This is a genomic window from Mesorhizobium waimense (assembly GCF_003601975.1).
GTDB lineage: Bacteria > Pseudomonadota > Alphaproteobacteria > Rhizobiales > Rhizobiaceae > Mesorhizobium > Mesorhizobium waimense.
Genome location: NZ_QZWZ01000014.1, coordinates 56,578 through 171,007, shown reverse-complemented (window position 1 = coordinate 171,007; position 114,430 = coordinate 56,578). Strand labels below are relative to the sequence as shown.

Below are 114,430 nucleotides of genomic sequence, written 5' to 3'. Positions count from 1 at the left end.
AGCACGATGAGGTCGATGTCGGCCGGCGTCAGCCCGGCGCTGTCGAGGGCTGCGCGCGCCGCCGCCTCGCCAAGTGAGGCCGTCGTCTCGTCGTCGGCCGCGACATGGCGCTGCCGGATGCCGGTGCGCTGGACGATCCACTCGTCGGAGGTCTCGACCATGCCTTCGAAATCGGCATTCTTCATGATGCGGCGGGGCAGCGCGGCGCCCGAGCCGCGCACGACTGATCTGATCAAAGCTCTTTCCTATTCCTTTGCGTCGACGACGACGTCGGATTTCCTGTTTGCCTGGGCATGCGGATTGCGCGCATGGAACAGATCGAGATCGGCCTCGATGCGGTCAAGCAGATTGTTGCGCACCATGTCGTAGCCGAGCTCGATCGCCGCCGCAAAGCCGTCCGAATCGGCGCCGCCATGGCTTTTCACCACGATGCCGTTGAGGCCCAGGAAGACGCCGCCATTGGAACGGCCAACATCCATCTTTTCGCGCAGCCGGTCAAAAGCGCCCTTGGCGAAGACATAGCCGATCCTGGCCATCAGCGTGCGGCTCATGGCGGCGCGCAGATAGCCGCCGATCTGCCTGGCGGTGCCTTCCGCCGTCTTGAGCGCAATGTTGCCGGCGAAGCCCTCGGTGACGACCACGTCGACCGTGCCCTTGCCGATGTCATCGCCCTCGACGAAGCCGCGATAGTTCATCGAGGCCATGTTGGCCTCGCGCAGCATGCGGCCGGCCTCCTTGACCTCTTCCTGGCCCTTGATCTCCTCAACGCCGACATTGAGCAGGCCGACGGTAGGCCGTTCGATGCCGAAAACCGAGCGCGCCATGCCGGTGCCCAGAATGGCGAAATCGATGAGCTGGTGCGCATCGGCGCCGATTGTGGCGCCGACGTCCAGCACCACGCTTTCGCCGCGCGTATTCGGCCAAAGGGCCGCGATCGCCGGGCGATCGATGGTCGCCATGGTACGCAGGCAGAATTTCGACATCGCCATCAGCGCGCCAGTGTTGCCGGCCGAGATGCAGGCCTGCGCGGTGCCCGATTTGACCGCCTCGACCGCCTTCCACATGGACGACTTCCAGCGGCCGTGGCGCAGCGCCTGGCTGGGCTTGTCGTCCATCCTGACCGCAATCTCGCAATGGACGAATTCGCTGATCTCGGCCAGCTTGGGGAACTTGGAAAGCTCGGGGCGAACCGCTTCCTCGCGTCCATAAATGATGAAGCGGATGTCGGGACGGCGGATGGCGACGGTCATGAGCGCCGGGATGACCACGCTCGGTCCGTGATCGCCGCCCATGGCATCGATGGAAATCCTGATCACGCGGTATTCATCTCACGGTTTGCCTGGCCTGCGACTGAGGGGCTTGCCAAGGTACGGGGGGCTCGCGAAGGTTCGGCGAAAATAGCGGTTTTGGGCTGCCGCACAACCGACTTTTCCAATATCGGCTCCGCTTTCAGGATTTTCCAAGCAGCGACCGCAGCTTTTGCTGGAATTCGCTTTCAGCGGGCTTGGCATCGTCGGCGACTTCCACCGATGCTCCCGCCTTGCGCGGATAAGGATCGATCGCCAGGCCGAAAAACTGCTCGGCAAGCGCGCCGACGTCGATCGTGTCGCCGGAAAAAGTTTCCGGGCTGTCGGGCCCATCGGCATCCAGCACGATCTCGCCGCCGCCTTCGAAACCCTGCCGCCCGAGCTTGGACTGCTCCGGCAGGAAGAGCGCCTCGACCGGCTCGTCGATATGTGCCGCGACCGGGTCGAGGGTGACGATGCAGGCCTGGGTCAAGTCTGCCTCGACACGGCCGCTGACCTTGACGCCATTGCGCTTCCACGGCGCCACCAGAAGCTCGGCGCGGTAGCGTTCGACCGAAAGCAGTTCGTGCTCAGTGGCGAGTGCGGCGCGCTGCCGTTCGTCGGCATCGATCACCACAGGCAACCCCTTTTGCGGCAGGCGGCCGACGTTGGCCACAAAGGACACCGGGCCTTGGGGATCGGCATCTTTCATCTTCCCCTCCTTCAAGCTGCCCTGGCCACGGGAAACACCACCGTGCCGGAAGCGATCGATTCGGCCGGCTGCGCCGCGAGCTGCCTGGAAGCATCCGCGACATAGGCTGCCAGCAGCGGCGCCTGCTGCCAGGCGCCGGCATCGGGCCTGACATTGCGGGCGAGCGCGCTAGCCAGCGCCTCGCGGTCGTCACGCTCCAGCGCATCGTCATAGGCGGCCGTGCGGCCGTAGAACATTTTTGCCAGCTTCTTCATGCGCTTGGGCACGCCGACATCGCCTATGCCCAGTTCCCTAAGCGAGTGCTCGACATCGAGGAAGAACTCGTCGATCAGCACCTGCGCGAGCTCGGTCGCGGCACCGCTCTCGCCGCGCAGCCGGTGCTGGAACAGGAACATGTGCAGCGACAACATCTCGAAACGGCCGAGCGGCGTGTCCGGCACATTCCAGTCGGAATAAAATATGGTTTGCCGCGCCGCTGCCACGATTTGTGCGTAGAGCGCCTCGGTGATGGCGCGGTTGGCGTGGCGTTCGCGGCCAAAAAGGCGCTGGAACATTGAGGGTGGTCTCCTGGGGACCGTTTGTTTGAATTGGCCTTGTTGCATCGGCAGGCAAGCTGGTTTACCGGTTTTGCCGCCCAGCGCAAGTTGCGGCCAGCTAATGGAGTTGTTGTTGCGCGCGCTGAAATTCAAGTCGTCTTCTCTGCCCAGGTCCGCCGGTATGGTCTCGCTGCTGGTGGCGGCTGCAGCGCTTTCCGCCTGCAATTCGTCCAAGATGGTCGGTGATCTCAATCCCAGCGAGACGCTGACGCAAGGTTATGTGATCGACCAGCAGGCGATCGACTCGGTGCCGGTCGGTTCCAGCCGCGAACAGGTGCTGCTGGCGCTCGGCACACCGTCGACGACGGCCACCTTCGACAACGAGGCCTTCTACTACATCTCGCAGACACGCAAGCGTTACGTCGCCTTCGACAAGCCGCGTCTCGTCGACCAGAAAGTGCTGGCTGTCTATTTCGGCGCCGACGGGCGCGTCACCCAGATCGCCAATTACGGCCTGAAGGACGGCAGGATGTTCGACTTCATCTCGCGCACCACGCCGACAGGCGGCAAGGACCAGAATTTCCTCAGCCAGATCATCAACGGCGCCAGCAAGCTGGCGCCCGGCATTCCCGGCGGCGGCACGCCCTGAGGCTGATTCCTTTCCGGCACCCTTCTTTTCCCTTTTTGCTTCTCTGAAGCAGCAACATCTCAGGCGACCAAAAGCCCGTAGGAGCGATCCTGCGGGCTTTTGTTTTGACGAAGCATCTGATCGTCGCAAGAAAAAACCCGCGGGATCGCTCCCGCGGGTTTTGTTTAGAGCGATGGCTCCGTGCTCAGCCGTGCGCGAGCACGGCCAGCAGCAGGAGCGCAACGATGTTGGTGATCTTGATCGCCGGGTTGACCGCCGGGCCGGCGGTGTCCTTGTAGGGATCGCCGACGGTGTCGCCGGTGACCGAGGCCTTGTGCGCCTCGGAGCCCTTGAGGTGCTTGACGCCGTCCTTGTCGACAAAACCGTCCTCGAACGATTTTTTCGCGTTGTCCCAGGCGCCGCCGCCCGAGGTCATCGAGATGGCGACAAACAGGCCGTTGACGATGACGCCGAGCAGCGAGGCGCCGAGCGCTGCAAAGGCCGACGCCTTCGAACCCGAGATCAGCAGCACGCCGAAATAGACGACGAGCGGCGCCAGCACCGGCAGCAGCGAGGGGATGATCATTTCCCGAATCGCCGCCTTGGTCAGCAGGTCGACCGCGCGCGCATAGTTCGGCTTCGACGTTCCGGCCATGATGCCCGGGTCCTCGCGGAACTGCTTGCGCACCTCCTCGACGATGGCGCCCGCCGCGCGGCCGACGGCCGTCATGGCGATGCCGCCGAACAGATACGGGATCAGGCCGCCGAAGATCAGGCCGGCGACGACGTAAGGGTTGGAGAGATCGAAGGAGATTTCGCCCATGCCCTGGAAGTAAGGATATTTGTCGCCATTGGCGGCAAAGAACTTCAGGTCGTTCGAGTAGGCCGCAAACAGCACAAGCGCGCCAAGGCCGGCCGAACCGATGGCGTAGCCCTTGGTCACCGCCTTGGTGGTGTTGCCGACTGCGTCGAGGGCGTCGGTCGAGTGGCGCACCTCCTTGGGCAGGCCAGCCATTTCGGCAATGCCGCCGGCATTGTCGGTGACCGGGCCAAAGGCGTCGAGCGCGACGATCATTCCGGCAATGCCGAGCATGGTGGTGACCGCGATCGCCGTGCCGAAGAGGCCGGCGAGCTGGTAGGTGGAGATGATGCCGCCGACGATGACGATCGCCGGAAGTGCTGTCGATTCCAGCGATACCGCGAGGCCCTGGATGACGTTGGTACCATGGCCGGTCACCGAAGCCTGGGCGATGGAGTTGACCGGGCGCTTGTTGGTGCCGGTGTAGTATTCGGTGATCACTACAATGAGGCCGGTCACCAGAAGCCCGATCAGGCCGCAGATGAACAGGTTCTTGCCGGTGATAGCCATGCCGGCAACGGTGCCGATCTCGCCCCAGCCGAGGGTTGCCGAAGTGGCGACGCCGAGGCCGACGATCGACAGCAGACCAGTGACGATCAGGCCCTTGTAGAGGGCGCCCATGATCGAGCCGTTGGAGCCGAGCTTGACGAAGAAGGTGCCGACGATCGAGGTCAGGATGCAGGCGCCGCAGATGGCCAGCGGATAGAGCATGGCGGCGCCGAGAACGGGAGTGCCGCCGAAGAAGATGGCGGCGAGAACCATGGTGGCAACGACGGTCACCGCATAGGTCTCGAACAGGTCGGCGGCCATGCCGGCGCAGTCGCCGACATTGTCGCCGACATTGTCGGCGATAGTGGCCGGGTTGCGCGGATCGTCTTCGGGGATACCGGCTTCGACCTTGCCGACGAGATCGCCGCCGACGTCTGCGCCCTTGGTGAAGATGCCGCCGCCGAGACGGGCGAAGATCGAGATCAGCGAGGCGCCGAAGCCGAGCGAAACCAGCGAGTCGATGACGATGCGGTCATTGGGCTGAAGGCCCATGAAATGGGTCAGGATGAGGTAGTAGATCGAGACGCCGAGCAGCGCCAGGCCCGCGACCAGCATGCCGGTGATGGCGCCCGATTTGAAGGCGATGTCGAGACCGGCGGCGAGGCTGTTGGAGGCCGCCTGCGCGGTGCGCACATTGGCGCGCACCGAGACGTGCATGCCGATGAAGCCGGCGGCGCCGGAAAGCACGGCACCGATCAGGAAGCCGATCGCGGCGGTGATCGACAGCAGCCACCATGCAAGCAGCAGGACGACGACGCCGACGACGGCGATGGTGGTGTACTGGCGCGCCAGATAGGCCTGCGCACCTTCGCGGATGGCCGCGGAGATTTCCTGCATGCGTGCATTGCCCTGATCGGACGCGAGGACCGATCGGGTCGCCCAGATTGCGTAAAGGACTGAAAGCAGGCCGCAGGCGATGACGGCGGAAATGATGGTCATTGCCGGATTTTCCTCGATTGATGGCCCAAAAGAACCCCTCCCTGGGCCGTTGAGACGGGGAGCGGCATTCCGCCAGGCGGATTCCGTCCCTTCGCAGCGGTGTATGCGAAACAGGGCTCGGAACGTCAAGATATTGTTCGGTTTTTGCCCGGCTTTCGGCCAAAAGGCGCAGACGGCGACGCAGCTTCCTGCTCCGCCTTCCTTTTAGATCGATTGAAATGACGTAGCGGAACAAGGTCGGCTGAGATCACTATCGGTACGACGCCGAACCGTCATCTCGGGCGGCGCTACTCCGTTTCCCGCCCCATGCGGCGTGCCGTATAGCGCTCGATGGCCGACAGCCCGTCATAGATCAGTACCGCAAGGGCCGCGACGATCAGGCCGCCTTGCAGGACGAAGGCGAGGTTGTTCGACAGCAGGCCGGCAATGATCACCTCGCCCAGCGTCTTCGCCGCCACGGTCGAGCCGATGGTCGCGGTGGCGAGGCTGATGACCACGGAAAGCCTTATGCCGCCGAGGATGATCGGGGCACTCAGCGGCAGCTCGACCTTGGTGAGCCTTTGCCAGCCGGTCATGCCGGCGCCGCGCGCTGCTTCAATGACGTTGGCAGGCAGCGTCGTGAGACCAGTCAGCGCGTTCTCGAAGATCGGCAAAAGGCCATAGAGAAACAGCGCGATCAGCGTCGGCTTCTCGCCGAAGCCGACGGCAGGCACGGCCAGCGCCAGCACCGCCACCGGCGGAAAGGTCTGGCCGATATTGACCAAGCTGCGCGACAGCGGCAGGAACTCGGCGCCGGCCGGCCTTGTGACAAGGATGGCGAGCGCCACGGCGACCAGGGTTGCTGCCACCGTGGCGATCAGCACGGTCCTCAGATGCAGGAGCGTCAACGTCAGCAGGCTGCCCTGATTGTAGATCGCCGGCGCGCCGTTCTCAGTCAGCGGCTTTAGGAGCGGCTCGAACCAGCCGGGATTGGTGACGAAGGCGACGAGCAGCACCACCAGCAAAAGCCTGAGCAGCGAGGGCAGCCAGGCTTTCATGCCGGCCTCGCCGCGCGCTTGACCAGCCCGTCCACAGTGACGCGGCCGAGCGGCTTGCCGTCTTCGCCCTTCACCGGCAGCGCCGGGCGGCCGGACCAGAGCAGCTCAGCTAGCGCGTCGCGCTGGCTGGCGTCACCGGGGATCGCTTCGCCTTCGGCGGTCCCCTTCTCCACCGCGTCGCGCACGCGGCCGAGCGACAGCAACCGGAACGGTTTTTCGCTGGCGCCGACCAGAGTCTCGACGAAGGCGCTGGCCGGTTTCGCCAGGATCTCGGCGGGCTTTGCGTATTGCACCAGCTTGCCGGCATCCATGACGGCGATCTTGTCACCCATATGCACGGCCTCTTCCATGTCATGGGTGACGAGGATGATGGTGGTGCCGAAACGCTTCTGGATCGCCAGCAGATCCTCCTGCGCCTTGTTGCGGATGATCGGGTCGAGCGCGCCGAACGGCTCGTCCATCAGCAGCACGTTGGGCTCGGCGGCGAGCGCGCGGGCAACGCCGACGCGCTGCTGCTGGCCGCCGGAGAGTTCGTGCGGATAGCGCGGCCCGTAAGCATCGGGATCAAGCTGGTAGAGCGTCATCAACTCGTCGACGCGCGCCTTGATGCGTGCCTTGTCCCAGCCGAGCAACACCGGCACGGTCGCGATGTTCTGCGCCACGGTGCGGTGCGGAAACAGGCCGTGGCCCTGGATGGCATAGCCGATGCTGCGGCGCAGTTCGTAACCGGGCAGCGAACGGTTGTCGTTGCCGTCGAGCCTGATGACGCCGGCGGTCGGCTCAACCAGCCGGTTGATCATGCGTAACAGCGTCGTCTTGCCGGAGCCCGACGTGCCGACGATGACGCAAAGCGTGCGCGGCTCGATCACCATCGAGACGTCGTCGACGACAGTCGTTTCCTCATAGCGCTTGGTAATGCCTTCGATCTCGATCATGCCGTTTCAACCCTGCGCTTGGTGGCGGTCATTTCGATCACTGCGTCGAGGATGATGGCCGCGACAAAGGCCAATGCCACCGTTGGCACGGCGCCAAGCAGCACCAGATCCATCGCCGTCTGGCCGACACCCTGGAACACGAACACGCCAAAACCGCCGCCGCCGATCAGCGCGGCGATGGTGGCAAGGCCGATGTTCTGGACCAGCACGATGCGGATGCCGGTGAGGATGACCGGAAAGGCCAGTGGAAACTCGACGCCGAACAGGCGCTGGCGGTCGGTCATGCCCATGCCGCGCGCGGCATCGTTGGCGGCACGCGGCACACCGGCAAGGCCGACCACGGTGTTGGCGACCACCGGCAGCAGCGAATAGAGGAACAGCGCGACAAAGGCGGGGGCGGTGCCGATGCCGCGAATGCCGAGTTCGGCCGCGCCCGGCACATGGGTGGCGACCCAGCCGAGCGGCGCGATCAGCAGGCCGAACAGCGCGATCGAGGGGATGGTCTGGATGATGTTGAGCACATTGAGCACCCCTGCCCGCAGCTTCTCGACGCGGTGGCAAAGAATGCCGAGCGGCAGGCCGACGACCGCCGCCACGGCCAGCGAGCCGAGTGCGAGCGTGATGTGTTTGGAGCCTTCGGCCCAAAAGCTGTCGGCGCGGTTGGCGTATTCCTTGAGGATCGACAGGCTGTTCCATTGCCCTGATATCAACAGCAGGCCGATGGCAACAGCCGCGACGACGAGCACGCCGACCCGCGCCCAGGGCGACGGGTTCAGCCTTGTCAGCACGTCGGCAAGCAGAAGCGTGAAGGCGAAGATCAACAGCCAGAAACCGGAGGCCGGCGAAACGCGGGCGAAGGTGTTGCCCACCGGCGTCAGGAAGCTGCCGGCGACTCCGATCAGGATGGCGAGCGCCGCGAGCGCCACCACGCTGGCGCCGAGACGCAGCACGAGCGGTGTTTTCAGCAAGGCAATGAGCGCGCCGGCGACGAGGATTGCCAGTAGTATCGGACCCGCCGTTGTCGGCAGCGCTTCCAGGATCGAGCGCGCCTCGCCGGGCACGATGCGGTTGGCGCGGAAGGTGGCGAACGGGGCAAGGAACGCCGCATAGGCTGCTATCGCGGCGATGACCACGCCGAGCTTGTCGAAGCGGATGCGCACGCCCTCTCCCATCAGTCGATGCGGCGCGCCGCCGATTGGGCGCGCCGCAATCGCCTCACTTGAGGAAGCTGTTCTTCTTCAAAAAGTCCTCGGCGACGCCCTTGACCGGCTCGCCGCCGACCTGCACGCGACCGTTCAATTCCTGCAGAGTGACGAGGTCGAGCTTGGCGATGACCGGCTTTAGCAGCGTCTCGATCTCGGGATGTTCCTTCAGCACTGCCTCGCGGATGATCGGCGCCGGCTGGTAGACCGGCTGCACCCGCTTGTCGTCGTCGAGCACGACAAGACCGGACGGCGCGATGCCGCCATCCGTACCGTAGACCATGGCGGCGTTGGCGCCATTGGTCTGGTTGGCGGCCGCAGCAATGGTCGCGGCAGTGTCGCCGCCTGACAGAGTGATCAGCTGGTCGGGTTTCAGCGTGAAGCCGTAGGTGGTCTGGAAGGCCGGCAGGGCCGCCGCCGAATTGACGAACTCGGCTGAGGCCGCGAGCACCACCTTGCCGCCGCCGGCAACGTATTTGCCGAAGTCGGAGAGCGTCGCCAGCTTGTTTTCGTCGGCGACCTCCTTGCGCAGCGCGATCGCCCAGGTGTTGTTTGCCGGCGACGGCGACAGCCAGACGATCTTGTTGGCGTCGTAGTCAAGCTTCTTGGCAGTCTCGTAAGCCTTGGCGGCATCCTTCCACACCGGATCATCAGCCTTCTCGAAGAAGAAGGCGGCGTTGCCGGTATATTCCGGATAGATGTCGATCTCACCAGCGATGATCGCCTTGCGCACCACCGGCGTACCGCCAAGTTGAATGCGGTCGGTGGTCTTGATGTTGTTGGCGTTCAGCACCAGCTGGATGATGTTGCCGAGCACGCCGCCCTCGGTGTCGATCTTCGAGGAGACGACCACCTGGGCATTTGCCGACGCCGCGGAAATACCGAGCGCAAGCGCGGCGCCGGCCAGAAGCTTGATTGAAAACATGATGGGAATCCCTTGCTGTGAACCGAATTACGGTTGCCGCATATGAGCATGGCTTCAACGCCCCGTCGGGGCACACGGTTTCATAACAAATGGGATGCACGCAATAATTTTGTGCGGGCTGGCCCAATCCGGCGCCGCCCATCCAGACAAGGTCGTGTCAGGTGGCCGGGCGCAAGCCCGTCATCTTCAGTGCGCCCAGCGCCACGAAGCAGAGCGCGGTAACCGGGAAGACGATCCAGTTCAGCATCTCCCAGCCCCAGGCGTTGTAGACGGCGCCCGACATCAGCGAGGCGAAGGCGACGGAGCCGAACAGGACGAAGTCGTGAAAGCCCTGTACCTTGCCCTTTTCCGATGGCCGGTAGCTGTCGGCGACCATGGCTGTGGCGCCGATGAAGCCGAAATTCCAGCCGAGGCCGAGCAGGATCAGCGCCGTCCAGAACTGCCATAGCGCCAGACCCGACAGAGCCACCACGGCGCAAGCGACGAGCAGGATCAGGCCAGCAGTGACGATGCGTTCGGCGCCGAAGCGGTGGATCAGCGAACCGGTGAAGAAACTCGGCGCGAACATCGCCATGACATGCCAGGAAATGCCGAGCATCGCATCGTCGGTCGACAGGCCGCAGCCAACCATGGCGAGCGGCGCGCCGGTCATTACGAAACTCATCAGCGCGTAGCTGCCGACGGCGCAGAAGAGCGCCGCGACGAAACGCGGCCGGGTGACAATCTCGGAGAGCGGCCGCGCATCGCTGTCGGCGATCTCGGTCTTGCCGGCAGCCCGAGACGGGATGCGCAGGAACGAGAGGATAATGGCGCCGACAGCGGCCAGCACAAGGATGGAGGCGAAGGAGCCGGCAAACATCACCGGCGCGAACAATTCGCGGGTGAAGATGACGATCTGCGGCCCGAGTATTGCGGTGACGACGCCCCCCGCCAGCACGAAGGAAATGGCGCGCGCCTTGAACTCGGGCGGCGCATTGTCGGCGGCGGCGAAGCGGAACTGCTGGACGAACGCGCCGCCGATCCCGAGCACCAAGAGGCCGAAAGCGAACAGCCAGAAGTTCGGATGGAAGAGCGCCAGCGTAGCGACCAGCCCGCCGAGTGCGGTGACGATGGTGCCGGTCATGAAACCAACGCGCTGGCCGAGGCTACGAATGATGGCGGCAGCCGGCAGTGCGCCGAGCGCTACACCGACATTGAAGCCGGTGATCGGCGCCGTCGCCAGCGACTTGTCGGCGGCCAGTAGGTATTGGCCGGCCAGCCCGCCCACGGAAATGGCGATGGGGGCGGCCGAACCGATGATCGCCTGCGCGGCGGCAAGGATGAATGCCGTGCGGCGTGCTTCCCTGCCGGCCTCGGCGACGACAGTCGCGGCCGTCATGAAGCGTCCTTGCCGCGCCCCTCGCCGCGCACCCGGCGTGACACGCGATCGAGCACGGCGTTGGTGAGCTTTGGCTCGTCTTCCTCGTAGAAGGCCTTGGCGATGTCGACATATTCCGAAACGATGACGGCGACCGGCACGTCGTCGCGCTTCATCAATTCATAGACGCCGGCGCGCAGAATGGCGCGCAGCGTCGAATCCAGCCTCGACAGTGGCCAGTCGTCGGTCAGCGCCTGGCGGATGATCGGATCGATGGTCTTCTGGTTCTCGACGACGCCGGTGAGGATGGCGCGGAACCACTGCGCGTCGGCTTCGCGATAGAGCGCGCCGTCGACTTCCTTGCCGAGCCTGAACGCCTCATACTCCGCCGTGATCTCGAAGATGCCGCTGCCGGCCACGTCCATCTGGTAGAGCGCCTGCACGGCGGCAAGACGGGCGGCGCCACGCTTGTTGGCGTGGCGTATCGCGGGCTGGCCGGGCGAAGCGGGTTCGCTCACGATTGCGCTCCCAGCTGCTCTTTGAGAGCGATCATAGTAAGCGCCGCGCGCGCGGCAAAGCCGCCCTTGTCGCCTTCCGAACGTTTGGCGCGGGTCCAGGCCTGCGCGTCGTTCTCGGTGGTCAGGATGCCGTTGCCGATGCAGACCGAATCCTGGACCGACATGTCCATCAGCGCACGGCTGGATTCATTGGCGACGATGTCGAAATGATAGGTATCGCCACGAATGATGGTGCCAAGCGCGACAAAACCGTCATAGCCGGTCCCGCCGCCGGCAGCACCGTCGAGGGCGAAGGTGATCACGGCCGGAATCTCCAGCGAGCCTGGAACGGTGACGACATCATAGGTCGCGCCGGCTTCGTCCAGCGCGCTTGTCGCGCCTTCGAGCAGCGCGTCGGCAAGCTCGTCATGGAACCGCGCCTCGATGACGAGAAGGTGGGCCTTCTTCTTCGGGCGGATGAACGCTTTGCCGTGTTGGGATGTGCCAGCCATAAATGTCTCCGGGGATCGCCGGTGACTTAGGCCGAAGCGGCCGCATTCGCAAGCTTTGTCGGACGTTCAGGCCCGGTCTAATTTCCGAGGGTGGCTCAAAGTCCCTCTTTCGCCGCCTCCACCAGGCGTGCCGCGTAGCGGGCCATGGTGTCGATCTCGAGGTTCACGCGGTCGCCTACCTGGCGCTCGCCCCAGGTGGTGACGGTCAGCGAATGGTGGATCAACAGCACGTCGAAGCGGGTGCCTTCGACCTTGTTGACGGTGAGCGAGGTGCCGTCGAGGGCGACGGAACCCTTCGGCGCGATGAACCTTGCCACTTCGCGCGGCGCTTCGAGCGTGAAGCGCACCGCATCGCCCTCGTCCTTGCGCGCCACGATCTCAGCCGTGCCGTCGACATGGCCGGAGACGATGTGGCCGCCGAGCTCGTCGCCGATCTTCAACGCCCGTTCGAGATTGATCCTGGTGCCGGATTTCCAGCCAGCGGCTGTCGTCAACCGCAATGCTTCTTCCCAGGCTTCGACCTCGAACCAGCGCGCGTTCGAGCCACCGTCGGGCAGTGCCGTCACCGTCAGACAGACGCCGCCGCAGGAGATCGAAGCACCGATAGCGATGGTCTCGGGATCGTAGGCGGTGTCGATGCGCAGGCCGACACCTTCCCTGAGCGGCTTGACGGCAGCGACGGTACCGACATCGGTGACAATTCCGGTGAACATCAGATGTCCCTCACCCACTCCAGGTAGCTGTCCTCGCCGAACTGCATGTCGCGCAGTTTGCGAAATCCTGCCGGGATATGGTTGGCGTCGATGGGCGATGCAATGCCGCCCTCGCCGATCGTCTCAGATCCGTGGAACAGCACGATGCGGTCGACCAGTCCTTCGGCAAGGAAGGCGCGAGCCACCTTGGCGCCGCCCTCGACCAAAACGCTGGCCATGCCGAGCGCCGCCAGGTCTTCCAGAAGCTCGGGCAAGGCAACGCCGCCCTCATGGGTCTCGGTGCCGATGAAGCGGACGCCGGCGCGTTCGAGCGCGGCACGCCTGTGCGGGTCGGCCTCCAGGCAAGCGGCGACATAGAGTGGGACCCGGTCGACACCGGAAACCAGTTTCGAGGCTTCCGGCAGCCTGATCTGGCGATCGAGCACGATGCGTGCCGGCGAGCGGTTCTCCAGCCCCGGCAAACGCACGGTCAGCGCCGGATCGTCCTCCAGCGCGGTGCCGATGCCGACCAGGATGCCGTCGGCCTCGGCCCGCATCAGATAGACTTCACGGCGCGCGATCTCGCCGGTGATCGCGACCTGGCCCTCGCCTTCCACGCCGATCTTGCTATCGCTGGAAAGCGCAAGTTTCAAAATCACTTCCGGGCGTTTTTTGAGAGACCGAATCAGATAGCCGGCCATCTGCTCCGAGGCCTCGGCCGCCATCACTTTTTCGACCACCTCGATACCTGCGGCACGCAGGATCGCGTAACCCTGGCCGGAAACGCGCGGATCGGGATCGCTCGCCGCACCAACCACGCGCGCAACGCTGGCATTGACCAGCGCGTTGGCGCAGGGCGGCGTTCGGCCATGGTGTGCGCAAGGCTCCAGAGTGACATAGGCCGTGGCGCCGCAGGCCAGTTCGCCGGCCTCGGCCAATGCCTCGGTCTCGGCATGCGGACGCCCGCCGACCGCGGTGACGCCGGTGCCGACGATCATCGGCCCTGCGCCGTCGTCGCGCACGATCAGCGTGCCGACGGAGGGATTGGTCGAGGTGCGCCCGGCATTCTTGCGCGAAAGCCTGAGCGCCGCCGCCATGAAGCGGCGATCGAGGACCTGCTGTTCGGCCTGGCTGAGCTTCGGGCTTGCCATGCTCAGCCAGCGTCCTCTTCGCTCTTCAGCTCGTCGCCCTTGAGCTCGCCCAGCACCTCATGAAAATCCTTGGCCTCGCGGAAATTGCGATAGACCGAGGCGAAGCGCACATAGGCGACGTCATCGAGCGACTTCAGCGCCTCCATGACCAGCCGCCCGACCTCGCCCGAAGCCACCTCCGTCTCGCCCGAGCTTTCGAGCTGGCGCACGATGCCGGTGACGGCGCGGTCGATGCGTTCGGGGTCGACATTGCGCTTGCGCACGGCGATCTCGACCGAGCGCAGCAGCTTGTCGCGGTCGAACGGTACCTTGCGGCCGGACTTCTTGACCACGACGAGGTCACGCAGCTGCACACGCTCGAAAGTGGTGAAACGGCCGCCGCAATCGGGGCAGACGCGCCGCCTGCGGATCGCCGCGCCATCCTCGGCGGGGCGCGAATCCTTCACCTGCGTATCTTCGGACTGGCAGTAGGGACAGCGCATGGAGAGCCTTCGGTTAGCGATTCTCGTGGGACGGAAGGCTTAGAGGTTTTTGCCGCAATGGCAAAGCACGGACGGCCTTCCGTGCCTCAGAGATAGCGAGGCGCGAGGAAGATTGCCAGCGCCGCGACCAGCCACACCGCGATGCCGCCTAGAACCGCGAGCCGGTAGTCTACGCGGTCGATGAACCGCCAGCAGGCGCCGAGGAAGGCGATAGGCCGGGATCGTCTTGAAGCCGGCAAGGCAGGCTTCGCGAAAACCGGTCGGATTGCCCTTGGCGCCGACGGCCAGGAGCGCGATCACCGCAAAGGTCGGCGCCAAGGGCAGGATGCCGGGCAAGATGTTGCCGCGCTTCGAGGCCCAGACGATCAGTGCGGTGACCAGGCCGCCGACCATGCCCTTCCAGAGAATGTCCATGGCGCGGCTCCGCCGCGTCAGGGCGCGACGTCGGTGGTCGGGAAGCCGCAGGATGCGCCGAGGCTGCGATAGGCCTTGGTGAAGCCGTCCATCGAGATGGTCGCGACCGGCGCGTTGGCGAAAGCGACGTCGAGCGCACCGGCGCGGCGCATGGCGCGCAGGACCGCCAGCGTGGTCTCGGCCTTGTTGTTCACCATCCACTGGTCGCCAATATCGGCACTGACGGTCACCTTGACCTTGCCTTTGTCGTCGCCAAACACCGCAGGGATGTTCTCGCCGGTCGGCAAATCCTTGTTCCTCAGCGCAATGATAAGGCTCGGGTAGCCGTTGGGCGGCAGCACGTCGCCGTTGGAGATGGCGAGCGTCAGCGTGCCGCTGGTGCCGTTCGCATCGAGGAAGGCGGTCGAGGCGGCGCAGGTCTTGCGCACATCCTCGCCGGTTTTGACCTCGTCGACGATCGTCGACCATTTGCCGAAGGTTTCCGTCTTGGGTGTGGTGGCTTCTGGTGCCGCGGGCTGGGGTGCCGTGGCCTGGGGCGGCGCAGGTTGGGTGGTCGTGGTCTGCGCCGAGGCGACGCCGGCCAATTGCAGCATGGCCAGCACGCCAGGGCCGGCAAGTCGAAGAAATCGCATCATCAAGGCTCCTGTCCGCAACGCCGCTCCAGCTGGAGCGGCGCTTCTCGTCATCGCCAATAAGGGATGAGGCCGGGCGTCAGGTCAACCGAGATAGGGATAGAGCGGGAAGCGATCGGTCAGTGCCACGACCTTGGCCTTGACCGCTGCCTCGACGGCCGCATTGCCCTCGTCGGAATTCGCCACTTTGAGCCCGTCCAGCACCTCGGCGATCAGCTTGCCGATCTCACGGAACTCGGCCTGGCCGAAGCCGCGCGTGGTGCCGGCAGGGGTGCCGAGCCGCACGCCCGAGGTGACGAAGGGCTTTTCCGGATCGAAGGGGATGCCGTTCTTGTTGCAGGTGATGTTGGCGCGGCCGAGGGCTGCCTCGGCGCGCTTGCCGGTCGCGTTCTTCGGACGCAGATCGACCAGCATCAGATGGTTGTCGGTGCCGCCGGAGACGATGTCGAGGCCGGTTTCCTTGAGGCTGGAAGCCAGCGCCTTGGCATTGGCGGCGACGCTCTCGGCATAGAGTTTGAAGCTCGGCTTCAGCGCCTCGCCGAAGGCCACTGCCTTGGCGGCGATGACATGCATCAGCGGGCCGCCCTGCAGGCCCGGGAAGACGGCCGAGTTCATCTTCTTGGCGATGTCTTCGTCATTGCACAGGATCATGCCGCCACGCGGGCCGCGTAGCGACTTGTGCGTCGTCGTCGTGACGACATGGGCATGCGGCAGCGGCGACGGGTGGACGCCGCCGGCGACGAGGCCGGCGATGTGGGCCATGTCGACCATCAGATAGGCGCCGACCGCATCGGCGATCTCGCGGAAGCGCTTCCAGTCCCAGACGCGCGAATAGGCGGTGCCGCCGGCCAGAATCAGCTTCGGCTTGGTCTCATGCGCGGTCTTCTCGATCGCGTCCATGTCGAGCAGGTGGTCCTCCTTGCGCACGCCATAGGAGACGACCTTGAACCACTTGCCGCTCATGTTGACCGGCGAGCCGTGGGTGAGATGGCCGCCGGAGTTCAGGTCGAGGCCCATGAAAGTGTCGCCGGGCTGCAGCAGCGCCAGGAACACCGCCTGGTTCATCTGGCTGCCGGAGTTCGGCTGGACGTTGGCGAAGTTGCAGCCGAACAGTTTTTTGGCGCGCTCGATGGCGAGCTCCTCAGCCACATCGACGAACTGGCAGCCGCCATAGTAGCGCTTGCCCGGATAGCCCTCGGCGTATTTGTTGGTCATGATCGACCCTTGCGCCTCGAGCACGGCGCGCGAGACGATGTTTTCCGACGCGATCAGCTCGATCTCATGGCGCTGGCGGCCGAGTTCGTTGCGGATGGCGCCGAAAATCTCCGGATCGGCATCTTCCAGCGTGGTTTCGAAGAAGGATTCGAATTTGTTCGACACTGCCGTTGCTGTAGCCATGGCCTGAAATCCCCTAGGGTCCGAAGGTCTGGAAGGTTCGCCGCGGCATTAACACAGTTGTTTTCGCCTCGCCACGTTTGCGACGCGAAATTTGCTGGCCGAATTGCGCCAGTGAGGTTGCGCGACGACTATTTCCGCTCCTTCCGGCCTTTCAGCAGGGCCTCGGTCAGCGTGATCTCGGCAAACAGCGCCTGCGCCGTATGGTCATTGATATCGCCGCTGCGCAACATGGCGCGCACTGCGGTGCGCTCGGCCTCGATGGCGGCGAAGCGGAGCTCGAGCTCCAGCCGCCCGGCTTCGCGAGCCTCGGCACGGGCTTCATCGGCCTCGTCGGAGGCGGCGATGCGGCGACGGTACCCGGCGACGATGCTGTCGGCGACGGCAAGGCGGGCATCGGCCGCCTCCCCTTCGCTTGCGTCATTGGCGATAATCTCGATGCGGGCGATGGCCGCATTGGCCGCGCCGACGCGTGCCCGGCGCTCCTCGGCGGCACCCGGATCCTCGCCCGGTTCGACGAGCCCACGCGCGATCTTCGGCAAGGCAAGGCTGGCGATGGTGAGTGAGCAGATGATGACGCCGGCGGCGAGGAAGATGACGATGTCGCGCGCCGGAAACGGCGAGCCGTCAGGCATGGTTAAAGGCAGCGACAGGATGCCGGCCAAAGTGATGGCGCCGCGCACGCCGGCCACCGAGCCGGCAAGCCGCACGCGCAGGCCGAACGGTTCGGCCTTGCGCTTGCCAAACCGCGCGGCAAGGCGCTGCGCTATGTCGCCGACCCAGATCCAAAGGAAGCGTAGACCGATCAGGCACAGGGTGAGGATCAGCACCGTGGCGACCGGCTCGATCAGCCAGTGCCGGCTCGAAAGCTCGGGCGGTACCTTGCGGATGATATCGGGAAGCTGCAGGCCGAGCAGGATGAACAGCGCGCCGTTGAAGACGAAGGACAGCGTCGTCCACAGCGACATGGTCTGCATGCGCGCCGAGACGCCAAGATAGCGGAATATGCCGGAGCCACTGGTGAGCACACCGGCGGTGACAGCAGCCAGGATGCCGGAAGCGCCGGCATGCTCGGCGCCGAGATAGGCGATGAAGGGGATCAGAATCATCACCAGCACTTGCGCCTCGGCCGGCACGCCGCCGATGCGGTTCAACAGCTGCAAAGTCTTGGCGGCGACAATCAAGGCCACCACGCCGGCGACGATGCCGGCCACCACGGCATAGAGGAAGCCCAGCGACGCGGCGCCCAGGGAAAAGCTGCCGGTCATCGCTGCCGCCACGGCGAAGCGGAACATGACCAGGCCCGACGCGTCGTTGAGCAGCGACTCGCCTTCGAGGATGTGCATCAGCCGCGCCGGCACCACGTTCCTGTCGACGATCGAGGACACTGCCACCGCGTCGGTCGGAGACAGCACCGCTGCAAGCGCGAAGGCGACGACGAGCGGGATGCTCGGCACCAGCCAGTGCAAGGCGTAGCCGAAGCCGACGATGGTGAAGAAGACGAGACCGATGGCAAGGTCGAGGATCGGGCCGCGCAGTGCCAGCAATTCACGCTTCGGCGCGGTGGCGGCGTCGCTGAACAGCAATGGCGGGATGAAAATCAGAAGGAACAGTTCGGGATCGATCTCGACATGGAAGCCGCGAGCCGGCCAGGCAAGTGCGGCACCGATTGCGATCTGCAGCACCGGCAGCGGCACCCGCACCAGACGGACCAGCGCGCCGGAGATAGCGACGAATCCGAGCACGACCAGGATAAAGACAGCGACTTGCATGGTGCGATTCCGGGTGTTGGCGGACCATGCGCAATGGAAACTGCGCCGTCCAGTCAGGGTCTCCGGCGAAGGCCGTCAGCCTGTAGCGGAAAGCAAAAAGGCCGCCCTTTCGGCGGCCTTTTCGAAAGAGATATCAGCTATTTACAGCGAAGACGTGATCTGAAGCTCGTCGTTGCCGTCGAGGCCGTAGATGTCGTCGCGGAATTGCACAACGCCAGGCCCCGTCGACCAGGCCGACAGATAGAGGAAGTGGACCGGCACCGGGTTGACGACCTGCACCGGTGTGTTCTCGCCGGTCTTGATCGTACCCTCGAAATGCTGGCGGTCCCAGCCGGGCGTGTCGCGCAAGATCCAGGTGACGAGGTCGCGCACGTTCTGGACGCGCACGCAGCCAGAGGAATCGAAGCGCATCAGCTTGCCGAACAAGCTCTGCTGCGGCGTGTCGTGCATATAGACGCCGTCCGGGCTCGGGAAATTGATCTTCACCGACGCCATGGCATTGCCGGCGCCCGGATCCTGGCGGAAGCGGTACTTCTCGGCATCGTCGGTCGACCAGTCGACCGTCATCGGATCGACCTCGCTGCCATCCGGCGCGAACAGGCGAATATGGCTGTCCTTGAGATAGTTCGGGTCCTTGCGCATCAGCGGAATGATGTCCTTGCGCACGATCGAGACCGGAGCGTTCCAGTAGGGATTGACGATGATCTCGTTGATCTTGGAATTGACGATCGGCGTCTGGCGATCGATCTTGCCGACGACTGCGGTGTGGCGAAGCACGACGCGGTCGTTTTCGACTGCCTCGACCTGGGCCGCCGGGATGTCGACCAGCACGTAACGGTTGCCGAGCGTGCCGGCCTTTTCACGCAGACGCTGCAGATTGGTCTGCAACTGACCAAGCCGGATCTGTGCCGAGACGTTCATCGCCGTATAGGTGTATTTGCCCATCGAACCGTCGGCGGGTAGGCCATGGCGCGCCTGGAAACGCTTGACCGCGGCATCGACATAGGAATCGAAGGCGGTCGAGATGCCGGCGCTCTGCGCCAGGTCGCCCGACATCATCAGGCGCTTGCGCAGCGGCACCACATCCGGGTCGTCGACGCCGAGCTGCAGCTTCTTGGTCGCGGGAACCTCGCCCCAGCCACCCTGGGCGACGATGTTCTGATATTGCGCCACCGCCTGCTCGGTGAAAGCAACCGTCTGCAGGCTGAAGATCGGCAGCGTCGAGGCCACCTTGCCACCTTCGCTGGCGCGGGCGTCGAACTGGTCGTCCCAATTGCCGCGGCCCGAGGATTTCAGGATATCCCCGATGACGTCCTGAGCGCTGGCGCTGTTCGCCACAAGAGCGGCGGCGAGCGCGGAGGCTCCGGAAAGGAAGAAACGGCGGCTGGTTCTCATGGACGTTCCAGACATTTTAGCGGTATTCGATCTCGCTCAGTTCGCTCTCAACGGGCGATTACGCCCGCACTCTAGGGCTGGCAATGTTAACAATTAGCCAACCATGACCTGCATCACTTGGGCGTGAAACGCGCTGTCGCGATGCCGGTTCGAGTGAGCGCAAGCGCTGGCCCGCAGCATCACCCGCATCCTCGCTTCCACTGGGATTATGGCGGCAACGTGGCCTTGGCCCGCGATTTGCATCAGGCGGCGCCGCGAAAAGAAAGGACCGGTGCTTTTCGGCACCGGTGAGAAATCCAAACATCGGATCTGCAGCAGGTCCTTTGTCCCCGATCATCCTTCAGCGTGAAGTCTCAACCCTTTGGGTCCTGATGTGGCGGTACCTTCAATTCCGAGCATCGTTGCAACACCTCATTCTGAGGATAGCGCAGGACTTTGTTGTCCAGTTTGAGCAGCAGCTCTCGTCTCTTGTCCGTGCTCTCACCGTCCGAACAAGTCATATCCAGAAGGACGGCGTCCAGGCGATTGATCTTCTGAACTTTTTCCAGTGTGCAGCCGACCTCCCACATTTCCACTGCCTTGTCGGTAAACGTCACGATCGAGTCATTGTTGTCGCAAGGGGAACTGCCTTCCGCGGCAAAGGAATCCTTCCACCACTCCTCGGCGAAAGCCGTTTGCGGGAGCAATAAAAACATCACGGCGACCGAGCAAATCTTCCAGCGTTTTCCCAGGTCCATCATGCGCTCCCCGCCAAGCCGCGACATTAGGCACTGCTGCAGAGAAAGCAAACCTGGCAGAGATGCTGCCGACGGGTCGGCTGGCGCTTTGGGATCAGGAAAAAGAAAGGACCGGCGCCTTTTGGCACCGGTCCCTGATTGGCTGTTCCCCCGGCCGCGCTTCTGTGGCGCGGCTTCGGTTATGACGCGGATGCCTTACATCCGATAAGCGATGGTGTCGTTCCAGAAGCGATCCAGCCGCTGCAGCGCGCGGTTCATCTGCTTGAACTCGTCGGTGTTGATGCCGCCGACCTGCTCGATGGAGCCGACATGGCGTTCGTAGAGGCCGGCGACGACATCGGCCACCTCATTGCCCTTCGGCGTCAGCGAGACGCGGACCGAACGGCGGTCGATGCGCGAACGCTGGTGATTGATGAAGCCGAGGTCGACCAGCTTCTTCAGATTGTAGGAGACATTCGACCCGAGATAGTAGCCGCGCGAGCGCAGTTCGCCGGCGGTCAGCTCCGAATTGCCGATGTTGAACAGCAGCAGCGCCTGGATGGCGTTGATGTCGGAGCGGCCGTTGCGGTCGAACTCGTCCTTGATCACGTCAAGCAGGCGGCGGTGCAGACGCTCCACCAGCTGCAGCGATTCCATGTACAGCGAACGGATCGCCTCGCGGCGGTCGTCGGATACGGTGGCGGGCTTCGCCGCCGGACGCGAATTGATCATTGTCTTTGCCTCTCGTTTGTCGCCCGGTGATTTTTTGTTTTTCACCTTGATTGCGACACTATCGAATACTCATAAAATTCGACTTAAACGCCAAGGCTAACAAGAGCTTACCGGTAAGAGGTTTCGAAAGAGGCTTAACGATCGGTCACCCGAGCAAGGATAATTAACCTAAAGATTTAGCCAATGATCTGCGGGGTGTCGCGACAGCGAATTCCGGGGCCTGGCAGCCTATCGTCGGGCCTGGCGCTTCTGCAGCCAGATGATCACCCGGAAGACGATGTAAAGCAATGCCACCGCCGCATGCGAGGCAATGATCAGCAGCCGGTGGCCGAACAGGTTGGGAAAGCCGGCATACATGACGATCTCGGTCGCCGCGCAGATGAACCAGATCACCGGGCCCCAGGAGGCGAGCATCCAGAGGCCGGCGGCGGCGAAGGGAAAGAAGACGGCGAGCATCACCGCCGCGATCTGCCAGTGCACGGGCATCAGGTCGAAGCGCCACAACGGACCTGGGTAGAAGCCGATCAGCCGGATCCAGTAGAGGATGCCGAACAGCAGGCAGTAGCCGGCGACGACACGCTGGAACCAGGCGAAGATGATTTCGGTGGTCGAGGGCTGCAGCACGACGCGCCTGGAGGTGACCTCACTCACAGGTCGAGCTCCCGGTCGCCGAGCGGCGCGAAATAGGCGTCGACGTCCGCTGCCCGTACCGCATCGAGGCTTGCCGGGCGCCATTGCGGTTTCGAGCCCTTGTCGATGATGGCGGCGCGGATGCCCTCATAGAAATCGTGGCCCGCCAGCATCCGGTTGAGGATGCGGAATTCCATCTTCATGCACTCGTCCATCGACAGCGTCAGCCCGGCGCCAATCTGGCGCCAGGCAACGTGCAGGCTGGTCGGCGAGCGCGTCCTGATCGTCGCCAGCGTCTTTGCGGCGAACTCGTCGGCGGTCGCCGCCCGCTCCAGGCTGGCGATGATATCGACCAGAGACGGCTGTGCGAAATGGCGGGAGATCATCTCCAGAACCGGCCGGTCGATCTCGCGCTTTGCCGCGACGAAAAAGCCGCGCAGCACCGTTTCCGGATCACCGGTGACGCAGAGGCGATCAAGAAAACCCGACTGGTCCTCGGCCTTGATGGTGTGGGTGGCCAGGCCCGACCACAGCGCGTCGCCATGGCGGATGCGGTTTCCGGTCAGCGCCAGATACATGCCGAAGCTGCCGCCGAGGTCAGGCAAAAGGTGGCTGGCGCCGACATCGGGGAAAAAGCCGATGCCGACTTCCGGCATGGCGAACTGGGCGTTCTCGGTCATCACACGCTGCGAGCCGTGGAACGAGATGCCGACGCCGCCGCCCATGACGATGCCGTCGATCAGCGCGACATAGGGTTTTTTGAATCGCTTGATGCGGGCATTCAGGCGGTATTCGTCGGCGAAGAACTCGACCGGAGGCTGTCCGGCCCGGCCCGCCTCGTAGATGTGCAGGATGTCGCCGCCTGCGGAGAACGCCCTGCCCTCGGCCTTGACGATGACGACGTCGACGCCGTGATCACGCTCCCAGGCGCTGAGCGCCTTGTCGAGCGCCCTGACCATGCGATGGGTGACGGCATTGAGCGCCTGCGGCCGCGTCAGCGTGACGACGCCGGCCCTGCCCAACCGCTCGAAGCGAATCTCGTCGCCTCCATCAAAATCCATCGCCAGAGAATCCCTCCCCCGCGTGTGCGGGACTGAAGTGCTAAGCGGCGACAGAGTGAAGGTCAATTGCCGGGCGCCGCGACAGCCGCCTTCATACCGCTCGATTGGTGGTCCGACGGCGACGGGCGCGCTACCACACGAACGGGATCAGCGCCTTCGTCCGCCTTGCATAGTCCGGAAATTCTTCGGGAAACTGCCGTGCCAGAAGCCTGTCTTCCGCGCCGACGCGCCAGAGGAAGATCGCGCCCAGCAGGATCAGCAGAAAGACGAAGCCGCCGCCCACCACGATCGCCGAACCGATGCATGCGACCAGGCCGCCAGTGTACATGGGATGGCGCACGAAGCGGTACGGGCCCGAGGTCACGAGTTCATGCCCTTGCTTGGACGAAACGATCTGGCTCCAATTGCCGCCAAGGCTTTGCCTTGCCCAGACCAGGAAGGCCATCCCGGCAACAGTTACGACGACACCGATGCTGCTCAAGACGGCGTTTACAGGGGCGAAGTTGACGAACCGGAATATCGACAGACGAGGCAGCAGGAAAGCAGCAATCATGGCGACCATCAGGCCCAGGCGCTGCGGCATGTGCTCCTCGGTATCGCGTTTCGCGCCGAACGCCGAAACGGTCAGGTAGACGATCAGCAGGATCCAGGCGGCGTATACGAGCCAGATGAAAGCCATAGGGTTCATGGCGTTGCTCCTTCTTCGCCCCCGATTTGATGCCCCAGGGAAGTTGGGGCTGATGCGAAGCCCAGCGGGTTAGATGTGAGTGCGGTGCCTAGATGCGTCAATGCCGGCGGTGCAAGCGCGGCGCCTTGGCGCCGGCGTTGCCCGGTGCTAAACGTGACCGCCTTGAACCGGACGGCAAGCCATGCCTGGATTTTCACGCTTTGTGCTTGCGATGATCGGCCTGACGGCCGCCCTGTCGATCGTTCGGCCCGCGGACTCCGCAGACATGGCAGAGCTCTACCAGTCGCAGACCATCGTCACCGGCCGGGGCGAGGTGAACCGCCAGATCGGCTTCAGGGATTGCCTGGACCGGGTGCTGGTCAGGGTTTCCGGCGACCAGCGGCTGCCGCAGAAGCCGGAAATGCTGGCTCTGCGCGACAAGGCCGGCGATTTCGTCGACACTTTCCGCTACCGCGACCGGCTGGAAGGCATTCCGGTGCATGACGAGCAAGGCACGCATGACCGGCCGCACGACCTCACCTGCCTCTACAAACCGGAGGTGATCGACAGACTACTCACTCAGCTGGGCAGCAAGCCGTGGCTTGGCGAGCGGCCGCGGCTCGGCGTGTTCCTCACTGCCGAACAAGGTGCCAAGCGTTTCGTGCTGACGGCCGACGATCCGCGCGGCGAAGCGATGCGCGAATCCTTCCTCAATGCCACCGGACCGCTGCTGATGCACACCGTCTTCCCGCCAGCGGCGCTGCTTTCCGGGGTGGACGAGAAAGTGCTGCATGCCGCAGATTTGGCGAGCCTCGACGGATTGGCACGGAAGGCCGGAGCCGACCAGGCGTTGGCCGGCAGCATCGTCTGGAGCGACAAGCAGTTGGGCTGGATCGCCGACTGGCGACTGACCACGTGTGGCAAGACCTATCACTGGCAGGTGCGCGGCGTCAGTTTCGACGAGGCGTTCCGCGTTGCCATGCGCGGTGCCGCGCAGGTGCTGTCGGGCAATGGCCAGCCCGCCTGACACTGGCACAATCGTGTCGCATTGGTCAGCGGCGGAGGCGCGTGGTAAAAGCCGGCCAAACAAGAGTTTTGGCGATGAACAGATCCACCCCCGCAAAGCCTGCCGGCGCGCGCAGCGTCGACGAGATCACCGGCAGCCGTAGGCTCAGGCGCATGCGCAAGGCCGACTGGTCGCGCCGGCTGGTGCAGGAGAACCGGCTTTCGGTCGACGATCTGATCTGGCCGATCTTCGTCGTCGACGGCAAGAATGTGCGCGAGCCGATCGCCGCCATGCCCGACGTCTTCCGACTGTCGCTCGACCTTGCGGTCAAGGAGGCGGAGCGCGCGGCGAAGCTTGGTATTCCGGCGATCGCCACCTTCCCCAATGTCGAACTTTCCCTGCGCGACCAGACCGGCTCGCACATTCTCGATCCCGAAAACATCATCAACCGCGCCACCCGCGCCATCAAGCATGCGGTGCCGGAGATCGGCATCATCACCGACGCCGCGCTCGACCCGTTCACCAGCCACGGCCATGACGGCGTCTTGCGCGACGGCATCATCGTCAATGACGAGACGGTGGAACAGGTCACCGCAGCGGCTGTCATCCAGGCGGCGGCGGGCGCCGACATCATCGCGCCTTCGGATATGATGGACGGTCGCATCGGCGCCATCCGCGACGCACTCGACGCCAACGGTTTTCAAGACGTGGCGATCATGTCCTATGCGACGAAATTCGCTTCCGCCTTCTACGGTCCCTACCGCGAAGCGGTCGGCACCGCCGGCCTGCTCAAGGGCGACAAGATGACCTACTACATCGACCATGCCAATTCCGACGAAGCGGTGCGCGAGGCTGAACAGGACCTCGCCGAAGGCGCCGACATGCTGATGGTCAAGCCCGGCCTGCCCTATCTCGACATCATCCGCCGGCTGAAGGACGAGCTTCAGATGCCGACCTTCGCCTACCAGGTGTCTGGCGAATATTCGATGATCAAGGCCGCGGCCGCCAATGGCTGGATCGACGGCGAAAAGGCGATGCTTGAGAGCCTGCTTGCCTTCAAGCGCGCCGGCTGCGACGGCATCCTCACCTATTTCGCGCCGCAAGTGGCGGCGATGCTGAAGGGGTAGTCCCTTCCAGTCGCGCCAGCCGCTGGCCGACCGCGACGTCTCTACGCAAGACCCGATCGTCATTACACGAGCGACGGCATCATGCAGTAGTTGATCGCATCCCAGAAAAACCGCTTGCTTTTTGCAACCAGTATGATTAGAAACTAACTGCTTGCAAATCACCACCGGTTATGGAGGAGGCTTTCATGTCCAAGCTTCGTGTCAATGCTTTCACCCTGTCGCTCGACGGCTATGGCGCCGGGCCCGACCAGACTCTGACCAACCCGCTCGGTGTCGGCGGGGAGGCCCTGCACAAATGGATGATCGGTACCCGAACCTTCCGCAAGATGACCGGCAAGGATGGCGGTACCACGGACACGGACGAAGCTTTTACGGTGCGCAGCTTCGAGAATGTCGGCGCCTGGATCCTCGGCCGCAACATGTTCGGGCCGATCCGCGGTAATTGGCCTGACGAAAGCTGGAACGGCTGGTGGGGCGATAATCCGCCCTACCATGTGCCGGTCTTCGTGCTGACCCATCACAAGCGCGCGCCGATCGTCATGGAGGGCGGCACGACCTTCTATTTCGTCACCGACGGCATCCACGCGGCGCTCAAAGAGGCGAAATCCGCGGCTGACAGCAAGGATGTGCGGGTAGGCGGCGGCGTCGCCACCATCCGGCAGTATCTCCAGGAGAAGCTCATCGACGAGATGCACCTGGCGATCTCGCCGATGCTGCTCGGTTCCGGCGAGAATCTGTTTGCCGGGATCGATATGCTCAAGCTCGGCTATCGGTGCACCGAACAGGTTGCAACGCCTTTGGCCACGCATGTGGTTATCAAGCGCACTTAGCTCTCATTGCGGGGGCAGCCCCTCTACTCCGCGAAGGAATGCTGCTCGTATGGGTCTTGGCAGCGCGCCTCAATACTTCGCCGGCACGTAAAGCTCGCGCGGCAGCGTCTGGCGCTCATATTCGGGATTGAAGACGCGCTCGGGCAGCGTGATCTCCTCGTGCGGCACCTCCTCGTAAGGCACCTGCTGCAAGAGATGGTCGATGCAGTTCAGCCGCGCCCGTTTCTTGTCGTTGCCTTCGACGATGAACCAGGGCGCTTCCGGGATGTTGGTGCGGGCGAAGGTCTCTTCCTTGGCCTTGGTGTACTGTTCCCAGCGCACGCGCGACTGCAGATCCATGGGCGACAGCTTCCACTGCTTCATCGGATCGTGGATGCGCATCAGGAAGCGCATTTGCTGTTCCTCGTCGGTGATGGAGAACCAGTACTTCACCAGCGTAATGCCGGAACGCACCAGCATGCGCTCGAACTCCGGCACGTCGCGGAAGAATTCCTCCACCTGGTCCGACTCGGCAAAGCCCATCACCCGCTCGACGCCGGAGCGGTTGTACCAGGAGCGGTCGAACAGCACGATTTCGCCGCCCGCCGGCAGATGCGGGACATAGCGCTGGAAATACCATTGCGATTTCTCGCGCTCGGTCGGCGCGGGCAGTGCGACGACACGGCAGATGCGCGGGTTGAGCCGCTGGGTAATGCGCTTGATGACGCCGCCCTTGCCCGCGGAATCGCGGCCCTCGAAGACCACCACGACCTTCTTCTTGTGATAGGCCACCCAGGACTGCAGCTTGATCAGTTCGGACTGCAAGCTGATCAGGTCGCGAAAATACTGCATGCGATCGATCGATGGCGGATGCGCGTTCTTGTAGATCTTGGCGATCTCCAGCGACAGCGCGGGCTCCGACATTTCGAGCTCATAGTCTTCGTCGAGCGTGTCGGCGAGCTCGGCTTCAAGCCAGTCCTTGGCGGGAGAATTCTGTTTTAGCTCGGTCATTTGCGCTGCTCCGCTTGCAAGCCCTGTCGGGGTCATCTCCGGCGCCTCAAGCCCCTGCCCGCGGCCTGGAATGGAAACACCTTGAGCCGACTTCAATATAGGCCGGCAATGACGGTTTTATTGCAGTGACCGGTGCGCCTTCCGTCAAGGCCAATCGGCGAGATTGTAGTCGGCCAGCCCCGGCAGAGGGGCGACAAGCGGCGAGAATTGTCCTACAAATGCGCAGAGCTCGCCCGAGCCCGTTTTCAATCAAATCGCGAGGACCTGACATGGAATACCGCACCCTCGGCCGTTCCGGCTTGAAAGTTTCGACGCTGACAATGGGCACCATGACCTTCGGCGGCGCCGGCGCATTCGCGGCGGTCGGCAAGACCGATCTCGCGGAAGCAAAGCGAATGATCGACATGTGCATCGATGCAGGCATCAACCTCATCGACACCGCCAATGTCTATTCGAACGGAATTTCGGAAGAGATCATCGGCGAGGCGCTCGGCGGCAAGCGCAAGGCCGACGTGCTGGTCGCGTCCAAGGCGCGCATGCGCATCGGCAACGGCCCCAACGACGAAGGCCTGTCGCGCCATCACCTGATCCGCGAATGCGAGAGGAGTCTGGAGCGGCTCAAGACCGATGTCATCGACATCTACTTCCTGCACGAGTGGGACGGTGTGACGCCGCTGGAGGAAACCATGGCCGCCCTCGACACCTTGGTCGGCCAGGGCAAGGTCCGCTATGTCGGCTGTTCCAATTATTCCGGCTGGCAGGTGATGAAGGCGCTCGGCATCAGCGACAGAAGCCACCAGCCGCGCTTCGTCACCCAGCAGATCCACTACACGCTCGAAGCGCGCGAGGCCGAATACGAGCTGTTGCCGATCTCGGTCGACCAGGGCCTCGGCGTGCTGGTGTGGAGCCCGCTCGCCGGCGGATTGCTGTCCGGCAAATACCATCGCGACAGCCCCACCGCCCGCCAGCTCGGTGGCTGGTCGGAACCGCCGATCCGCGACGAGGATCGTCTGTGGCGGATCGTCGACGTGCTCAACGAGATCGGCAAGGCTCGCGGCGTCTCGGCCGCGCAGGTCGCGCTTGCCTGGCTGCTCGGCCGCCCCGCCGTCGCTTCGCTGGTGATCGGCGCACGCAGCGAAACACAGCTCAAGGACAATATCGCCGCCGCCAGCCTGACGCTGTCCTTCGACGAGCGCCATCGTCTCGACGCCGTTAGCAGGCCGCCGGTGCTCTATCCCTACTGGCATCAGCAGTTCACCGCCAAGGAGCGCTTCGGCCCGGCCGATCTGGTTCTCGACCGCAGCGGCCTCTGACAACGCCTCACGGTGAGCCTCGTCTAGCCCGAGATAAAGCGCCAGACCTCGGCGTCGGGCTCGACCTGGCCGCTGAGCACGAAGTATTTGTAGAGCACGAGCAGGGAAATCGCCTGCTCGGCCCGCTCGTTGCAGAATTTGCGGCAATAGGCGTTGGCCGCGCCAATGATGCGTTCGGCCTCGGCCGGATGCCGTTCGAAATGACGCACCTTGTCGGCAAGGTCGGCAAAATCCGGCTCGAGCGGCACATAGTGGACGTTGGCCTCGATCTGCTCCTCAGCGAACCAGGTCTCGTATGTCGGCGGCGGCATCAGGCACAGCGAGTTCGAGCTCATGATCCATTTGAGGTTGGTCGCCACGTCGTTGCCTTCGAGCGAAACGATGTAGCGGTAGTGCCGCTGCTGCTCGATGGTGAGATAGGGCTTGCGGAATTGTTCCGCCGCTGTCCGTTTGGGTGTACCGACGTCGCAGAAAGACAGGTTGCGGGTGGCCTCGAGAAACACGGTCCGTATCGGATTGTTGAGTTCGCCGCGCCAGACCACGGCCGGACGCTTGTCTATGAAACGCGTCCTGTCGGCCGGCATGTGGAAGTGGCGGAATTTGTCGAGCTTCATCAGGACGGCGTTTGTGTTGTCGTCGTTGATCGGTCGATCCTTCACGACCGCCGGCATGTTGGGCACGTTGATGACATCGCCGAATTCCACATCGATGAGCAGTCCGGGATCGAAGTAGCGCGCAAACTCCTTCAGGTCGTAGTAGTACATGCTCGGCGAAAACGGCAGCCGGCTGACAGGCACCGCAGCCGGGCTCGGCACGAAGGCGTGCTGCAGCTTGTTGTAGTAATTCAGCCGCTCGCGGACCGCGGCGTCCGAGAGCCTGACCTGGTCAAGCCAGCCGGTGAGCCTGCGACGGAACAGTGCCTGCGGCACGATATCGCGCGCGGCATTGCGTGCGTAATAGAACACCTTTACCGCGTTGCGCAGAGCTGTGGCCATCGGTCACTTGATCAAAACAAAAAGGGCGGCTCCAACAAATCTCGGCCCCCCGGTTCTCTCCTACACCATTGTGCCACGCATCTTGCAAGCCCGGAACCGTGCAGGAGCAAACTGCCGGCACCATCGCTTCAGCTGTTGTGTTTGCCGACCAATGCTCCTAGGCAGGGTCAGGAGCCTCCGGGCATACGAAAGGGAACCGATATGGCGCGAGCACCGAATTACGGACAGGAACGCAAGGAGCGTGACCGCCAGAAGGCCGCCAAGAAGGCCGAAAAGCTGGCGGCCAAGGTCGCGGCAAAGGAACGCGAAAAGCCTGAGGACCGGACCAGCGTTGAAGCCGAGGCGGAAACCGCAGAGTAGCAAAGCACCCGAGCGGGATGCCGCTCAAGATTCAGCTGTGTTCAGGCCGGCGCCTTGTCGCTGACGAAGACGTTCACTTCGCGCGCAGCGGCAATGAAGGCGCGCCTTGCGTTCATGGCCGGCTTGTCGCCGGCCAGCGCATCATGACAGGCCTGCAGCGCTTCGCGATGCTTGGGACTGCGCTTGCCCGGCCAGCTGTTGAGCAGATAATCGGAAGCCTCACGCGCCGAACGCAAGAGCTGATTGGGTCCGGCCGTGGCCGACTTGACGGTCACGGGTGTTTCAAATCGGTTGTTTTCCATCGCCGCTCTTACGCCATCGGCGGCGGCGAAGCGAGACCGAATGTGCGTTTCATCGTCGGGTGCCGGCTTTTCACGCGGCGACGACGGCGAAGCCCCTGGCGCGCAGGCCACGCCGGTCGTTGTGAAGCGATGTCACCAGACGGTCGCGGCTGCCGATGATGTGGGCCGAGAGCAGCCGCGCCGCCTCATCCGCGTTGCCGGCGCGCACCGCCGCCAGGATGGAATGGTGCTCCGTCCAGGCGCGGCCTAGGGCTGCCTCGTCGCGAACCTCCAGCCAACGGGCGCGCGACAGCCGCGTCATGGCATCGCGCACCGCCCTGAACAGGAAGTCGTTGCCGGACAGGCGCGCCAGCTCGATATGAAAATCCATGCCGACGCTGTGCCATTCCTCGCGCGGGGTGTCGTCATCGCAAGAATCGAGCATCGCCTCGATGTCGTCGATGACGCTCCTGTCGCTTAGCGCACAGGTCAGCCGCACCGCAGCGACCTCGACCGCTTCGCGATAGACCGCGATCTGCTCCAGCTCGGCCAGATTGATCGGCGAGACCGTCCAGCCGCGCCCATCGCGGCAGATCAGGCCTTCGGTCTCCAGACGCAGCAATGCCGCCCTGACCGGCGTGCGCGAGGCGCCGAACCGGCTTTCGATCCAGCGCTCGGTCAGCCGCTCGCCCGGCCCGATCTCGAGGTCGAGGATCATCTCGCGCAATTGTCGTTCGACGCTCTGCATCTGCGACATGGTGGTTCCGTTCGTATCGGCCGCATTGACAGCGACGGGGCTGGGGTTCATGACGAATACCAGCTTGGTATCCCAAATTGGTATCCGCAACAAGGGCGATACCCGGGCAGGACAGGACATGGCGCAGGACGGCACAGAACAAAGCACCTACAACGTCCACTGGCGGCGCAATCTCACCGTGTGCTTTGCAGGCTCGTTCAGCACGCTCATCGCCATGACATTGCTGCTGCCTTTCCTGCCGCTCTATGTCGAGCAACTGGGTGCAGAGGGCCACGCAGCGATCGTGCAATGGTCCGGCATCGCCTATGGCGCGACCTTCCTTGCCGCGGCACTTGTCGCGCCGCTGTGGGGTCGGCTCGGCGACCGCTACGGCCGCAAATTGATGCTGGTGCGCGCCAGCTTCGGCATGGCCATCTGCATGTCGCTGACCGGCATGGTCGAGACGGTCTGGCAACTGGTGCTGCTGCGCCTGCTGATCGGCTTTGCCGGCGGCTATTCCTCGGGTTCGACCATCCTGGTCGCCATGCAGACGCCGAAGGATCGCTCCGGCTGGGCGCTCGGCGTGATGTCGTCCGGCATCACCGCAGGCGGCCTGGTCGGCCCGTTGCTTGGCGGCGCGCTGCCGCCGCTGATCGGCATCCGCGCCACCTTCCTGATGTCGGGCGGCGTCATCTTCCTTGCCTTCCTGGCGACGACTTTTCTCATCAAGGAGAACCCTCGCCCGCTGGCTGCCAAGAACTCATCGACGGCGAAACCGCAGAGCGGCTGGTCGCAGATCCCCGACAAGCGTCCCGTCGTCGCCATGCTGGCGACCGGCATGCTGCTCGCCTTCGCCACCATGTCGATCGAGCCGATCATCACCGTCTATGTGCAGCAGCTGATCGAGGACCAGAGCCGGGTGACGATGGTTGCCGGCGTCGTCATGTCTGCAGCAGCATTCGGCGCCATCTTGTCGGCCTCGTGGATGGGCAAGCTTGCCGACCGCATCGGCCACTGGAACGTCGTCGTTGCAGCACTTGCCGTCTCGGCCCTGCTGCTCATTCCGCAGGCCTTCGTCACCGAGGGCTGGCAGCTTATCGGCCTGCGCTTCCTGATGGGGCTGGCACTGGGTGGCCTGCTGCCCTGCATCACCAGCGTCATCCGCCACAATGTTCCCGATGGCGTCGGCGGCAATGTGCTGGGCCTGTCGATCTCGGCGCAATATGTCGGCCAGGTCGTGGGGCCGCTGCTCGGCGGCTTCGCCGGCGGCCATTTCGGCATGCGCTCGGTGTTTCTCGGCACGTCGATGCTGATGGCAGGTGGCGCGGCCTACAACTGGATTGTCCAGTCGCGACGCACGCGCAACATGCTGGCGCAAGCCGGCAAATCCTGACACGGCTCGGCATTCCCGGTTTGAATTGTCAGGCGCCACCTTTTGCGGATAATCCCGCCCCATGAACGGCAGCCTGAAGGACTGGGCACGCACGATCAAGCTGGACGTGCACGCGATCTACCTCGCAGCCGGCGATCCCCGCACCCCATGGTATGCGAAGGTGCTGGCGCTGTGTGTCGCCGGATATGCGCTGTCACCAATAGACCTGATTCCCGACTTCATACCGGTCCTGGGATATCTCGATGACGTGATCATCGTGCCGCTCGGCATTCTGGCCGTGCTGAAAATGATCCCACCAGAGGTCATGGCAGAACATCGAGCCGCCGCCGCGCTCGCGGCACAGCGCCCGGTATATCGAACCGCCGCCGTCGTGATCGCCTGCGTCTGGGGCGCATTCGCCGCACTGGCTGCGTGGCTCGGCTATCGCTACTTCACCGACTGAGTTCTGGGCACTATCCACGTCCAGGTTTCTCAACACCGCATTCGTCGTTTGACAATTCACGGAGGCACCATGGACATAACTGAACAACCGGCAGGCAACAGCAGCCGCCTCCTCGTGCTGGCTGGCGGCCTCTGCGGCGCGGCGGGCGTGGTGCTGTCAGCCGCTGAAGCGCATCTGGGCGGCGCCTTCGTCAGCACTGCCGCGTCCTTCTTTTTGATGCATGCACCGGTCTTTCTCGCCGTCGGCCTTATCGGCGCAGGCCGGGTGCTGCGTGTCGCGAGCCTGATCCTGCTTGTCGGGCTGGTGCTTTTCTGCGGCGATCTTCTCGCCCGCGATTTCCTGGGGTCGCGACTGTTTCCGATGTCGGCGCCGATCGGCGGTACCTTGCTCATCGCCGGCTGGCTGGCGATCGCCGGCTCGGCGCTGCTGCGCCCTCGCCCCTGAGCCAGAGGCGCGAAAGCTCAGTCCTGCCGGCGTTCACGCCTGGCCAGCAATTCGCGGCCGCGCGCGGCCGGTCCTGTCGGGCGCCGCCGCTCAGGCCGGTCGGAAGCCGGCGAGATGCCCCAATAGTTGCGGTAGATGTCCTCGAACAGATGGCTGATCGGGTGCATAGCTTGGTCTCCTTTCCAATATTGAATCGATCCAATCGGCAGCCGAAAAACGGCAGCCTGCTTAGCCGCGCTTGCGTTCCACGAGCAATCGCAGGTCGCGCTTCCAGGTGCTGGTGGTGCCACGGCGCTTTTCGGTCCTGGCGACCGAGGCGAGACCCCAATCGTTGCGGTAGATGTCTTCGAACAGGTAATTGACGGGATGCATGGCACCCTCCTCTCGGTTTGCCCAATCAAATGTGATTGGATCGATTCAAAAATAGGCTTCGGTGCGCCAATGTCAAGCAAAAATTTGAATCGATCCAACGAAAGTGCTAGATAGGGTGAGGAGGCAGCAAAAATGGCATCACTCATCACAGGCAACACAAGACCGGTCCGGCTGGCCGACATAGCCAAGGCCGCGGGCGTATCGCATGGCACCGCCTCCAATGTCTTCAGCCGACCCGAGATCGTGCGCGAGGAAGTGCGCGAGCGGGTCAAGGCGGCGGCGGAAGCGATGGGCTATGCCGGTCCCGACCCCAAAGGCCGCCTGCTGCGCGCCGGCAAGGTCAATGCGATCGGCGTCGCCTCGACCGAGCCCCTTTCCTACTTCTTCGACGATCCGTTTGCGCGCGTCATGATGGCAGGCATCTCCGAGGCCTGCGATGCCACCGGTGCTGGAATTGCTCTTGTGTCGGCTGGCAACAAGGAGAAGCTTGCCTGGAATATCCAAAGCGCGCTGGTCGATGGTTTCATCCTGTTTTGCATCGACGGCGGCCCGCGCCTGGTCGAGCTGACGCGCGAGCGCAAGCTGCCCTTCGTCGCGCTCGAGCTCGGCTTCGAGGACGACACGGTTTCGGCCATCGGCGTCGACAATGTCGCCGGCGCCCGCCTTGCCGCGCGCCATCTCTGCGAGCTTGGCCATCGCCGCTTCGCCGTGCTGTCGCTGCAGTTCGCCGATGACAGAACCGGTCTTGTTTCGCCCGAGCAAATCGAGGCCGCGGTCTATACCGGAACACGCGACCGCCTCACCGGCTATTTCGAGGAGCTCTCCCGCTTCGGCGTCGACACCGCCAAGGTGCCGGTCTACGAGACCGAAAACGAAGAAGTCAGCACCAGGGCTGGCCTCGAAACGATTTTCGCCGGCGCCGAGCCGCCCACCGCCATTCTGGCGATGTCGGACCGAATCGCCATGGTCGCGATCGAATGGCTGGCCGAGCGCGGCATGAAGGTTCCCGGCGATGTCTCCATCATCGGCTTCGACGGCGTGCCGGATGGCGCGCTGTGCGATCCGCCGCTGACCACCATCGCCCAGCCCATCATCGAGATCGGCCGTCGTGCCGCGCGCATGATCCTCGATTTCGACGGTGCGGTGCGGCGCGAGACGCTCGATGTCGAGATGGTCGTCAGGGCATCGTCCGGACCTCCGCCCCCCGGCAACTGAAACTGTCCCCTGCTGTCAACGATTGACCATTGTTGCCGGCTGCACGCCGAAGGATGCCCTGGCGGGCGCATCGCTGCGAGCCGACTTCTTGCCTGACGAGCCGATGCCCGAAAGCCATTCGAGATAGAAGGCGAGTGCGAACTGCATGGCGATGCCGGCCGCGATCAGCAGGGTGTCATAGGCAAGGCCACCAGGATTAATCAGCTTCATCACCTGCGCCACCATCGCGATCACCGTACCGGCAATGAAGACCGGCAGCGACCGTTTGCCCAGTATGGCCAGCGGATGGTCGGGCGCGGTGCGGAACAGATTCGAGACGGCCGGAATGGCCACGATCAGGTAGCTGACCGCAAGGATGTGCAGCAGCCGCGGCAGCGACAGGAACGTCTTGTCGAAACCGCTCAGCACCACCGGCAGGTCCAGCCACGACACGTGCCCCCAAAGCGGGCTGTGCACCCAGATGAGCGCCCCGGCGACATAGGTTGCGGCAACACCGATCAGCCAGCGATTGACCGGAATTGTGCCGCCGCGCCTGACATGCAGCATGGCCGCCAGGCCGATGTTGAACAGGAACTGCCAGGACAGCGGATTGAGGAACCAGAAACCGGGCTCGGGATAGTTGGGCGGCGCGATCTGGTAAATGCCGGCAAGCAGCCAAAGCACTCCAGACACGGCGAGCGCAGCCAAGGGCCTGTAGCTGACGAAGAGCAGGAACAGCGGTGCCAGCAACAGCAGCACCGCATAGACCGGCAGGATATTGTTGTAGCCGAGCTGATGGCCGAGCGTGACGATGCCGACGAGTACTTCCGGCGTGTTCTTCATGAGCGGCTCGATGTTGATCAGCTTCAGCAGTTCCGGGCGTTTGGCAAACACCGCCGCCGCGCAGAACATGGCCATCACCACCATCGTCGTGACGATGTGGGCGGTATAGAGGACACCTGCCCGGCGCCACATCTTGAGCGTCGCGAGCAGCCGGCCTCCCGGCTGGAATTTGCCGCCATAGGCAAGCGCGACCGACATGCCGGAAATCAGCACGAAGGCTTCCGCCGCGTCCGAAAAGCCGAGATTCTTGTAGGTCAGGGTTTCAAAGACGGTGCCTGGCACATGGTCGATGAAAATGGTGAGCAGCGCGAGAGCGCGAAACACATCGATGCGCGTGTCGCGCTCCGGGATACGCACACTGCGATCCGGCAAAATCTGGGTGGTCATCGACAAAAGGCCTCAAAGGGAGAGCAGAGGATGCTCTCGTTGTTCACACCAGCAATGCGACCGCCCGGCGCATCGCTTCGATTCCTCCCGCAGGAGCATATCCGCGAAGAAACGGACTGAAATGCGCCCGGTTCAATCAACTTTCGCGGAGCAAGAAAATATTCCGTTTTGAAGCCGGCAAACCAACAGAACGGCCATGGAATCAATAGGATATAAGCATGTCCGAATATACCGACGAGAGCAGCATCCTGCACCGCGATCTGGCCTTCCCCTACCGCCTCTTCAGGCCAGCAGACGCAAGCGGCGAATGCCTGTTCCTGCTGCACGGTTCCGGCGTTGACGAGACGACATTGGTGCCGCTGGCGAGGCAGATCGCGCCCAAAGCCACCCTTGTCGCGGCGCGTGGCGGCATCGCCCAGGAAGACGGCTTCCGCTGGTTCGAACGGATCACGCCGACCAGCTTCGAGCAGAGGAGCATTCGCACCGAAACGGCCGCCTTTGCCACGTTCGTCGCGGAGTTGGCGAAGCGCCATGGGCTCGATCTCGCGCGGGTGACTTTCCTCGGCTATTCGAACGGCGGCAATCTGGTTTCGAGCTTGATGCTGCTGCATCCCGGGCTTGTCGAGCGCGCGGCACTGCTCAGGCCTATGCCGGTCCTGGACGAGGTGCCTGCGACCGACCTGACCGGCACGAGCGCGTTGATCATCGCTGGCGCGGCCGACCTCACCTACGCGCCCTTCGCGCCGGAGCTGGTCACCCTGCTCAGCCGGCACGGCGCCGAGGTCGATGCCCGGATTGTCCCATCCGGCCATGAATTCGGCGATCTGGACGCCGCAATTGTCAGGCAATGGCTGGGCGGCAAGACAATCGCGGTCTCGCCGGCAAGCTAGCGGTACGGGATCTACCCCTGCCCCATCCTGTTCCAGGCATCCAGCCCGGCGATCTTGTAGGCTTCGGCCAGCGTCGGATAGTTGAAGGTGTTATTGACGAAGAAGTCGACGGTGCCGCCGAGATTGATCACTGCCTGGCCGATATGGATCAACTCGGTTGCGCCCTCACCGACGATGTGGGCGCCGAGCAGCCGGCGCGTTTCGACCGAGAACAGAAGTTTCAGGAAGCCGGTGTTAACGCCCATGATGTGGCCGCGCGAGGTCTCGCGAAAACGCGCCACGCCGACCTCGTAGGCGGCACCGCTCTCGCGCACCTGCTCCTCCGACTGGCCGACGGTGGAGATTTCCGGCACGGCGTAGATGCCGTAGGGAAAGGTTTCGGGCGGCGGCGGCAACGCCACGCCGAAGGCATGGCAGGCAGCCACCCTGCCCTGCTCCATCGAGGTCGAGGCCAGGCTCGGGAAGCCGATGACGTCGCCGGTGGCATAGATGTTCGGAGCACTGGTCTGGAAGGTTTCCGGATCGACCTTGATGCGGCCCCGGGAGTCGGCCTCGATGCCGACCACATCCAGCCCGAGGCTGCCGAGATTGCCGCTGCGGCCAGCGGCATAGAGCACGATCTCCGAGCGGATGGTGCGGCCATCGGCGAGCGTCACCTCCGCGTAATCTGGCTTGGAGGCGATTTCCTTGACCGTGCTGCCCAGCCGGATGGTCATGCCGCGGTCGCGCATCTGATGGATGAAATCATCGACGATTTCGCGGTCGACGAAATCGAGGATGGTGTTGCGCGGCTCGACCAGCGTCACCGGCACGTCGAGTGCCGAAAAGATCGTCGCGTATTCGACACCGATGACGCCGGCGCCGATCACCGTCAGCGTGCGTGGCAATCGGCCGAGTTCCAGCATTTCGTCACTGTCGAAGATACGGGTCTGGTCGAACGGCACGTCGCGCGGCCGGTGCGGCCTCGTGCCGACCGCGATCAGCGCATTGGCGAAGCCGACCTCGCTGTAGTCGCCATTGTCGCTCGTCAGGCTGACCTTGTTGGGGCCGAGGAATTTCGCCGTGGCGCGCACGCTCTTGACGGCGTTGCGCATGAACTGGTGCTGCAGCACCTCGACCTCGTGGTCGAGCGTCTTGTGCAGGCGCTCGACCAGATCGCCGATGGAAATGTCCTGCTTGACCCGGTAGCCGCGGCCGTAGAAGCCGCGCTCGCGCCAGCCGGACAGGTTGAGCACCGTCTCGCGCAGCGTCTTCGACGGGATGGTGCCGGTGTGCACGGACACCCCGCCGAGGCGCCGGCCCCTGTCGACCACCAGCACGGATTTGCCGAGCTTGGCCGACTGCACGGCGGCACGGCGCCCGGAAGGGCCGCTGCCGATGACCAGCATGTCGTAGTCCATATTGCCCCGTCCCCTCGCCCTTGTGCCCCGGGCGCTCTTTGTTGCGCCGCAACAAGCTAACGCCATCCGCGCCGCGAATTCAACCGATTCGGAGGGTGTCGGCGAAGCCTGCATCGGATGCCGGGTGAAAGGCCCAATCTTGATTCCGCCGCAGGTCTTCACCATTTCATCAGCAGTGTGCCCGCACCCTATTGCGGACCAGCTAACGAGGATATGACATGAACGCGCGCGTTCTCGACGGCGAAATCATCACCAGCAGGCTCGATGATGTCAGGGCCTATGACGGCGTGCGCACGCGGCGCATCCTGGCCTTCATCATCGACTATTGCATCGTCGCGCTGCTCACCATCCCGTTCGCGATCCTGGTGTTCCTGCTCGGGGTGCTGACGCTCGGTCTCGGCTGGATGCTGTTTTCCGTGCTCGTGCCGGCGGTCGCAATCCTCTACATCTGGAACACGCTGGGCGGCCGCGACCAAGCCACGACCGGCATGAAGATGATGGGCATCCGGCTCGACCGCCTCGACGGCACCCGCATCGACGGGCTGACCGCCGTCGTGCATTCGGTGCTGTTCTGGGCCGCCAACGTCATTCTGACCCCGCTGGTTCTGCTGGTGACGCTGTTTTCCGACCGCAAGCGCACGCTGCACGACCTGCTGCTCGGAACCGTGGTCAGCCGCAACGACCGTTGAAACAGGTTTTCGAGGGGCTGCGCGGGCGCTTATGCGCAAATATGAAGGCTTTCGATCGGCCGACGCCTCACAATCCTGTTGAATTTTTCGCCGACCGGGCCAAAGGTAAGGCGATTCGCAGGAGTGTTTCCTAGACTCTATGACGCAGCACCCGACCCAGTCGCCGCAGTTCTTCCTGACCGCGCCGTCGCCGTGCCCGTATCTCGAGGGCCAGTTCGAGCGCAAGGTGTTCACGCATCTGGTCGGCGACAAGGCGCCGGAGATGAACGACCTGCTGACGCAAGGCGGTTTCCGGCGCTCGCAGAACATTGCCTACAGGCCGGCCTGCGAAACCTGCCGCGCCTGTGTTTCGGTGCGCATCCTGGCGCAGGAATTTACCGCCAGCCGCAACATGAAGCGGGTTATCCAGCACAATGCCGATCTCATCGGCGCCATGCACGACGCGCAGCCCTCCACCGAGCAGTATTCGCTGTTTCGCGCCTATCTCGACGCTCGGCACCGCCGCGGCGGCATGTCCGACATGACGGTGCTGGACTACGCCATGATGGTCGAGGACACGCATGTCGACACGAAGATCATCGAATACCGGCGGCGCGGCCCCGACACCTTCATCACCGGCAAGGGCCAGGGCGAGCTGATCGCGGTGGCGCTCACCGACAAGATGGCCGACGGCCTGTCGATGGTCTATTCCTACTTCAATCCTGATTTCGAGGACCGCTCGCTGGGCACCTTCATGATCCTCGACCACATCGCTCGGGCCAGGGCGATGGGGCTGCCCCATGTCTATCTCGGTTACTGGGTCAACGGCTCGCGCAAGATGAATTATAAGATGCGCTTCATGCCGCAGGAGCATCTCGGTCCGAAGGGCTGGGAACGCTACGACCACGAAGCGGTTTCGCGCTGACCCTTTCTTCCGCCGTTCATCCCTAAACTGCTTCAAGGAGGAGGACGCTGGTCTTCCGGCCGCGTGGCTGGAAGACAGGTGACGGGCCGATATTGCGGCCTGCCTCCCATTCATCGCGAGACCGGCATGTCATCCCACCACGATCATCAGAAGGGCCTCCTCATCACCGCCATCGGCGGACTGACACTTACCGTCGACATCCCGCTGATCCGGCTCGCCGACGGCAGCCCATGGACCATCATGATGCTGCGCAACGCCACGACCTTGGCCGCCGCTCTGGTAGTCTGGGCCGTCTGGCGTGCGCTGAGCAGGAACGCGCCACAGCTCATCCCGGGCTGGTCAGGGTTGGCAGTCGCCATATGCTACGGCCTGACCGGCATCACCTTCATCACCGCCGTCTTCCACACCTCGACCGCCAATCTGGTCTTCATCCTCGCCTTCAGCACCGTGTTCGCGGCGCTCTTGTCCTGGTTGTTCCTGCGGGAGCGGCCGCGACTGGTGACGCTCGTGACGATGCTGGTCATGATCCTTGGCGTGCTGATCATCGTCGGCGGTTCGGTCGGCACCGGGCACCTGTTCGGCGATTTCATGGCGCTCTGCTCGGCCTTCTTCGTCGCTCTCGCCATCACCATCTCGAGCGCCAGCGGCAAGGACATGGGCTTCACTTCGCTTGTCGGCGTCGTCCTACCCCTGGCGGTTTCCGCTTTCATGGTCTCGGGCGAAGGCTTTCACGTCAACGCGCCATGGTGGATCATCTTCAACGGCGCCGTGGTCATGCCGATCTCGTTCTTCTGCCTTGCCAACGGACCGAAATACATTTCGGGACCGGAGGTGGCGATGTTCTATCTGCTGGAAACCGTGCTGGCGCCGGTCTGGGTGTGGATGATCTTTGCGGAAACACCGTCGCGCAACAGCCTGATCGGCGGCATCATCCTGATCGCCGCGCTGGTCGCCCACTCACTGTGGCAGCTGCATGAAGGACGCAAGCGCCGCGCCGCGCTCGCCGTCAGTCACCCGGCTTGACTCTTTTTCGGCACGCCGTGCTCGGCGGCGATCTCGATCTGCGGCGGATGATCGTCCAGTTCCTCTGGCGCGGCAGGAGCGGCCTCGTCCATCAGCTCGACCTCGCGCAGCCATTCGCGCCAGATCGCGACCAGCAGCGCCATCAGCACCGGACCGATGAACAGGCCGAGGAAGCCCATCGTCTTGACGCCGCCGATCAGGCCGAAAAAGGTCGGCAGGAAGGGTAGCTTGATCGGCCCGCCGACCAGCTTCGGGCGCAGCGTCTTGTCGACGATGAAGAGTTCGACCGCGCCCCAGATGAACAGCGCGAACCCCGCCACCGGCGAGCCGCTGGCGGCGAGATAGATCGAGACAAGCGTGAAGGACAGCGGTGCGCCGCCGGGGATCAGTGCCATAACGCCGGTCAAGGCGCCGAGCGTCACCGGCGACGGCACGCCGGCCAGCCAGTAGGCGATGCCCAGCACCAGTCCCTCGCCGATGGCGATGATGGTCATGCCGGTCACGGTCGAGGAGATCGTCGCCGGCACAACCCGCGAAATCCGCTCCCATCTCATCGGCAGGATGCGCTCGCCGAGGCGGTCGACCTGGCCGGCGAAATGCTCGCCATCGCGATAGGCGAAGAACAGCGCGATCATCATGAACAGCAGCGTCAGCAACAGGCCGAAGGCACTGCCGCCGGCCGCCAGCACGCCACGATAGATGCTACCGATGTTGGCGCCGCTGACCAGTTGGATCAGTTCGCCGATGCCGCCGGGATGGCCAAAATTGGTCGTCCATTGCTCGTTCAGCCACTCGCCGACGATTGGCATTGTGGCGATCCAATGCGGTGTCACCGCACCGTGCCGGTTGGTCTCGATCGCCCAGGCGACCCATTCGCGGACCTCGTTGATGGCGTAGGTGCCGGCGAGCGCGATCGGCACCACCAGGAAGGTCAGGATAAACAGGATCGCGAAAGTCGCGGCGATGGTACGGTTGTCGCCGACGGCGGCAAGCAGCCGCCGGTAGAGCGGCCAACTGGCGAAGGCGATGACCAGTGCTGCCAGCACCGGAAACAGGAAACCGTGGAAGAAGTAGACGCCGGCGGCGACAATCAGCACCAAAAGCCAGCGCGCCGCCGACAGCGGCGGAATGACGGCGGATCTCACCGGCGCCGACAGTCCGAACAGGCGCTGCTGCCGCTCCGGTTTCTGGATCTCAGACCGCTTCAAACCCTGTGCCTCTCCCCGTCCGACAATAATCATGCACCATGATAGTGCAGCAATCGTGACGATAGTCCAAATGATTAGGGAACTCCCCCTCGAGGGGGAGATGGCCGGCAGGCCAGAGGGGGTCGCCGCGCGTCGAGCGCCAGCCTCGTCTGTCCGCGCTAAGGAGGTCGCGTCAGGACGTACCGACCCCCCTGTGTCGCCTTCGGCGACATCTCCCCCTCGAGGGGGGATTACCCGAACTTGCCAGTCCTCGGGAATCCCTTCGGCACCATGCGGCCGGCGGAGGCGCGCGAGCCGATCCACTCCACCAGTTCCTCGCGCGACTTGATGAAGGTGCGGTCGGCCGAATCCTGCCAGGACAGGCCGCTTTCGAGTGTGAAGGTTTTCAGGTCTAGAACGCCGCCGTCCTTGTATTTCTGCAGGCGAACGCCCTTGCCGCGGCCCATTTCCGGGATCTCGGCCAGCGGGAAGACCAGCATCTTGCGGTTCTCGCCGACGATGGCGAGATGGTCGCCGGTGACCGGCAGGCAGCGCTTGGCTTCGTCCGGCGCCTTGACGTTCATCACCTGCTTGCCCTTGCGGGTGTTGGCGACGACCTCCTCCTCCGGCACGACAAAGCCGTTGGCGTCGTAGGACACCAGAAGCAGCTTGCGCTTGGGATCGTGGATGAAGGCTGTGACGATGTCCTGGTCGTTGTCCATGTCGACAATGATGCGGATCGGTTCGCCATGGCCGCGCCCGCCAGGCAGCCGGTCGGCACCGATCGTGTAGAACTTGCCGCCGGTGGTGAAGACCAGGATCTTGTCCGTGGTCTGGGCATGGAAGGCGAGCTTGAGGCTGTCGCCCTCCTTGAAGGTGAGCGTCGAGTGGTCGCTCAGATGACCTTTCATCGCCCGCAGCCAGCCCTTTTCCGAGACGACCACGGTGACCGGCTCGCGCTCGATCATGGCATGCGCGATGTCGGTCAGGTCATGCTCGGGCGCATCGGCGAACTGGGTCCGGCGCTTGCCGAGTTCGGTCTCCGGTCCGAACTTGTCGCGAATGCTGGTGACTTCCCACTTGATCATCGCCCATTGCTTGGCGTTCGACGCCAGCAGTGCTTCGATCTGCTTCTTCTCGGCGGTGAGGCCGTCGAATTCCTTGCGGATCTCGATCTCCTCCAGCTTGCGCAAGGCGCGCAGGCGCATGTTGAGGATGGCTTCGGCCTGGGTGTCGGTGAACGACCAGCGGGCCATCATCACCTGCTTGGGCTCATCCTCCTCGCGGATGATCCTGATCACCTCGTCGATGTTGAGATAGGCGATCAAATAGCCGGCGAGGATTTCCAGCCGCCTTTCGATCTCGCCCAGCCGATGCTTCGAGCGGCGGATGAGCACGTCGCGGCGATGCTCCAGCCACTCCTTGAGCACGCCCTTCAGCGACAGCACGTTCGGCACCTTGCCGCGCGACAGAACGTTCATGTTGAGCGGGAAGCGGCTTTCGAGCTCGGTCAGCTTGAACAGGGATTCCATCAATATGCCCGGATCGACCGAACGGCTCTTCGGCACCAGCACGACGCGGATGTCCTCGGCACTCTCGTCGCGAATATCCTCCAGCAGCGGCAATTTGCGCGCCATCAGAAGCTCGGCGATCTTCTCGATCAGCCGGGCCTTCTGGACGCCATAGGGGATTTCGGTGACGACGATGCTCCAGGTGCCCCTGCCCTGGTCCTCCTGGCTCCATTTCGCCCGAACGCGAAAACCGCCGCGGCCGGTCTCGTAGGCTTCGAGGATCGAGGCGCGACTGTCGACGATGATGCCGCCGGTCGGGAAATCCGGCCCCTGGACGAAATCCATCAGCGCCGTCACCGGCGCGTCCGGATGCTCGATCAGATGCAGTGCGGCGTCGCAAAGCTCGGCGGCGTTGTGCGGTGGGATCGAGGTCGCCATGCCGACCGCAATGCCGGACGAGCCGTTGGCCAGCAGGTTCGGGAAGGCGCCGGGCAGCACGACCGGCTCTTCGTCCTCCTCGTTGTAGGTTGGCCGGTAGTCGACTGCGTCCTCGGTGATGCCGGCGAGCAGCTCGGTCGCCACATCGGTCATGCGCGCTTCGGTGTAACGCATGGCGGCGGCGTTATCGCCGTCGATATTGCCGAAATTGCCCTGCCCGTCGACCAGCGGATAGCGCATCGAGAAATCCTGCGCCAACCTGACCAGTGCGTCATAGATCGACTGGTCGCCATGCGGGTGGAACTTGCCCATCACCTCGCCGACGATACGGGCGCATTTGGCGAACCCCTGGTCGGGATTGAGCCTGAGCAGCCGCATGGCATGCATGATGCGGCGGTGCACGGGTTTCAGCCCGTCGCGCACGTCCGGCAACGCCCGATGCATGATGGTCGACAGCGCATAAGCGAGATAGCGCTCTTCCAGCGCCTTCTTCAGATCGACCGGTTCGACGTGGTCACCGCCGCCATCTTGAGGCGGCAAAAGCCTTTTTCCCATGGGGCTGCACTAGCCGAGCGGGTGATTCGCGGCAAGACGCGGGTGTGGGAATCCGCACTTCGTAAGGCCTTGGGGCGGCAATTAGGGGCGAAGCCCGGGCGGCGGCGGCACGTCAAATCCTCCACAGGGGTGTGATGGACTTCACGGAATTGCCGGCGCGGCCACGTCTATGTGCAACAGCATCGGAAGCGGTGCCGGCACCGGCCAACATCAATCTGTTACAAGCCCTGTCTAAGGCATGACGCGATGACGCATGGAAATCCGATCTTCATGACAAATTCACCGCACCACGCAAAGACCGAGGATCGGGGTTTGCCTTTCGCCGTGATTTTCGACCATTCTGTCCGACAACGCCTTTATCCCGTCCAGTTCGTCTCAGAATGGTGATGGCGTAACCGATGAAGACAATTTTTCAGGACATCTCAGGGGACTTGCAATGACAATCCAACACTCATTCCGCAAACTCGCATTTTCGACCTTTTTGCTGACGCTGCCGCTGAATGCCGCTTTCGCGCAGGACACTGCCGTCGCTGACCGGCTCAAGGCGACGCTTGCCGCTCAGGGCGTCGACATTTCCTGGACCGGGGTAACCGGCGACGCCACCAGCATGGTCCTGCAGGGCGTGTCGGTGAAACCGGCGGCCGAGAAAGAGGCGCTGCCGATCGGTGACGTCAAGCTCGAGGGTGTGACCGAGGCCAATGGCGGGTATGACATCGCAACCGTGTCGACCTCGGCGTTCCAGCGTACCCAGGACGGCATCACGCTCGATCTCAGCCCCTTCGTCATCCATGACATGACGGTTCCGGCCGATGGCGCAACCGGGCCGACGGGCTCGATGCTGATGTACGAAACGGCCGAACTCGCCAACATGACGGTCAAGGTCGCCGACAAGACCGCCTTCTCGATGGACGGCCTCGCCATCGAGATCACGCCGCCCGCCGACGGCAAGGCGATGGAATTCACCGGCACGACGGAAAAGTTCAATGCCGACCTGACCCTCGTCGAGGATCCGAAGTCGAAGGAGGTCATCGACGCACTCGGCTACCAGAACATCACCGGCAATATCGACGTGGCCGGCATCTGGCAGCCTTCGGACGGCAAGATGGAACTGTCGAAGTACGACATCGCGGTCGACAATGCCGGCAAGTTCGGCATGACCTTCGATCTCGGCGGCTACACACTCGATTTCGTCAAGTCGGTGCAGGAGATGCAGAAGAAGATGGCGGCGCAGCCCGAAGGCGCCGACAATTCGGCGCAAGGCATGGCCATGCTCGGCCTGATGCAGCAGCTCTCCTTCAACGGCGCCTCGATCCGCTTCGATGACGATTCGCTGACCGGCAAGGTGCTGGAGTATGTTGGCAAGCAGCAAGGCATGTCGGCCAAGGACATTGCCAACCAGGCCAAGGCGATCGTGCCGTTCGGCATGGCGCAGCTCAACAATCCGGAGCTGACGGCCGAAGTGACGGCCGCGGTCAGCAAGTATCTGGACGATCCGAAGAGCCTCGAGATTTCGGCCGAGCCGCCTGCCTCGGTGCCGTTCGCGCTGATCATGGCGGGCGCGATGTCCAACCCGCTTGACCTGCCCAAGACGCTGGGCGTCAAGGTCAAGGCGAACGAAGACTGATCGAGACCGTCTCACGAGATGAAAAAGCCCGGCAGCGATGAACTGACCCCCGAAAGTTGGACACAACCTTCGGGGGTCAGTTCACGATCCGGGCTTTTTTGTTGGATTGTCGAATCGAAAGAATCGGTTCCGGCCGTTTTTAAGGTGCCGGTCGAAAAAGGAATCAGGCGTCCTTCTTGGTGGGCGCAACGCGCAGTGCCAATTCGCGGAGCTGCTGCGGAGTGGCTTCCGAGGGCGCGTTCATCAGCAGGTCGTAGGCCTGCTGGTTCATCGGGAACATGGTGACTTCGCGCAGGTTCTTGGCCCCGACCAAAAGCATGACGACGCGGTCGATGCCGGCCGCCATGCCGCCATGCGGCGGCGCGCCGTACTGGAAGGCGCGGTAGAGGCCGCCGAAGCGCTCCTCGACCGTTGCACGGTCGAGCCCTACCGTCTCGAAGGCCTTGACCATGGTTTCCGGCAGATGGTTGCGAATGCCGCCCGAGGCGATCTCGAAGCCGTTGCAGACCATGTCGTACTGGTACGCCTTGATGCCGAGCAGATCCTCGCCGTTGAGCGCGTCGATGCCACCCTGCGGCATCGAAAACGGGTTGTGGGCGAAGTCGATCTTCTTCTCCTCCTCGTTCCATTCGAAGAACGGGAAGTCCACGATCCAGCACAGCTCGAAGCGCTCGCGGTCGACGAGGTTCAATTCCTCGCCGGCGCGCGTGCGTGCAGCACCCGCGAAGGACACGAACTTCTTCGGATCGCCGGCAACGAAGAAGGCGGCGTCGCCATCGGCAAGGCCAAGTTGGAGGCGGACCGCCTCGGTGCGCTCCTCGCCGATGTTCTTGGCCAGAGGTCCGGCACCTTCGAGCTTCTCGCCCTCCTTGCGCCAGAAGATGTAGCCCAGCCCCGGCTGGCCCTCGCCTTGTGCCCATGAGTTCATGCGGTCGCAGAAAGCGCGTGAGCCGCCCGTCTTGGCTGGAATGGCCCAGATCTCGGCCTTCGGATCGTTGGCGAGGATGTTGGCGAACACCTTGAAGCCGGACTCGCGAAAATGGTCGGAGACCGCCTGCATCTCGATCGGATTGCGCAAATCCGGCTTGTCGGTGCCATATTTGCGCATGGAGACATCATAGGGAATGCGCTGGAATTTCTGCGTCACCGGCTTGCCGTTGGTGAAGGTCTCGAAGACTGCGCGGAGGACGGGCTCCATCGTGCTGAGCACATCGTCCTGTTCGACGAAGCTCATCTCCAGGTCCAGCTGGTAGAATTCGCCCGGCAGACGGTCGGCGCGCGGGTCCTCGTCGCGGAAGCAGGGCGCGATCTGGAAATAGCGGTCGAAGCCCGACACCATGATGAGCTGCTTGTATTGCTGCGGCGCCTGCGGCAGCGCGTAGAAGGTGCCGGGATGGATGCGCGATGGCACCAGGAAATCGCGCGCGCCCTCGGGCGACGACGCAGTCAGGATCGGCGTCGAGAATTCGGTGAAACCGACCTCGCCCATGCGCTTGCGCATTTCGGCGATGATCTTCGTGCGGGCCACGATGTTCCTGTGCAGCGTCTCGCGGCGCAGGTCGAGGAAGCGGTATTTGAGGCGGATGTCCTCGGGATAGTCAGGCTCGCCGAACACCGGCAGCGGCAGTTCCTTCGCCGCCGACAGCACCTCGATCTCGCGGGCGAAAATCTCGATCTCGCCAGTCGGCAGATTGGCATTGGTTGTCTCGGGCAGCCGCGCCTTGACCTCGCCGTCGACGCGGATCACCCACTCGCCGCGCACGGTCTCGGCGATCTTGAAGGCAGGCGAATCCGGATCGGCGACGATCTGGGTCACGCCGTAATGGTCGCGCAGGTCGATGAACAGCAGGCCGCCATGGTCGCGCACGCGATGCACCCAGCCCGACAGGCGAACGGGCGTGCCGACGTCGCTCTTTCTCAATTGGGCACAGGTGTGGCTGCGGTAACGATGCATTGTCATGGGTGAAGTCCGGAACTGGTTGCAGGCCGACGGGCCGGCTCGGAAAATTTGCGCGAAAAGCGCATGAGAGGCCGGCTTTGTCAAGGCAAGCGGGCGGTTCCGGTGCGCGGCGCCGACTGTTCAGGCGAAGCGGATTTCAGCGCCCTGACGCTCGAAATCGGCGAGGGTAACGGCCGGCGCGGTTTTTTCGACCACCAGATGGCGGATCGCTTCGGGCCCAGCGACGCGATAAGGCGCCGCGGTGGCCAGCTTGTCGTTGGTGACGGCGATGACGATGCCGGCGCTGTTCCTGGCCATGGCCCGCTTCACCTCGGCCTCCGCCGAATCGAACGCCGTCACGCCGCGCGAGGCATCGAGACCGCAGGAGCCCAGGAAAAACAGGTCGGCGCCGAGCTGCGCGACGGCAGCCAGCGTATCGGCGCCGACGCAGGTTCCTAGGTTGCGGTCGAACCTGCCGCCCAGCACGATCAGTTCGACCAAGGCGTGTTCGGAGAGAGCCGAAGCGACACTGAGCGAATTGGTGGCTATGGTCAGTTCGAGGTCGCGCGGAATGGCCCTGGCGATCGCGGCGTTGGTGGTGCCGCCGTCGATGAACAGGCTCTGACCGCTGGAGAGCAGGGTTACCGCCGCGCGCGCCAGCCGCATCTTCTCCTCGATCGCATGACTACCGCGCAGGCTGACCGGCGCGGCGGCGAAAAGTGCTGCCGCGACCGCGCCGCCATAGACGCGGCGGCATTGCCCGGCCTTTGCCATTTCCCTCAGGTCGCGCCGGACCGTATCTTCCGAAACGCCGAAGCGGCTCGCCAACTCCCCGGCCAGTACCCTCCCCTCCGCCGCAAGCCGGTCGCGGATGAGTTGGTGCCGTTCATCGGTGAGCATCGCATGATCCTGTTTCTTCCTGCACGTTCTTGCATGTTTTGCATGTTTGTGCAAGAAGCGGGGTGTACCGAGCCGTTCGCTGAAAGCACCGCGATGACCTTTGGCCTCAGCCTTGCCCCTCAACACCGGGTCTATGCCGGGTTTGCGATCTATTCGTTCGCCATGGGCAACATCTTCCCGCGACTGCCGGACATCAAGCATGCCATGGGCATAGAGGACGGCACGCTCGGGCTCAGCCTGATCGGAACACCGATCGGCACCTTGACCGCGCTGACGCTGGCGACGCCGATACTGGAGCGCGTCGGCTTCCGTCGCGCGCTGCTCGGGCTGGTGCCCTTGGTGGCGGCAGCCTATGCGATCGCGGTGCATGCGCCGGGGCCTGTAGCGCTGTTCCTGATGCTTTTTCCGGTGGGCCTGATGATCGGCAGCATCGAGATCATGCTCAATGTCGAGGCCGACAGAACGGAATTCCTGCTGAAACGACGGATCATGAACCGGGCGCATTCGTTCTGGAGCATGGGCTTCTTCGGCGCCGGCCTGTTCGGCGCGGCGCTCGGCCATCTCGGCATATCGCCGCAACTCCATCTGGCTCTTGTCGTGCCGATGGTGGCGATATCGATGGCGCTGTTTCTCGGCGGCTACGAACCGGCGCCGAGCCGCTTCGCCGGCAATGGCGACAAGGCACCCAGGCTGGCAAGGCCGACATTGCCGATCCTCGCCCTCGTCGCGGTGACGCTGTCGGCGATGCTGCTGGAAGGCGCCAGCATCGACTGGTCGGCGATCTATATGCGCACCGTGTTCGAATCTGGTCCCTTCGTCGCTGGATTCACCCTGGCGCTGTTCGCATTCTCGCAAGCGACCACGCGCTTCTTCGCCGACAGCTTTGTCGACCGCCACTCGCCAAGCGGTGTGGCGCGCGCGCTGCTGGCGAGCATGGCGGCGGGCGTGCTGCTCGTCTTCCTGTCACCTGCCCCGTTCCTGTCCATGCTGGGCTTCGCGCTGCTGGGCATCGGCAGCAGCGCCCTCTTCCCACTGGCGATCTCCGCCGCCGCCCAGCGGACGGATCGCCCCGCGGCAATCAATGTCGCGGCGCTGTCGCAGATCTCCTTCGTCGCCTTCCTGCTCGGCCCACCGCTGCTTGGCTTCGTCTCGGACCATTGGGGAATCCGCTCGGCCTTTGCCATCGGTATCCCGTTCATCGTCCTCAGCCTGCTGACCGCAGGGTCGCTTGGGCGAAGGGCGCCTTCGGAGAAGCCTGCTGCTCCGGCGGGCGAAACGTCCGACCCCGCCCAGAAAATACTGGCGCTGGCCGGCGAGGCATAAACTGGTCTCCCGTCATTAAGCCCCCAGGCGGTCAATGGGTGAAGCGCGCACTTTCACCAGGCATGGCAGCCCCACACACGACGGCCGGATCTGGACGAAGTCCGCATGATTCCACCATTCGCCGGGACGGCATGTTCGATGCCGATACGAGCTCATAGATGTGCGTTGCATGCAGATTGCGAAACACATTGAGGATCATGCGAGCGTTAATGTAGGCGCCGAGCCCTCGGCCCCTATGCGATTGCGCGACCGCAACCAGTCCGCCCCATGCATATCGGTGATAGGCACTGTAGGGATTGTGAGGCAAGTAGCCATGCGCGGTTGCCGCGACAGCTCCTGTCTCGTCGCCCACCACCACCGTCGTCGCCGGCCCCAAGGTTCCGGCCAGCAGTGATCCCGAAAATGGCACCACGCCCGACACCGCCATGAGCGCCTGGATGTGGGCCGTATACTCACCATCCGGCTCGGTCGGCTTTTCTCTGTCGACAAATCCGTCGGGCAATCCTCGGCCTACGATCGCTTCCGATGCCACCAGGGCACTTGCCTGGTCGGCCACGAACACGTCCCAAGTGTCGAAACGGTAGCCCCTCTTGGCCAATCGCGACCTGAGTTCGTCCACCTTGCCTGGAGGTATCATACGAAAACCGAAGATGCCGTCGCGATTGAGGATCTTGTCGATCAGTTCCCACCCGAACTGATCGGGATCATCGCACCCCGTTGTGCGCCCAGTCTGGCACGCGCCGGGGGTCGTCCTGATGAAGTCGATACTCGCCTCAGCCTCAGCTTGCAGGCGCTGCTGAAGCTTCGTGCCGAAATAGCCTGACATGGAAAATCCCACCCTGTGTGACGAGCCCCGTGGAGTGTAGCAAGCACCGCGGAATACGGCCAAGCTGCTTTCCGTTGGAACCAGCCGGGCTGCCTTGTTGGCTCAACGCTGCCGGGAATTGCCGCTGGCATTGGCGGTAGCGATGGTTCAAGAAGGGTCAACGAAAAGTGATCGCCTTTCCTTCATGTCTTCCATCCGCCCGCTGATCCCGCTCCTCATCGCCGCCGGCATCCTGCTTGGCGGCAATGGGCTGCAGGGCACGCTGATCGCGCTGCGCGGCGCCCAGGAAGGCTTTTCCGCCACAACCATCGGCCTGCTGGGCACATTCTATTTCGCCGGCTTCCTGCTTGGCTGCCTGGCGGTCACCCGCATCCTCAAGGCGGTCGGCCATGTCAGGACCTTCGCCGCGCTGGCGGCGACCGCATCGGCCGGCACGCTGCTGCTGGTTCTGGTCATCGGCCCGGTGATGTGGTGCGCGGTGCGCTTTGCCGGCGGCTTCTGCTTCGCCGGCCTGTTCACGGTCATGGAAGCCTGGCTCAATTCCGGCGTCACCAACAAGGACCGCGCGCGGGTGCTTGCCATCTACCGCATGGTCGATATCGGCTCGGTGACGTCAGCGCAGTTCCTGATCCCGGTCTTCGGCGCCGGCGGCTTCACCATCTTCGCCATCATGTCGATGATGATCACGCTGTCGCTGGTGCCGGTATCGCTCGGCGACCGCTCCAACCCGACGCCGCCGGAAGACGTCAAGCTGGACCTCGCGCGCGTCTGGCGGATTTCGCCGCTCGGCTGCTTTGGCTGCATCTGCGTCGGCGTCACCAACAGCGCCTTCCGCACGCTGTCGCCGGTCTATGCCGAACAGCTCGGCATGTCGGTGGCCGACGTCGTCACCTTCGTCAGCGTCGGCATCTTCGGCGGCGCCCTCATCCAGTATCCGCTGGGTTACCTCTCCGATCGCCGGGACCGGCGCACGGTGCTCCTGGCGACGACTTGCTGCGCCATGCTTGCGGCGCTGGCGCTGGCGTTCATTCCCGGCAACGACCCGTTCCTCAACTTCGTCATCGTGTTCATCTTCGGCAGCTTTGCCATGCCGCTCTATTCGCTGTCGGCGGCGCATTCCAACGATCGCGCCGACAAGGGCGAGTTCGTGCTGATCAATGCGGCGCTGATGCTGTTCTATTCCTTCGGCGCCATCGGCGGCCCGTTCGCGGCCTCGACAGCGATGCAATATTTCGGACCGGGCGCCCTGTTTGTTTTCAGCGCTCTTGTGTACGCCATTCTCATCATGGTGATCCTCTACCGGATGCACGTCCGCTCCGGCGTGCCGGCGGGCCACCGCAGCCGGTTTACCGCGCTGTTGCGCACATCGACGGTGTTCGCGCGGCTGGCGCGGCGGAACGGTGATTCCGATGGATCGACGGACACATGACCGTGCGGCGGCTTGACGAAAGCCCGCGCGGCTGAAATTGAAAGAGACCTAATATGATGCCAAAAGCGATTTGATGCACGTCATCACCACCCAAAGTGAACTCGAGACCGTTGTCGCCGCGTTCGAAAAGTCGGATTTCGTCACCGTCGACACCGAATTCATCCGCGAAACGACCTTCTGGCCGATTCTCTGCCTGATCCAGATGGCGGCGCCGGGCGTGACGGCGCTGATCGATCCGCTGTCGCCCGACATCGACCTGAAACCGTTCTTCCGGCTGATGGCCAACGAAGCGGTGGTCAAGGTCTTCCACGCGGCGCGGCAGGACATCGAAATCATCGTTCACCTCGGCGATCTCGTGCCGCATCCGGTGTTCGACACCCAGGTGGCGGCGATGGTCTGCGGCTTCGGCGACAGCGTCTCCTACGACCAGCTGGTGCAGCGCATCACCGGCGCCCGGCTCGACAAGTCCTCGCGCTTCACCGACTGGCGGCATCGTCCCTTGTCCGACAAGCAGCTCGACTACGCGCTGGCCGACGTCACCCACCTGATCGAGGTCTACCAGCACCTCAGCGCCGAACTGGTGCGGGAAAACCGCGCCCATTGGCTGAACGAGGAAATGGAGGTGCTGACCTCGCGCGAGACCTACGATCCGCACCCGGAGGACGCCTGGAAGCGGCTGAAGATGCGGCTGCGCAAGCCGCAGGAACTGGCGATCGTGCAGGCAGTGGCCGCATGGCGCGAGCGCGAGGCGCGCGAGCGCGACGTGCCGCGCGGACGGGTGCTGAAGGACGACGCGATCTACGAGGTCGCGCAGCAGGCGCCACGCGATGCGGCGGGACTTGGCCGCCTGCGCACGACGCCGAAAGGCTGGGAGCGCTCGGCGACGGCAACCGCCTTGCTCGGCGCGGTCAACACCGCGCTCGCCCTACCGAAGGAAGAAATGCCGAAGCTGCCGAAGAGTTTCCAGCCGCCGGAAGGCTCGAACGCCGCGTCGGAATTGCTCAAAGTGCTTTTGCGCATCGTCGCCGAAAAGGAAGGCGTGGCGTCGAAGGTGCTTGCCTCCAGCGACGACATCGACCGCATTGCCGCCGAGGGCGAGGCCGCCGACGTTCCGGCCCTGCAGGGCTGGCGGCGGGCCGTGTTCGGCGAGGCGGCGTTGAAGCTGGTGCGCGGCGAGATCGGCATCAAGTTCGACAAGCGCAAGATCGCGCTGTTCGATTTGTAGGCGCTGTACCCCCACCCCGCTCCGCTTTGCGGAGCGACCCTCCGGGGGAGGGCAAAGGCGGCTCAGACCACCCCGAGCAGGTGGAACGCGAACCAGATCCAGGCCAGCAGCAGGACAACCGCGCCGAAGAAGAAGGCGCGGCTGCGCAACATCACCCGGTTGCTGGTCAGATGCACCCAGGCATGGACATAGCGCGACAGGATGAAGATCCACACCAGCGCCAGCGTCAGGTAGTTGACGCCGTTGGTGACGAAAAGCGCCAGGCAGAGCGCATGGAACAGCACCGGCAGTTCGAACTGGTTGATCAAATTGTTGGCGACGGTGACGCTGGAGGCCGGCTCGGTCGAACGCACCTTGTACTGACCGACCTTCGCCTCGCCGGACTTGACGGCAAAATACCGGCGCCGGGCCATCACGAGATAGACGATATAGACAAGCAGCACATGCGCCAGAACGGGCCAGAAGATCGCAGTCTGATTCACGATTGCTCCCCGCCCTCAGCGGATCGCCGCTGGCCGGCCAGGTAAAAGACCGCAATGACGGCGAAGGGTACTGCCAGCAGCGCGAATTTGGTGACGGTCAGCGCAGAGGCGAAGGCGAGCGAATCGGGATTGGCCGACTGGAAATCGGACAGGAGCCGCGCCACGGCGAAGTTCTGGGCGTAATCGGCGAGCGTGTAGGGCAGCACGAGCACGATCGCGAACAGCGCCTGAAGCGTCGCCGGCATCGCCCGGAAATTCCTCAGCTGCCGCCCGGTTGCAAGAATCAGGCTGACCAGGGTCAGCGACAGCAACGCCGGGAACAGCAGATCGAAGGTCAGGTAGTGCCAGACCAGGATGATCTCGCCGCCGCGCCGGCCAAGCGCCGTCAGCCAGGCCATGCCCTCGTCCGGAGTGAAGCCGGCAAGGCGCATGTCGAGCGACGGCAGCCCGCCGCTCAGGCTGCGGAAATAGAGGAATTCCAGCGCCGTCATGGCGACGAAGACGGCCGCCGTCGCGACACAAAGCGCGGCAGCGTGGCGCGACAGCCTGAGCACAGTCGCCGTCAGATTACGCCAAAATAGGTAGCGATCCCGTTGATCGGGCTGATCGGCCCGATCGGCCTGATCAAAGTCCGCCCGGATAGTTCGGGCTTTCGCGGGTGATCGTGACGTCATGGGCGTGGCTTTCACGAAGTCCGGCGTTGGATATGCGCACAAAAGTGGCGCGGTCGCGAAAATCGGCAAGGTCGCGGCCGCCGACATAACCCATAGCGGCTTTCAGGCCGCCCGCAAGCTGGTGCAGTACGCCAGACACAGGTCCTTTGTAGGGAACCTGCCCTTCGATGCCCTCCGGAACCAGTTTCAGCGTGTCGCGGACCTCGGCCTGGAAGTAGCGATCGGCGGAGCCGCGGGCCATGGCGCCGACCGAGCCCATGCCACGATAGGCCTTGAAGGAGCGGCCCTGGTGCAGATAAACCTCGCCCGGGCTTTCGTCGGTTCCGGCGAGCAGCGAGCCGATCATGGCCGCGCTGGCGCCGGCGGCGAGCGCCTTGGCGAGATCGCCCGAATATTTGATGCCGCCGTCGGCGATCACCGAGACGCCCGATTTGTGCGCCGTCTCGACCGCCGACATGATGGCCGAAAGCTGTGGCACGCCGACACCGGCGACGATGCGGGTGGTGCAGATCGAGCCCGGGCCAATGCCGACCTTGACGGCGTCGGCGCCGGCATCGATCAGCGCCTGCGTGCCTTCGGCGGTGGCGACATTGCCGGCCAGGATACGCACCGAATTGGAGAGCTTCTTGGCCCGCGTCACGGCATCGAGAACGCGCTGCGAGTGGCCGTGCGCGGTGTCTATGACGAGGAGGTCGACGCCGGCATCGATCAGCCGCTCGGCGCGCTCGAAGCCGTCATCGCCGACGCTGGTGGCGGCGGCGGCGCGCAGGCGGCCCTGCGCATCCTTGGTGGCGTGCGGGTTGAGCTGCGACTTCTCGATGTCCTTGACGGTGATCAGGCCGACGCAATTGCCTTGTCTGTCGACGACGACCAGCTTTTCTATGCGGTGCTGGTGGAGCAGCCGCTTGGCCTCGTCCTGGTCGACATTCTCCTTGACCGTGATCAGGTTCTCACGGGTCATCAGTTCGTAGACTTTTTGCGCAGGGTCGGAAGCGAAGCGCACGTCGCGATTGGTCAGGATGCCGATCAGGCGGCCGACCTTGTGGCCGCCGGTGCCGCCGTTCTCGACCACCGGAATGCCCGAGATCGAGTAGGTGCGCATCAGCCCCAGCGCGTCGGCGAGCGTGGCGTCGGGGCCGATGGTGACCGGGTTAACAACCATGCCGGATTCGAACTTCTTCACCTGCCGCACCTGCTCGGCCTGCTCGACCGGCGAGAAATTGCGGTGGATGACGCCGATGCCGCCGGCCTGCGCCATGGCGATGGCAAGCCTCGCCTCAGTGACGGTGTCCATGGCGGCAGAGAGAATCGGCACGTTGAGATCGATGTCGCCGGCGATGCGGGTGCGGATGTCGGTCTCGCCGGGCATGACCTCCGAATGACCGGGCTGCAACAGCACGTCGTCAAAGGTCAGCGCCAGCGCGCCGGTGGACGTTTCGATGATTTTTGCCATGGCCAGTCCTCGGAATACAAAAAAGCGCTGGACCGCAATGGACAGCGCCGACTCGTTTCTTCCCTTTCAGGATTGGCGCTGGCTGGTAACACGTCACGGCGCCGATGAAAAGCCGATGATTGCGCGCTGCCGCAAAGTCTTGGGCTTTGTCCGTGAAGACGCCAATGGTTGAGGTCGCACAAAAGTGACAGCAAATTAATGCGACATCCGCACCAAGGCATGGTAACCGCCCCACGTGTCGGCTTGCCCCCGGTCGACGACACAGAGAATCAAGTCCGGACGCGTTTTGTGAACCGCACCATTCCGCTCATCCTGGCGGTCGCTCTTTTCATGGAAAACATGGATTCGACCGTCATCGCGACGTCATTGCCGGCGATCGCCATCGACATCCACACCAGCCCGATCGCTCTCAAGCTGGCGCTGACGGCCTATCTGGTGTCGCTGGCGATCTTCATTCCGATCAGCGGCTGGATGGCGGACCGCTTCGGCGCCAAGAATGTCTTTCGCGCGGCGATCGCGGTGTTCATCGTCGGTTCGGTCGCTTGCGCGGTTTCCAATTCGCTGCCGGCCTTCGTCGTGTCGCGCTTCCTGCAAGGCATAGGCGGCGCCATGATGACGCCGGTCGGGCGGCTGGTGTTGGTACGCGCGACGCCAAAGAGCGAGCTTGTCGCCGCCATGTCCTGGCTGACCGTTCCGGCGCTGGTCGGGCCGCTGGTCGGCCCACCGATCGGCGGCTTCATCACCACCTATTTCACTTGGCACTGGATCTTCCTGATCAACGTGCCGATCGGGCTCATCGGCATCTGGCTCGCCACCCGCTTCCTGCCGGAAACCGACGAGACCGAGACGCCGCCGCTCGATTTCATCGGCTTCGTCCTGAGCGGTCTGGCCGCATCGGGCGTGGTCTTCGGCCTGTCAGTGGTCAGCCTGCCGGCCCTGCCGCCGCTTGCCGGCTTGATCACCGTGGCCGTCGGGCTGATCTCGGGCGCCCTCTATCTCCTGCACGCGCGCCGCGCCCAAAACCCACTGCTGGCGCTCGAGCTGTTCCGCAACCAGGTGTTCCGCTCCTCCGTGCTCGGCGGCTCGCTGTTTCGCATCGGCATAGGCGCGGTGCCATTCCTGCTGCCGCTGATGTTCCAGATCGGCTTTGGGCTGACGCCATTCCAGTCGGGCATGATCACCTTCGTGTCGGCGATCGGCGCCATCGGCATGAAGTTCGTCACCGCGCTGATCTTCCGGGTGGCGGGGTTCCGCCGCGTGCTGATCGTCGGCTCGCTGGTGGCGGCGGCATCGATCGCCGTCTACGGGTTGTTTACGCCCGACACGCCCTATGTGCTGATGCTGGCCATGCTTTTGGTCGGCGGCTTCATCCGCTCGATGTTCTTCACCGGCGTCAATGCACTGGCCTATGCCGAAGTCGCGGCCGCCGACACCAGCAAGGCGACGCCGATCACCGCGGTGTTCCAGCAGCTGTCGATCGCGCTTGGCGTGGCTGTGGCGGGCGGCGTCCTGGAAGTGTCGACATCGATCCACGGCGGACCGCTGACGCTGGGCGATTTCCACATCGCCTTGTTCATCGTAGCGGCAATTTCCGCGGCAGCATCGCTTTCGTTCATGCGGCTGGCGCCGGATGCCGGCAACGCCGTGTCCGGCCATGGCCGATTGACAACGCCCAAGGAACTGGAACCGGTCAGCACGCCGGGAAGCTGATCCACGGCTTCGTCATCCCAGGGCGGAGCGAACGCGAAGCGGAGCGCAGACCCTGGGATCCATGCCGTGATATCAGAGAGCTGCTACGGTGCAGAATGAGTTGCACCGGGATGACCTATCGCCAGGGGATCTCCTTCTGCACCGTCAGTGCCCTTCGGCGCCGGTAACGGCATGGATCCCAGGGTCTCCGCGACGTCGCTACGCTCCTGCTTCGCCCTGGGATGACGAAGGTGGGAGTTCTCGCCCTTTGAAGTCTTTCGCCAACAGATAAAGCTCCACGGATTCGTCGCGCGACGCCGGCGGCTTGACGTGGTGCACCGAGCGGAAATTCCGCTTGAGCATGGCGAGCAATTCGTTTTCGGCGCCGCCCTGAAAAGTCTTGGCGAGGAAATGGCCTCCGGGCTTCAGCACGGAAAGCGCGAAGTCCGCCGCCACCTCGCACAAATGCATGGTGCGGATGTAGTCGGTTCGCTTGTGGCCTGTGGTCGGCGCCGCCATGTCGGAGAGCACGACATCGGGATCGCCGCCGAGCGCCTCGGCGAGCTTTTGCGGCGCCTCAGGATCTAGGAAATCCATCAAAAGCACCGGCGCGCCGGGTACCGCATCCATTTCCAGATAGTCGATGCCGATGACATGCGGTTTGTCGGCCGTTGATTTGGTGCGCGCCGCGGCGACCTGGCACCAGCCGCCGGGGGCGGCACCGAGGTCGATCACCTTCATGCCGGGCTTCAGCAGATGGTGCTTGTCGTCGATCTCGATCAGCTTGTAGGCCGCGCGCGAGCGGTACCCATCGGCCTTGGAGCGCTGCACATAAGGGTCGTTGATATGCCGCTGCAGCCAGCGACGCGACGATTCCTTCAGACCGCTTTTCTTCTTGATCCGCGTCTTCAAAACACGGATGCCGGCCGAGCCCGGCTTTTCCGGTTTCTTGGTCATGACTTGATTTCTTGTTTGGGCATGATCTTTTCCGAAAACCGGTCGCCACTTTTCGGGATCATGCTCTGACCCGCCCATCACCGCGCCAGACGCCGTCATCGGCCATCAGCTCGCTCAATATGCCTTCGCGCAGGCCGCGGTCGGCGACGCGCAACCGCTCGGACGGCCACACAGCGCGGATCGCTTCCAGTATGGCGCAGCCGGCGAGCACCAGGTCGGCGCGATCGGCGCCGATGCAGGGATTGGCGACGCGTTGCTGGAAATCCCAGCCGACCAGTTTTTCGACCATGCGGTCGACACTGTCGCGGTCCATCCACAAACCGTCGACGCGGCGGCGGTCGTAGCGCTCAAGGTCGAGATGGACGCCGGCCAGCGTCGTCACCGTGCCGGAGGTGCCGAGCAGGTGGAAATTCGGACTGGCGAGCACATGAGCCAGCCGGTCGCGCCCGTCGAAGGCCTTCAGCCGCACCGCGACATCCTCGACCATGGCGGCGAAGGTCTCGCGCGTCACAGTACGGCCGCCAAAGCGCTCGGCCAGCGAGACGACGCCGACCGGCAGCGAGGTCCAGGAGACGATGTGGTTGGCGAGCCGCGGCGAACGATGCCCGGTGAGGTCGATCAGCGCGATCTCGGACGAGCCGCCGCCGATATCGAACAGGACGACGCCTTGCGTGTCGCGCTCGACCAGCGAACCGCAGCCCGACACCGCCAGTCGCGCCTCCGTCTGGCGGTCGATGATTTCGAGCTTCAGCCCCGCCTCGCGCTCGACGCGATCGAGGAATTCGACGCCATTGTCGGCGCTGCGGCAAGCTTCAGTGGCGATCAGCCTCGCCTTCCTGATCTTGCGGTTGCGGAGCTTGTCGCCGCAGACCTTCAGCGCCTCGACGGCGCGGTCCATGGCGGCCTGACCAAGGCGGCCATTGGCGGTGAGCCCCTCGCCCAGCCGGACGATGCGCGAGAAGGCATCGATGACCCGGAACTGGCCGTGACGTGTCGGCACAGCGACCAGCAGGCGGCAATTGTTGGTGCCGAGATCGAGCGCGGCGAACACCGGAAGTTCCTGCATCGGCGGCCGGCCGTGCTGCGGCCGGGGCGCTACCGGCGAAGGCGCGGCTTCGGGCGGACGGCTCACCGGGGCGGCACTGGCGGCTGGCGCCGATGCCTTCGCGGCAGGATTGTCGTCGCGGGCGAAAACCTTGCGGCCGCGCCGGCGCTTGCGCCGTTTTCTTGATTTGCCTTTCTGGTGCTGGGCCTCGCCCGCCTCGTCAGCATGCCTGCTGCCTGGCCCCGCATGGCGATCGTGATGCCGCCCGGCGGGCGGGCTTGCCTGGCCTGGCGGCATCGGCGAAGCCCTGGACACGCCCACTGCCGGCGCACCAGCGCCGGTGTCGTGGTCTTCCACTTCAGTTCCTTCCGGCGCCGCGCGAACCGGAGGCCGGACGCAGCAGGCGCTTAAATGTTTCAAGTTGCCGCCAGACTAACAGCGCCGAGCCGGATCACCAAGAGCGCATGCGGGTGAATTTTCGCGGCGCAATGTGACGGCAGCGCTTCGCTGTTGAATAGCCGGCTTCAATCAGGCATGTCTGAAATCGAGGGCGGACTGGGAAAGAGACGCGGGGCCAAAGCCTGACCATGAGCTGCGACGCATGAACTGGAGGCGCTATCTCTGGCCGGTCATCGGCATTGCGGCGGTCATCTTCTCGCTCCTGCTTTTGTGGCACGAACTGCGCGGCATCTCGATCGACGACGTCTGGGCCGGCATCATCGCGATCCCGGCGCGCGGCTGGCTGCTGGCAGCCTTGAGTTCCGTCATCGCCTACGCCTCGCTAGCCGGCTACGACCACATCGCGCTTTTGCATATCGGCAAAAAGGTCTCGTGGCTGTTCGTCACCTTCTGCTCCTTCACCACCTACGCGCTGTCGCACAACATCGGCGGATCGGTGTTCTCGGGCGCCGTGATCCGCTATCGCGCCTACGGCACCAGGGAACTCACCGGCCAGGATGTCGGCGTGCTCGTCGCCATCTGCTGGATCACCTTCGTGCTGTCCAGCCTGTTCGTGGGCGGCCTCGTGCTGGTGTTCGAACCCGAGATTATAGACCGTTTTTCCGGCGCCCCGCATCACGGGCTGGCGATCGCCGCCGGCCTTGCCATGCTGATCCTCGTCGGCGCCTATGTCTTCGGCAGCTGGCTGCATCTGAAGCCGCTCAAGATCGGCAGCTTCCAACTGCATTATCCGGCGCTGCCGATCGTGGCTCGGCAATTGCTGATCGGCCCGATCGAGCTTTTGGCGGCGGCGGCGATCATCTTCTTTGCGCTGCCCGCCGGCAACCCAGGCTATTTCGTCATCCTCGGCGTCTTCCTGGTGTCGTTCTCGGTGGCGCAGATCTCGCATGCGCCGGGCGGACTCGGCGTGTTCGAGGTGGTGTTCCTCGCGGGCCTGTCGCATATGGACCCGGTCGGCGTTCTGGCGGCACTCCTGGTGTTCCGCCTGTTCTACCTGATCATCCCGCTGCTGATCGCGCTCTGTGTCGTGCTGTTCTTCGAGCACTCGCAATACAGCCGGACGGAGAACTGAGGCGCTTTCGCCCCCATGGCTAAGCCGGGAGCGCCAAAAGGCAGCGATTGAAACGCAGCGCGGGGTTGACTATTTTCCGGCGGCGGCTACAAGGCAGCGCTCGCGGCACACAGCCGCCCGCTTCGCGCGGGTCGTTACCGACCGCGCCTGCTGGGGAATAGGTTAACGGTAGACCCACGGACTCTGACTCCGTTAGTCCTGGTTCGAATCCAGGTTCCCCAGCCAAAATTCCACAACAGAAACATGGCTTAGTGGGCAATTTTGCCCCGTTTTCACTTTGCTTCGCTGCAGATAGACCGCACCCCGCGCGTCACTTTTGGGCTGTTTGAGGCGGGCGAGATTCCCGGAGCGAAAAGATTAGTGGCCGCTGGGGCGTGCCACTGGCTAAGCTTCGTGAAAGATTCCTGCACGAGGCCGCGCAATGCCCACCGATAGCCAGTACATTCTCGAAAGCATCAAGCAGGGATGCGTGATGCTTACCGATGACGAGTTCTTCATCGACAGGCTGGTGAAGTACTTCGGTAACGGGAGGATCCGGTGGCACGTCGAATTCCGTGGGCATCGCATCGAGCTGACGACAGGCCAGCTCAAGAAGCAGTCTACCTTCCGCAGGAAGATACTCGAACAGGCTGATGTGCTGCCGCCCCAGCGTGCCGGGGCCAGCTACAGGCGATGGGCCATCGATCTGAGGAAGAATGCCGTTGAGCTTCCTTGGCGGGATAGACCGGTCGATATCGGTTTCGCCATCGACAGGCTTGCCAGCCACGGGGATGGGCGCTGGACGGTTGAATACCAAGGCAAGGCAATCAAGTTCACGACGACCAAACTCCGCAGGCAAGTTAGTTTCCGTAAGCGCATGCTGGCCAAGGCCAAGGTCCTGCCGCCCCAGTTGAACCCAGTTGCCTATCGGAAGTGGGTGGACTGGCTCATTCAAAACGCCATCCAAGCTGTACCGCAGGCCGGCGATGCCTTGATGACAGAGAAAAGTTGGCTTGACGACCTGCCAGAGCTAGCCGGCTGGCAAAATGAAGCGCCGCTCCAAGAGACAAACTAGGGCGACGCAGTATCTAAAAGCACAAGCAAAGGAGCCAAGGGTGTCAGCGGACAATCGACCCTGGGGCCAACTCCAACAGTACCCGCAATATCCTGATATTACAAAGAGTTCAGTGTCCCGCCCGATGAAAGTACGATCCGCTCAGATTGATATGTCCTGGGATTCGCCGTTACTCCGTTTGATCGTTCCTTCGAAACGTCGCCCGGAGATGGCCGCAGCAAAACCGTTCCAGTCAATCCATCGAGCACTTGACCGGGAATTCTATCGTCGTGGATGCCGTATCAGTGACTTCGCCCAGCAGGCGAACCTCGCCTCTGTCCGTTAGGTGCGGTTTGAAGTCGTCATGCCAATATGGATTTGTCATCGCCGGCCTCACGACCGGCCACCATTATCAGCAATTTGTGCTTGACGAGGGGTCGACCGACGCCGGATGGCAGTGACCGGTTCTTTTTCGGTCCAGGATTCGTAGGTCTGGTTCTGTGGGCTCGATGATTAAATTGGCAATTGGCCGCCTCGGGCAAAAACACCGGTTTCACCGACCATTCCGCCCTGTTCCAAGCGGAGACAGACGTGGCAGATGTTCCTTACTACTACTACGGAGGCGAGGAAGACGACCCCGGCATTGAGGGCGAGATTCGGTACAAACCCATCGTCGAGCTCAAGGAAGGGCTATCTAAGCCCCTTGTGCAGGTGATCGCCCGTCTCAATCTGCTGGGGCATACCTATTGTGGGTTTGACACTTCCCGTTTCACTTTCCGGCACCTTCGCGACGCGCCGGCAAATGTCGATGTAAGCACCGTCTCAGCAGACTATGGCGAGGGCGGTGAGGACTTCGGAAAGTTCTTCGTGCGCAAACTTGCGCCTCGCCTCGGCCTAATTAAGCACCTCGAGGATGACCCGGTTGAACATGCCGCAGTGTCGTTCGGCGTAGGCCATGGCCTATTCCCCCGGCTGCACGGCATGGGCGGGGCCGGTCGGAAGTACCGCTTGCGGTACTTCTGCCTGCGCGGCCTCGATGCCGGCCAGTTCGAAAGGATGCGCGCCCTCGGGTAGTCGCCGCAGGGCGATGACAAGCGCGCCAAAGCGATCCCAGCCGTCGGTGCGGGCCATTAGTTCGCGATGGGCTCGACGGTTGATCAACCCATTCCGCCGCGATTTGGTTGGCCCGGGATTGATCAGGCCGAGAGGTTTAGCCTGGACCTGGCCTTGGCTTTGAGGCTGCCTCGCCGTGCGATCAGCTGATTTGTCAGCACTTTCACGTCGATGGGTTCCGACATGAAAAACCCTTGGGCGCCGTGGCATCGTTCGGCGATCAGGAAAGCCAGCTGCCCTTCTGTTTCGACGCCTTCGGCCATGACGACCAGGCCAAGTGAATTGGCCAATGCGATGATCCCCCTGACCACGTCCTGCTTCTTCCCGGACGACTCCAGATCGTTCAGGAACGATCGATCTATCTTCAGGCGATTGAGGTCGAGGTCGGCAAGGTAGCCGAAACTTGAATATCCGGATCCTAAATCGTCGAGCGCCAGACTGACGCCGAGGTCTCGAATTTTCGACAAAGTGTCCAAGGCGTCCCTGCTCTGGATGAACACGCCTTCCGTTATTTCCAGCTGCAGGCGCGACGGCGGCAATCCGGTCCGCCGCAGCACCTCGACGAGGTGAAGGAAGAAAGCATCCTCCTGCAGGCTCTTGCCCGAAGCATTCACCGCGCAGACGAAATCGTCGGCGGAAATCGACATCCAATGCGCTGCCTGCGCGCAGGCCTTGCTCAGCACGATCTTGTCGATTTCCAGTATCAAGTCACTCCGTTCCGCTGTCGGAATGAATGAGTCAGGCAAGCGCACCGCTCCCGAAACGCGGTCGCGCCAGCGGACCAGGGCTTCGGCGCCGATCATGCGCCCGGTCGCCAATTCGAACTGCGGTTGCCAGACCAGGAAATACTCATCGCCATTGAGCGCCCGCTTGATCGCCGCTTCCTCGCCGAGCTGCACGTCGATCTGGCTGAGGATCGCGGGCGAGTAGGTCACGAACCCGGAACGTCCCTCCGCTTTCGCGACATAAAGGGCGCTGTCTGCGTTGCGCAGCAAGGTGGAGATATCCGAACCATGGTCCGGGAAGGACGCCATGCCGATGCTGGCGCCAATGCGCACCTGGTGGCCATCCAGATCGGCAAAGCGGTTCAACTGCTCGCGAAGACGATGTCCCAGATCCGCCGAGTGGCCATCCCCGATCGCCATAACGGCGAACTCGTCGCCTCCCAAACGGATGGCGGCCACTTCATCGGGACGTTCGACCGACTGCAGGGTTTCGGCAACGGCTTTCAGCAGCAGATCGCCGATGTGATGGCCGAACGTGTCGTTGACGCTCTTGAAGTGGTCGAGGTCGATCAGAAACAGTCGAAGTTGCTTGCCGGCCAGCCTTGCCCGCTCCAGTAGCCCGTCCCGGTTGGCGGACATCCAGGCGCGGTTCTTCAACTCCGTCGTCGCATCTTGCCAGGCGAGAAATTCGAGCTTCCTGATCGTCTCCCGACGACCGATCAGCAACACGGCGGTTCCTATCGCGAGCGCCGACAAGACCGTCAAGGCAAAGGCAATCTGGAAGTTGAACCTGTTCAGGTTCTTCTCCGCCGAATAAAGATCGACGTTAACTTCCTCCCCGTATTTGTAGTATTCATCGTTCATGCGAGCGACGATCTGGTCGAGCTCACCTGCCACATCTTTCAGGCTGTTTTCGTTTAGAGGCACGCCGGCCGCAATGACGGCGTCAAGCTGCTTCACCGCGTCGTTGACCCGCGGCACGATACCAGCATAGGCGGGGATTTCGCTGATGGTGTCGCCACCATCGATGCGCTCGAAACGGATGTAGATCAGGTCGTTCGCGGTCGACAGTTTCTCGAGGCTTTCCGGTGATTTGGGAGCCGCCTGGGCAAGCGAAATCATGTCCCGCAGGTGCGTCACGTCGCGTATAGCAATGTGGAACTCACGAATGGCGAAGAAGCCGAAACGCGGCATCGCGGACTCTATCCTGCTGATGCTCGTGAAGAGCACTGCGATCAGGATGGCTGAGCAGATGGCTGCCGACGCTGCCGCGGCCGCGTAGGTTGCAGGAACCCGCCAGGCTGTGCTTCTAAACCACATAGCTGGACGTCACGCTGGGGTTCAATTGCCTGGCGCGATCGTCTTTATCAACCAGATCCATCGCGGTTTGCGAACCGGCGTATCAAACGCCGGATGGTCTTCGAGAGGGTAGATCAGCCGCGTGGGACCTTGCGTGCGCCTTGTCAGCAGCTGGCCGTCCTGGCGAGTGGCAAGAAGAAGAGGACCTTCGGTCCAGTCTTCCTTCGGGATTGTCTGCACATAGTCGTCCTGCGCCCGCAGCACGACGGATCCCTCGCCGTCCAATCCGATCAGCTTGAGCACATCCCGGAACAAAACACCCTGAAACTTAAGCTGCCCCTTTTCGAAAGGACTTGGCGTGGAAACGCTGTAAAGATCGAGCTTTTCCAGCTGCCGCAATGTGACCGGGATCGATTCCCCGTTCTTCTCAACCTTAAAGGCGATGGTGTCGGGCGGCTCCGGATATTTGGCGGGCTCCAGGGCGACTGCCGGCAACACGCCGATCGCGGAAACAACCAGCAGGATCAGGCTGCGGCGAAAGGCGAAGAATCTTCCCTTGAGCATCGACACAACGCAGTCCTTTCCATTTTATGGTCAGTACCAACTCTTGCCGGCTCGCCGATACTGTCGGCAGAACAGCTATCTTTCCATCGAATGATTGTTTTTCAGTTAGCTTTTGGTTTCACGCACCATCGTTGCTGACTGCGGCTACAAGGGAGCGCTTGCAGCGTAAGTCGCCGTTTCGCACGGTTCGTTGTCGCCCGGATTTCGCCCGGCGACGGCCGCTGCGGCAAGCAAGCCGCCCAAGCCGGTGAATATATTAGCAATCAACGATATGTTAACGGCTGTGATGCAGCCTTTCGGCATTGGGGGCAGGAACCAACCTCCGATCGACGTTCCAGCGCCCTCTGGGCCGGGACGTTCGACCGATGCGGAGCAAAACGCATGAGTGTCGAAACAGCATTGGCACAGTTGCTGCGGATGATTCACTGCCGCGCCCTGACTTTGGCGGCGTTGCCGGACGATGAGAGAGATCTGCACTACGATCTCATCCGCCTGTCATGTTGCGGAGCCGCCGAACAGATTGGGCAAAGTCCAGACAAGGCCGCCGTCACGGCAAACAGCGTGGTTGAATTTACGCGCGCAATGGTCGGGGTCATCGAGGCAGGCCGCGGGCCAGACGCGGGGCGAAGCGCCAATTTGCCGCTGGGCGACAGTTCGACAGTTTGGCAGCCTGGGCGATCGCAGTAGCTTCATCGCCATGCCAGCCAGCCTTCAAAGGGCGACGCGTCACGAAGGCTAAGGAGCCCGCTCTTCGTCCCCTTCACTCCGCCGCCTGTACCCGCCTCGCCTCGATGATCACCCGGATTTCTGCGCGGCAGGAGCCGCAATTGGTGCCGGCCTTCAGCGTCTCACCGATGGAAGCGACGGTCGTGCATCCGGCCGCCACTGCCGCAGCGATCTGGTTGGCGCCGATGCTGAAGCAGGAGCAGACGGTGGCGCCGGCATCGGGCCGCTCGGCACCGGCGCGGCCGGCGACGATGCGGAAGCGCTCGCGCTGGCCGGCATGGGTTTCCTCGAGCTGTTCGGCCGCCCAGCCGCGCGACACGGCGACCGGGCCGGGCGCGACGAACAGCGCGCCTTGAAGGCGCTCGGCGTCGAAGGCGGCGATGCGATGCTGGCCGGCGTCGCGGTCGTGATAGGCGAGCGTGTCAGATGTCGGCGGTGCGCCGAACAATGATGCGGCGAAGCCTGCCCAATCGGTGTTGTCGTCGGCAAAGGCCAGCTCGACCCGCCAGCCACCCCGGCATTTGGCCACGGCCCAGTAAGTTGCCGTAACCGACGCCGGGCGTTCTCGCGTCACGGCGAAACCGAAGGCTTTTGCGGCAAATTTCTCGATGCGCACTGCGACATGTTTCAAAGCCGGCTGGCCGGAAACAGGATCGGTGAGCGACGCCGTCAGTGCATCGAGCCGGCCCTTTGCCGCGAACTGGTCGGTCCAGTGCATCGGGGCAAACAGGCTGCCCTGGCGCTGGCGTAGTGTCACCAAGGCTCGCACTAGAACCTCGCCGCGCGGGCTGGAGATGCGCACGATGTCGGCGTCGCCGATGCCAAAGCGTTGCGCATCGGCCGGGTGGATCTCGACGAACGGCTCGGCGATGTGCTGTGACAGGCGCGGACTCTTTCCGGTGCGCGTCATGGTGTGCCAGTGGTCGCGGACGCGGCCGGTGTTGAGGATCAGCGGGAATTTTTCGTCGGTGCGGGTATCCGTAGCTGGACGGATGGGGATGAAGCGCGCCTTGCCGTCGGGCGTGTAGAAGTTGCCGTTGGCGAAGAAGCGGGTGGTGGTTGGGGGGCTTTGGCTCGGCGCTGGCCACTGGAAGGGAGCCAGCCCGTCGTAGTCTTCTACATCGACACCGGCATAAGCCCCGATGTCGAAATCCCGCGCGCCATCATTCTCATACGCCGACAGCGCGGCGTGCTCGGCGAAGATCTCCGCCGGCGAGGCATCTGAAAACGCCTCGCCAAAACCCATCCGCTTCCCCACCTCGGCTATGATCCACCAGTCCGGCCTCGCCTCGCCTGGCGTGGGCAAAAACGCCCGCTGGCGCGAGATGCGGCGCTCGGAATTGGTGACGGTGCCGTCCTTCTCGCCCCAGGCGGTTGCCGGCAGCCGGACATGGGCGTGGCGGACGGTGTCGGTGCTGGCCAGCACGTCCGAGACCACGACGAAGGGACAGGCCTTGATCGCCGCCTCGACGGCGTCGGCATCCGGCATGGAATCGACCGGGTTGGTGGCCATGATCCACAGCGCCTTGATGCGGCCGTCGCCCACGGCCTTGAACATGTCGACCGCTTTCAGGCCGGGCTTGTCAGCCATAGAAGGCGCATTCCAGAAGCGACGCACGCGGGCTCGATGCGCTGGGTTTTCGATTTCCATATGGGCGACGAGCATGTTGGCCATGCCGCCGACCTCGCGGCCGCCCATGGCGTTGGGCTGGCCGGTCACCGAAAACGGCCCTGCCCCAGGCTTGCCGATCCGGCCGGTGGCGAGATGGCAGTTGATGATGGCGTTGACCTTGTCGGTGCCCGAGGACGACTGGTTCACGCCCTGGCTGTAGACGGTGACGGTTTTCTCCGTCCGGGCAAACAGGCCGTAGAAGCGGCCAAGCTCGTCCTCGCTGAGGCTCGTGGCTTCTGCGATGCCGGCAAGGTCGAGCTTCGAGGCGGCGAAAAGGGCTTGGCCGAAGCCGGTCGTGTGCTCGGCGATATAGGCGCGGTCCAGCGCATTGTGCTGGCCGAGATAGGCGAGCAGCCCGGTGAACAAGGCAACGTCGCCGTCCGGCGCGATCGCCAGATGCAGGTCGGCGATGTCTGCCGTCATGGTGCGGCGCGGATCGATCAGCACGATCTTCATCTCCGGCCGCTTTTCGCGCGCCGCCGCGATGCGCTGGTAGAGCACGGGATGGCACCAGGCGAGATTGGAGCCGACCAGCACGATCAAATCGGCAAGCTCAAGATCCTCGTAGGTTCCCGGCACCGTGTCGGAGCCGAAGGCGCGGCGGTGGCCGGCGACCGACGAGGCCATGCAGAGACGCGAATTGGTATCGATATTGGCCGAGCCAACAAAACCCTTCATCAGCTTGTTGGCGACGTAATAATCCTCGGTCAGCAACTGTCCCGAGACATAGAAGGCGACCGAATCCGGGCCGTGCTCGGCGATGGTTTGCGAAAAGGTCGAGGCGACGCGGTCGAGCGCCTCGTCCCAGCCGGCGCGGCGGCCGTAAACTTCGGGATGAAGCAGCCTGCCGTCGAGGTCGATGGTCTCGGCCAAGGCCGAGCCCTTGGAACAGAGCCGGCCGAAATTCGCCGGATGGTCAGGATCGCCGCGGACCGACACTTGCCCGTCCGCGGCGATCTTGGCCAGCACGCCGCAACCCACCCCGCAATAGGGGCAGGTGGTCCTCACCTCGCGCGCTGCGTCGATCTCCATGTTTCAGGCCGCGCGGCTGGCCAGCGCTTCCAGCGCGATGAACAGACGCTCGCCGTCGATTTTCACCTGGATGGTGCGCACCACGCCCTCATCGGCGCCGAGCGCCTTGCCCGTCTCCAGCGAGATCACCCAGTTGTGCAGCGGACAGGTCACGGCCGCGCCATGGACGATGCCCTGGCTGAGCGGCCCGCCCTTGTGCGGGCAATGGTCGTCAATGGCATAGACCTGGTCGTCCGCGGTGCGGAAGACGGCGATCTTGCCCTCGGGCGTGGCGACGCAGCGCGCGCCGCGGCGGGGGATATCGGAGAGCGTGCCGATAGCGATCCAGTTCATCATGCTCACTCCGCCGCCTCTGCGAACCCGACCGATGCCATCGGCCGGAATTCGTGCTTGTCCTTGCCGGAGACGCGCTCCGACCATGGGTCGACCTGGGCAAATTTCTGGCTGAAGACGAAGCGCTCGTGGTAGGCCTTGCGCTTCTCGGCATCGTCCATGATCTGGCGCTTGATCTCGGGAATGCCGACGCGCTTGGCCCATTTGTAGATGCGCTCGAGATAGCGGCCCTGCTCGCGGTACATCTGGGTCAGCGCCACGATATGCTCCAGCGCCTCGTCTTCGGTCCTGACCAGGCCGAGCACTTCGGTGCCCTTGATGTCGAGGCCGGCGGCCCCGGCGAAGTGGATCTCGTAGCCACTGTCGACGCAGATGACGCCGACGTCCTTGCAAGTGGCTTCGGCGCAATTCCTCGGACAGCCCGACACCGCCATCTTGACCTTGGCCGGCGTCCACGAGCCCCACATGAACTTTTCGATGCGGATGCCGAGACCCGTCGAATCCTGCGTGCCGAAGCGGCACCAGTCGGAACCGACGCAGGTCTTCACCGTGCGCAGACCCTTGGCATAGGCGTGGCCGGAGACGAAACCGGCTTGGCCAAGATCGGCCCACACCGCCGGCAGGTCTTCTTTGCGGATGCCCAGCATATCGATGCGCTGGCCGCCGGTGACCTTGACCATCGGGATCTCGAACTTGTCGACGACATCGGCGATGGCGCGCAGTTCGGATGCGCTGGTCACGCCGCCCCACATGCGAGGCACCACGGAATAGGTGCCGTCCTTCTGGATGTTGGCGTGGACACGCTCGTTAATGAAGCGCGACTGGTAGTCGTCGGCATAGTCGTTCGGCCAGTCGCAGACGAGGTAGTAGTTGAGCGCCGGCCGGCATTTGGCGCAGCCGCAGGAGGTCTTCCATTCCAGTTCCTGCATGACGGCGGGAATGGTCTTCAGGCTCTTGGCCTTGATCAGCCGGCGAACCTCGTCATGGCCAAGCGTGGTGCAGCCGCACATGGGCTGGACGGCGGCCGGGTTGTACTTGTCGCCGATGGTCAGCACCATCAGCTTCTCGACCAGCCCGGTGCAGGAGCCGCAGGAGGCCGAGGCCTTGGTGTGGGCGCGCACGTCGTCGAGCGAGGTCAGGCCCTTGGCCGTGATCGCGCCGGTGATCTTTCCCTTGCAAACGCCGTTGCAGCCGCAGATTTCCGCATCATCCGGCAAGGCTGCAACGGCCGCCATAGGGTCCAGCGGGGCACCCCCCTGGTATGACTGGCCGAAGATAAGGGTGTCGCGCATCTCCGAAATATCGGTCTGCTTCTTCTTGAGGTCGTTGAACCAGGCGCCGTCGGCCGTCTCGCCGTAGAGCACCGTGCCGATGATGCGGTCGTCCTTGAGCACCAGGCGCTTGTAGACACCGGCCGAAGCATCGCGCAGCACGATCTCCTGGCGGTCGTCGCCATCGGCGAAGTCGCCTAGCGAGAACAGCTCGATGCCGGTGACCTTGAGCTTGGTCGGCGTGTCCGAATGGACGAAGGCGGCAGCCGCGTCGCCGGCGAGCTGGCTGGCGGCAACGCGCGCCATCTCGTAGAGCGGCGCGACCAGGCCGTAGACCATGCCGTTGACCTCGGCGCACTCACCGAGCGCGTAGATATCAGGATCGTTGCTGCGCATGCCGGCATCGACGACGATGCCGCGATTGACGGCAATGCCGGCTTCCTTGGCCAGCGCCGCGTTCGGCCGGATGCCGACCGCCATCACCACCAGCGTCGCCGGGATGACGGTGCCGTCGGCAAGCTCCACCTGCTCGACCTTGCCGTTGCCGGTGATCGCCTGCGTGTTGGCCTTGGTGATGACCTTGATGCCGCGCTCTTCCACCGCGCGCTGCAGCAGGTAGCCGGCTGCCGGATCGAGCTGGCGCTCCATCAGCGTCGGCATGACATGCAGCACGGTGACGTCCATGCCTTGCGCGTTGAGACCGGCCGCGGCTTCGAGCCCGAGCAGGCCGCCGCCAATGACGACGGCCTTGGCCCGCGACTGGGCGGCAAGCATCATCGCGCGGACGTCGTCCAGGTCGCGATAGGTCAGCACACCCGGCAGATTGTGGCCCGGCACCGGGATGATGAACGGCACCGAGCCGGTGGCGATGACCAGCTTGTCGTAGGGCTCGGTCACGCCGTGATCGGAGGTGACGGTCTTGGCCTGCCGGTCGATGGCGACGATCTTGTGGCCCTTGTAGAGGGTGATGCCGTGCTTGATGTACCAGCCATCGCCATGGATGATGATTTCCTCATAATCCTTTTCGCCCGACAGAACCGGCGACAGCATGATGCGGTCGTAGTTCACGCGCGGCTCGGCGTTGAAGATGGTGACCTGGTAGCGGTCTGGCGCCTTTTCCAGCAGATGCTCCAGCATGCGCCCGGGGGCCATGCCGTTGCCGATGATGACGAGTTTTTCGGTCATATTCCTGATCCGCTCCAGTGTCACTCAGCCGCGTAGGAAAGGGCTGAAGTTTCGGCAGATGCCGCGCGCTCCATCCGCCGGATGGAGACGTGCATCCAGGCAAAGCAGGTGGCGACGATGACGAAGAGCAGCATGAAGCAGCTCGACCATACGCCCGTGAGATCGTTCAGGGCGCCGAAAGCGATCGGCAAGACAAAGCCGCCGAGCCCGCCGATCATGCCGACAACGCCGCCGACCGCGCCGACGCTGCCCGGATAATAGGCCGGAATGTGTTTGTAGACGGCGGCCTTGCCCAGGCTCATGAAGAAGCCGAGTATCGAGGCGACGGCGATGAAGGCGACCGGCCCGATGGCGAAGTGGAAGGCGATCGGCCCGCTGATGCCATGCACGACGTAGTCGGCCGACGGCAGCGACAGGATCAGCGTGGCGACGGACGACACGGCGAAGGTCCAGTAGAGCACGGTGCGGGCGCCTATGCGGTCGGAGAGCACGCCGCCATAGGCGCGGAAGATGCTTGCCGGGATCGAATAGGCAGCGCCGATCATGCCGGCTGTCGCCAGCCCGAAGCCGTAGACGCCGATCAGGTAGCGCGGCAACCATAGCGACAGCGCGACGAACGCACCGAAGGCGAAGAAATAGTAGAAGGCGAAGCGCCAGACCTGCAGGTTCTTGAGCGGCGCGAATTCCTGCCCGAAGCTTCTCGCGGGCGCCGCCTTGCCGGCGCGGCGCTCACGGATGACCGGATCGTCGCTGGTAGTGAACCAGAAGGCGACGGCCATGACGACGAGTGCCGCCGCCCAGATCAGCGCGACCGACTGCCAGCCCCAGGAGAGAAGCACGAACGGCGCCAGGAACTTGGTGACCGCGGCCCCGACATTGCCGACACCGAAAATGCCAAGCGCCGTCCCCTGCTTGCCGGCGGGGAAGAAGCGCGAGACATAGGCGACGCCGACGGCGAAGGAGCCACCGGCGAGCCCGACGCCGAGCGCGGCGACCAGCATTTGCCCGTAGGTGTGCGCAAAAGCGAGCAGGAAGGTCGCGACCGCCGCCGCAAGCATGGTCGCGGTGTAGACCAGCCGTCCGCCAAAACGGTCGGTCCAGACGCCGAGCACCATGCGCACGAGCGAGCCGGTGAGGATCGGCGTGCCGACGAGCAGGCCGAACTCCGTCTCGTTCAGCCCAAGCTCCTGCTTTATGCGCACGCCGATGATTGAAAAGATCGTCCACACCGCGAAGCAGACAGTAAAGGCGATGGTGGACATCATGAGCGCCTGCCTGGGGGCACTATCCTGGCTGGGCGCGGCTGGGAGGTTTGCGGTCATTTCAGGCTCCGGTTTGCGGCGTGGGAGGCACCGCCCTTGTCTGTTCGTTCGCAATTGTCAGCGGCGCAGCATCGGCGAGCTGGTTGAAACCGAGCTTTGCGTGGTCACTTCGGGACCCCTGCCGTCAGTCTTGGCGCCTGCGGGAAAGAGGAGGAGCGCGGCGGTGAATAGCGCCGCCGTCAGCGCGCTGCTGGCCAGAAAATCGCGACGCGTGAAGTCCGCGAGGGACGCGCCAGTTCCGATCCGTTTCGTCATCGTCGTCTCCGGTTGGGCGCCGCTTGGGACCAGCGCCGTCGATTGGGTGATCGGTCAAAACAAAAAAGCTGCCGGCCAGGCCGCGCGCGTCCGTCCATCCGGGATCGCGTGTTGACCTGAGCGGCAGCTTTGCCTGTGGCGCCCGCCATTGGACGCTGTGTCTCTTGGCCCGTGCGGACCTGTATTCTTAAAAGCAGGAAGCGTGCCAATTCGACAGCGCTCTATATTATCCAATAAAATCAAAGTGAAACCGCAGCCGCGCGACTTTTGACCAAGCCCGGCAGCGGATCAAAGATTAGTCAGAATGCTTGCACAGCAGCATAATATTTGTGCAATGCGGTAGATTGCCCATTGCCGATGCAGGTTGCCCTTTGCCTTTGATGACGCGTTTTTCGGTCATGGCCTTACTCCGCGGCTTCGACGAAGCGGTGGCGTTCGTAGAGGAACTTCAACACCGCCTCGCGACAGCGCAGGAAGGTGCGGTCGGAAGAGAGTTCGACGCGGCGGCGCGGTCGTGCGAGCGGCACGGCAAGCACCTCGCCGACGGTCGCCGCCGGACCGTTGGTCATCATGACGATGCGGTCGGAGAGCAGCACCGCCTCATCGACATCATGGGTGATCATGATCGTCGTCGAGCCAAGCCTGGAATGGATATCCATCACCGCGTCCTGCAGATGTGCGCGGGTCAGCGCGTCGAGCGCGCCGAACGGTTCGTCGAGCAGCAGGATCTTCGGTTCCATGGCGAGCGCACGCGCAATGCCGACACGCTGCTTCATGCCACCGGAAATCTCGGCCGGGCGCTTGTCCCTGGCATGCGCCATCTGCACGAGGTCGAGATTGCGCATGATCCAGTCATGCCGCTCGGCCCTCGTTTTGGTCGAACCGAACACCTTCGACACCGCCAGGTTGATGTTCTCGTAGACGGTGAGCCACGGCAAAAGGCTATGGTTCTGGAACACCACGGCGCGCTCCGGTCCGGGGCTGTCGACCTCCTTGTCCTCGAGCAGCACGGCGCCGGCGGAGACCTTGGTCAGCCCGGCGATCAGGTTGAGCAAGGTCGACTTGCCGCAGCCGGAATGGCCGATGATGGAGACGAATTCGCCCTTGTCGATGGTCAGTCTTATGTCCTTCAGCACCTCGCTGACCTGGCCGCCGCGGGCAAAGGATTTGTCGATATGGTCGAGTTTCAGATAGGCCGTCATCGCCCTCTCCTCACTTTGCCGTTGTGCCGCGGGTGACGAACGCGCCGACCGCCGCGACCAGGCGGTCGAGGCAGAAGCCGGTGACGCCGATATAGGCGAGCGCGACGATGATGTCGGGCAGCCGCGACGAGTTCCATGCGTCCCAGATGAAGAAGCCGATGCCGACGCCGCCGGTCAGCATCTCGGCGGCGACGATGGCGAGCCAGGACAGGCCGATGCCGATCCTGAGACCCGTGAAGATGTAGGGGGCTGCCGCCGGCACCATGATCTTGATGAAGAACTCGATCTGGTTGAGCCTGAGGATGCGGGCGACGTTGCGGTAGTCCTCAGGAATGTTGCGGACGCCGACGGCGGTGTTGATGATCACCGGCCAGATCGAGGTGATGAAGATGACGAAGATCGCCGACGGGCTGGAATCGCGGAACGCGGCGAGCGACAGTGGCAGCCAGGCGAGCGGCGGCACGGTGCGCAGGATCTGGAACACCGGGTCGAGACCGCGCATCGCCCAGACCGACTGGCCGACCAGCGCACCGAGCGCCACACCGACGATGGCCGCCAGGCCGAAGCCGATAGCGACCCGCTGCAGGGAGATCAGCACCCGCCAGGCGAGCCCGATATCCTGCGGACCGTTGTCGAAGAACGGATGCGCGATCAGGTCGTAGGCCTCGTTCCACACCTGGCTCGGCGGCGGCAGGCTGGCCGTCGGCGACGAGCAGGCGACCTGCCAGACGACGAGCAAAAGCACTATGACGACGGCCGGCGGCAGCAGCGTGCTGGCCAGTTTGCTCACGATCGCGAGCGGGTCGAAGCGACGCCGCGCCTTGGGGGCGAAAGCAATCACCTTCGACGGCTCGGACGGCGCGGGAAACGCCTTCACCTTGGTGTCCTCGATGGCTTGGATGGACATGTCTTCGCAAAACTCCGTGGTCGGATCTGGCGACAAGCGGCGGTGACGCCGCTTGCGCCTCGGTTGGTGCTGGCGACAACGGCGCAAGCGCCGTTGCGCCTCAGACAAACGGCGCTTTGCGCCGTTTGCGCTTAAGCCGATGCCTTGATCTTCAGGCTGTCGAGATAGGCCGACGGGTTGGCCGGATCGAAGGTCTTGCCGTCGAAGAAGGTCTCGACACCGCGCGACGAGGAGGCCGGTATGTCGCTTGCCGCGACACCGAGATCCTTGGCCGCCTCGCGCCACAAATCCTCGCGGTTGACCTGATCGACCAGCGCCTTGATGTCGGTGGTCGGCGCGAACTTGCCCCAGCGGATGTTCTCGGCCAGGAACCAGGCATCGTGGCTCTTGAATGGATAGGACACGCCGTCCTTCCAGAACTTCATGTAGAGGTCGGTGCCGCTGGCGACGCGGCCATTGCCGTAGTTGATGTCGCCCTTGAGACGGCCGATGATGTCGGCGGTCGGAACGTTCATCCATTGCCGCTTGCCGATGATGGCGGCCATCTCCTCCTTGTTCTCCTTGGCCTCGCACCATTGCTGGGCTTCCATGACGGCCATCAGGATCGCCTTGGTGGCGTTCGGGTTCTTCTCGATGAAGGCGGCGCGCAGCCCGAGTGCCTTTTCGGGATGGCCCTTCCACAATTCGCCCGTGGTGGCGGCGGTGAAGCCGACGCCCTGATGGACGAGTTGCTCGTTCCACGGCTCGCCGACGCAGAACACGTCCATGTTGCCGACCTTCATGTTGGCCACCATCTGCGGCGGCGGCACGACGATGGTCGAGACGTCCTTGTCGGGGTCGATGCCGCCGGCGGCCAGCCAGTAGCGCAGCCACAGGTCATGCGTGCCGCCCGGGAAGGTCATGGCGGCTTTCACCTCCTTGCCCTCGGCCTTCTTGGCGGCGAAGGCGTCCTTCAACTTGGAGGCGTCGAGGCCGACGCCGGTCGCGGCATATTCCTGCGCGACCGAGATCCCTTGGCAGTCGTAGTTGAGCCGCGCCACGATCGCCATCGGCAGCGGCTGGTTGTTCTGCGTCACCTTGCCGGTGTGCATGAGGTAAGGCATCGGCGTCAGGATGTGGGCGCCGTCGATGCCGTTGGCCTCGCCGCCGAGCATCAGATTGTCGCGCGTCGCACCCCAGGAGGCCTGCTTCAGCACCTCGACATCGGGCATGCCGAACTTGGCGAACAGGCCCTTTTCCTTGGCGATCATCAGCGGGGCGGCATCGGTCAACGCGATGAAGCCGAGCTTGGCGCCGGTCACTTCCGGAGCGGCCGGCGCCGCATAGGCGCCGGAGGGCAGCAGCGCACGCGCAGCCGCCAGGGTTGCCGCGGTGGCAACACTTGCCATCAGGAAATTGCGGCGGGTCATGTCCTCGAGAGGGGCTTCAGTCTTGATGCGTTTCGTCATCGTCATCTCCGGTTGGGCGCGGCTTGGGATCCGCGTCGTCGATTGCGTGTTCGGTCAAAACAAAAAAGCCGCCGGCCAGGCCGCGCGCGTCCGTCCATCCGGGATCGCGTGTTGACCTGAGCGGCAGCTTTGCCTGTAGCGCCCGCCATTGGACGCCTGTTCCGTGACCCCGAGAAGAGTCTGCTTATTGCAATGCAGGAACCGTGCCAGTTTCGGAATGGATGACAAACATCAATGATATCAATGATATGCCACATTGGTCGGCGCGCCCGCCCGCAGGGCGAGCAAGCCAAAGATTGTTCATTAGCGCAATTGCACGCACAATTTTTGTGCAATGCACAAGAATGGCGCGGAAATGATCAGGCTTCAGCGCGGGCCGATTTCTGGCCGGCAATGTAGGCGTCGATCTCGTCGGGATCGAAGATCTGGCCGTCGAAGAAACCATCGGGACCGAGCACCAGGCTTGCCCCCGCCGAACCGACCGGAGTCGCGGCCTTCAGCGCGCCCTCGACCTTGGCATTGGCACCGGGAAGCGCCACGCCCTGCGGTTTCAGTGCCAAGCGGTAGAGGTCCGGCCGGTAGCAATCGCGGGCGATGGCCAAGTTCTGGGGCGTATGCGCCACATGCCCCCAGCGCACCATCTGCGTGTAGAACCACAGCGCATGGCTCTTCCAGGGGAAATTCGCCGCCTTGTCGAAAGGCACGAAGAAGTCGTCGATCGACCGCTCGGCGCCGCCGCCCAGACTGAGACTTCCGGTCAGGATCGGCATCTGCACCGCCGGCGGCAGGCCGAGAAAGCCGGGCTGCGCCATCAGCGCGGCCAGTTCGGCGTGGTTCGCCGCGTCCTGGCACCAGCGGGCCGAATGATGCAGCGCGCGCAGCAGGGCCGCCAGCGCATCCGGGTTCTCCTCAGCCCACGCCTTGCGCACGCCGACCACCTTCTCCGGGCTGTTGCGCCACAGCAGCGCCTTGACGGTGACGATGTGGCCGGTGCCGGCGGCGACGGAGGCGCTGTTCCAGGGTTCGCCGACGCAATAGCCGTCGATACGGCCGGCGGCCAGCGCGTCGGCCATGAAAGGCGGCGGCACGATGACGATCTCGATGTCTTGGGTCGGATCGATACCGCAGGCGGCGAGCCAGTAACGAAGTTCGTAATTGTGCCCGGAATGCGGATGCACGACCGCGAAGCGCAGCGGATCGCGGCCGGCCCCTGCCCGCTCGCGGATCAGCGCGCGCAGCGCTGCACCGGCGCGCGCCGGATCGAGGTCAGGCACCGCACCATGCGCCGCCATGCCGGCCCAGACGGCGTTGGAGACGGTAACGCAGTTGCCGCCCAAACCCAGCGAGAACGGCACGATGGTCTCGGAAGCGAGCGGCGTCAGGCCGAGATTGCAGGCAAGTGGCATCGGCCCCAGCATATGTGCGAGATGGAAATGGCCGATGGCGATGCGGTCGCGGATGTTGGCCCAGGAGGTCTCGCGGTGGAGGGTGAGCTCGATTCCCTCGCGCGCGGCAAAACCCATCTCGCCGGCCGCGACCAGCACGGCGCTGTCGAAGAGCGGCATGAAGCCGGCGGTGATCTGATATGTCGCGGCCATGCCTATTCGTCCTCCGACGGCCCGAGCAGTCCGGCGGCGGTCACCAGGCTCTGGGCGATGTCGCTGATCTTGCGGTTCTGGTTCATCGCCGTCTTGCGCAGCAGCGTGTAGGCCGCCTCCTCGCTCAAGCCCCGCGACTTCATCAAAATGCCCTTGGCGCGGTCGATGACCTTGCGGCTCTCCAGCTCGCTACGCGCCTCCTCCAGCTCGCGCGCCATGCGCGAGAAGGCGTTGAAGCGGCTGACCGCCATGTCGAGGATCGGCTTGACGCGCTCCTGCCTCAAACCATCGACGACATAGGCCGACACACCGGCATCGACCGCCGCCTCGATCGAGGCCTGGTCGGAGCGGTCGACAAACATGGCGATCGGCCGCTTCACCGCGCGCGACAGCTGGAACATGTTCTCCAGCATGTCGCGGTTGGGGTTTTCGAGATCGATGACGATGACATCGGGCTCGATCTCGGCGATGCGCCGCGCAATGCCGGTGACATCATGGATGACAGTGACCCGCTCGTGCCCGGCCTCGCGCAAGCCCGCCTCGATGATCGAGGCACGGATGCGGTTTTCGTCGATCACCAGAACGGCGAGTGAGGAGCGGACCATGCCGGTATTTTGCCGATGCGAGGGAATTGTGCAATGCGGGATGGGGGGCAGCATGCCTTGCTCGGGCTATAAGGGCGGATGCTGGAAATGGACAGCGATGATTTTGTGCCGGTCGGGAGCCAACGGCGGCTAGGCAGGTGTGCGCGGCGAGTGCCTTGAGTGGTTCTAGGAAGCGCTGGGGCCGAAGAGCGGCAACGGTCCGGCATTTCCGGCCGCCTGCATCACCCTGCCAATCGTTTGCTCATATAGACGGTCATCCCGTTCATGAATTCCTCTTCCCGGTCCACGGTATAGCCGTGCTTGCGATAGAGCAACACGTTGGCTTCGAACGCGCCATTGGTCAGCAGGCGGAGTTCGGCGCAACCGGCTTCGACGGCCTTGTGCTCGGCGCTGTCGAGCAGCAGCCGGCCAATGCCCCTGCCCTGCGCCTGCGGCGCGACCGCGACATTCTCGATCCAGATATGATCGTCATGCCGCATGGTTTCGATCAGGCCGACGATCTCGTCCTTCTCGACGGCAAGGTCGAACTGATGCTCGCGGACGGCCTTGTCGTAGTCGGCCCGCATCGGCAAGGGCTCACGACCGATCACCGGCACCCATCTGGCATAGGCGGCGCGCACGATGTCCCTGATGGCGGCGGCATCCGCCGGCTCGGCCGGCCGAAATTGGATGGTAGGATCAAATGTCATTCAAGTGCTCCAAATGCAAAAAAACCCGCCGATCCGTTTTGGATGGGCGGGGCTGGGGACGAACAGACCGGATCGTCGACTAGCCGGCCTTTATCTTCGCGCAATCAGCTTGCCGCTCGTGAGAACGGCGGCATCGCTTCGAGTTTGCGGGAATGGCGAACATGGCGGCAAGCTGGAGCAGAAACGGCGAAGCGTCAAGCCGCCCGCCGGCGCGGATAGAGGCGGTTGCACGGCTCTATCTGCGCAGGCCGATTCGACCGTCTCGCAATCGTTCTGAAAAATCGATCATTGTGATACGAATAATTCGTTGGAAAGATCGGTAGCGGAATGGCATTCCCTTGGAGAACGTGCATGGAGAATTTCCTTGTCTTTCCTGTCGACCACCGCGAACGATCTTCCAAACGGAGCCGCCGTCGAAACGCGTACAGGCGCGGCGGCAGTCAATTGGGCCGGCGCGGTGCCCGGCATCGTCCTGGTGGCGATGATCACCAGCGTCGCCTACTCGGCCCGCAACGTTTCCGGCTTTGCGCTGTTCAGCCCGATGATCCTCGCCGTGGTCGCCGGCATGATCTATTCCAACGTGCTGGGCACGCCGGCGCATGCCAAGGCCGGCATCGCCTTCTCGCAGCGCCGGCTGCTGCGCTTCGCCATCGTGCTGCTCGGCTTCCAGCTGACGCTCGGCCAGGTGGCGGCGATCGGCGCCGGCGGCGTCGGCATTGTCGCGGCCACGCTTGGCGCCACCTTCGTCTTCACGGTGACCCTTGGCCGGCTGCTCGGTGTCGACCGCAAGCTGGCGCAATTGATCGCGGCCGGCACCTCGATCTGCGGCGCCTCGGCCATCGTCGCCACCAACATCGTGACGGACGCGCGCGACGAGGACGTCACCTACGCCGTTGCCGCGATCACGCTGTTCGGCACCATCGCCATGCTCGGCTTTCCGCTGCTGGCACCAGTGTTCGGCCTCGACCAGCACGCGTTCGGCCTGTGGGCGGGTGCGTCGATCCATGAGGTGGCGCAAGTGATCGGCGCTGGCTTCCAGAACGGCACGCAGGCCGGCGAAACCGCAACCGTCGCCAAGCTGACGCGCGTCGCCATGCTGGCGCCGATGGTGCTCGCGCTCGGCCTGATGGCGCGCCGCGGCAGCACCGATCCGTCGGCGGCGAAAGCCCCCATGCCGTGGTTCGTCGTGGCGTTCATAGCGGTGGTGGCGCTGAACAGCCTGGTCGCCATGCCTGCCGAAATCCATTCGGCGATCGCTTTGGCCACCCAGATCATGCTGACCATGGGTCTCGCCGCCATGGGGCTCCAGGCCGACATCTCGCAGCTTCGCTCGCGCGGCCTGCGCCCGCTGGCTCTGGCCTTCTTCGCCTTCCTGTTTGTCGGCGGCTTCAGCCTGATGCTGGTGAAGCTCGTCTAATCCTCAAAGGAATTCGCGGAGACATAGATCGAAGCGAGCTTCTCGATGCCGGCCTGATCCTCCTTGTCGAAGCGGCCAGGTGTTGGGCTATCGAGGTCGAGCACGCCAAAGACGCCGTCATTGTCCCTGAGCAGCACGACCAGTTCCGAGCGCGAATCCACATCGCAGGCGATATGGCCGGGAAAGTCGTGCACATCCTTGACCAGCATCGACATGCCCAAATCGACGGCGGTGCCGCACACGCCTTTGCCGACAGCGATACGCACGCAGGCCGGCTTGCCCTGGAACGGCCCGAGCACCAGTTCCTCGTCGGACGCCAGGAAATAGAAGCCGGCCCAATTGAGATCGGGCACCATCTGGAAGATCAGCGCGGCGGTGTTGGCAGCATTGGCGATCGAGTCGCGCTCGCCCTCCAGCAGCGCCTTCAGCTGGGTGGCGAGATCGCGGTAGAACGCGGCCTTTTCCGTGCTCTCGATGGCCTTTGCCGCAAACATGGTGTCGTGTCTCCGTTGCCAGCGTCCCGAAATGCCCGCTACAGTTCCCTGTCTGCCACCAATGTTGCGGCTGGGAAATACACAATCGTGAGTGCCACCCTCGCCAACCGAAAACGTGAGCGCGCGCAGCCGGTTGCGGCCGAAGACCCCCTCACCTTCGCCGTGCTTGTCTTCCCTGGCTTTCCGATGATGGCGTTCAGCTCGCTAATCGAGCCGCTGCGCGCCGCCAATGTGCTGGCCAAGCGCGAATGCTATCGCTGGGTGATCGTCGGCGCCGGCAAGGGGCCGGTCGAGGCCTCGAACGGCGTCGTCATCCAGCCGGGCTTTTTTGCCGGTGATGCGCCCAAAGTCGACCGCATCGTCGTCTGCTCCGGCGGCGATGCCGACCATCTCGTCGCCGACGAGGCGGTGAGCTGGATGCGCAAGAGCCTGCGCGGCGGCGCTCATATCGGCGCGGTGGCCGATGCTGCCTTCTTCCTGGCCAGAGCGGGCCTGCTCGACGGCCATGCCTGCACCTTGCACTGGACGAGCCAGGCGGCCTTCACCGAGGCGTTTCCGGACATCGAGCTGAGACGCGATCTCTACGTCATCGACCGCAAGCGTTTTACGTCGGCCGGCGGCGTCGGCAGCCTCGACATGATGCTGGAGATCATCACCCGCGACTATGGCGCCGAGCTTGCGGCCGGCGTCGCCGAATGGTTCGTGCACAGCCCGCTGCGCTCCAGCGTCGACCGCAAGCTGATGCCGCTGCGCCTGCGCACCGGCGTGCAGAACGAGCTGGTGCTGTCGGCCATCGCCATCATGGAGGATGCGGTGGAGGAGCGGCTCGGCATGGCAGAATTGGCGACAAGGCTCGGCGTTTCGCCGGACAAGCTCGAGCGCAATTTTCGCACCGAGCTCAGCATCTCGCCCAATGGCTATTATCGGCGCCTGCGGCTAAAGCGCGCCGCCGACCTGCTCGCGCATTCGACGCTGATGGTGCGCGACGTGGCTTTAGCCTGCGGTTTTGCTTCGATGTCGAGCTTTGCAAGAGCATTTCGCGAGGAGCATGGGCATGCGCCGAAGGCCGTGCGACGGCATTAGGGTGCGGCATCCGGCACGACATTTGCGGGATTCCGCACAAGCTCGATTCAACGCGCGGCTATGTTCAAGCCTTCAGGAGACACCCATGAGCATCGTCGTATTCGACCCCGACAGCACCGAAGACGTGGACTTCAAAGACCGCATGCGCCACCCGGCGGCGGCCGACCCGGCCGGCGGCATGTGGCTGTCGGACACCGAGCCGTCCTTCATCGACGCCGATGCTTTGCGCAAAGGCCGGCTGGCAAAACTGCGCGGCTGGATGCGCGAGGCCGGCTATGGTGGCGTCGTTCTGTTCGACCCCTACAACCAGCGCTATGCCACCGGCTCGCGCAACATGTTCGGCTATTTCCTGCGCAACTCGACGCGCTACTTCTTCATCCCGACCGAAGGGCCGATCGTGCTGTTCGAATATCCGCAGAGCTACCATGTCTCGATGGTGCTCGACACGATCGACGAGGCGCGGCCGTCGAAGCTCGTGTGGTCCTCGGTTTCAGGCCGCGACGATGAGACCGCGGGCCCGTTCGCCGACGAGATCGCCGAACTCCTGAAGAAGCACGGCGGCGGCTCGATGAAGCTCGGCCTCGACCGCTGCAGTCATCTGCAGGCGCTGGCGCTGGAAAAGCGCGGCTGCGAGGTCAGGGATTGCCAGGGCGAGATTCTTGCCGTGCGCGCGGTGAAGACGTCGGAGGAAGTGAAATGCCTGCAGGTATCGATGGCCGGCGCCGAAGCCGCCGTCTCCGCGGTGCGCGAGGCGATCAAGCCCGGTGTTTCCGAAAACGATCTGTTCGCCATCATGTATGGCGAGGTGATCCGGCAAGGCGGCGAGTTCATCGAAACCCGCCTGCTGACCTCGGGCCAGCGCACCAACCCGTGGTTCAACGAGGCGAGCGGCCGCAAGATCAGGCCGGGCGAACTTTTGGCGCTCGATACCGACACGATCGGCTGCTACGGCTATTATTCCGACTTCTCGCGCACCTTCCGCTGCGGGCCGGGCAGGCCGACCGACTATCAGAAATCGCTCTACCGCATGGCGCATGACCAGGTTCAGCACAACATTTCGATCGTGAAGCCCGGCATGGCTTTTCGCGAGATCGCCGAAAAGGCGTGGAAGATCCCCGAACGCTTCGTCGACCAGCGCTATACGTCGGTCATGCACGGCGTCGGCATGCATGGCGAGACGCCGTTCATCGCGCATGCCATGGACTACGAGACCTACGGCCGCGACGGCATCATCGTGCCCGGCATGGTGGTCAGCGTCGAAAGCTATATCGGTGAGAAAGGCGGCCGCGAGGGCGTCAAGCTGGAGGACGAGATCCTGATCACCGAGACCGGCACCGAGCTTCTGTCGCGCTTCCCCTATGAGGATGATTTCCTGGAGAAACAGGTTTGATTCCCGTATTCATCACCGGGCTCGATGCGGTATCGCAAACCGTCGCGAATAGGCGCAGCGCTTATGCCGTCGTCATCCTAGGGCGGAGCAAGGAGCGCAGCGACGCGGCGCAGACCATAGGATCCATGCCGCTGCGTCGGAGCGTTGCGGCGATGCCGAATTCCGTTCCATCGCATTCTTCGGGCAAGGTAACGGCATGGATTCCAGGGTCTTCGCGACGCCGCTTCGCGTCTGCTCCGCCCTGGAATGACGAAGTTCAGGAATTCGCATGAAGAGCCCTATCTCGATCAGCAGAGGCACCGTCGCGGCGGCGTTCATCGATCTCCAGGAGGAGCATCGGCAGGACAAGCGCTATCTGGTCGAAGGGTTCGGCGATATCCTCGTCAACGTCCAACGTCTGCAAGAAGCGGCGCGGCGCAATTTCGTGCCGCTCTATCACTGGGCTTACATCGTCGACCTCGCCAAGGCGCGGCCGTTCCATCCGGTGGATGTCAACGGCAAGTCGGCCTTCTCGGACAAGGACGACCCGCTCACCGCGATCTGCCCGGAAGTGGCGCCGGCTGCCGGCGAGACGATGCTGATCAAGACCGAGGCCAGCGCCTTCGGCGCAGGCTCCGCGGCGGACGACCTGAAGGCACGCGGCATCGAATGGCTGGTCGTTGCCGGCGTCTGGACCGAAGCCTGCATCGACGCCACGGTAAAGGATGCGGTGGCACTCGGCTTTCGTGTGCTGGTGGTCAAGGATGCCTGCGGCAGCGCCAGTGCCGCCATGCACCAGACCGCCATCCTCAACCTCGCCAACCGGCTCTATGGCGGCGCCGTCACCAACACCGTGGATGCCTGCAGGCTGTTGTCGGGCGACACGGTCAGCGTCTGGCAGGTCGAAGGTTCCGTGCCGCTGCGCTTCACCTATGAGAACGCGGCCGGGCTCTACGACGACCTCTGACCCGGCGTTTGGACGCGATGGGCACTGTCCACCACATGACCAGGCGCGGGAAATACGCCCGGCGACTCGATCCGGCCTTGTGGGTCTATATCGACCGGGTCAACGAGTGGTATCCGCCCGAAATCGCCGAGCTGCCGATCGCCGAGCAACGGGCGGTCTATGACGCGATGTGCCGGGCCTTCCACCAGGGCCATCCGCCGGGCGTGTCAGTCAATGACGGCCTGATCGCCGCCGCCGATCACAGCATCCCCGTCCGGCGCTACCAGCTTGCCGGCAAGGCGCCGCAGGCGACCGTTATTTACTATCAAGGCGGCGGCTTCGTGCTGGGCGGGCTCGACAGCCATGACGACATTTGCGCCGAGATCTGCGCGGAGACTGGTTTCGAGGTGCTGTCCGCCGACTACCGGCTGGCGCCGGAACATCGCCATCCCGCCGCCTTCGACGATGCGCTGGCCGTGTTCGAATGGGTTGCCGCGTCGAGCACCCTGCCGATTGTGCTTTGCGGCGAGAGCGCCGGCGGCACTCTGGCCGCAGCTGTGGCGCACGCCACGCGCCGCCACCCGCGCCACGCGGCCGGACAGGTGCTCATCTACCCCGAACTCGGCGGCGACGGGACCGGCCGTTCCCACATCGAGCACGCGGAGGCGCCACTGCTGACGCTCGGCGATATCGATTTCTATCGCCGCATCCGTTCTGCGCCGGGACAATCGCTCGACGACCCGACCTTTTCGCCGCTCAAGGACGATGATTTTTCCGGCCTGCCGCCGACATTCATCATCACCGCGGAATGCGATCCGCTATCGTCGGATGGCGAGGCCTATCGCGACCGCATCGTTGCCGCCGGCGGCTCGGCCTGGTGGCAGGAAGATCCGCGCCTCGTGCACAGTTTTCTGCGCGCCCGCAACAGCGTGCCGCGCGCCGGCGAGGCTTTCCTCGACATCCTTTCGGCCATCGCTTCCGTGACCATGCTGGGAATGAACAACGGGCCGTCCTGAAGGCCATGTCGTTGCCTCGCCGCGCTCGCAACCCGCTGCGGAACAGCGCACAAGAACTGCGGAAAAGCGAACATTTCCCTACGTCAGCCCGTCCTATCATCGCCCGAGGCAATGGCGCTCCGGTGAACCGCATCCTCCCCCGCGTCCGGCGGCAACCGGCGTCTCGGTTTTTCGTGCATGTCGTTGCCCCAAAACCGCAGCGCACTTTTGGGCGACATGGCACCAACAGGAGGGAACGACGATGAAGTTCATGTTGACCGACCGAAAGCTGCACCCGCGCGCAAAGCCGATCGCCGACGATTTCAAAAGGGGCGGCTTGAACCGGCGCGAGTACCTCGCCCTGATGGCGGGGTTCGGCGTCAGCGCCGCCGGCGCGCTGGCGCTGGGTGGGCTCAGCACCTCGCCCGCCCGGGCAGAGGAGCCGAAGCGCGGCGGCACCTTGCGCGTCGCCATGAACGTCAAGGGCTTTAAGGATCCGCGCACCTTCGACGGCGTCGAAATGTCCAACGTCGCGCGCCACTGCAACGAATATCTGGTGCGCTGGAACACCGACTTCAGCTTCGAGCCATGGCTGCTCGAAAGCTGGGAGACCAGCGACGACGCCAAGACATTGACGCTCAATGTGCGAAAGGGCATCACCTGGTCGAACGGCGACACCTTTAACGCCGACGACGTCATCCATAATCTCAACCGCTGGTGCGATGCCTCGGTCGCCGGCAATTCGGTCGCCGCGCGCATGGGCGCGCTGGTCAATGCCGACACCAAGAAGCCGGTCGATGGCGGCATCGAGAAGGTCGACGACTTCACCGTGAAACTCAATCTGCCGAAGCCCGACATATCCCTGATCGCCGGCATGGCCGACTATCCGGCGCTGATCATGCACCGCTCCTATGAGGGCGACGGCGACCCGATGAAGGCGCTGGCCATCACCACCGGCCCTTGCGAGCTGGTGAAATGGGATGCCGAGACCAGCGCCGAGGTGCGCCGCAAGGACAAGCCCTGGTGGAAGGGTGAGTTCCATCTCGACGGCATCACTTGGGTCGATTACGGCTCCGACCCCAACGCCATGCTGTCGGCCTTCGAATCCGGCGAAATCGACACCGACCACGAGACCGCCTCCGATGCCGTGTCACAGACCGAGCAGATGGGGCTCGAAAATTCCGAGATCGCCACCGGCTCGACCATCGTCGCCCGCTTCAATGTCGGCAACGCGCCCTATGACGACGTCAAGGTGCGCCGCGCCGCCCAGCTTTCCGTCGACAATGCCGCGGTGCTGAAGCTCGGCATCGATGGTCGCGGCAAGCCCGCCGACAACCACCATGTCGGCCCGATGCACCCCGAATATGCCGATATCGGTCCGGCCGTGCGCAATATCGACGAGGCGAAGAAGCTGCTCACCGAAGCCGGCAAGGCGGATCACGAGTTCGACCTCATCTCCGTCGACGTCGAATGGCAAAAAAGCACCGGTGACGCGATCGCCGCGCAAATGCGCGAGGCCGGGTTGAAGATCAAGCGCACCGTGCTGCCGGCCGCGACCTTCTGGAACGACTGGAGCAAATACCCATTCTCCTGCACGGAGTGGCTGGGACGGCCGCTTGGCGTCCAGGTGCTGGCGCTGGCCTACAAATCGGGCGCGGCCTGGAACGAGAGCGCCTATGCCGACAAGGAGTTCGACGACCTGCTGGACAAGGCGCTGGCAATGCCCGACGCCAAAGCGCGCAAGGAGATCATGGCCAAGATCGAGCAGAATTTGCGCGATGCCGGCATCATCATCCAGCCCTATTGGCGCTCGGTCTACCGCACCTACCGCAAGGGCGTGCATGGCTGCGAGCAGCACCAGTCGCTCGAGCAGCATTTCGAAAAGGTCTGGCTGGAGAGCTGATCTGTTTGACCGGGCTTCGGACGCGGCCACGAATTGTGGGCGCGTCAGGCGGTGGCCTGCGTAATGACATCCGGAACCTGTGCGACCGACATCCGCTCGATGATGGTCGTCGGCAGGATGATCCTTTCGGGCGGCCGGTCATCGCCCTTCAGCCGGCGTATCAGAAGCTCCGCCACTGATTTTCCCAGCGCATAGACCGGCTGGTCGATGACGGTGATTGGCGGCGTTGTCACACTCGTCCAGTCGGCATCGTGGAACGTGATCAGCGACATGTCCTGCGGAATGTGCAGGCCGCACTCCCGGATCGTCTTGAACAATTCGAGCGCCACGACGCTGTCCGATGCGAGAATAGCCGTCGGCCGGTCTGGGCTCTGCAGCAATCCATGCATCGCGGCCCGCGATGTCTCGGAGCGTCCGGAGCCAAAACGAATGTTGCGCTCGGCTCGCTCTATGCCGGCTTCCTGGCAGGCGTCGAGAAATCCCAGAATGCGCTCTCGCACGGTAGACGTGTTGATCCTCGACTCGCCGCCGCGAAAATCTCCCGACAACACCGCGGCGGTCATATAGGCGATCCTGGTATGCCCTGCCCGCGTCAGGATGCGGGTGGCGCGCAAGGCCGCATCCCGGTCATCGACGGTGACGGTGTCGACATCGAGATCCGGCAGCGCCCGGTCGAGCAGCGCCAGGGGACAGGCGGAGCACGCAATCTCCACGAGATGGGCGATTTCTCCGGATTGGGCGGGCGTGACGATCAGACCGTCAACCTGCTTTGCCATGAGGACGCGTATCGCATTCTTCTCAGCTTCGACCTGTTCGCCCGAATTGGCCAGGATGACGTTGATGCCCGAAAGGCGCGCCACGTCGCTGATGCCCCGCACCGCCAGCGAAAAGAACGGGTTCTCGATGTCGCCGACGACCACGCCAATGCTGCCTGAGCGTCCGGTCGTCATGCTGCGCGCCAGCTCGTTCGGACGATAGTCGAGCGCCTTCGCGGCCTCGAGCACCGCGGCGCGCACCGTCTTGCTCACCCGGCCATAGCCACCCAGCACACGCGCTGCTGTCGCTTTCGAGACCTTCGCCTGGCGGGCGACATCGCTGACGGTGATGGAAGGAGCCTTGGGTGGACGTTTCATTGTGGAAAAAATCGCTCCCGAATTCGTTGACGGATGGTCATTCCCGTGACTACAAATGTCAAGAGACCGGTCTCATTTCCATTTGAGACCGGTCTCACAAGAAAAAGAGCGCCCGGAGGCGTCGCATCGCAAGCCGTATCGAAAATTGGCGCGTGTCCGCCGTGAAAGCTTCAGCGCCCCCCGCGGACCGATCTTCAGAGTGGAGAACAACCATGAGCATCAGAGGTCTTTTTACATCGAGCCCGCGGCAGCGCATCGGCTCCATAATCTTCGCCATCACGCTGGCCGCCCTGTCGCTGCCCAAAACCTGGGCCGCCGACAACCCGTATAATCTGATCGATGCCAAGACCATCAGCGTCGGCACGATGGGCGACGCAAAGCCCTATGCCTTCACGACCGCTGACGGCAAATTCACCGGCTTCGATCTCGAGTTCTTCCTGAACGTGGTGAGCCGGATGGGATTCAAGGCGGATCAGGTGACCTTCACCGGCCAGGAATTCTCCGCGCTCATGCCCTCGGTCGCCAATGAACGTTTCGACGTCGCGGTCGCCGCCATCGGAACCACGGCCGAGCGGAAGAAGAACGTCGATTTCTCCGAAGGTTATCTGGCCGGATATCTTTCGGTGCTGGCGTCGGACGCCAAGATCACCAGCGCCGAAGGTCTCGCCGGCAAACGCCTCGGAGTCGTCCAGGGCACGCTGCAGGAAATCTATGCCGCGAAGAATTTCAAGAATACGGACCTTGTAAAATTCCCGGACAACAATTCGGCCATCGCGGCGCTCAACAACGGCACGGTCGACGCCCACTTCCTCGATTACGAGGCGGCGAAACAATATGGCGAGCGCTATCCGGCGTTGAAGGTCGCGATAAACATCCCCTCCTTCGATGCACCGGCCGGCTTTGTCGTTCGCAAGGGCAACGACGCCTTCCGTGAAGCGCTCAACAAGGGCATTCACGAAGCGATGCAGGACGGCACCTGGAAGGATCTCTATCAGAAATGGTTCCCCGGATCGCCGATGCCGGAGCAATATCTTCCCAAGAAGAACTGAGCCGCACGAGGCCGCCGGCATTCGTGCTGGCGGCCTCAGGCATGAGCAATCGCGCGACCGGTGGCTTTGCCGCGGCGCAAGGCAGGTTTGCAGATGAACTGGCTCGAGAACCTTCAGCGCAGCTTTTTCGACTGGGACGCGATGGCATCGGTCCTGCCGGCGCTGCTTGCCGTCGGGCTGAAAAATACCCTGATCCTCGCGGCGGCTTCCACCGTGCTCGGCATCCTCCTGGGCATGGTCCTCGCCGTGATGGGGATCTCACGCTCGGCCTGGCTGCGCATCCCGGCGCGTATATACACCGACATCTTTCGCGGTCTGCCCGCGATTCTCACCATCCTGCTGATCGGCCAAGGGTTCGCGCGCATCGGCCGGGACATCTTTGGCCCTTCCCCCTACCCGCTCGGCATCCTCGCCCTCAGCCTGATTGCAGGCGCCTATATTGGCGAGATCTTTCGTTCGGGCATCCAGAGTGTCGAGACCGGCCAGATGGAAGCGTGCCGCGCGCTCAGCATGAGCCACGGCCAGGGCATGCGGCTGATCGTGATCCCGCAGGGCGTGCGCCGTGTGCTCCCTGCCTTGGTCAACCAGTTCATCGGCAACGTCAAGGATTCCAGCCTGGTCTACTTTCTCGGCCTGCTTGCCTCCGAACGAGAGATTTTCCGCATCGGCCAGGATCAGGCGGTGGTCACCGGGAACCTGTCGCCGCTGCTTCTGGCCGGCATGTTCTATCTCATCATCACCGTGCCGCTGACCCATGTGGTCAACACCATCGACAATCGCCTGCGGCTCGGCAAACAGAAACCCGGCGGCGGCGTCAGCGGCCTTGTCGAGGTCGGTGAACTGAAGAACACGACGGGCGAAGCCTCTGCGACGCCCGACGGAACCGCTGCAGCGCCGGCCTTCAAGGCCGGCAGCCTGGACGTCCGCGATCTCGACATGGCCTATGGCGATCTGCAGGTCCTCAAGCAGATCCGGCTCAAGGTCGAGCCGGGCACGGTCACCTGCGTCATTGGACCGTCGGGTTCCGGAAAATCGACGCTGCTGCGCTGCCTCAACCGCCTGGTCGAGCCGAAGGCCGGCGACGTACTCCTTGATGGCGAAAGCATCCTGGCGATGAGACCGGAGACGCTGCGCCGGCGCGTCGGCATGGTCTTCCAGCATTTCAATCTGTTCCCGAACCATACGGCGCTCGAGAACGTCATGCTCGCCCTGACCGAGATCAAGGGCATGGCGACAGGCCAGGCCAGACGCCAGGCAGAAGCACGCCTTGCCGAAGTGGGCCTCGCCGCGCGCAAGGACTACCGGCCGAGCCGTCTTTCGGGCGGTCAGCAGCAGCGCGTGGCGATTGCACGCGCGCTTGCGATGGACCCCGAAGTCATCCTCTTCGATGAGGTGACGAGCGCGCTCGACCCCGAACTCGTCAAGGGCGTTCTCAACCTGATGGCCGATCTCGGCCGGCGCGGCATGACGATGATCGTCGTCACCCACGAGATGGGCTTTGCCCGTAAGGTGGCGGATCAGGTCGCCTTCATGGACGAGGGCCGCATCGTCGAGGTCGGCCCGCCGTCGGAGATATTCGACAGGCCGAAGAGCCCGCGGCTCAGGCAATTTCTCGCCGAGGTCCTATGAACGATGCCGCCGCGCCAAGCCGGCCAGGCGCAGGACATCCCCAAAAAACCAATCGTCCGACCATCGAAAGCTGCATCATGACCCATAATCCTGCCCTCAAGGTCGTCGTCATCGGCGGCGGCATCTTCGGTGTCTCCGCGGCCGTCCATCTCGCCCGCCTCGGCGTGGAGACGACGATTGTCAATGACGGCCCGATCGCCAACGGTGCATCGTCGCGCTCGCTCGCCTGGCTTAACTCGGCGCGAAAGCGCTCGGCCGCCTACCACAAGCTCCGTATGCAGGGTCTCGACCGCTACAGGACCCTTGCTGCTGGCAATGATTACGGCGCCTGGCTGCGCTTCGATGGCGGCCTCACCTGGGATGCCGACGATGCTTCCAACCAGATCCCGGAAATCTTCCGCCATGAACAGGCGATCGGCTACGAGACGCGGCTGCTCGCGCCTGGCGAGATCGCCGCTGTCACTCCCGGTGTCGATGCAAGGGCCGTTTCAACTCGGGGCGCGATCTTCAACGCCGGCGAAGGCTGGGTCGATCTGCCCTCGCTCATAGGCCTGCTGCTGGAGGAGTTTCACGAACGCGGCGGCCGCGTCATCACCGATGCCGGTTCCGTCGACGTCACGCTTGCCAACGGCCGCACCAGCGGCGTGAAGACCGCCTCCGGCCAGTTCATCGACGGCGACGCCGTCGTGGTTGCGACGGGCTCGGCGGTGCCGGGCATGGCCGCGAAAGTGGGCAAGCGCATAGGCGACGGCACGACCCGTGCGCTGCTCGTCGTCACCAAGCCGCTCAAACATCCGCTCCGCGCCGTGCTGAACACGCCGCGCGTCGCCATCCGGCCGACGCCGAACGGCGCCTTCGCACTCGACTCGGCCTGGTCCGAAGACGAAGTCGTCGTGCGCGGCGACGGCGCGTATGAGGCAAAGCCATCGACCATAGCCGGACTGCTCGATGAAGCCTCCAAGGTGCTGGAGGGAAACCCGACGCTGGTGCTAGAGAGCTATCACACGGGGCCAAAGCCAATCCCCGCGGACGGCGAGCCGGTGATCGGCCAATTGGCCGGCATTCCGGGTTACAACGTCATCTTCAGCCACAGTGGCGCGACGCTCGGCCTTGTCGCGGGAGAATTGCTGGCTGGAGAAATCGTCAGCGGCAGCCCTCACCCGCTGCTTGAATCGTTTCGCCCTGGACGGTTTGACAGCTGAGCGGGAGCAAGAGCCGGCCGAATGCCATTTGCCATGCGCGTGAATTTTGGCACAGATTGCGCCTGACCGATCATCGGCGCGAGAAGCAATCAGGCATGGATCATTTCGACCTCGGCTGCTACCGGCGTCCCATCTCCACCGGCTCGGCGGAGACGCAGCGCTGGTTCGATATCGGGCTGAACTGGTGCTACGGCTTCAACCACGAAGAAGGCATCAAGTGTTTTGAGAAGGCGCTGGAAACGGATCCGGACTGCGCTTTCGTGCATTGGGGCATCGCCTATGCCGCCGGACCTTTCTACAATCTGACCTGGAAGGAGCATGGCGAGGCCGAGGCGAACCGGGCGACCAAACTCTGCTTCGACCATGTCCAGCTTGCGCGCGCCGAGGCTGACAGAGCAAGCGCGGTCGAAAGGCGCCTGATCGAGGCGCTGGCCAGCCGATACCAGAAGCCGCATCGCGTGCCGGCAGCGGAATTCGAGCAATGGGACGACGCCTATGCCGCCGAGATGCGGACGGTGTACAGCGACTTTCCCAGCGACCACGACGTGATGGCGCTCACCGTCGAAGCGCTGATGATGCGCACAGTCCGGCGTCTGTGGGACCTCAAGACCGGCAAGCCGGCGCCGAACTCGGACGTGCTGGAGGCGCTCGAGGTCTGCGAGCGGTCGATCAAACTCGCAGAGGAAAGTGGCGTCGCGCAGCATCCGGCGATCGTCCATCTGCACATTCATCTGCTGGAAATGTCGACCATGCCTGAACGCGGCATGCGCTCGGCCGACCGGCTCGGCACGATGTGCCCCGATGCCGGCCACATGAACCATATGCCGGGGCACATCTATGTCTTGTGCGGCGAATATGAGAAGGCGAAGCTTGCCAGCGAAAAAGCGGTGCGCGCCAACGACCTCTATCTCGCCTATGCGCAGGAGACTTCCTATTACCTGCTCGGCTGCTGCCACGACCTGCATCTGATGATGTTTTCTTGCATGTTCCTCGGCCAGCGCAAACCAGCGCTGTGGGCGGCCGACAAGGTGCGCAGGCTGGTGAGGCGCGATGTCATCAGCATTCCGGACCGACCGAAGCTCACCCAGACGGTGGAGGGCTACCACGCGATGAAGTCGCATGTTCAAGTGCGCTTCGGCCGCTGGCAGGAGATCATCGACGAGCCGATGGTTGAGGAGCCGGAGCTCTATGTGCTGACCGCGGCCATGCAGCACTACGCCAAGGGCGTCGCGCATGCGACGCTTCGGGAGTTCGCCGCAGCCGAACGGGAACGCGAACGCTTCCACCTTCATTTGGGCCGCATCCCGCCGGAACGGCGCTTCCTCAGCAACCCGACCCGCGCCTCGCTCGCCGTTGGAGCCGCGCTTCTCGATGGCGAGCTTACCTATCACCAGGGTCGGCATGACGAGGCCTACGTCCATCTTCGGCGAGCGGTCGAGCTCGACGACAATCTGTCCTACACCGAGCCCTGGGCGTGGATGCACCCGCCGCGCCATGCGCTGGCCGCACTCCTTCTGGACCAGGGTCACGCTGAAGAGGCCGAGCAAGTCTATCGAGACGATCTGGGCCTGAGCGGCACGGTGCAACGCTGCGCCCAGCACCCGGGCAATGTCTGGGCGTTGCATGGGCTGGTCGAATGCCTGAAGCGGCGCGGCGAGACCATGGAACTGCCCGGCTTGCAGGCAAAGCTCGCCACGGCTCTGGCCAGAACGGACGTACCGATCACCTCGTCGTGTCTATGCCGGACGAGCGTGCAAACAGGGCAGAGCTGCTGTCATTGACGATGGACTGGGGGTGTCACACCCTAAGCCACTTTCACCGGTGCCGCCGCTCTCAGCAGCATGCCGAACAGGTCACGCGGCTCGTCGGGATCGGCCAGCATGTCGAGTTCCTGGTAGAGGCCGGTCGATGCCAGTTGATCGCGGACATAGCGCAGCGCCGAAAAATCCTCGATGGCGAAGCCGACGGAATCGAACAGCGTGATCTGGCCGGGCTCGCGCCGCCCCTTGGCCAAGCCGGTGATGACCTGCCACAACTCGGTCACCGAATGGTCGGCGGGAAGCTGCTGGATCTCACCCTCGATGCGGGTCTGCGGCGGGTATTCGACGAAGATGTCGGAACGCAGCAGGATGTCGCGGTGCAGCTCGGTCTTGCCCGGACAGTCGCCGCCGACCGCGTTGATGTGCACGCCGGAGCCGACCATGTTGTCGGTGAGGATGGTGGCGTACTGCTTGTCGGCGGTGACGGTGGTGATGATCTGAGCGCCCTCGACCGCCTCCTGCGCTGTGGCGCAGGCCACCATGTCGAAGCCGAGGCCGGCGAGATTGCGAATGCATTTTTGCGTCGCCTTGGCGTCGATGTCGAAGAAGCGCAATTTGTGCACGCCGAGCAGAGCCTTGAAGGCCAGCGCCTGGAATTCGGCCTGGGCGCCATTGCCGATCAGTGCCATGCAGTCAGCATTGGGCGTCGCCAGATGTTTTGCGGCAAGAGCCGACATCGCCGCAGTGCGCAGCGCGGTGAGAATGGTCATTTCCGACAAAAGCACCGGATACCCATTGTGGACGTCGGCCAGCATGCCGAAGGCGGTCACCGTCTGGCGGCCCTCGCGCATGTTCTTCGGATGACCGTTGACATATTTGAAGCCATAGACCTCGCCGTCGCTGGTCGGCATCAATTCGATAACGCCCTCGGCGCTGTGCGAGGCGACGCGCGGCGTCTTGTCGAAGGCCTCCCAGCGGCGGAAGTCGTCCTCGATGTATCCGGCGAGCTCGGTCAGGAAACGCTCGACGCCGATCTTCAACACCAGCTTCATCATGTGGTCTACGCTGACGAAGGGAACGATGTTTAGATTGGGGATCATGGTCTCGCGTCCTCCCGCCTTTGCCGGCGGCAATCAATCATTGCGCTGCGCATTATACGCCTTCATCGCGGAAGTGAGTGCGGGATCGCGCGCCTCGAGCATGCCAATCGCGGCGCTGGTGGCCACGGGCAGACGCGGCCTTCAGCCATGTTCGGGCTGAAGACCAATGTTCAGGAGTCCATGATGTGGGTGAGAACCCTCCCCGTCAGGTAATATCTCCGCAAGTTCATCGACGCTGGTGCCTTCCTTTCGCAACTCGACATAACTGACGGCTGACGCAATTGTCGTCAGCATGTACAGCATCGCGGTCACAAGTCCGTCCAGCGACATGGCTGCGGTCGCGTCGACGGCCGGCATGATACTGGCCAAGGCCAGCTCTATCGCGTAGACGGCAACGATCGTGATTGTCCAAAGCCCGAACAGGGCCCAGCGGCTGCCCTTGGTCAGATTACTGCTGCGCGCCATGCTGGCGAACACACCGAGCCGCTCTTGTACCAGCGCTGGAACCGCCACCGAACAGCGAAGGAACAAAACGATACCGGGAACGATGAGGAGCACGAGCCCAAGCGCGGCGCCCAAGTGGCCAGCAGCGCGATGCCGATCACCGGCAGCTGCACGGAGATGGCGGTGCCGATGCAATCCCGGATTGCCGGCCGCTTGCCGTTCAAATCCTCAACGGCAGCGCGCACCAAAGCGGCCTGCAGGACGGCGCCAAGTATCATTGAAACCAACGCGGCCACGACGGCAAACGCAATCCGTTGAGGCGAGAATTGCTCATAGCTGGCCATCGACTTTCATGTCACAAACTCGACCAGAAACCGCGGCAGGCCAGAAAAAAGCAATGCCAGCCCAAAGCACAGAACAGGATTGCGGCCGATGACCACAAACTGTCGTTGAAAACCTGCCTATGCGAAACCGACCGCGTTGGTCCAGCGTCGCTGACACCATGACGTTCCCCCTTCAGACCGCCATTCGCTGCGAGAAGGTTTCCGCCAGTTCGTCGACAACGGCGCCTTCCTTGACCTGACGCAGTTCAGCGGCAAGCCTATGGCTTCACCGACATTCGGACGGGCACCGATGTTACGAGAAGATCTCCGCCAGTTCATCGACGCTGGTGCCTTCCTTGACCTGGCGCAGCTCGACATAGCTGACCGCGGCGGCGACGGAGAGCACCATCGACACCACGGACTGCACCAGGGCCAGCGCCAGTTCGGCGACAATTCCGCCAAGGAGGACCACGACGGCCAGCATCACCCACTGGATGACCGCCGCGATAATAAGCAGGATTAGAAACAGTCCGAACAGCGCCCAGCGGCTGCCCTTGGTCAGGACGCGGCTGCGCGACATGGAGCCCAATACGCCGAGCCGCTCCTGAATCAGAACCGGCACCGACACCGACCAGCCGAGCCACAGGATGATGCCGGGCACAATTAGAGCCAGCATGGCGAGTGCCGAGCCAATGCCGACGAGAAGGCCAATGGCGAGCGTCGGCAGCAGGAAGCGGATCGCAATCTGTATGCAATCGCCAAAGGAAGGCCGCTTGCCGTTCAGATCCTCGATCGTCGCCCGCACCAGAGCCGACTGCAGCAGCAGCGCGAGAACAAAGGACATCAATCCGGCGATGATCGTGATCCAGGGACTGCCAAACATCGCGGCGGGATCAGCCGCGGCGCCGGGATTCTGCAAGACCGCGTCTATTTGCGGCTGGGTCCACAGCCGGATGAGAATGGCCGGCAAGCCTGAAAACAAAGCGGCAAGACCGACGCAAAGGCCGATGTTGCGGCTGATAACGGCAAAGGTGTTGTTGAACACCCTGCCGATCTGAAATTTTTCGGGCCGTTCCAGTGTCGTCGAAGTCATGATGCACCCCCCGTGCTCACTGCCGCATGTAGGCAAGCAGTCTCGACAGCAAATTTGCCAAGATTGAACGTCGCCGTCCAGCCCACTTGCAATTCTTATTCTGCATTGCCACTGTCTGCTCGGAACCGCAGGTTGCAGGGGACGAGCGGGTGGCAAATGCAGGGCCGGGCACAGCGGACGCCGAATGGCTGGCCGAGATGCACAAGCAGCTGCTTGCGGACGATTCGATCCAGTTCGGCCTGCCGGCCCTTGTTCAGCCTGAACCACCCGAATGGCTGAAGCCGTTGCTGGAGATGCTGGAGCGGCTCGGCCCCTATATGATCTATCTGTTCTGGGCCGCGGTGATATCTGGCGCCGCCATCATCCTGCTGTTGATCGCGCTTGAAGTGAAAGGCGTCGCCTGGCGCCTACCGTGGCGGCGCGCGCGCAAGGAGACCGAGGCGGAAGAGGAATGGCGCCCCGACGCAGGCGCCGCCCAGATCCTGCTGTCGGAGGCGGACGCGCTCGCCGCGCGCGGCGACTATGACGAGGCGGTGCATCTTTTGCTTCGCCGCAGCGTCGCCGACATTGCCGGGCGCCTGCCCGACTTCCTGCGGCCGTCGCTGACGTCGCGCGACATCGCCAATGCGCCTTCCCTGCCGGCGCGGGCACGCGGCGCCTTCAGCGAGATCGCGCGCATCGTCGAGGCCGCCCTGTTCGCCCGCCGGCCGGTCGGTGCCGAAGGCTGGCAACAGGCGCGTGGCGCCTATGAGCGATTCGCCTTCCGGGACGCCTGGGCATGAGCGCTTCGGCAATCGAGGCGGCACAGGAACCGTTCAGCCGCAGAACGCTGTTCTGGGGCATCTTCGCCAGCCTGCTTGCGGCGGCCGGTTTTTTTCTGCTTTCCACCTATGCGCCCGACTTCCGGCAACCCAGCAGCGGCGGCCCCACACCACTGTCCAAGGGCGGGTCCGGTTATGCGGGCCTGGTGGAATGGCTGAAATTGATCGGCGAGCCGCCGTCGATGGCGAGGAACGAGGACGACCTTACCAGCGACAAATTGCTGATCGTCACCATATCGCCGGAAAGCGATCCGGAAGCGCTCACCCGCATTCTCGATCTTCGCCAGGACCTGCCGACGCTTTTCGTACTGCCCAAATGGCAGACGATGCCGCTGCAGGGTCACGAGGGCTGGGAGATGAAGATCGAGCGGCTGCCCGACATGGCCGTGAACCAATGGCTCAGCCGGATCGCCAAGGCAAAGCTCGGCGTCGGCCAGAGCACGGTCGAGAAACTCGACATTGAAGGCAGGCTCATTGCCGCGCCAGAGGATATGCAGTGGGTGGCCGACGATCACCCGTTGATCGCCGCTGGCAATGGCAAGGCCGTTCTCACCGAACTCGCCGACAAGCCTTTCTACATCCTGACCGACCCCGACCTGATCAACAACGCCGCGCTCAAGGACCCGGACAAGGCAGCGGCAGCGCGCGACCTGATCACCTTTCTGGCGCCCGATGAGGGCGCGGTCATGTTCGACCTCACCCTGCATGGCGCGGGGCGCAAATACGATCTCGCCAAGCTCCTGGTCGAACCGCCGTTCCTGGCCTTGACGCTAACGATCCTGGCCGCTTCGGCATTGGCGTTCCTGCACGGCCTTGGCCGTTTCGGACCGCCGCGCGCCGAGGGCCGCGCGATCGCCTTCGGCAAACAGGCGCTGGTCGACACCACGGCGATGCTGCTCAGGCGCGCCGGACGGCTGGAGGAACTGGGCGACCGCTACGGCGCCCTGGCGCGGGCGCGCGCCGCGGCACTCCTCGGCGCGCCGCACGGCCTGCAGGGTGAAGCGCTCGACCACTGGCTGGATTCCCGCGACAAGGATGAAACCGGCGGCTTTACTGTGCGCCTGCAGGCCGCAAACAATGCCAGGACCCTGGCGCAAATGCATGAGGCAGCCGAACGGCTGCACGACTGGACGGCAAGGAGGCTCAGTGAACGTCGATGATGTGAAGACCCTGGCGAATGCGATCAGAGAAGAGGTGGCGAAGGCGATCACGGGGCAGCACGATACGGTCGACCTGATGCTGACGGCCTTGTTCGCCGGCGGGCACATCCTGCTCGAAGGACCGCCGGGCACCGCCAAGACGATGACGGCGCGCTGCTTCGCGCAGGCGCTCGGCGTCGCCTATGGGCGCATCCAGTTCACGCCCGATTTGATGCCCGGCGATATCGTCGGCTCCAACATCTACAATTTCCAAACCGGGCAGTTCACGCTGACGCGCGGCCCGATCTTCTGCGACCTGCTGCTTGCCGACGAAATCAACCGCACGCCGCCGAAGACGCAGGCAGCGCTGCTGGAAGCAATGCAGGAACACGCCGTGACCTTCGACGGCACCACACATCCGCTCGGCCAGAACTTCATGGTGGTGGCGACCCAGAACCCGATCGAGCATCAGGGCGTCTATCCCCTGCCGGAAGCCCAGCTCGACCGCTTCCTGTTCAAGCACCGGGTGAGCTACCCCGACGCACAGGAGGAACGCGCCATCATCGTCCATCATGGCGGCGGCTCCGCCTCGCATGACATCAAGCAATACGGCATCGAGGCGCAGACGGATCGCAAGACGCTGGAGAAGGCGCTTGCCACGGTTGGCGATGTCACTCTCGTCGACGATGTCGTCGGCTATATCGCCTCGCTCGTGCGCGCCACGCGCCAAAACCCGGAACTGGAAGTCGGCGCCAGCCCGCGCGCGGGCGCGATGCTCGCGCGGGCGGCGCGGGCGCGGGCGGCGCTCGACGGACGCGCCTATGTGATCCCCGACGACGTCAAGGCGCTCGCCGTGCCGGCGCTCCGCCACCGCGTCATTCTTTCGCCCCCGGCTCAGATCGACGGGCGGCTGGTCGAGCAGATCGTCTCCGACCTCGTTGACCAGACGGAAGCGCCACGTTGATCTATCCCAGCGGCAGAGCGATCTGGGCAGCGGCGGCAGGGGCCATTCCAGCCTTCCTGGTGGCGCTGGCCTTGCCCTCGCTCTGGTATCTCGGCTTGCTGTGGATCTGCCTGCTGCTCGCCTTCCTGGCGGTCGATGCGGCCGCTGGACGCGGACGGGCATCGCTCAGCGCCAGTCTCGATGCGCCGCCGCAGATCGGCGTCGGCGGGCGGTTCAACCTGCAGATCGCCGCCCGCTTTGCCGGCCGGCCGCGGGCACTGCAGGCGCGGGTCGGCCATGACACGCGCCTAGCGCCGCTCGCCGGCAGCGGCGGCGCGCTGGCTCCGACCAAGGACGGCGGAACGCTCGACCTGCAGTTCGAGGCGTTGCGGCGCGGCATTGCCAGTTTCGATCGCCTGTGGCTGCGCTGGCGCGGACCGTTCGGGCTGGTCTGGAACCAGGTCGTGCTGCCGATGGACAAGAAGGTGGCGGTGCTGCCTGATGTCAGCAGTGCCCGCGACGAGGCGATCACCCTTCTGCAGCGCTCGGCGCTGGCTGACGGCCATGCCCAGCGCCGCGCCGGCCAGGGCCGCGAGTTCGAGTCGCTGAAGGACTATCAGCCCGGCATGGGCCGGCGGATGATCGACTGGAAGCGCAGCGCCCGCCACGGCAAGCTTCTGGCGCGCGAATTCCGCATCGAGGAGAACAACAACATCGTGCTCGCCATCGACAGCGGGCGCCTGATGTGCGAGCCGGTCGACGGCGTGCCGAAGGTCGACCGTGCCGTGACCGCGGCACTTTTGTCGGCCTTCATTGCGTTGAAGGGCGGCGACATGGTCAGCCTGTTCTCGTTCGACGCGCGGCCGCGCGTCACCAGCGGCGCGGTGCGCGGCTCCGCCAGCTTCGCGATGATCCAGAAGCGGGCGGCCGAGATCGACTATTCCAGCGAAGAGACCAATTTCACGCTGGCGCTGACCACACTTTCGGCCAAGCTCGACCGGCGCTCGCTGGTCATCGTCTTCACCGATTTCGTCGATCCGATCAGCGCCGAACTGATGCTGCGCACCGTGGGCCGGCTGACCGAACGGCATCTGGTGCTGTTCATGATGATGAAGGATGTCGAACTGGAAACGCTGGCCGACATGCCGCCTATCGCCCCCGAAGACGTCGCGCGCGCCGTCACCGCCGGCAGCCTGCTCAGGGAGCGGCAGGTGGTGAGCGGCCGTCTCAGGTTGCTCGGCGCGCATGTTATCGAGGCCAGCCATCAGCGGCTGGGTTCGGCGCTGGTCGAGCGCTACCTCCAGCTCAAGCAGGAGGATCTGTTGTGACGATGCAAGCTGGCACCAACGCGGTACGCCAGTCGCTGGCCAGCTTCCGCCAGGAGCGCGAGGCCGACTGGAAGGCCTTCGAAGCGCTGCTGGCGCGTGTCGAGAAACGGGCGCCGCGCGCGCTGTCGGAAGAGGAATTGCTGTCGCTGCCCCTGCTTTACCGGTCGGCGCTGTCTTCGCTGTCGGTGGCGCGGGCGACATCGCTCGACAATGCCCTGGTCTCCTATCTCGAATCGCTCTGCCTGCGCGGCTATTTCTACCTCTATGGCGCGCGGCGCGGCCTGCGGCAGCGCATCGCCGATTTCTTCCTGCATGACTGGCCGCATGCCATTCGCGACCTGTGGCGCGAGACGCTGGTGTCTGTCGGGCTGACGGCGATCGGCGCTGGCGCCGGCTATTGGCTGGTGGCGTCCGACAAGGGTTGGTACGACGCCATCATCGCCCCGGGCCTTGCCGGCGGCCGCAATCCGGATTCGTCGGCCGAGATGCTGCGCAGCGTGCTTTATGACGGCGCCAGCAGCGAATTCCTGTCGAGCTTCGCCGCCTATCTTTTCACCCACAATACGCAGGTGGCAATCCTGGCCTTCGCGCTGGGCTTCGCCTTTGCCGTGCCCAGCGTGCTGCTCATCCTGATGAACGGCTGCATGCTAGGCGCGATATTCCAGATTTATGCAGCCAAGGGCCTGGGCTTCGAGCTTGGCGGCTGGCTCTCCATCCACGGCACAACTGAGATATTCGCGATCGCGCTGGCGGGCGCCGCCGGCATCCGCATCGGAACGCGCATCGCCTTTCCCGGCGAACTGCCCCGCATGGCCGCCGCCGCCCAGGCCGGGCGGGTGGCCGCGACCGCCATGGTCGGCGTCGTGGTAATGCTTTTGTTTGCCGGCCTGCTCGAAGGCATCGGCCGGCAGACGATCACCAGCGATGGCGTGCGCTATGCCATAGGCGGCGGCATGCTGGCGCTATGGAGCGCCTATTTCTACCTGTTCCGGTTGGTGCGCCATGGCTAGACGCGCTGCCTTTGTAGCGGCACGACCGCTGATCACGCCGGAGGGTGTCGATCTCAGGGTCAGGCTTGCCGACGCCGGTACGCGGGCTTCAGCCTTCCTGCTCGATGTCGTGATCATCTCCACTGCGGCGGTGGTGATCACGATCGTCGCGCTGTTCGGGTTGAGAGGCCTTGGCGAGCACGAGCTGCAGCCGCTCTTCATCGTCTGGATCATCCTGATCTTCCTGCTGCGCAATGCCTATTTCATCGCCTTCGAGGCAGGCCGGCGCGCCGCGACGCCCGGCAAGCTGATCGTCGGCATTCGGGTCGCCTCGCGCAGCGGCGCGGGCCTCACGATCGATCAGGTGATCGCGCGCAATCTGATGCGCGAGATCGAAATCTTCCTGCCGCTGTCCATCCTCGCCGGGCGCGGAGGGGCGGGCGTCGCCGATACGCTGACGACGATCTTCGGGCTGGTATGGGCGCTGCTGTTCGCGCTCTTCCCAATCTTCAACCGCGACCGCCTGCGCATCGGCGATCTGCTGGCCGGCACCTGGGTGGTCGAAGTGCCGAAGCTGGCGCTGGTCGAGGACCTGTCGCTGCGGCAAGATCCGGTCGCCGACGGCTTCCATTTCAGCCCGGCCCAGCTCGACGCCTATGGCATCGCCGAACTGCACAAGCTGGAAGAGGTGCTGCGCCGCGACGACTATTTCGCGCTAAGGGCGGTGGCGGAGACGATCGGGCGCAAGATCGGTGCCGCGCCGCAGGCGCCGGATTCAAGGGCCTTCCTCACCGCCTATTACGGAGAGCTCAGGGCACATCTGGAACGCAAGCTGCTGCTCGGGAACCGCAAGGCGGATAAACATGCGCGGTAAAACGGAGAAGTCTCGGAGTTCAGAATTAGAGAAACTGCTTCGACAGGCTTGACTCAAAATTCGTTAGCGGGTGTACAGGTAAATATGGCTTCGTCCGAATTTGTGATCACGGAGGAACAATATCAAGAATTACTCCATGGCTTGATTAACTCCGGCTCAAAAATTGGATACGATATTTTTGACAGAACCAACGTTCGCTATCTGTCGATTAGTTCCATTGCAGAAATTGCGGCCAAAGAGAGAGCTTCGATCGCGTTGAAGCATCCTTCATTCGCCGTCGACGACCCAGAGATAGAGATCTACAACAATGGCGACGTTGAGTGGTATTCATTTAAAGAATTGCGTGGAGACGGACACATCAAGATAACCTTAAGAAGATTTATTACAGATGTTGGTCCCTATTTTTACCTTGCGATTGGATACACGAGTTTTTTCATCACAAAGAGCGGAGCGCACATACAGCCGCCCAAGAACCTGATTCGGATCTATAAAAAAACTGCACGATATCTCATATCTCAATGCACCAAGGAATTAATCGGGAACAGAAGAAGTGTATATGTATCGAAAGCCATCATAGACAGCGACGGCAATTGGCTTTCTAATATTAGAGCGCTATCTGGAATAATTTGAGAGAGCGCAATCTACGTCCTACCCTAACCCACCCACTTCTCGTAATCCGACACCAGGAGGTGCAGCGGCGCCACGTCTTCGTCGATGTTGGAGAAACGGCCGATCGGTTCGCGGAAGACGTTGTCGGTGAGGTCGTCATTGACGGTCGAGACCTCGCCGATCAGCACGTCCTTGCCCTCGGCCCAGAAGGCGTGCCAGACGCCGGGCAGCAGGGTGACGCTCTGGCCCGGATCGAGCTTCAGCAGCCCGCCGGCCGGCAGTCTGTGGATGGTTCCGTCGACAGGCACCGACACCTCGGCCTTCGGATCGATACCGCCGTCGCGATCATGCATGAACAGTTCCAGCACCAGCTTGCCACCGCCGCGGTTGATGATGTCCTCGGCCTTGATGTTGTGGCGATGCATCGGCGACAGCTGGTCCTTGCGCGAGATCATGATCTTCTCCGCATAGAGCATGCCCATGCCCTTTTTCATGTCCGCGTAAACGCCGTTGCGCACGGTGAACAGGAACAGGCCGAGTTCGTCGAACTTCTCCTGGCCGTAGTCGGTGATGTCCCAACCAAGGCGCGAGCTGAAAATGGCCGCGGAGTCGGCCTTGCGCGCCTTCATCTCTTCCGGGCTCCAATAGGCGAAGGGCGGCATGATGTAGCCGAACGAGCGGATGAAGGCGTCGGCGTCGCGGATGATGTCGTTGATGGTGGAGCGTTTCATGGTCGTGATCCCTTCTTCAGGCGGCGCCTACAGCGCATAGCCGAACACCGATCCGGTGTCGACGCAAACTCTATGCTGGCCTCATGACATCCGGACCGATCGGGGCCATAAGTCCAGGCAAATTCCCAAGGTGACAATCCCATGCGCAGCCTAGACGACCTCGATACGCCGGCGATCCTCATCGACGCCGCCCGCGCCGAAGCCAATATTGCCAGGGCGCAGGCACATGCCGACCGCCACGGTTTAAAACTCAGGCCGCATATCAAGACCCACAAGCTGCCCTACTGGGCGAAGAAGCAGGTCGCGGCTGGCGCGGTCGGCATCACCTGCCAGAAGATCGGCGAGGCAGAGGTGATGGCCGATGCCGGGCTGACCGATATTTTTCTCCCTTACAATATTCTCGGGCGCGCCAAGCTGGAGCGCCTGAAGGCAATGCACGGCCGCGTGACGCTGTCGGTGACATCGGACAGCAGGGAAACGCTGGACGGGCTCGCCGCCACCTTCACCGATGCCGGCCACCCTCTGCCGGTGCTGGTCGAATGCGACACCGGCATGGGCCGCTGCGGCGTGCAGACGGCCGACGAAGCGGTCGCGCTGGCGCAAGAGATCGACAAGGCCAAGGGGCTCGCCTTCGGCGGGTTGATGACCTATCCGGCGGCGGGTCGCGCAGCGCAGGCCGAGGCGTGGCTCGTAGATGCCAAACAAGCGCTGGCGGCGGCGGGCCTCGCCTGCGAGCGCATCTCCAGCGGCGGCACGCCCGATATATGGCGCTCGGGCGAGGACAGCGTCGTCACCGAATACCGTCCCGGCACCTACATCTATCTCGACCGCTACCAGGTCGCCAAAGGCGTCGGCAGCCTCGACGATTGCGCGCTGACGGTGCTGTCGACGGTGGTCAGCCACCCGACGCCGGCGCGCGCCATTCTCGATGCCGGCAGCAAGGCACTCTCCAACGACACGCTGGGGCTCGCCGATTTCGGCGAGTTGCTGGGCGTTGCCGGCGCCAGGGTCACAGGCCTCAGCGAAGAGCACGGCAATGTCACGCTTTCGGGCGATGCAAGGCTGCGCATCGGCGAACGCGTGCGCGTCGTGCCCGACCATTGCTGCGTGGTGACGAACCTGTTCGACCAGGTGCATCTGATCGATGGTGACAATGTGCTGGATACGCTGCCGGTAGCGGCGCGAGGTCGGATGGGGTGAGGAGCAGTCGCCGATCCGAGGCTGAGGTCAGTTAGTCTGTCTTGCCGCCACACGGCGCATCGAGATGACCCGGCGGCGGCGGATCTCCGTGCGCATCGCCATCAGGTGTAGGGCGAAGAACAGCACGGTGAAGCCGAGCGCCATCACCAGCAGCGGCCGCAACATCGAGGGATCGATGGCCGAGCCGCCCATCCGGAACACCGATGCCGGCTGGTGCAGCGTGTTCCACCAGTCGACCGAGAATTTGATGATCGGGATGTTGATGAAGCCGACCAGCGTGATGATAGCGGCGGCCCAGGCGGCGCGGCTTGCGTCATCGAGTGCCCGGGTCAGTGCGATGATGCCGAGATACATCAGGAACAGCACGAAGACCGAGGTTAGTCGCGCGTCCCACACCCACCAGGTACCCCACATCGGCTTGCCCCAGATGGAACCTGTGATCAGCGCAAGTGCTGTAAAGACGGCGCCGATCGGAGCCGCCGATTTCAGCGCCACGTCGGCCAGCGGATGGCGCCAGACCAGCGTGCCCAACGCTGAGATCGCCATCAGCGTGTAGCACATCATGGCGAGCCAGGCGAAAGGCACGTGAATGTACATGATGCGCACGGTGATGCCCTGCTGGAAATCCTCAGGTGCTGCGAAGCTCATATAGAGTCCGGCAGCGAGCAGGATCGCGGCGACCGAAGCCAGCCACGGCACGAGCCTGTCGGCCAGCCCGACGAAGCGCGTCGGGTTGGCCAGATCCATCCAGCCGGTGAGGCGTGAGGTGGTGTCGCTCATGCGGCCTTACATAGACCGGCGGCGTGTTTGGGGCAATCGAGTGGGTTGTCGCAGGCGCTATGGGGACGGTAAGAGCCGCCCCGGATCAGGCGGCTTCTTCCTGCTGCTGCACAGTGCGGCTGAGGCGGCGAACCTCTTCGTCGTTGAGCAAGCCGCCGGCACGCAGCAGGCTGGCGAAGCGGCCGTTGCGGAGCGACAGCTCCGCGAAACCACCGAACTCGACCACCCTGCCCTTGTCCATGAACACGACCAGGTCGGCGTCGCGGACCGTGGTCAGGCGGTGGGCGATGATGAAGGTGGTGCGGTCGCGGCGCAGTTCGTCGATGGCTTCCTTGACGCGGTCCTCGGTCTCGACGTCGAGCGCGCTGGTGGCCTCGTCGAGGACCAGGATCGGCGCATCCTTGAGCACGGCGCGGGCGATGGCGATGCGCTGGCGCTCGCCGCCCGAAAGCTGTCCGCCACGCTCGCCGACGACCGTGTCGTAGCCGGAGCTCTTCGACAGGATGAAATCCTGCGCGGCGGCGGCACTGGCGGCGGCGTGCACCTCGTCATAGGTCGCCTCGGCGCGGCCGACGCGGATGTTGTCCTCGATCGAGCGGTTCAGCAGGCCGGCGTCCTGGAACACGGTGGCAATCGAATGGCGCAGCGACTTGCGGGTCACCGAGCGGGTATCGATGCCGTCGATCAGGATGCGGCCGTTGGACGGCGTGAACACGCGCTGCAGCAGGTTGATGAGCGTGGTCTTGCCGGCACCTGTCGGGCCGACGATGGCGACCGTCTGGCCGGCCTGGACTTCGAACGACACGTCGTCGACACCCTGGCCGGAATTGGCGAACTCGAAGCCGACATGCTCGAAACGGACGTGACCGGTGACATTGACGAGGTCGCGCAGACCGTCGGGCTCGGCGGTTTCGGCGGCTGAGTCCTCGAGACGGTAGAAGTCCTCGAGCTTGGCGCGGGCCTCGGAGATCTGGTTGGCGAAGGCCGACATCTGGTCGAGACGGGCGATCAGCAGCGTGGCGAAGCCGGTAAAGGCGATGACGTCACCGATGCGCAGCTGGCCATGGGTTACCAGATAGGCGCCGATCAAGAGCACGATCATCATCGAGATGGTCGACGACAGGCGGTGCAGCGCGTTGGCGATGGCCCACCAGTCGAGCACCGGGTTCTGTGCATCAAGCAGGTTCTTAACGTAGCGCTTCAGCGCCTCGGTCTCATGGCCGATGCGGTTGTAGCTCTGCAGCACGGCGACGTTGCTGACGGAGTCGGTCACATGCGCGAACACCGTGTGGTAGTGCCGCTCGACCGCTGCCTGGCCTGCCTTGGTGCGGCGCATGACCAGCCGGCCGATGCCGACATAGAGCGCGCCGAGGGCAAGCAGCACCATCGACATGCGAACGTCCATGCTGAGCGCGGTCGGGATCAGCAGCGCCAGGGCGACAGCCGTCGACAGATGCTGGCGCATGAATTCGAGCCACAGGCTGAACAGGGTCTCCACCGCGCGCAGCAGCGTGTGGAGCGAATTGGAGGTGCCGCGCTGGTGATGCCAGGCGAGCGGCATGGTGATCACGCGCTCGAACGACTGGCACAGAACTTCGCTGCGCCGCTTATGGGCGAAACGGTCGGCACCGCGCGCCACCAGCACGAAGGCGACGATGTTGAACGCGCCGAGGCCGGCCCACAATCCCAGCGTCGAGAACACCGAGCCATGCTCGGAGATGGCATCGATCACCCGTCCGAACATGATCGGCTCGAGGATGGCGATAATGGCAAGCGCAACGTTCGCGCCGCAGATCAGCGCGACGCGCTTTCTGTCGGCCGCGAGATAACCCAGCGCTCTCCAGTAGATTTGCAGAAGTGACACTTCAGCTACTCCGCCAAAAATTTTATTGTGCACCGCACCATTTCTTGACACGTACCGGTTAACGTGTCGCAAAACAATGCCCGTCTACCTCTTCCGTTCCCAATTCGCGAACAAAAGATGACGACGCTGCGAAATCTGTCGTGATCACCTAACGGTTTGAGATAAAAGGTGAAATGTCAGCCTTGCGGCAAAATCATGGCAGCGCCGAAGCGCTGCCACATTTTTAATCACCGGCAGCTTGCGTAGCTGAACCTAATAGGCTGAACTGCCCATTCGCCAAGATCATCGGCAAATAACGACGAGAGAGTACTGCACGCCCCGGAGGACGTGCAGATAGTGCTTCAAGCCTTTGATTTCACGCAGGTATCCTGACAACCACCTCGGTCTTGTCGCCGGCTTTCGGCTCAAAGGACGAGGATTTTGTCTTGGTTCCATTGACCTCGAGCGAAATGGATTTGGCCTTTTTGTCGCGGATGACACGAACCTTGACCTCGGCCTCCAGCATCTTGAGCGTCGCCGCATAGCCGTCCCAATGGCCGGGAAGTTTCGGCCGGAACGTGATCTGCTTGCCGCGCCGCTCGATGCCCAGAATGCCCTCGACCGCAGCCCGGTAAAGCCAGCCGGCCGAGCCGGTGTACCAGGTCCAGCCGCCACGACCGCCCTTGCCTTCGCCGGCATAGATATCGGCCGCCACGACATAGGGCTCGACCCGGTAGTGCTCGGCGGCAGCCTCATCGGGGGCGTGGTTGACCGGGTTCAGCATCGAGAAGCAGCGGTAGGCATCGTCGGTGCGGCCCATCTCGGCAAGCGCGATGACGAACCATGTCGCGGCGTGGGTGTACTGGCCGCCGTTCTCGCGCACGCCCGGCGGGTAGCTCTTGATGTAGCCCGGGTCCTTGTCGGTCCTGGAGAAGGGCGGTGTGAACAGCTTGACGATCTTGAGATCGTCGTCGACGAGCATCTTCGTCGCCTGCTGCATGGCGGTGGTCGAACGCGCCGGATCGCCCTCGCCCGAGAGCACGCTCCACGACTGGGCGATGGAGTCGATCTTGCACTCTGCGGAGTTGTGAGAGCCGAGCGGGCTGCCATCGTCGAAGCTGCCACGCCGATACCATTGGCCGTCCCAGGCGGTGCTTTCCAGCGCCCGCTTCAGCGCGTCGGCGTGCTTTGTCCAGGTCTGGGCGCGCTTGGTGTCGCCCTGCGTCTTGGCAACGGCAGTGAAGTCGCCCAGCGTCTTCAGCAGGAACCAGCCCAGCCAGACGCTCTCGCCCTTGCCGCCTTCGCCGACGCGGTTCATGCCGTCGTTCCAGTCGCCGCCGAGGATCAGCGGCAGGCCGGCGGGGCTGCTGCGCTTGATGGCAAGATCGAGCGCCCGCGCGCAGTGGTCGTAGAGCGAGGCGTGGTTCTTGGAAATCTCCGGCGTGAAGAAGGCATCGTGCTCGCCTTCGCCGAGCTCCTGCCCGTCGATGAAAGGCAACTGCTCCTTCAGGATGCCGGCATCGCCGGTGACGTCGATGTAGCGGCTGGTGGCGTGGGCGAGCCAGACCACGTCGTCCGAGATCATCGTGCGCACACCGGCGTCGGTGCGCGGCAGCCACCAGTGCTGCACGTCGCCCTCGGGGAACTGCCGGCGCGCCGCGTTGAGGATCTGGTCGCGCGCCAGCTTCGGATCATGCGCCAAAAGCGCCAGCGTGTCCTGCAGCTGGTCGCGGAAGCCGAAGGCGCCGCTTGCCTGGTAGAAGGCGGACCGCGCTCGGATGCGGCAGGCAAGGCTCTGGTAGGGCAGCCAGTGGTTGACCATGGCGTCGAGCGCCTTGTCGGGCGTTTCGACCTGGATGGTGTCCAGGAAGCCACGCCAGACGCGCTCATTGTCGGCCAGCCGCTGGTCGAAATCCTTGCCGCGATGGGTCTGCACAAGCGCGCTCGCCTCCTCGGCCGAGGCCGCGTCGCCGAGCAGCCAGAACAGCGTCACGTCGCCGCCGGCAGGGATGTCGACGTCGCTGGCGATCGCGGCGCAGGGATCGTCACCGGCCTCGACGCGGTCGGACAGGTTGGCCCCGGCCAGCACCGCCTGCGGATACTCGCTGCTGCCGTGCCTGCCGATGAACTCGCCACGGTCGGCCGTCACCGAATGCACCAGACCGCCGGCGGCCATGAAGGCCACCCGCTCGCTGAAATCGAGCCCATAGGGATTTTTCGCCAGCAGTGCGCCTGTGGCCACGTCCCGCGCGGGCACGATGGTCGCCGCCGTGCGCGAGCGATGGCTGCCAAGCACCCATTCGGTATAGGCATAGATGCGCAGCCGCGCCGACACCGAGCCAGAATTCTGGATGCGCAGCCGGGTGATCTTCACCGGATCATCCGGGTCCACCACATGCGTCAGGTCCATCGACAGCGGCCCGCGCTTCGAGCGGAAGGTCGAAAAACCTTGCCCGTGCCATGTTTCATAGGTCATGGCGGGATCGCGCAGCACGGCGGCCGTCGGCGAGAATGCCTTGCCGCTGGCGTGGTCGTAGATATAGATACCCTCACTCGGCCGGTTCGAGACCGGATCGTTCGACCATGGCGTCAGCTGGTAGTCGCGGCTGTTGCGGCTCCAGGTGAAGGCCGCACCCTCGGCCGAGACGTGGAAGCCGAACGAGGCGTTGGAGATGACGTTAATCCAGGGCTGCGGCGTCGTGCGGTGGCCGGTCAAACGGGTGACGTAGTGGCGGCCGTCGCCGTCGAAACCGCCAAAGCCGTTCCAGAGGTTTAGGCCGCTGCCGTCGGCGCTGCTTTCCGCTGAGGGGCGCGCCATGAAGGCCGGTGCCGGCAGCGATGGCTCGCGAGGGCCCGCCGCGCCCGGCGCCGGCAGCAGGGCATCACGCGCCTGCAGCGCCGCCGCCTCGGCGCGCTCGATCTGGTCGAAGATGGTGCCGTTGCGCGTATGCAGCACGACGCGGGCGACGGCCAGCAAGGTCTTGTAGGTGGCCTCGTCCATCAGGTCGCGGCGCACGGCGAAGATGTGCTGGCGCGGGCCGAGCTCCTTGCCGCGCAGGCGGGCGTTTTCGCAGAGCGTCTCGACCGCCCGCTGCAGGTCCTGCACATAGGAGGACGCCTGCTCGTTGACGACGACGAAGTCGATCATCATGCCGCGGGCGCGCATATATTCCTGGAAGCGCAGCGCCTGGGCGACGATCTCCAAATCGGCGACATCACCGATGCGGACCAGGAAGATCGGGAAGTCGCCGGAGATGCTGGTCGGCCACAGGCTGGACTGCTTGCCGAGCCCAGACGCGATGGATTCGGCCGGCAGGCGCAGGAACGGATCAGGATAGACCAGATAGCGCGCCAGCTTCTGCACATTGGCGGCATCGGTCAGGCTGAGGCCGAGATGGCGGGTCTGCACCTGGCTGCGGGTCCAGGCGAGCATCGCCTGGCGGGCGAAGCTTTCCGGATGGTCGAGCCTGGCAATGGCTTCGTCGAGTTCGGCGCGGCTGGCGCCGACGACGGTCCAGAAGGTCAGCGAGATCTTCTTGTTGGCGGGAACGCGCACCTGCCGGCGAAGGGCCGCGACCGGATCCAGCGTGAAGCCGGAATGGCCGCCGAGCTTGGCGCCGGGATCGAAGGCAGCCGCATCGACGATGGTGCGGCCGCGGCCGATGAAGGCGCGCCGGTCGGTCTCGGCCTCGGCATCGCGCGCCGGCCCCGAAGGATCGGTGACGAAATGCGCCATGGTGAGGTCGGGTTCGTTCTTCTCGCGCTTGCGCCTGGTGGCAAAGATGGCGCCCTTGTTGGGCGCGATCTCGGTCTCGACGAACATTTTCGAGAAGGCCGGATGGGCATAGTCCGAGGCTTCGTTGCCCAGCACCAGTTCGGCGAACGAAGTCACCTCGATGTGCCGGTCGACGGCGCCGTCATTGTAGAGCGTGACGCGACGGCCTTCGCCATTGCCTTCCGAGATGACGATGCATTCGACCTCCGAACGCAGCGATCCCACGGATTTGATGAAACTTGCCTTGTCGTCGGAAAACAGCGTCTGGACACGCTCGTTCTCGGCGCGCCTCGGCTCTGACGTCGCCGACCACCAGTCTCCGGTGCCGGCATCACGCAGGAACACGTAGGAGCCGAGCC

The 114,430-nt window shown here is 63.8% G+C and carries 109 protein-coding genes and 1 tRNA gene (2 of these 110 running past the window's edge); 45 read left to right on the top strand and 65 right to left on the bottom strand.

What is annotated here, in order from left to right; all coding sequences use genetic code 11:
* From D3227_RS19350 to D3227_RS19335, 4 genes are all read right to left on the bottom strand, one after another.
* On the bottom strand, positions 1-236 hold the 5' end (the start) of the coding sequence (locus tag D3227_RS19350; RefSeq protein ID WP_120015906.1) for a beta-ketoacyl-ACP synthase III. It extends 736 nt beyond the left edge of the window; 236 of the gene's 972 nt are visible here — the first part of the coding sequence; it begins with the start codon at positions 234-236; its stop codon lies off the left edge, out of view.
* A gap of 9 nt (positions 237-245) precedes the next feature.
* Positions 246-1,316: a phosphate acyltransferase PlsX gene (gene plsX, locus D3227_RS19345; RefSeq protein ID WP_120015905.1), complete on the bottom strand. Its 1,071-nt coding sequence runs from the start codon at positions 1,314-1,316 to the stop codon at positions 246-248.
* Between the two features lie 133 nt (positions 1,317-1,449).
* A complete protein-coding gene (locus D3227_RS19340; RefSeq protein WP_120015904.1) occupies positions 1,450-1,998 on the bottom strand; it encodes a YceD family protein in 549 nt (182 codons plus the stop codon).
* Between the two features lie 11 nt (positions 1,999-2,009).
* Positions 2,010-2,552: a ubiquinol-cytochrome C chaperone family protein gene (locus D3227_RS19335; protein WP_120015903.1), complete on the bottom strand. Its 543-nt coding sequence runs from the start codon at positions 2,550-2,552 to the stop codon at positions 2,010-2,012.
* Between the two features lie 115 nt (positions 2,553-2,667).
* Between D3227_RS19335 and D3227_RS19330 the strand changes: the two genes are divergently transcribed.
* On the top strand, positions 2,668-3,183 hold the full coding sequence (locus D3227_RS19330) for an outer membrane protein assembly factor BamE (protein ID WP_120015937.1): 516 nt from the start codon (positions 2,668-2,670) through the stop codon (positions 3,181-3,183).
* A gap of 184 nt (positions 3,184-3,367) precedes the next feature.
* Here the strand turns inward: D3227_RS19330 and D3227_RS19325 are convergent, their stop codons facing one another.
* From D3227_RS19325 to D3227_RS19225, 21 genes are all read right to left on the bottom strand, one after another.
* On the bottom strand, positions 3,368-5,509 hold the full coding sequence (locus D3227_RS19325; protein ID WP_120015902.1) for a sodium-translocating pyrophosphatase: 2,142 nt from the start codon (positions 5,507-5,509) through the stop codon (positions 3,368-3,370).
* Positions 5,510-5,796: 287 nt separating this feature from the next.
* Positions 5,797-6,546: an ABC transporter permease gene (locus D3227_RS19320; RefSeq protein WP_120015901.1), complete on the bottom strand. Its 750-nt coding sequence runs from the start codon at positions 6,544-6,546 to the stop codon at positions 5,797-5,799.
* On the bottom strand, positions 6,543-7,481 hold the full coding sequence (locus D3227_RS19315; RefSeq protein ID WP_120015900.1) for an ABC transporter ATP-binding protein: 939 nt from the start codon (positions 7,479-7,481) through the stop codon (positions 6,543-6,545). The genes D3227_RS19320 and D3227_RS19315 overlap by 4 nt, the downstream gene beginning before the upstream one ends.
* Entirely contained in the window at positions 7,478-8,653 is a 1,176-nt protein-coding gene (locus tag D3227_RS19310; RefSeq protein WP_208646395.1) for an ABC transporter permease, read from the bottom strand. The genes D3227_RS19315 and D3227_RS19310 overlap by 4 nt, the downstream gene beginning before the upstream one ends.
* A 43-nt stretch (positions 8,654-8,696) precedes the next feature.
* The gene (osmF, locus tag D3227_RS19305) at positions 8,697-9,608 is read right to left on the bottom strand and encodes a glycine betaine ABC transporter substrate-binding protein OsmF (protein ID WP_120015899.1); all 912 of its coding nucleotides are present in this window, start codon (positions 9,606-9,608) and stop codon (positions 8,697-8,699) included.
* Between the two features lie 157 nt (positions 9,609-9,765).
* A complete protein-coding gene (locus D3227_RS19300; protein ID WP_120015898.1) occupies positions 9,766-10,986 on the bottom strand; it encodes an MFS transporter in 1,221 nt (406 codons plus the stop codon).
* Entirely contained in the window at positions 10,983-11,483 is a 501-nt protein-coding gene (nusB, locus tag D3227_RS19295) for a transcription antitermination factor NusB (RefSeq protein WP_120015897.1), read from the bottom strand. The genes D3227_RS19300 and nusB overlap by 4 nt, the downstream gene beginning before the upstream one ends.
* Complete coding sequence (ribH, locus tag D3227_RS19290) at positions 11,480-11,974, bottom strand: 6,7-dimethyl-8-ribityllumazine synthase (RefSeq protein ID WP_120015896.1); 495 nt, start codon at positions 11,972-11,974, stop codon at positions 11,480-11,482. Before ribH ends, nusB begins: the two co-directional genes overlap by 4 nt.
* 95 nt (positions 11,975-12,069) lie before the next feature.
* Positions 12,070-12,687 carry a riboflavin synthase gene (locus tag D3227_RS19285; RefSeq protein ID WP_120015895.1) on the bottom strand — a complete coding sequence of 206 codons (618 nt, stop codon included), beginning with the start codon at positions 12,685-12,687 and terminating at the stop codon, positions 12,070-12,072.
* On the bottom strand, positions 12,687-13,817 hold the full coding sequence (gene ribD / locus D3227_RS19280) for a bifunctional diaminohydroxyphosphoribosylaminopyrimidine deaminase/5-amino-6-(5-phosphoribosylamino)uracil reductase RibD (protein ID WP_120015894.1): 1,131 nt from the start codon (positions 13,815-13,817) through the stop codon (positions 12,687-12,689). Before ribD ends, D3227_RS19285 begins: the two co-directional genes overlap by 1 nt.
* A gap of 2 nt (positions 13,818-13,819) precedes the next feature.
* Positions 13,820-14,299, bottom strand: coding sequence for a transcriptional regulator NrdR (gene nrdR, locus D3227_RS19275; RefSeq protein WP_006201907.1), 480 nt, complete (start codon positions 14,297-14,299; stop codon positions 13,820-13,822).
* A 39-nt stretch (positions 14,300-14,338) separates the two neighbouring features.
* Positions 14,339-14,713: a hypothetical protein gene (locus D3227_RS19270; RefSeq protein WP_245451795.1), complete on the bottom strand. Its 375-nt coding sequence runs from the start codon at positions 14,711-14,713 to the stop codon at positions 14,339-14,341.
* Positions 14,714-14,730: 17 nt separating this feature from the next.
* Positions 14,731-15,345 carry an invasion associated locus B family protein gene (locus D3227_RS19265; RefSeq protein ID WP_120015935.1) on the bottom strand — a complete coding sequence of 205 codons (615 nt, stop codon included), beginning with the start codon at positions 15,343-15,345 and terminating at the stop codon, positions 14,731-14,733.
* 84 nt (positions 15,346-15,429) lie between these two features.
* On the bottom strand, positions 15,430-16,743 hold the full coding sequence (gene glyA, locus D3227_RS19260; protein ID WP_120015893.1) for a serine hydroxymethyltransferase: 1,314 nt from the start codon (positions 16,741-16,743) through the stop codon (positions 15,430-15,432).
* A gap of 128 nt (positions 16,744-16,871) precedes the next feature.
* A complete protein-coding gene (locus D3227_RS19255; RefSeq protein WP_120015892.1) occupies positions 16,872-18,512 on the bottom strand; it encodes a Na+/H+ antiporter in 1,641 nt (546 codons plus the stop codon).
* Positions 18,513-18,653: 141 nt separating this feature from the next.
* Entirely contained in the window at positions 18,654-19,907 is a 1,254-nt protein-coding gene (locus D3227_RS19250; RefSeq protein ID WP_120015891.1) for a L,D-transpeptidase family protein, read from the bottom strand.
* A gap of 353 nt (positions 19,908-20,260) precedes the next feature.
* Entirely contained in the window at positions 20,261-20,671 is a 411-nt protein-coding gene (locus tag D3227_RS19245; protein WP_245451794.1) for a hypothetical protein, read from the bottom strand.
* Between the two features lie 168 nt (positions 20,672-20,839).
* Positions 20,840-21,355: a transcriptional regulator LdtR gene (gene ldtR, locus D3227_RS19240; RefSeq protein ID WP_006201915.1), complete on the bottom strand. Its 516-nt coding sequence runs from the start codon at positions 21,353-21,355 to the stop codon at positions 20,840-20,842.
* A 228-nt stretch (positions 21,356-21,583) separates the two neighbouring features.
* Positions 21,584-22,006: a DUF6163 family protein gene (locus D3227_RS19235; RefSeq protein WP_120015889.1), complete on the bottom strand. Its 423-nt coding sequence runs from the start codon at positions 22,004-22,006 to the stop codon at positions 21,584-21,586.
* Positions 22,003-23,046, bottom strand: coding sequence for an enoyl-CoA hydratase/isomerase family protein (locus tag D3227_RS19230; protein WP_120015888.1), 1,044 nt, complete (start codon positions 23,044-23,046; stop codon positions 22,003-22,005). Before D3227_RS19230 ends, D3227_RS19235 begins: the two co-directional genes overlap by 4 nt.
* 130 nt (positions 23,047-23,176) lie before the next feature.
* The gene (locus tag D3227_RS19225; RefSeq protein ID WP_120015887.1) at positions 23,177-23,734 is read right to left on the bottom strand and encodes a methyltransferase family protein; all 558 of its coding nucleotides are present in this window, start codon (positions 23,732-23,734) and stop codon (positions 23,177-23,179) included.
* Positions 23,735-23,915: 181 nt separating this feature from the next.
* On the opposite strand from D3227_RS19225, the gene D3227_RS19220 reads away from it, so the two are divergent.
* The 3 genes from D3227_RS19220 to D3227_RS19210 all read left to right on the top strand — a co-directional run bounded on the left by D3227_RS19220 (position 23,916) and on the right by D3227_RS19210 (position 26,676).
* Entirely contained in the window at positions 23,916-24,740 is an 825-nt protein-coding gene (locus D3227_RS19220; RefSeq protein ID WP_120015886.1) for a DUF2066 domain-containing protein, read from the top strand.
* Between the two features lie 74 nt (positions 24,741-24,814).
* Positions 24,815-25,846: a porphobilinogen synthase gene (hemB, locus tag D3227_RS19215; RefSeq protein ID WP_120015885.1), complete on the top strand. Its 1,032-nt coding sequence runs from the start codon at positions 24,815-24,817 to the stop codon at positions 25,844-25,846.
* 185 nt (positions 25,847-26,031) lie between these two features.
* Positions 26,032-26,676, top strand: coding sequence for a dihydrofolate reductase family protein (locus D3227_RS19210; RefSeq protein WP_120015934.1), 645 nt, complete (start codon positions 26,032-26,034; stop codon positions 26,674-26,676).
* Between the two features lie 69 nt (positions 26,677-26,745).
* On the opposite strand, the gene ppk2 is transcribed toward D3227_RS19210, so the two are convergent.
* Entirely contained in the window at positions 26,746-27,666 is a 921-nt protein-coding gene (gene ppk2, locus D3227_RS19205; protein WP_120015884.1) for a polyphosphate kinase 2, read from the bottom strand.
* A gap of 269 nt (positions 27,667-27,935) precedes the next feature.
* On the opposite strand from ppk2, the gene D3227_RS19200 reads away from it, so the two are divergent.
* Entirely contained in the window at positions 27,936-28,979 is a 1,044-nt protein-coding gene (locus tag D3227_RS19200; RefSeq protein ID WP_120015883.1) for an aldo/keto reductase, read from the top strand.
* A gap of 23 nt (positions 28,980-29,002) precedes the next feature.
* Here the strand turns inward: D3227_RS19200 and D3227_RS19195 are convergent, their stop codons facing one another.
* The gene (locus tag D3227_RS19195) at positions 29,003-29,974 is read right to left on the bottom strand and encodes a glycosyl transferase family 90 (RefSeq protein ID WP_120015882.1); all 972 of its coding nucleotides are present in this window, start codon (positions 29,972-29,974) and stop codon (positions 29,003-29,005) included.
* A 201-nt stretch (positions 29,975-30,175) separates the two neighbouring features.
* Here D3227_RS19195 and D3227_RS19190 point away from each other — a divergent pair, with 201 nt between their 5' ends.
* Positions 30,176-30,334, top strand: coding sequence for a hypothetical protein (locus D3227_RS19190; RefSeq protein WP_120015881.1), 159 nt, complete (start codon positions 30,176-30,178; stop codon positions 30,332-30,334).
* Between the two features lie 41 nt (positions 30,335-30,375).
* Here the strand turns inward: D3227_RS19190 and D3227_RS19185 are convergent, their stop codons facing one another.
* Together D3227_RS19185 and D3227_RS19180 are read right to left on the bottom strand one after the other, a co-directional pair.
* Positions 30,376-30,636 carry a DUF982 domain-containing protein gene (locus tag D3227_RS19185; protein ID WP_006201925.1) on the bottom strand — a complete coding sequence of 87 codons (261 nt, stop codon included), beginning with the start codon at positions 30,634-30,636 and terminating at the stop codon, positions 30,376-30,378.
* 70 nt (positions 30,637-30,706) lie between these two features.
* Positions 30,707-31,372, bottom strand: coding sequence for a GntR family transcriptional regulator (locus D3227_RS19180; protein WP_120015933.1), 666 nt, complete (start codon positions 31,370-31,372; stop codon positions 30,707-30,709).
* Between the two features lie 118 nt (positions 31,373-31,490).
* Between D3227_RS19180 and D3227_RS19175 the strand changes: the two genes are divergently transcribed.
* The 3 genes from D3227_RS19175 (at position 31,491) to D3227_RS19165 (ending at position 33,630) form a co-directional block, all read left to right on the top strand.
* Entirely contained in the window at positions 31,491-32,744 is a 1,254-nt protein-coding gene (locus D3227_RS19175) for an MFS transporter (protein ID WP_120015932.1), read from the top strand.
* A gap of 61 nt (positions 32,745-32,805) precedes the next feature.
* Positions 32,806-33,186, top strand: a complete 381-nt coding sequence (locus tag D3227_RS19170) for a YkvA family protein (RefSeq protein WP_120015880.1) — start codon at positions 32,806-32,808, stop codon at positions 33,184-33,186.
* A 69-nt stretch (positions 33,187-33,255) separates the two neighbouring features.
* Positions 33,256-33,630 carry a DUF423 domain-containing protein gene (locus D3227_RS19165; RefSeq protein ID WP_120015879.1) on the top strand — a complete coding sequence of 125 codons (375 nt, stop codon included), beginning with the start codon at positions 33,256-33,258 and terminating at the stop codon, positions 33,628-33,630.
* A gap of 17 nt (positions 33,631-33,647) precedes the next feature.
* On the opposite strand, the gene D3227_RS41660 is transcribed toward D3227_RS19165, so the two are convergent.
* The gene (locus D3227_RS41660) at positions 33,648-33,797 is read right to left on the bottom strand and encodes a hypothetical protein (protein ID WP_167480755.1); all 150 of its coding nucleotides are present in this window, start codon (positions 33,795-33,797) and stop codon (positions 33,648-33,650) included.
* Between the two features lie 61 nt (positions 33,798-33,858).
* Positions 33,859-34,002 carry a hypothetical protein gene (locus D3227_RS41655; RefSeq protein WP_167480754.1) on the bottom strand — a complete coding sequence of 48 codons (144 nt, stop codon included), beginning with the start codon at positions 34,000-34,002 and terminating at the stop codon, positions 33,859-33,861.
* Positions 34,003-34,134: 132 nt separating this feature from the next.
* Here D3227_RS41655 and D3227_RS19160 point away from each other — a divergent pair, with 132 nt between their 5' ends.
* Complete coding sequence (locus tag D3227_RS19160; protein WP_120015878.1) at positions 34,135-35,217, top strand: LacI family DNA-binding transcriptional regulator; 1,083 nt, start codon at positions 34,135-34,137, stop codon at positions 35,215-35,217.
* Between the two features lie 15 nt (positions 35,218-35,232).
* On the opposite strand, the gene D3227_RS19155 is transcribed toward D3227_RS19160, so the two are convergent.
* Positions 35,233-36,426 carry an OpgC family protein gene (locus D3227_RS19155; RefSeq protein WP_120015877.1) on the bottom strand — a complete coding sequence of 398 codons (1,194 nt, stop codon included), beginning with the start codon at positions 36,424-36,426 and terminating at the stop codon, positions 35,233-35,235.
* 218 nt (positions 36,427-36,644) lie between these two features.
* On the opposite strand from D3227_RS19155, the gene D3227_RS19150 reads away from it, so the two are divergent.
* Entirely contained in the window at positions 36,645-37,316 is a 672-nt protein-coding gene (locus D3227_RS19150; protein ID WP_120015876.1) for an alpha/beta hydrolase, read from the top strand.
* Between the two features lie 11 nt (positions 37,317-37,327).
* Here the strand turns inward: D3227_RS19150 and sthA are convergent, their stop codons facing one another.
* The gene (sthA, locus tag D3227_RS19145; protein ID WP_120015875.1) at positions 37,328-38,716 is read right to left on the bottom strand and encodes a Si-specific NAD(P)(+) transhydrogenase; all 1,389 of its coding nucleotides are present in this window, start codon (positions 38,714-38,716) and stop codon (positions 37,328-37,330) included.
* A gap of 218 nt (positions 38,717-38,934) precedes the next feature.
* On the opposite strand from sthA, the gene D3227_RS19140 reads away from it, so the two are divergent.
* The 3 genes from D3227_RS19140 to D3227_RS19130 all read left to right on the top strand — a co-directional run bounded on the left by D3227_RS19140 (position 38,935) and on the right by D3227_RS19130 (position 41,332).
* Entirely contained in the window at positions 38,935-39,405 is a 471-nt protein-coding gene (locus tag D3227_RS19140) for an RDD family protein (protein WP_120015874.1), read from the top strand.
* A 139-nt stretch (positions 39,406-39,544) separates the two neighbouring features.
* A complete protein-coding gene (locus D3227_RS19135; RefSeq protein WP_120015873.1) occupies positions 39,545-40,309 on the top strand; it encodes an arginyltransferase in 765 nt (254 codons plus the stop codon).
* Positions 40,310-40,435: 126 nt separating this feature from the next.
* Positions 40,436-41,332, top strand: a complete 897-nt coding sequence (locus D3227_RS19130; protein ID WP_120015872.1) for a DMT family transporter — start codon at positions 40,436-40,438, stop codon at positions 41,330-41,332.
* Here the strand turns inward: D3227_RS19130 and D3227_RS19125 are convergent.
* Complete coding sequence (locus tag D3227_RS19125; RefSeq protein WP_120015871.1) at positions 41,320-42,540, bottom strand: AI-2E family transporter; 1,221 nt, start codon at positions 42,538-42,540, stop codon at positions 41,320-41,322. The genes D3227_RS19130 and D3227_RS19125 overlap by 13 nt on opposite strands.
* A 230-nt stretch (positions 42,541-42,770) precedes the next feature.
* Positions 42,771-45,023, bottom strand: coding sequence for a DNA topoisomerase IV subunit A (parC, locus tag D3227_RS19120; protein ID WP_120015870.1), 2,253 nt, complete (start codon positions 45,021-45,023; stop codon positions 42,771-42,773).
* 436 nt (positions 45,024-45,459) lie between these two features.
* On the opposite strand from parC, the gene D3227_RS19115 reads away from it, so the two are divergent.
* Positions 45,460-46,647, top strand: a complete 1,188-nt coding sequence (locus D3227_RS19115; RefSeq protein ID WP_120015869.1) for a hypothetical protein — start codon at positions 45,460-45,462, stop codon at positions 46,645-46,647.
* A gap of 163 nt (positions 46,648-46,810) precedes the next feature.
* On the opposite strand, the gene aspS is transcribed toward D3227_RS19115, so the two are convergent.
* Both aspS and D3227_RS19105 read right to left on the bottom strand, forming a co-directional pair.
* Positions 46,811-48,601 carry an aspartate--tRNA ligase gene (gene aspS / locus D3227_RS19110; protein ID WP_167480759.1) on the bottom strand — a complete coding sequence of 597 codons (1,791 nt, stop codon included), beginning with the start codon at positions 48,599-48,601 and terminating at the stop codon, positions 46,811-46,813.
* A gap of 126 nt (positions 48,602-48,727) precedes the next feature.
* Entirely contained in the window at positions 48,728-49,486 is a 759-nt protein-coding gene (locus D3227_RS19105; RefSeq protein WP_120015867.1) for a DeoR/GlpR family DNA-binding transcription regulator, read from the bottom strand.
* Positions 49,487-49,579: 93 nt separating this feature from the next.
* On the opposite strand from D3227_RS19105, the gene D3227_RS19100 reads away from it, so the two are divergent.
* A complete protein-coding gene (locus tag D3227_RS19100) occupies positions 49,580-50,809 on the top strand; it encodes an MFS transporter (protein WP_120015931.1) in 1,230 nt (409 codons plus the stop codon).
* Between the two features lie 31 nt (positions 50,810-50,840).
* On the opposite strand, the gene D3227_RS19095 is transcribed toward D3227_RS19100, so the two are convergent.
* Entirely contained in the window at positions 50,841-51,698 is an 858-nt protein-coding gene (locus D3227_RS19095) for a GNAT family N-acetyltransferase (protein ID WP_147377634.1), read from the bottom strand.
* Positions 51,699-51,819: 121 nt separating this feature from the next.
* On the opposite strand from D3227_RS19095, the gene D3227_RS19090 reads away from it, so the two are divergent.
* Together D3227_RS19090 and rnd are read left to right on the top strand one after the other, a co-directional pair.
* Positions 51,820-53,064, top strand: coding sequence for an MFS transporter (locus D3227_RS19090; RefSeq protein WP_120015865.1), 1,245 nt, complete (start codon positions 51,820-51,822; stop codon positions 53,062-53,064).
* A gap of 73 nt (positions 53,065-53,137) precedes the next feature.
* Positions 53,138-54,289, top strand: coding sequence for a ribonuclease D (gene rnd, locus D3227_RS19085; protein WP_120015864.1), 1,152 nt, complete (start codon positions 53,138-53,140; stop codon positions 54,287-54,289).
* Between the two features lie 62 nt (positions 54,290-54,351).
* Here rnd and D3227_RS19080 read toward each other — a convergent pair whose 3' ends face one another.
* The 3 genes from D3227_RS19080 to guaB all read right to left on the bottom strand — a co-directional run bounded on the left by D3227_RS19080 (position 54,352) and on the right by guaB (position 56,898).
* Complete coding sequence (locus tag D3227_RS19080) at positions 54,352-54,771, bottom strand: MAPEG family protein (RefSeq protein ID WP_120015863.1); 420 nt, start codon at positions 54,769-54,771, stop codon at positions 54,352-54,354.
* Complete coding sequence (locus D3227_RS19075; RefSeq protein WP_167480758.1) at positions 54,768-55,316, bottom strand: hypothetical protein; 549 nt, start codon at positions 55,314-55,316, stop codon at positions 54,768-54,770. Before D3227_RS19075 ends, D3227_RS19080 begins: the two co-directional genes overlap by 4 nt.
* Before the next feature lie 79 nt (positions 55,317-55,395).
* Positions 55,396-56,898: an IMP dehydrogenase gene (gene guaB, locus D3227_RS19070; RefSeq protein ID WP_120015861.1), complete on the bottom strand. Its 1,503-nt coding sequence runs from the start codon at positions 56,896-56,898 to the stop codon at positions 55,396-55,398.
* Between guaB and D3227_RS41165 the strand changes: the two genes are divergently transcribed.
* Positions 56,885-57,070 (top strand): hypothetical protein, encoded by a 186-nt coding sequence (locus D3227_RS41165; RefSeq protein ID WP_147377633.1) that lies wholly within the window; start codon positions 56,885-56,887, stop codon positions 57,068-57,070. The genes guaB and D3227_RS41165 overlap by 14 nt on opposite strands.
* Before the next feature lie 116 nt (positions 57,071-57,186).
* Positions 57,187-58,608 carry a DHA2 family efflux MFS transporter permease subunit gene (locus D3227_RS19065; RefSeq protein ID WP_120015930.1) on the top strand — a complete coding sequence of 474 codons (1,422 nt, stop codon included), beginning with the start codon at positions 57,187-57,189 and terminating at the stop codon, positions 58,606-58,608.
* A 198-nt stretch (positions 58,609-58,806) separates the two neighbouring features.
* On the opposite strand, the gene D3227_RS19060 is transcribed toward D3227_RS19065, so the two are convergent.
* Positions 58,807-59,544, bottom strand: a complete 738-nt coding sequence (locus D3227_RS19060; RefSeq protein WP_120015860.1) for an RlmE family RNA methyltransferase — start codon at positions 59,542-59,544, stop codon at positions 58,807-58,809.
* A gap of 58 nt (positions 59,545-59,602) precedes the next feature.
* Entirely contained in the window at positions 59,603-60,946 is a 1,344-nt protein-coding gene (locus D3227_RS19055) for a Ppx/GppA phosphatase family protein (protein ID WP_120015859.1), read from the bottom strand.
* A 244-nt stretch (positions 60,947-61,190) separates the two neighbouring features.
* Here D3227_RS19055 and D3227_RS19050 point away from each other — a divergent pair, with 244 nt between their 5' ends.
* From D3227_RS19050 to D3227_RS19035, 4 genes are all read left to right on the top strand, one after another.
* Positions 61,191-62,120, top strand: a complete 930-nt coding sequence (locus D3227_RS19050; RefSeq protein ID WP_120015858.1) for a lysylphosphatidylglycerol synthase domain-containing protein — start codon at positions 61,191-61,193, stop codon at positions 62,118-62,120.
* A 151-nt stretch (positions 62,121-62,271) separates the two neighbouring features.
* Positions 62,272-62,345, top strand: a tRNA-Gln gene (locus tag D3227_RS19045).
* Positions 62,346-62,541: 196 nt separating this feature from the next.
* Positions 62,542-63,174 carry a hypothetical protein gene (locus D3227_RS19040; protein ID WP_120015857.1) on the top strand — a complete coding sequence of 211 codons (633 nt, stop codon included), beginning with the start codon at positions 62,542-62,544 and terminating at the stop codon, positions 63,172-63,174.
* A 570-nt stretch (positions 63,175-63,744) separates the two neighbouring features.
* Entirely contained in the window at positions 63,745-64,227 is a 483-nt protein-coding gene (locus tag D3227_RS19035; protein ID WP_147377632.1) for a hypothetical protein, read from the top strand.
* Between the two features lie 122 nt (positions 64,228-64,349).
* Here D3227_RS19035 and D3227_RS19030 read toward each other — a convergent pair whose 3' ends face one another.
* Together D3227_RS19030 and D3227_RS19025 are read right to left on the bottom strand one after the other, a co-directional pair.
* Positions 64,350-66,185, bottom strand: coding sequence for a putative bifunctional diguanylate cyclase/phosphodiesterase (locus tag D3227_RS19030; RefSeq protein WP_167480753.1), 1,836 nt, complete (start codon positions 66,183-66,185; stop codon positions 64,350-64,352).
* A 147-nt stretch (positions 66,186-66,332) separates the two neighbouring features.
* On the bottom strand, positions 66,333-66,854 hold the full coding sequence (locus D3227_RS19025; protein WP_120015854.1) for a putative pterin-binding protein: 522 nt from the start codon (positions 66,852-66,854) through the stop codon (positions 66,333-66,335).
* A gap of 381 nt (positions 66,855-67,235) precedes the next feature.
* Between D3227_RS19025 and D3227_RS19020 the strand changes: the two genes are divergently transcribed.
* Positions 67,236-67,541, top strand: coding sequence for a hypothetical protein (locus D3227_RS19020; protein WP_147377630.1), 306 nt, complete (start codon positions 67,236-67,238; stop codon positions 67,539-67,541).
* A gap of 73 nt (positions 67,542-67,614) precedes the next feature.
* On the opposite strand, the gene D3227_RS19015 is transcribed toward D3227_RS19020, so the two are convergent.
* The 8 genes from D3227_RS19015 to D3227_RS18980 all read right to left on the bottom strand — a co-directional run bounded on the left by D3227_RS19015 (position 67,615) and on the right by D3227_RS18980 (position 78,207).
* A complete protein-coding gene (locus D3227_RS19015) occupies positions 67,615-70,284 on the bottom strand; it encodes a nitrate reductase (RefSeq protein ID WP_120015852.1) in 2,670 nt (889 codons plus the stop codon).
* Between the two features lie 3 nt (positions 70,285-70,287).
* Complete coding sequence (gene nirD, locus D3227_RS19010) at positions 70,288-70,617, bottom strand: nitrite reductase small subunit NirD (RefSeq protein ID WP_120015929.1); 330 nt, start codon at positions 70,615-70,617, stop codon at positions 70,288-70,290.
* A gap of 5 nt (positions 70,618-70,622) precedes the next feature.
* Positions 70,623-73,073, bottom strand: coding sequence for a nitrite reductase large subunit NirB (nirB, locus tag D3227_RS19005; protein ID WP_120015928.1), 2,451 nt, complete (start codon positions 73,071-73,073; stop codon positions 70,623-70,625).
* 20 nt (positions 73,074-73,093) lie between these two features.
* Complete coding sequence (locus D3227_RS19000) at positions 73,094-74,395, bottom strand: MFS transporter (RefSeq protein WP_120015851.1); 1,302 nt, start codon at positions 74,393-74,395, stop codon at positions 73,094-73,096.
* 57 nt (positions 74,396-74,452) lie between these two features.
* Positions 74,453-74,650: a hypothetical protein gene (locus tag D3227_RS18995; RefSeq protein WP_120015850.1), complete on the bottom strand. Its 198-nt coding sequence runs from the start codon at positions 74,648-74,650 to the stop codon at positions 74,453-74,455.
* A 404-nt stretch (positions 74,651-75,054) separates the two neighbouring features.
* A complete protein-coding gene (locus tag D3227_RS18990) occupies positions 75,055-75,852 on the bottom strand; it encodes an ABC transporter ATP-binding protein (RefSeq protein ID WP_120015849.1) in 798 nt (265 codons plus the stop codon).
* A 10-nt stretch (positions 75,853-75,862) separates the two neighbouring features.
* Entirely contained in the window at positions 75,863-76,759 is an 897-nt protein-coding gene (ntrB, locus tag D3227_RS18985; RefSeq protein WP_120015848.1) for a nitrate ABC transporter permease, read from the bottom strand.
* 131 nt (positions 76,760-76,890) lie between these two features.
* Entirely contained in the window at positions 76,891-78,207 is a 1,317-nt protein-coding gene (locus D3227_RS18980) for a CmpA/NrtA family ABC transporter substrate-binding protein (RefSeq protein WP_120015927.1), read from the bottom strand.
* On the opposite strand from D3227_RS18980, the gene D3227_RS43770 reads away from it, so the two are divergent.
* Complete coding sequence (locus tag D3227_RS43770) at positions 78,194-78,322, top strand: hypothetical protein (protein ID WP_281034918.1); 129 nt, start codon at positions 78,194-78,196, stop codon at positions 78,320-78,322. The two genes, D3227_RS18980 and D3227_RS43770, sit on opposite strands and share 14 nt — an antisense overlap.
* 244 nt (positions 78,323-78,566) lie before the next feature.
* On the opposite strand, the gene D3227_RS18975 is transcribed toward D3227_RS43770, so the two are convergent.
* From D3227_RS18975 to D3227_RS18965, 3 genes are all read right to left on the bottom strand, one after another.
* Positions 78,567-79,805 (bottom strand): CmpA/NrtA family ABC transporter substrate-binding protein, encoded by a 1,239-nt coding sequence (locus D3227_RS18975; protein WP_167480752.1) that lies wholly within the window; start codon positions 79,803-79,805, stop codon positions 78,567-78,569.
* 2 nt (positions 79,806-79,807) lie between these two features.
* On the bottom strand, positions 79,808-80,410 hold the full coding sequence (locus tag D3227_RS18970; protein WP_120015846.1) for an ANTAR domain-containing response regulator: 603 nt from the start codon (positions 80,408-80,410) through the stop codon (positions 79,808-79,810).
* A gap of 221 nt (positions 80,411-80,631) precedes the next feature.
* Positions 80,632-81,099 carry a GNAT family N-acetyltransferase gene (locus D3227_RS18965; protein WP_120015845.1) on the bottom strand — a complete coding sequence of 156 codons (468 nt, stop codon included), beginning with the start codon at positions 81,097-81,099 and terminating at the stop codon, positions 80,632-80,634.
* A gap of 364 nt (positions 81,100-81,463) precedes the next feature.
* Here D3227_RS18965 and D3227_RS18960 point away from each other — a divergent pair, with 364 nt between their 5' ends.
* Positions 81,464-82,516: a YeiH family protein gene (locus tag D3227_RS18960; RefSeq protein ID WP_120015844.1), complete on the top strand. Its 1,053-nt coding sequence runs from the start codon at positions 81,464-81,466 to the stop codon at positions 82,514-82,516.
* On the opposite strand, the gene D3227_RS18955 is transcribed toward D3227_RS18960, so the two are convergent.
* Positions 82,513-83,010: a GAF domain-containing protein gene (locus D3227_RS18955; protein ID WP_120015842.1), complete on the bottom strand. Its 498-nt coding sequence runs from the start codon at positions 83,008-83,010 to the stop codon at positions 82,513-82,515. The two genes, D3227_RS18960 and D3227_RS18955, sit on opposite strands and share 4 nt — an antisense overlap.
* A gap of 186 nt (positions 83,011-83,196) precedes the next feature.
* On the opposite strand from D3227_RS18955, the gene D3227_RS18950 reads away from it, so the two are divergent.
* The 5 genes from D3227_RS18950 to D3227_RS18930 all read left to right on the top strand — a co-directional run bounded on the left by D3227_RS18950 (position 83,197) and on the right by D3227_RS18930 (position 89,306).
* Complete coding sequence (locus D3227_RS18950; RefSeq protein ID WP_245451798.1) at positions 83,197-84,093, top strand: GlxA family transcriptional regulator; 897 nt, start codon at positions 83,197-83,199, stop codon at positions 84,091-84,093.
* A gap of 85 nt (positions 84,094-84,178) precedes the next feature.
* Positions 84,179-85,483, top strand: a complete 1,305-nt coding sequence (locus tag D3227_RS18945) for a M24 family metallopeptidase (RefSeq protein WP_120015838.1) — start codon at positions 84,179-84,181, stop codon at positions 85,481-85,483.
* Positions 85,484-85,751: 268 nt separating this feature from the next.
* A complete protein-coding gene (locus D3227_RS18940) occupies positions 85,752-86,429 on the top strand; it encodes an isochorismatase family protein (RefSeq protein WP_120015836.1) in 678 nt (225 codons plus the stop codon).
* Between the two features lie 17 nt (positions 86,430-86,446).
* Complete coding sequence (locus D3227_RS18935) at positions 86,447-87,424, top strand: alpha/beta hydrolase (protein ID WP_425374523.1); 978 nt, start codon at positions 86,447-86,449, stop codon at positions 87,422-87,424.
* 241 nt (positions 87,425-87,665) lie between these two features.
* A complete protein-coding gene (locus tag D3227_RS18930; protein WP_120015833.1) occupies positions 87,666-89,306 on the top strand; it encodes an ABC transporter substrate-binding protein in 1,641 nt (546 codons plus the stop codon).
* A 44-nt stretch (positions 89,307-89,350) separates the two neighbouring features.
* Here the strand turns inward: D3227_RS18930 and D3227_RS18925 are convergent, their stop codons facing one another.
* Positions 89,351-90,439 (bottom strand): LacI family DNA-binding transcriptional regulator, encoded by a 1,089-nt coding sequence (locus D3227_RS18925; protein WP_120015831.1) that lies wholly within the window; start codon positions 90,437-90,439, stop codon positions 89,351-89,353.
* 212 nt (positions 90,440-90,651) lie between these two features.
* On the opposite strand from D3227_RS18925, the gene D3227_RS18920 reads away from it, so the two are divergent.
* From D3227_RS18920 to D3227_RS18905, 4 genes are all read left to right on the top strand, one after another.
* Positions 90,652-91,488: an ABC transporter substrate-binding protein gene (locus D3227_RS18920; RefSeq protein ID WP_120015829.1), complete on the top strand. Its 837-nt coding sequence runs from the start codon at positions 90,652-90,654 to the stop codon at positions 91,486-91,488.
* 93 nt (positions 91,489-91,581) lie between these two features.
* On the top strand, positions 91,582-93,117 hold the full coding sequence (locus D3227_RS43765) for an amino acid ABC transporter permease/ATP-binding protein (protein ID WP_120015827.1): 1,536 nt from the start codon (positions 91,582-91,584) through the stop codon (positions 93,115-93,117).
* A 77-nt stretch (positions 93,118-93,194) separates the two neighbouring features.
* Positions 93,195-94,319: an NAD(P)/FAD-dependent oxidoreductase gene (locus tag D3227_RS18910; RefSeq protein WP_120015926.1), complete on the top strand. Its 1,125-nt coding sequence runs from the start codon at positions 93,195-93,197 to the stop codon at positions 94,317-94,319.
* Between the two features lie 95 nt (positions 94,320-94,414).
* Entirely contained in the window at positions 94,415-96,100 is a 1,686-nt protein-coding gene (locus D3227_RS18905) for a hypothetical protein (protein WP_120015925.1), read from the top strand.
* 23 nt (positions 96,101-96,123) lie between these two features.
* On the opposite strand, the gene D3227_RS18900 is transcribed toward D3227_RS18905, so the two are convergent.
* Positions 96,124-97,179 (bottom strand): ornithine cyclodeaminase, encoded by a 1,056-nt coding sequence (locus D3227_RS18900; protein WP_120015924.1) that lies wholly within the window; start codon positions 97,177-97,179, stop codon positions 96,124-96,126.
* Between the two features lie 141 nt (positions 97,180-97,320).
* Entirely contained in the window at positions 97,321-97,656 is a 336-nt protein-coding gene (locus D3227_RS42205; protein ID WP_208646394.1) for a hypothetical protein, read from the bottom strand.
* A gap of 12 nt (positions 97,657-97,668) precedes the next feature.
* Here D3227_RS42205 and D3227_RS42200 point away from each other — a divergent pair, with 12 nt between their 5' ends.
* On the top strand, positions 97,669-97,941 hold the full coding sequence (locus D3227_RS42200; RefSeq protein WP_208646393.1) for a hypothetical protein: 273 nt from the start codon (positions 97,669-97,671) through the stop codon (positions 97,939-97,941).
* A gap of 318 nt (positions 97,942-98,259) precedes the next feature.
* Here D3227_RS42200 and D3227_RS18885 read toward each other — a convergent pair whose 3' ends face one another.
* Positions 98,260-99,039 (bottom strand): hypothetical protein, encoded by a 780-nt coding sequence (locus tag D3227_RS18885; protein WP_120015826.1) that lies wholly within the window; start codon positions 99,037-99,039, stop codon positions 98,260-98,262.
* Between the two features lie 149 nt (positions 99,040-99,188).
* Between D3227_RS18885 and D3227_RS18880 the strand changes: the two genes are divergently transcribed.
* From D3227_RS18880 to D3227_RS18850, 7 genes are all read left to right on the top strand, one after another.
* Positions 99,189-99,821 (top strand): DUF4129 domain-containing protein, encoded by a 633-nt coding sequence (locus D3227_RS18880; protein WP_245451793.1) that lies wholly within the window; start codon positions 99,189-99,191, stop codon positions 99,819-99,821.
* Complete coding sequence (locus tag D3227_RS18875) at positions 99,818-101,020, top strand: DUF4350 domain-containing protein (RefSeq protein WP_120015822.1); 1,203 nt, start codon at positions 99,818-99,820, stop codon at positions 101,018-101,020. The genes D3227_RS18880 and D3227_RS18875 overlap by 4 nt, the downstream gene beginning before the upstream one ends.
* Positions 101,007-101,963, top strand: a complete 957-nt coding sequence (locus D3227_RS18870) for an AAA family ATPase (RefSeq protein WP_120015820.1) — start codon at positions 101,007-101,009, stop codon at positions 101,961-101,963. Before D3227_RS18875 ends, D3227_RS18870 begins: the two co-directional genes overlap by 14 nt.
* Positions 101,960-103,270, top strand: coding sequence for a DUF58 domain-containing protein (locus tag D3227_RS18865; RefSeq protein ID WP_120015818.1), 1,311 nt, complete (start codon positions 101,960-101,962; stop codon positions 103,268-103,270). Before D3227_RS18870 ends, D3227_RS18865 begins: the two co-directional genes overlap by 4 nt.
* 2 nt (positions 103,271-103,272) lie before the next feature.
* A complete protein-coding gene (locus D3227_RS18860) occupies positions 103,273-104,280 on the top strand; it encodes a stage II sporulation protein M (protein WP_245451796.1) in 1,008 nt (335 codons plus the stop codon).
* Positions 104,273-105,133 (top strand): RDD family protein, encoded by an 861-nt coding sequence (locus D3227_RS18855; protein ID WP_120015814.1) that lies wholly within the window; start codon positions 104,273-104,275, stop codon positions 105,131-105,133. Before D3227_RS18860 ends, D3227_RS18855 begins: the two co-directional genes overlap by 8 nt.
* A gap of 84 nt (positions 105,134-105,217) precedes the next feature.
* Positions 105,218-105,763 (top strand): hypothetical protein, encoded by a 546-nt coding sequence (locus D3227_RS18850; RefSeq protein WP_120015812.1) that lies wholly within the window; start codon positions 105,218-105,220, stop codon positions 105,761-105,763.
* Positions 105,764-105,786: 23 nt separating this feature from the next.
* On the opposite strand, the gene D3227_RS18845 is transcribed toward D3227_RS18850, so the two are convergent.
* Positions 105,787-106,473, bottom strand: coding sequence for a D-lyxose/D-mannose family sugar isomerase (locus D3227_RS18845; RefSeq protein ID WP_120015810.1), 687 nt, complete (start codon positions 106,471-106,473; stop codon positions 105,787-105,789).
* Positions 106,474-106,614: 141 nt separating this feature from the next.
* Between D3227_RS18845 and D3227_RS18840 the strand changes: the two genes are divergently transcribed.
* Positions 106,615-107,673: a D-TA family PLP-dependent enzyme gene (locus D3227_RS18840; RefSeq protein ID WP_120015808.1), complete on the top strand. Its 1,059-nt coding sequence runs from the start codon at positions 106,615-106,617 to the stop codon at positions 107,671-107,673.
* 27 nt (positions 107,674-107,700) lie between these two features.
* Here the strand turns inward: D3227_RS18840 and D3227_RS18835 are convergent, their stop codons facing one another.
* The 3 genes from D3227_RS18835 to D3227_RS18825 form a co-directional block, all read right to left on the bottom strand.
* Positions 107,701-108,453, bottom strand: coding sequence for a heme ABC transporter permease (locus D3227_RS18835; RefSeq protein ID WP_120015807.1), 753 nt, complete (start codon positions 108,451-108,453; stop codon positions 107,701-107,703).
* An 85-nt stretch (positions 108,454-108,538) separates the two neighbouring features.
* Positions 108,539-110,317: a glucan ABC transporter ATP-binding protein/ permease gene (locus D3227_RS18830; RefSeq protein WP_120015805.1), complete on the bottom strand. Its 1,779-nt coding sequence runs from the start codon at positions 110,315-110,317 to the stop codon at positions 108,539-108,541.
* A 355-nt stretch (positions 110,318-110,672) separates the two neighbouring features.
* Positions 110,673-114,430: the 3' end of a glycoside hydrolase family 94 protein gene (locus D3227_RS18825; protein ID WP_120015803.1), read on the bottom strand. Its footprint extends 4,801 nt past the window's final position; the window shows 3,758 of its 8,559 coding nt (coding positions 4,802-8,559); its start codon lies beyond the right edge, outside the window; the stop codon is at positions 110,673-110,675.

Coding starts and splice junctions, on each gene's coding strand:
- D3227_RS19340 (WP_120015904.1), bottom strand. CDS start 1,998: ATGAAAGATGCCGATCCCCAAGGCCCGGTGTCCTTTGTGGCCAACGTC.
- D3227_RS19335 (WP_120015903.1), bottom strand. CDS start 2,552: ATGTTCCAGCGCCTTTTTGGCCGCGAACGCCACGCCAACCGCGCCATC.
- D3227_RS19325 (WP_120015902.1), bottom strand. CDS start 5,509: ATGACCATCATTTCCGCCGTCATCGCCTGCGGCCTGCTTTCAGTCCTT.
- D3227_RS19320 (WP_120015901.1), bottom strand. CDS start 6,546: ATGAAAGCCTGGCTGCCCTCGCTGCTCAGGCTTTTGCTGGTGGTGCTG.
- D3227_RS19315 (WP_120015900.1), bottom strand. CDS start 7,481: ATGATCGAGATCGAAGGCATTACCAAGCGCTATGAGGAAACGACTGTC.
- D3227_RS19310 (WP_208646395.1), bottom strand. CDS start 8,653: ATGGGAGAGGGCGTGCGCATCCGCTTCGACAAGCTCGGCGTGGTCATC.
- osmF (WP_120015899.1), bottom strand. CDS start 9,608: ATGTTTTCAATCAAGCTTCTGGCCGGCGCCGCGCTTGCGCTCGGTATT.
- D3227_RS19300 (WP_120015898.1), bottom strand. CDS start 10,986: ATGACGGCCGCGACTGTCGTCGCCGAGGCCGGCAGGGAAGCACGCCGC.
- ribH (WP_120015896.1), bottom strand. CDS start 11,974: ATGGCTGGCACATCCCAACACGGCAAAGCGTTCATCCGCCCGAAGAAG.
- D3227_RS19285 (WP_120015895.1), bottom strand. CDS start 12,687: ATGTTCACCGGAATTGTCACCGATGTCGGTACCGTCGCTGCCGTCAAG.
- ribD (WP_120015894.1), bottom strand. CDS start 13,817: ATGGCAAGCCCGAAGCTCAGCCAGGCCGAACAGCAGGTCCTCGATCGC.
- nrdR (WP_006201907.1), bottom strand. CDS start 14,299: ATGCGCTGTCCCTACTGCCAGTCCGAAGATACGCAGGTGAAGGATTCG.
- D3227_RS19270 (WP_245451795.1), bottom strand. CDS start 14,713: ATGGACATTCTCTGGAAGGGCATGGTCGGCGGCCTGGTCACCGCACTG.
- D3227_RS19265 (WP_120015935.1), bottom strand. CDS start 15,345: ATGCGATTTCTTCGACTTGCCGGCCCTGGCGTGCTGGCCATGCTGCAA.
- glyA (WP_120015893.1), bottom strand. CDS start 16,743: ATGGCTACAGCAACGGCAGTGTCGAACAAATTCGAATCCTTCTTCGAA.
- D3227_RS19255 (WP_120015892.1), bottom strand. CDS start 18,512: ATGCAAGTCGCTGTCTTTATCCTGGTCGTGCTCGGATTCGTCGCTATC.
- D3227_RS19250 (WP_120015891.1), bottom strand. CDS start 19,907: ATGAGAACCAGCCGCCGTTTCTTCCTTTCCGGAGCCTCCGCGCTCGCC.
- D3227_RS19245 (WP_245451794.1), bottom strand. CDS start 20,671: ATGTCGCGGCTTGGCGGGGAGCGCATGATGGACCTGGGAAAACGCTGG.
- ldtR (WP_006201915.1), bottom strand. CDS start 21,355: ATGATCAATTCGCGTCCGGCGGCGAAGCCCGCCACCGTATCCGACGAC.
- D3227_RS19230 (WP_120015888.1), bottom strand. CDS start 23,046: ATGGATTTTGATGGAGGCGACGAGATTCGCTTCGAGCGGTTGGGCAGG.
- D3227_RS19225 (WP_120015887.1), bottom strand. CDS start 23,734: ATGAACCCTATGGCTTTCATCTGGCTCGTATACGCCGCCTGGATCCTG.
- D3227_RS19220 (WP_120015886.1), top strand. CDS start 23,916: ATGCCTGGATTTTCACGCTTTGTGCTTGCGATGATCGGCCTGACGGCC.
- hemB (WP_120015885.1), top strand. CDS start 24,815: ATGAACAGATCCACCCCCGCAAAGCCTGCCGGCGCGCGCAGCGTCGAC.
- D3227_RS19210 (WP_120015934.1), top strand. CDS start 26,032: ATGTCCAAGCTTCGTGTCAATGCTTTCACCCTGTCGCTCGACGGCTAT.
- ppk2 (WP_120015884.1), bottom strand. CDS start 27,666: ATGACCGAGCTAAAACAGAATTCTCCCGCCAAGGACTGGCTTGAAGCC.
- D3227_RS19200 (WP_120015883.1), top strand. CDS start 27,936: ATGGAATACCGCACCCTCGGCCGTTCCGGCTTGAAAGTTTCGACGCTG.
- D3227_RS19195 (WP_120015882.1), bottom strand. CDS start 29,974: ATGGCCACAGCTCTGCGCAACGCGGTAAAGGTGTTCTATTACGCACGC.
- D3227_RS19190 (WP_120015881.1), top strand. CDS start 30,176: ATGGCGCGAGCACCGAATTACGGACAGGAACGCAAGGAGCGTGACCGC.
- D3227_RS19185 (WP_006201925.1), bottom strand. CDS start 30,636: ATGGAAAACAACCGATTTGAAACACCCGTGACCGTCAAGTCGGCCACG.
- D3227_RS19180 (WP_120015933.1), bottom strand. CDS start 31,372: ATGTCGCAGATGCAGAGCGTCGAACGACAATTGCGCGAGATGATCCTC.
- D3227_RS19175 (WP_120015932.1), top strand. CDS start 31,491: ATGGCGCAGGACGGCACAGAACAAAGCACCTACAACGTCCACTGGCGG.
- D3227_RS19170 (WP_120015880.1), top strand. CDS start 32,806: ATGAACGGCAGCCTGAAGGACTGGGCACGCACGATCAAGCTGGACGTG.
- D3227_RS19165 (WP_120015879.1), top strand. CDS start 33,256: ATGGACATAACTGAACAACCGGCAGGCAACAGCAGCCGCCTCCTCGTG.
- D3227_RS41660 (WP_167480755.1), bottom strand. CDS start 33,797: ATGCACCCGATCAGCCATCTGTTCGAGGACATCTACCGCAACTATTGG.
- D3227_RS41655 (WP_167480754.1), bottom strand. CDS start 34,002: ATGCATCCCGTCAATTACCTGTTCGAAGACATCTACCGCAACGATTGG.
- D3227_RS19160 (WP_120015878.1), top strand. CDS start 34,135: ATGGCATCACTCATCACAGGCAACACAAGACCGGTCCGGCTGGCCGAC.
- D3227_RS19155 (WP_120015877.1), bottom strand. CDS start 36,426: ATGACCACCCAGATTTTGCCGGATCGCAGTGTGCGTATCCCGGAGCGC.
- D3227_RS19150 (WP_120015876.1), top strand. CDS start 36,645: ATGTCCGAATATACCGACGAGAGCAGCATCCTGCACCGCGATCTGGCC.
- sthA (WP_120015875.1), bottom strand. CDS start 38,716: ATGGACTACGACATGCTGGTCATCGGCAGCGGCCCTTCCGGGCGCCGT.
- D3227_RS19140 (WP_120015874.1), top strand. CDS start 38,935: ATGAACGCGCGCGTTCTCGACGGCGAAATCATCACCAGCAGGCTCGAT.
- D3227_RS19135 (WP_120015873.1), top strand. CDS start 39,545: ATGACGCAGCACCCGACCCAGTCGCCGCAGTTCTTCCTGACCGCGCCG.
- D3227_RS19130 (WP_120015872.1), top strand. CDS start 40,436: ATGTCATCCCACCACGATCATCAGAAGGGCCTCCTCATCACCGCCATC.
- parC (WP_120015870.1), bottom strand. CDS start 45,023: ATGGGAAAAAGGCTTTTGCCGCCTCAAGATGGCGGCGGTGACCACGTC.
- D3227_RS19115 (WP_120015869.1), top strand. CDS start 45,460: ATGACAATCCAACACTCATTCCGCAAACTCGCATTTTCGACCTTTTTG.
- aspS (WP_167480759.1), bottom strand. CDS start 48,601: ATGCATCGTTACCGCAGCCACACCTGTGCCCAATTGAGAAAGAGCGAC.
- D3227_RS19105 (WP_120015867.1), bottom strand. CDS start 49,486: ATGCTCACCGATGAACGGCACCAACTCATCCGCGACCGGCTTGCGGCG.
- D3227_RS19100 (WP_120015931.1), top strand. CDS start 49,580: ATGACCTTTGGCCTCAGCCTTGCCCCTCAACACCGGGTCTATGCCGGG.
- D3227_RS19090 (WP_120015865.1), top strand. CDS start 51,820: ATGTCTTCCATCCGCCCGCTGATCCCGCTCCTCATCGCCGCCGGCATC.
- rnd (WP_120015864.1), top strand. CDS start 53,138: ATGCACGTCATCACCACCCAAAGTGAACTCGAGACCGTTGTCGCCGCG.
- D3227_RS41165 (WP_147377633.1), top strand. CDS start 56,885: ATGATTTTTGCCATGGCCAGTCCTCGGAATACAAAAAAGCGCTGGACC.
- guaB (WP_120015861.1), bottom strand. CDS start 56,898: ATGGCAAAAATCATCGAAACGTCCACCGGCGCGCTGGCGCTGACCTTT.
- D3227_RS19060 (WP_120015860.1), bottom strand. CDS start 59,544: ATGACCAAGAAACCGGAAAAGCCGGGCTCGGCCGGCATCCGTGTTTTG.
- D3227_RS19050 (WP_120015858.1), top strand. CDS start 61,191: ATGAACTGGAGGCGCTATCTCTGGCCGGTCATCGGCATTGCGGCGGTC.
- D3227_RS19040 (WP_120015857.1), top strand. CDS start 62,542: ATGCCCACCGATAGCCAGTACATTCTCGAAAGCATCAAGCAGGGATGC.
- D3227_RS19030 (WP_167480753.1), bottom strand. CDS start 66,185: ATGCCGCGTTTCGGCTTCTTCGCCATTCGTGAGTTCCACATTGCTATA.
- D3227_RS19025 (WP_120015854.1), bottom strand. CDS start 66,854: ATGCTCAAGGGAAGATTCTTCGCCTTTCGCCGCAGCCTGATCCTGCTG.
- D3227_RS19020 (WP_147377630.1), top strand. CDS start 67,236: ATGAGTGTCGAAACAGCATTGGCACAGTTGCTGCGGATGATTCACTGC.
- D3227_RS19015 (WP_120015852.1), bottom strand. CDS start 70,284: ATGGAGATCGACGCAGCGCGCGAGGTGAGGACCACCTGCCCCTATTGC.
- nirD (WP_120015929.1), bottom strand. CDS start 70,617: ATGAACTGGATCGCTATCGGCACGCTCTCCGATATCCCCCGCCGCGGC.
- nirB (WP_120015928.1), bottom strand. CDS start 73,073: ATGACCGAAAAACTCGTCATCATCGGCAACGGCATGGCCCCCGGGCGC.
- D3227_RS19000 (WP_120015851.1), bottom strand. CDS start 74,395: ATGACCGCAAACCTCCCAGCCGCGCCCAGCCAGGATAGTGCCCCCAGG.
- D3227_RS18995 (WP_120015850.1), bottom strand. CDS start 74,650: ATGACGAAACGGATCGGAACTGGCGCGTCCCTCGCGGACTTCACGCGT.
- D3227_RS18990 (WP_120015849.1), bottom strand. CDS start 75,852: ATGACGGCCTATCTGAAACTCGACCATATCGACAAATCCTTTGCCCGC.
- ntrB (WP_120015848.1), bottom strand. CDS start 76,759: ATGTCCATCCAAGCCATCGAGGACACCAAGGTGAAGGCGTTTCCCGCG.
- D3227_RS43770 (WP_281034918.1), top strand. CDS start 78,194: ATGCGTTTCGTCATCGTCATCTCCGGTTGGGCGCGGCTTGGGATCCGC.
- D3227_RS18980 (WP_120015927.1), bottom strand. CDS start 78,207: ATGACGAAACGCATCAAGACTGAAGCCCCTCTCGAGGACATGACCCGC.
- D3227_RS18975 (WP_167480752.1), bottom strand. CDS start 79,805: ATGGCCGCGACATATCAGATCACCGCCGGCTTCATGCCGCTCTTCGAC.
- D3227_RS18970 (WP_120015846.1), bottom strand. CDS start 80,410: ATGGTCCGCTCCTCACTCGCCGTTCTGGTGATCGACGAAAACCGCATC.
- D3227_RS18965 (WP_120015845.1), bottom strand. CDS start 81,099: ATGACATTTGATCCTACCATCCAATTTCGGCCGGCCGAGCCGGCGGAT.
- D3227_RS18955 (WP_120015842.1), bottom strand. CDS start 83,010: ATGTTTGCGGCAAAGGCCATCGAGAGCACGGAAAAGGCCGCGTTCTAC.
- D3227_RS18950 (WP_245451798.1), top strand. CDS start 83,197: ATGATGGCGTTCAGCTCGCTAATCGAGCCGCTGCGCGCCGCCAATGTG.
- D3227_RS18945 (WP_120015838.1), top strand. CDS start 84,179: ATGAGCATCGTCGTATTCGACCCCGACAGCACCGAAGACGTGGACTTC.
- D3227_RS18940 (WP_120015836.1), top strand. CDS start 85,752: ATGAAGAGCCCTATCTCGATCAGCAGAGGCACCGTCGCGGCGGCGTTC.
- D3227_RS18935 (WP_425374523.1), top strand. CDS start 86,447: ATGGGCACTGTCCACCACATGACCAGGCGCGGGAAATACGCCCGGCGA.
- D3227_RS18930 (WP_120015833.1), top strand. CDS start 87,666: ATGAAGTTCATGTTGACCGACCGAAAGCTGCACCCGCGCGCAAAGCCG.
- D3227_RS18925 (WP_120015831.1), bottom strand. CDS start 90,439: ATGAAACGTCCACCCAAGGCTCCTTCCATCACCGTCAGCGATGTCGCC.
- D3227_RS18920 (WP_120015829.1), top strand. CDS start 90,652: ATGAGCATCAGAGGTCTTTTTACATCGAGCCCGCGGCAGCGCATCGGC.
- D3227_RS43765 (WP_120015827.1), top strand. CDS start 91,582: ATGAACTGGCTCGAGAACCTTCAGCGCAGCTTTTTCGACTGGGACGCG.
- D3227_RS18910 (WP_120015926.1), top strand. CDS start 93,195: ATGACCCATAATCCTGCCCTCAAGGTCGTCGTCATCGGCGGCGGCATC.
- D3227_RS18905 (WP_120015925.1), top strand. CDS start 94,415: ATGGATCATTTCGACCTCGGCTGCTACCGGCGTCCCATCTCCACCGGC.
- D3227_RS18900 (WP_120015924.1), bottom strand. CDS start 97,179: ATGATCCCCAATCTAAACATCGTTCCCTTCGTCAGCGTAGACCACATG.
- D3227_RS18885 (WP_120015826.1), bottom strand. CDS start 99,039: ATGACTTCGACGACACTGGAACGGCCCGAAAAATTTCAGATCGGCAGG.
- D3227_RS18875 (WP_120015822.1), top strand. CDS start 99,818: ATGAGCGCTTCGGCAATCGAGGCGGCACAGGAACCGTTCAGCCGCAGA.
- D3227_RS18860 (WP_245451796.1), top strand. CDS start 103,273: ATGCAAGCTGGCACCAACGCGGTACGCCAGTCGCTGGCCAGCTTCCGC.
- D3227_RS18855 (WP_120015814.1), top strand. CDS start 104,273: ATGGCTAGACGCGCTGCCTTTGTAGCGGCACGACCGCTGATCACGCCG.
- D3227_RS18850 (WP_120015812.1), top strand. CDS start 105,218: ATGGCTTCGTCCGAATTTGTGATCACGGAGGAACAATATCAAGAATTA.
- D3227_RS18845 (WP_120015810.1), bottom strand. CDS start 106,473: ATGAAACGCTCCACCATCAACGACATCATCCGCGACGCCGACGCCTTC.
- D3227_RS18840 (WP_120015808.1), top strand. CDS start 106,615: ATGCGCAGCCTAGACGACCTCGATACGCCGGCGATCCTCATCGACGCC.
- D3227_RS18835 (WP_120015807.1), bottom strand. CDS start 108,453: ATGAGCGACACCACCTCACGCCTCACCGGCTGGATGGATCTGGCCAAC.